The sequence below is a fragment of the Pedobacter sp. WC2423 genome, from assembly GCF_040822065.1.
Classification (GTDB): Bacteria; Bacteroidota; Bacteroidia; order Sphingobacteriales; family Sphingobacteriaceae; genus Pedobacter.
In genome coordinates this window covers 1,326,447-1,441,789 of the sequence record NZ_CP162005.1, presented here as the reverse complement: position 1 = coordinate 1,441,789, position 115,343 = coordinate 1,326,447, and the positions used below count along the sequence as shown (strand labels likewise).

The window sequence follows — 115,343 nt, the reverse complement described above, 5'->3', positions numbered from 1 at the left end:
TAATGGCTTTAGTGACTTCTCCATTCTCAAGGATAATCGAACCGAATGAACGGCTGCGGCCATCACGATCTTCTTTCACTACATAACCACGATTCTGGATGGTAGAAATAGTAGGTGCATAAGTAGATGGACGGCCAATGCCAAGCTCTTCCAGTTTTTTAACCAGGCTCGCCTCTGTATATCTTGCAGGCGGACGAGAGAAACGTTCGGTTGCATTCATTACATTCAGTGACAGCTCCTGACCTTTAGCTAAAGGAGGAAGGATATTTTCATTGTCGTTGTCTTCGGTGTCTTCATCATCACTTGATTCCAGGTAAACTTTCAGGAAACCATCAAATTTCATGACTTCACCTTCTGCGACCAGACTTTCACTGCGTGTGCTCACTGCAATCTGTGCAGTTGTCTTTTCAAACAACGCTTCGCTCATTTGAGAAGCAATCGCACGTTTCCAAATCAGCTCATACAGCCTTTGTTCAGAACTATCACCTGTTACGGTATGCTGATCAAAGTAAGTAGGGCGGATGGCCTCATGCGCTTCCTGAGCCCCTGCGGATTTAGTTTTATAAGTTCTCAGCTGATGATATTTCTGTCCATAGGCAGAATTGATCTCATTAGCTGCAGCTGTTAAAGCCGTTTCAGATAAGTTTACCGAATCCGTTCTCATGTAAGTGATCTTTCCACTTTCATATAAACGTTGCGCAACCTGCATGGTACGGGATACCGGGAAGCCCAGTTTCCTGGATGCTTCCTGTTGCAGCGTTGAGGTGGTAAAAGGTGCTGCAGGATTACGTTTAGCTGGTTTAGTTTCCAGGCTGCTGATTTTAAAACCGGCATTAACACAGTCGCGCACAAATTTCTCTGCTTCTGCTTCCTGTTCAAATCGCTGAGGTAATTCTGCTTTCACAAATTCCCTTGCTTTTCCTGTGCTGAACCGCGCTGTAATTTTGTAGGCAGCAGCTGCATTAAACTTATTTACTTCACGTTCTCTGTCTACAATAAGACGTACCGCTACTGATTGTACACGACCAGCCGATAAAGAAGGTTTCACTTTTTTCCATAGTACCGGAGAAAGTTCAAAACCTACCAGGCGGTCTAACACGCGTCTTGCTTGTTGTGCATTAACCAGGTTATAATCAATTGTTCTTGGAGATTCAATCGCTTTTAAAATTGCAGGCTTGGTGATTTCGTGGAAAACAATACGTTTAGTCTTGTTTTCTTTCAATCCCAGCGTCTCAAACAGGTGCCAGGAAATTGCTTCCCCTTCGCGGTCCTCATCGGATGCGAGCCATACCATCTCGGCTTCTTTTGCTAATTTCTTAAGTTCAGCTACCACTTGCTTTTTATCGGCGGGTACTTCATAAGTCTGGGCGAAATTATTATTCGTATCTATTCCCATATCTCCTTTAATTAAATCGCGGATGTGTCCGTAGCTCGATTTAACAATGAAATCTTTACCCAAATACCCTTCTATTGTTTTCGCTTTTGCAGGTGATTCAACTATTAATAAATTTTTGGCCATCTAGAAGGTTTTTCTGCAAATAAAACTATAAATAAGCCTAAAATCAAAATTCTATTAAGAATAAATCTCAAAAAGTATGAATTGGACGTTGAAATTATTACTCATTTCTTAAATCTGAGGCCTTAATTTGTGCGTATAATGAATAGCAATCGATTAAGTTTACCTTCCTATTATATACGTGTAAATAATTTGTGCATATATTCGTTGTAACATAAAATTTAAAACTATGAACACCCTACTTATTTTATTCAGTTTGTTATTTACCCCGCCGCAAAGCATTTATGATTTTACCATGAAAACAATTGATGGTAAAGAGATTAAGCTTTCAAAATTTAAGGGTAAGAAAATTCTTATTGTAAATACAGCTTCAAAATGCGGCTATACGCCACAGTACGAAGACCTGGAGAAATTACATCAGAAGTATGGTAAAGATGTTGTGCTGATTGGTTTCCCGGCGGGTAATTTCGGCGGACAGGAATTGGCTACCAATACAGAGATACAAGATTTCTGTAAAAAGAATTTTGGCGTTACTTTTTTATTAAGTGAAAAAGTAAGCGTGAAGGGAAATGACATTAATCCGATTTTCAAATATCTGACTTCTGCCAGTAATGCTGATTTTACCGGAGATATCAACTGGAATTTCGAAAAATTCCTGATCAATGAAAAAGGACAGCTCGTTCACCGTTTCCGTTCTAAGGTTACACCAATGAGTCCTGAACTGACCAAGAACTTGTAACAATTGCTATACAAAGCCTTTAAGAGGCATTAAAGCACGAATCAGAGAAATCCCTTAACAAGGATTTCTCTTTTTTTTAACCTGGAAACTGAGGGATTGATTTATATTTGCAACTCAGTTTCAACTATGCGGAATTCAACAAAGCTCAGCACACTCATTTTTCTTCTTGGTTCTTTCTTATCAGGTGCTTGCAGCAGCACTTACCAGGTTGTTAAATCAAATCGCTCGGAATATAAAATTACACAACATGTACCAGCCGATAGCTCAATTATCCGGACTTATCAGCCTTATAAACTGAAACTCGATTCACAAATGAATGAGGTTTTGGGTTATTCCGAGAAAGAGATTACTAAAAAACTGGTAAATGGGGAATCTTGTTTAGGGAATTTCTTAGCTGATGCATCTTTATTTGAAGCGCGTAAAACCATTCCGCAAATAGATTTTTCCATGCCTTGCGGAAATGGAGGATTGCGTAACGATTTACCTTCAGGAGCGATCACCTTGTCTAATATTTTTCAGCTGATGCCATTTGAAAATGAATTGATTGTCTTTGAGCTGAAAGGTTCAGCTGTTCAGACTTTACTGGATTATATCGCACGCACCGGCGGACAACCTGTTGCTGGTTTAACAATGAAAATTAAAGCAAATAAGGCCGTTGACGTGCTGATTGGCGGTCAACCTTTTGATCCTTCAAAAAATTACAGCGTATTGACTTCTGATTATATAGCAGGTGGTGCTGATGGCATCAGCAGCTTCAAAAATCCACTTTCCAGCAAAGTACTGCGGCTTAAGATCCGCGATGCGTTAATTCAGTATGTTAAGGAGACTAAAAATAAAGGAGTAAAGATCAGTTCAAAATTAGATGGGAGGATGACAAATGATTAACCGTAGAAAATTTATAAAAACTGGTGGTATTGCGGCAGCTGCAACCGCGCTGAGCATACATTCTTTAGATGCGCTGGCAAATGGAGAACTCAGGCAGCTGACTATTTTACACACAAACGATGTGCATAGCCAGATCGAGCCTTTTGCTATGGATGGCGGCCAGAACCAGGGTTTAGGTGGCGTAGCGAGAAGATCAGCTTTGATTAAAAAGATAAGAGCAGAACAGCAGCATGTGCTTTTACTCGATGCAGGTGATATTTTCCAGGGTACTCCTTACTTTAATTTATATGGCGGAGAACTTGAAATTAAACTCATGAGTGAGATGGGGTATGATGCTGCAACGATGGGGAATCATGACTTTGACAATGGGGTAGAAGGTTTCTATAAGCAACTGCCTCATGCTAATTTTCCGATCCTGGTGAGTAACTATGACTTTTCTGATACGATTATGCACAAATCTACCCAGCCTTTTAAGATTTTTAATAAAGGTGGTTTGAAGATTGGTGTTTTTGGAATTGGTATTGAATTGAAAGGGTTGGTAGGAGCGAAGAACTATGGGAATACAATTTATCAGGATCCCGTTTTAAAAGCTAACGAAACTGCTTCACTGCTTAAAAACGACCATAAATGTGATTTAATTATTTGTCTGTCTCACCTGGGTTATAAATATCCGGAAAAGAAAGTATCAGATCAGACTTTAGCGGAGAATAATGATCATATTGATTTAATCATCGGAGGACATACACATACCTTTATGGATAAACCTCAGGATGTGAAGAACAGAGCCGGAAAGATTACAACGATCAATCAGGTTGGTTTTGCGGGGATAAACTTAGGACGTATTGATTATTATTTTGAAGCATACAGAGGGAAGAAATTATTAACTTCTTCTCCCTATATGATTTCAGATCAGCTGGATAGCTAAATCAGTCAGACAAGGAAACCGCCTCCTAAAAGGTCGTTTCCTTCATAGAAAACAGCAGATTGTCCAGGCGCAATTGCAGATACATTGTGATCAAATACCACACGCATTCTGTCTTTTTCCTGAACGATTGTACTTAACATACCTGCATCTTTATAACGTATTTTGGTAATCACATTATCCATTGGCTCATAAATATTGTCATATTTAATCAGGTTAATGTTACGTACCATAGCTTCACTTCTTTCTAATTCTTCGGCTCTGCCCAGCATAACCGTATTACTTTCCGGAAGAATTTGCGTCACAAACATAGGCTCACCAAAAGCAATGCCCAGTCCTTTACGCTGTCCGATGGTATAGAAAGGATATCCTTTATGCTGTCCAACGATCATTCCATCACTGGTAATGAAATTTCCACCTGCAACACGGTCTTCCAGATCTTCTACTTTATGTTTCAAGAACGAACGGTAATCATTTTCAGGTACGAAACAGATTTCATAACTCTCACTCTTTTTTGCCAGTTCTTCCTGTCCCATATCCAGTGCCATTTGTCTGATGTCAGCTTTGGCAAAAGAGCCTAAAGGAAATTGTGTACGCGCCAGGTTTTCCTGCGAAACGCCCCACAAAACATAAGACTGATCTTTATTTTCGTCCAGTCCTTTGGAAATTACATGTCTGCCGTTTTCATGTTGTCTGACGTTAGCATAATGACCGGTTGCTATAAATTCACAGTCCAGTTTATTGGCACGTTTCAACAATGCTTCCCATTTGATATGGGTATTACATAACACGCACGGATTTGGTGTGCGGCCTGCAAGATATTCGTCAACAAAATTATCAATCACATAGTCACCAAATTCTTCTCTGATGTCTAATATATAATGTGGAAAGCCATAATTTACGGCTAAGGTACGGGCATCATTGATACTGTCCAGACTACAGCAACCGGTTTCTTTACTACTGCTTCCGGATGTTGCATAGTCCCAGGTCTTCATCGTTAAACCAATAACTTCATACCCTTGTTCGTGTAACATTACTGCTGCTACTGAACTATCTACACCGCCACTCATGGCTACCAGAATTCTACCCCTTTTACTCATTGTATTTTAATATGAGACAAAAATAACGGATTTTAGTTAAAGATTCATTTTTTAAGGAGTCAGATCCTTGTAAAAAGGTAAATGAAAAGTATGATTAAACGTTATAGCATATATGATACAGCGTTTTACAATCTTATATGATATATTAGGCGTTTAATAAAAACCAAACCAAAACAGACTAATTGATGAAGAAATTTCTATTTTACAGTATTTTATTTATTCCCTTTGTCGGTAATGCGCAGCAAGATCTGGCTAAATATGTGAAGCCAATTATAGGAACGCAGAAAATGGGGCATACTTATCCAGGGGCAGTAGTGCCATTCGGTGCGGTTCAGTTAAGTCCGGAAACAGATACTTTATCGTATGAACTGAACGGAAAATATAATGGTGATGTATATAAATATTGTGCAGGTTATCGTTATGAGGATAAAACAATCGTTGGATTTAGTCATACGCATTTCAGCGGATCTGGTCATTCGGATCTTGGAGATTTCCTGATTATGCCTACACAAGGCAAATTGCAGTTAAATCCAGGTGTGGCTTCTGATCCCAAAGGTGGCTTCCGTTCTGCTTTTTCACATCAGAATGAAGTTGCAGAAGCAGGATATTATAAAGTTAAATTAGACGATGACAACATTCTTGCAGAACTAACGGCTACAAAAAGAGCAGGTATGCATCAGTATACTTTCCCTAAATCTGATCAGTCGCATATTATCCTGGATCTGATGGCTGGTATTTATAACTATGATGATAAAAATGTCTGGACTTATGTACGTGTGGTCAATGATTCTTTAGTAACCGGTTATCGTCAGACTAATGGCTGGGCAAGAACAAGAACAGTTTATTTTGCGATGTCATTCTCTAAACCATTTGTGAAATATGGACAGAAAAATTATGATCGCAAGCAGGCATACAAAGGATTCTGGGGTAAGTTTGACCAGACAAAAAACTTCCCTGAAATTGCTGGTAAACAGATAAGGATGTATTTTGACTTTAAAACTGAGGAGCAGGAAAAAGTGAAAATCAAGTTTGCAATTTCGCCGGTAAGCCAGGAAAATGCTTTAGAAAATATGCGTGCTGAAATACCAGGATGGAATTTTGAGCAGGTTAAAAAACAGGCGAAAGCGGAATGGAATAAAGAATTGAATAAGATTACTGTCAATACATCAGAAGATGATAAAGTGAACTTTTATACTGCGATGTATCATGCTTTTATCAATCCAACAGTTTATACAGATGTAAATGGTCAGTATAAAGGATTGGATCAGGGGATTCATGAAGCGAAAGGTTTTACGAATTATACCACTTTTTCATTATGGGATACTTACAGAGCTTTACACCCATTTTTTAACCTGATTCAGCCCTCGCGTAACAATGATATGGTGAAGTCTATGATGGCGCATTATGATCAGAATTCATTGAAGATGTTGCCGGTCTGGTCACATTATGCAAATGACAACTGGTGTATGAGCGGGTATCACAGCGTTTCTGTAGTTACTGACGCGATTATCAAGGGTGTCTATAATGGTGATCCTGAAGCAGCGCTTGCCGCTTGTATCGTAACTTCTAACCGCAGAGATTATGAAGGAATAGGGGATTATATTGATAAAGGATTTATTCCTGCTGAGAAAAGTGGTGTTTCCATTTCCAATACATTGGAATATGCTTATGATGATTGGTGTATTGCCCAGCTGGCTAAAAAATTGAATAAACAGGATATTTACCAGGAATACATGAAACGTTCCGGAAACTGGGAGAATAATTTTGATTCTTCAACTGGATTTATGCGTGCTAAAATGGCTGATGGTACTTTCCAGAAGAAATTTGATGTGATGAGTACACATGGTCAGGGTTTTATTGAGGGTAATTCATGGAACTATAGTTTCTTTGTTCCGCAGAATCCGAAATTACTGATGGAGCGTATGGGAGGGAAGCAGAAGTTTGCAAACAGGCTGGATACATTGTTTACCATGCATTTGCCTGATGAATTTTTTGCCGATACGGAGGATATTACAAGAGAGGGAATTGTTGGAGGTTATGTACATGGTAATGAGCCGGCACATCACGTAGCTTATTTATATAACTGGACAGATCAGCCCTGGAAAACTCAATCCAGGATAAGAATGATCCTGAAAATGCAATATAAAAATGCACCTGATGGTTTAGGCGGAAATGATGATTGCGGACAGATGAGTGCCTGGTATATGTTCTCTTCACTAGGTTTCTATCCTGTAGCCCCTGGTTCTGATGAATATTCTCTAGGCAGCCCAGCTGTGAAATCTGCGGTATTGAAACTGGAGAATGGAAAAACGTTTACTGTGGATGCGATTAATCAAAGTGATAAAAATGTATATGTACAAAAGGTCTTATTAAATGGTAAGGCGATTACTACACATACGATTAAGCATTCTGATATTACTAATGGAGGAAAATTGACATTTTATATGACCAGTAAACCTGCAAAATAGGGTTTATGCTATAATTAAACAGGGTAGGGGGTAATATTATCCTTGCCCTGTTTTGGTTTAAAGCGGATATGTTAAATTAATTCTATTGAAAAACAGCTTGTTGACTAATTGAAGGCATTTTATTTTCAGAAGGATTTGCATATTAATATTAAATTTCTACCTTTGCAGTCCTTCAAAAAAGGAATTGATTCCGTAGCTCAGCTGGTAGAGCATTACACTTTTAATGTAGTGGTCCTGGGTTCGAATCCCAGCGGGATCACAGAGAATAGTATCAAAAGTAAATAAAAACCTGCAAATCAAACGATTGCAGGTTTTTTTTGTTTAGGGGATATATCAAAATAAGCATTAAATCGGATCAAGTCATAAACTTGTGGATCAGGGATTAAATTTCAAGTTTTGGGTTTGATATTTTCTTAGTTCAAAGCAGATGGTTATGATTCTTTAATGAGCTAATTACTTCCTGATTTTATAGTTCAATTTATCGTTATTAAACGCCCTGATTACTTTGATAAGAGATCGGCCAACGCTTCAGTGGATTCTTAGGGGGAGGAAAGATTCTGATTTTTCCAGGCTGGCTACTTTTACAAAAGTTCTCTGATGCCTTTTTCGGTTTCCATGATTCTTTCATTATGCCCAGTACAGAACTTTTGAAACAACCTGTACTCCAAACTGCTGCTTTAAAAATGAAATCGCCCAGGATTCCCTTTGAAAATTTACCTGTTAAATTTCCCATAATAAATAAATGCCTTTCCACCAATGTAAGCTATTCGCGTTAAAGATTATCCTGATGCGTAAAAAATGTCCGTAATTGTCCGCAACTGTCTGCAATTGTCTGCAGTTGTCCATGGGTTAGTCAAAGGGGAGATTATAATTTCATTAATCTTCAACTAGTTATGGTTTGGTTGTGCCTGAGTGGTGGTCGGGGTGATACCAGGTTGTAAACGGGCTGTAAGCATGTCGAGTCCATGTTGTTTCAACTAGTTGTTTTGACTTGGACTTGCCATGGACTCAACTTGCTCTTACCTTGGTCTTACCCTAACGAGTACTCGACCAGTACTCAGGCAGTACCCGGCCGATATAGATTTATTATTTAGCTATTTTGATTTATTTATTAACAGCCCGGCCTTGTTTCCCCTGAGTCATTCCAATGCAAATTGAAAGCTTTCACAGAAACTTCCAGAGGCATAAGAGCATCCGTGATATCAAAAACTTTCTGTTTAGCGTGTCAAAATTTATGCTTAAAAAGAGCCTGCTCCACAAGTTTATGAATTGATCCTTAGATTCTGCATATTATTTATAGATAATTACAGGCTGTAAATTTAAAATAGCCAATTTGTTTATTAGATCAAAGACGAATTGAATATAAGTAAGTTATGCCATTACAGTTCTTCATATTCTAATGGCCACTACAAAAAATTACGTTATATTTATCGAGTACCACATCTTAACATAGTGAAAAGCTGGAAGTGCCTCAATACCGTTTAAGTTAAGTGCCTGTTTTATTCAACTAATTTGGATTAAAAATTAACACAACAATTCAAATTCAAGAATTAAAAATGATTTAGAAACCTGAATGGGAAAATGAAAGCCCATTTAGGCCACTAAGGAGAGTGATGCGTTTGCCTGCATGCTATTTCAGTTCTCATCTTCAGAAAATTTACATATTAAACAGAGCTCAGAAGTTATAAACTAAAAATGAACAGCCAAATTATGGATAAAAATACTTCAAATGAGAGTTATATAAATTTATTTCATCTGTTTAATTCAATTTACCCTGTAAGTGAGGAGTTAATGAATTCATTTATTATGAATTGTGAGGTGAAAAATTTTAAAAAGAAAACAAAGCTCTTAAAACCAGGAAATCGTAGTAGCTCTATTTATTTTATTGTAAAAGGATCAGCAAGAGTTTATTATATAAATAAAGAAGAAGAGAAATAACATCCTGGCTCTTGCTTGAAAATGAGCTCTTAATTTCAGTGTATAGCTTTTTCACAGGTAAACCGAGTTTTGAATATTTAGAAACTTTGGAAGATTGTATCCTCATCGAATTATTGAGAGAAAAAGTTGACAAGTTATATGAAGAGTTTTTAGAATTCAATTTTATTGGTCGTAAACTTACTGAGCATTATTATATTCAAAATGAAATACAGACTAATAACCTACGTACACTGAGCGCTAAAGAGAATTATAAACAGTTAGTAACAAATCACCCTGAATTGATTAAGAGGATATCATTAGGATATATCTCTTCTTATCTGGGTATTTCACAAGAAACATTGAGTCGTATTAGAAAACAAAAATAATTTTTTGATAAATGTCAAAATTATAATTGGAGTAATAGATTAGGTTTGTCATTGGAAGTCAAAACCTTATTTATGAAAAAGAAATATTATTTATTGTTATTCTATTTGTTAATATTTTTTAGCTTAAGCTCTTGCAAGAAAGATCAAGAACACACGACAACAATCTTATCCGAAAAGGAATCAACTGTAACGGTAGAAGAGGCACGTTCTTGGATAGCCGAGAATAAGCCAGCCTTGAATCTGGAAAATAATTGGGATTATGCCAAGCAGGTAATCTCTGAAAAGAATAATGAGGTACTCAAGGTAAAATTCCGTGATTTACTGGATAATCGTACCTGGATTCTGACCGATATATTATTTCAAAAAGACCAGAAAGGAAAGATAGATGCCTCTGTGTACAAAGTCTTTGTAGATACTATTTATTTTAGTAAAAAAAAGAGGCGAATAAACCTTTGGCGGAAAAAAGAGATTATATTAATAACAATGATTTCACGGGGAAAGTTGTGGTCTATAGCCTTGGCTCAAAGAGTACAATTAAAGGAAGAAAGTTCGAAAATGGAATTGTAACTAAGGAACTGATTCCTATGGAAACACACAACTCGAGTGGAAGATTATCGAGTGCCCCACCAACCGCGCCATGTGATGAATGCGGCCCTGATGATACTGGAGGACCGGGTATTCCTTTAAGAGAAGTAAACATTACAACTGAGCGTAAAGAGCAACCTTATGTATTTCCACCAGCGGATCGAACTAATCCAATAATAGTCGGACCTAATTTCCCTGTTGGTAATCCAAATAGTGGAGGCGGAGGTAGTGGCGGTGGTGGAACAAGTAGTCCAAGCCAGATGTCTAATAGCGACTTAGCAACGGCAGTACCTGTTAATGATGGAAAACCTAAGATTAAAGATATCAAAAAATATACAGGTTGCTTTAATGACGGAAAAGAAGCAAAAAATTATACCATGACTATCTATGCTAATCAGCCAGTTCCTGGAACAACTGACTGGTATAAAATAGTTAAACCGGGAGTCTCTACAAATTCATATGGGGTACCAACAGGAATAATTTTCACAAGACCTGACGGGGTTTTTTTTGATGTGGGACACACATTTGTGACCTTTGAAAAGAACAATACTGATGGAACAAATGTGAGACAGACGTTAGGATTCTATCCTTCTAGCAATCCAATTTCGTCTAAAGGTGCAATGGAGGATAATGGTGGACATGACGCTGATGTGAGTTTTACCATTAATGTAACCAAAGAACAGTTTCAGGCAGGACTAAAAAAAGTAGAAAGTGATTTTGCTACTAAAGATTATGTTCTAACAAATGCTCTTTCAAATGAATACAATTGTACTGATGCTGCAATAAGTTGGATGAATGCAGCAGGAGCAAAATTTGAAGATTCAACTTCAGGATTATTCAAAAATACTCCCGCAAATTTTGGTAGAGCATTAAAGAATAAAATAGGAGTTAATCTGTATCCTGGTAAAGGTATATTTGGAAAAGGACCTTGTGATTAATTAAATTAGATATGAAAAATATAAAAATTAGAATTCTTTTAATATTAATGCTATTATTAAGCCTATTTTCGGGCATTTCAATCAATGGGAACTGGGGTTTTGTATACCAATTTGAGTTTATAGATTTTCTACAGCTTAATGAAATACGATTCAGAGACATGTTGTTTTGGATAATTGTTATCATATCACACGTTGGAATTGCTATCCTTCCTTTTTTCGTGGAAAAGAAGTACTTTAAAAAAATGCTTTTCTATTTTCCTTTGATTTATTTATTAGGCTATTTATTTTTACGCCCTGAATTTTTAATTCTTTTAATTCCATTTATAATTCTTTGGGTTGTCACTATAACAAGTGCTAAAAAATCAGTAATAATATCGACTAACTAGTTCAGACATGCGGAGTTGGGAGGTTTTTAGATGTGAGCTACTCTAAATAAGGAAGGAAGTTTAAATTGCTGTAAGGACATGAAAGTTTATTTTACTTTTTAGATTATAGCAATTTGTATTAAAAAAGGTGCTTTATTCGGGAGTCGAATTTCATAACCACTGTAAAATATTGCTAAACGCTGGTTTTACAGTAAGTGTAAATCCCAGCGGGATCACAGAGAATAGTATCCACCAAAAACAAAACCCTTGCAATCATTTGATTTGCAAGGGTTTTGGTGGATATCTCAAAATAAGCGATTGAGTGGCTGTTGCACAACTAAATATTACAACAAAATATTGTTTATATATATATGATTATCAGTATGTTGACTTGTGAAAGGTAAAAAGATATATCAAGGCCAGCGCCTCATCATTGGATATTATGGTGGGGAAATCCTATCGGATGCCGAGGCATTCAGTGCAGAACTCAAACTAGAATTTTCATTTTGAGTCAAGCCGAGCCAACCCAGATCAGTTTAATCTCAACGGTAAAGTTATCATTTACTCGGTTGGCGGCCCCTTTCAACTTGACCACCTAAAAAAATCTGAGCTCCTTTAAAATAGACTACAATTATTAGTATCTTTAATCTATTGGTGAACATCTTGTCTACCGATTTACAAATACTCAAAATACAAATGAGCGATAAATCTAAAAAAAATAATTTAAACTTATCAGAAACCAGCCTAACGCCTGAACCACAGGAAACTGTCGAAAGTATTTTACCAGAAGTGGAAAATGAAAACAGTGACGAAAATTTCGGAAAGATATTACCTCCGGTACTCAGAGCTAGTGGTCGTAAAGGAGGTTAATTTACTATTCTGACAAATTTGCACCAATAAGAAGCTGAAGTACGGGGGTGAGCTGTAAATGAAACATCCGATTGCTGTTTATAAGAATGTGGATTTTAGCTTTTAGCTAAAGTTTACAAATCTAGCTTTTGCCTATTTGCGTCCAAATACTCTGGTCAAGATCATCAATAGACTGTTCCTTTAATACCCTTTCGGGATAAAAAATGGGCTCCTCACTTCAAAAGACGGTCATTATTCGGATTGAATTTAACTGTCAACGAACAGTAAATCTCTCTTGCCTCAACAACCTGCCCGCAATACAAGAACACATGGCGAAACTCCAGAGCAATACTCCATTCACTATCTTTATCACATTCACGAAGAGAAGGCATCAATAAAGCCAGCTGATTTAATAACCGCATAGGCATCTTCAACTTTAATTTCCTGCTTTTGTTTAATTTTAAATTTACGAATTAACCATCCATGGATATTCTCCTGCTATGCTAGAAACACTAATACTAATATGGATATGAAGCACATGACACCAAAAAAGCCAAAAATAAACCAATTCATATAGGGAAGGATCTGAATCATAGTTTTGTATGGATTAATTGTATCGAGGTTTTGTGACCTCGCCAAGAAAATCTTTCTATCCAAAATGTATGATGCCAGGAAAGTAGCCATAAAATAACCGCTGATCATCATAATCGGAACCTGAATTTTAAATAAGGTAAAAGCATCATTGTAGAAAAATATACTACTACATGATAGTATAAGTATACACAGCCCTATTCCTGATATAGTTAATTTGGTCTTTTTCATATCTTAACATTTATTAATTTTTGGTAACTTCTACCAAATAAACCCTCGTGCGCCACCTGAATTTGATAGCTGCAACTTACTCTCAGATTCAAAATAATCTAGTAACTTTCTAAAATCCCCCATTATCAAATTCACCCTCAAAATCCTCAAATCAGTTTTAAAAAAGGCTTATGATTCAACAAACCAAATTACATACATTATCATTATTGAGAAAATAAAAATCAGAATAGTGGCCACCCTTATAATATTCTTTTGTTGGTCAATTAAAAATTTAACAGGCTGTCGGTTGAGATTATCAGTATTATAAAGTTGGTGGAAACTAATCACTCTTGTAGTAAGATACGGCATTGCCCGGTTAAAAAACCAAATTATAATCGAAATCTGAATTGAACAATAAACTCTGAACAAAATACTTGTTCCCCATGAGGAAAGCAACGTAATGTTCAAAAACCATGTATGGATGATCAGTCCACACCCCAGTAGAAATAAATAGATACAGATCAGCGCAATTCTCACTCGCTTATCATTCAGCTGTCGTGAATATTTATAAAGCATCATATAGTTGATTAAAATGAAGAATGCGCCAAAAATATATTCCATATTATATTTTCTTAAATGTAAAGTAATGCATCTAATTTAAATTAATTTATAAAAGGCAAGCTTTAAATAACGGAGTCTTGAATCTCTACCTGGTACAACCAATAATTTACTAACTGTTTAATTTCGGTATAATTGCCATATTTAAAATGAATCTGCCCTGCAGCGGTATGCAAAGTGAGGTGCCCAACATCCACTCCTTTGTGCCAGGGGTATTGAAAAGTAGTAATTGCCTGAATCTTATTTGGTGTTACAATTTCATCCGAAATATCCCAAATTCCGCTGATTTTGATGATGAAATCCTGACTTACTGAAATCCGGTGCCAGCGGTAGCTGATATAAATCATTAGCACACCTATAACGAAGTACGCGATTGCGATACCAATAAAAGGTTTCACCTCTGGGATATTAAAAGCCAGGAGCAAAAAGATTGAAACGGGTAAAATCAGTTTGAAGAAAATTGGCAGGTTTAAAAAACGCCAGTCTGGAACAAAGGTTTTTCCCTTTATAGGTGCCTTACCCAATATCATTTTTAATAATTCATCCCGTTCACCAGCATTACACCCCGGAATTTCTAAAGTGTTTCCCTGCATTTCATGTCCTTTTTTACTTTGACCAAAATGAGCCTGCCTTAAACTCATATTCAGCATGTTCATCTTTTTCTGGAAGTAATTCTGACTATATTTTGTAATCTGGACTTTATTAGGGCTAATCAGGGTGTTTTTCTTGGCAATCAACCCTGAAGAGAGCACAAGTGTATTCTTATGCGCGCTAATTTCGAGCTCGAAATACTTATAGAAGGTTCTGACCAGGTTAATAATCAACAATACAATTAAAAGGCATGCAATTAAGATAAAAGCCGTAACAATGGTTAACATGCCTGTTACCGTACTCTGAATTTCATGTTTATCAATTTTAAAAGTATCAAGAAGTTGCCTGCCCTCATAAATAACGGTATAAAAAAAAGCGGCAAGTAAAGTTAAACTTTGTCCATAATTAGAGGTTAATCCAACTTTAAACAAGGTCCATTCGCTTATTCTTAAAAATGGTACTTCTTCTGCCTTGTTATTTTCGCTTTCAATTTCCGATCCGGCTTTAGTTGCAGTTCTGTTATTTAATAAATGTTCTTTAAGGTTATAAGCAGAAGTTTCGTCAATGGCTTTAATGCTTACTTCTTCACCATGAGCACCAGCAGTATCGATTTTTAACCCATAAACGCCAATAATTTTCTGCAGAATATTCTGGTTAATGTTAACCTGCTGTATTTTATCGAGTTGAATAATTACCTGATCACGATTGAAGATCCCCTTATTCACTACAAACTCCTGCTTTTCTTTATCTAAAAAGAATGTGAATTTTAAATACCATAAATAAGCGAATATAAAACTGAATATGATTATTGCAGAAATACCTGATATCAGATAGGTAAAAGAAGTGCCCGACATCTTTACAAAAGCAATAATGAATAAGAAAAAACTCGCCTTGCCAATCATCAGCATAGTATGAGCGCCCATTATAATGATACCAAAGGCCGATTCACGCTGCGGTTTGCTGAAATCGTTATTCATCAGGATTCATTTCAGTTGTTGGATTTTCAGGCAGGTCTAGTTTTTTCAATAACAGATCTCTAATGCGCTTCGCCTCGTCAATTGGAATGCCCGAAATATGGATATGCCCTGTTTGGCCACCTGCGGTAAACAGTTGTAGTGATCCCAATTTGTATATTCTGGAAAAAAGACCTTCATTTAATTCAATATGCTGAATCCTGTTTAAAGGAATAATAGTTGTCGATTCGGCGATAATCCCACTTTTATAGATGACGTCATGCGTGCGGATAGCATATCCCCGTTTCTTAAAGCTAATGCGAAAGACTAGAAAGAAGCTGGCTAACAAAGCTAAATACACTGGAATCATCCATTTTGCATTTGGTCTGATTTCATCAAAGAATAGAAGAATTCCAATAGTTATTCCAAGCAGGCCAAAAAAGATCAACAGATTAATACAAATGATTTTCCAATAATCTGGATGTGATCGGCTTAACTGAACATCTTCGTGTTTTGGAAGAGAATCGAGATCAATAACTTCATTGGTGAAAGAGGTCTCTGTGGCCATAGCTAAAGGTATAAAAAATATAATCGTTTAAAAACCGTAACTCAAATGAACATGAATCATCCTTGAATTTTCGCGGTATGTGTCATCTTCTATAAAACTCCCTGTAACGATATGGCTAATCGACTGGCGGTTATTGAATAAATCAGAAACAATCGCAGATGCAGTGATCCTTTTACCTGAAAACTGTCGTTTCAACTCTACATCTATACCTTTATTTTGGTTCATGTTGCCTTGTGGGGTTATTTGAGGCCCGGTGAGTTCCCCATGTGCTAAAAAGATAAATTTGTCAGGAAGATTTATGTTGCCTTCCAGGTGTATACGGTAATTCCAAAAACCATTCAGATTGCTTGTATATAAATCCGTTCCGTCGAATTTGTTATAACTCAGATCAAAAGTAGTGGTGAAGTTCACAGCCTTTTTGATATTAAACCTATAAATCAGGTCGGTTCCGAATGCGCGATCAGTTGCAATATTTTGCGGTGTGGTCAATGTGTAACCGCCGTGCTGATTTACAGTCAGCATTTGAATACTGTTACTGGTATGTGTATAATAAAGCGACAGGTTTAAGAAATTATTACTCTGCGTGAAAAGCTTACTGTAATTGAATTCAATATTTTGTGTATAAGCAGGGGAGAGATTTATATTCCCTGACTGCCAGCTTATGGGGCTGGTTATATTGATATAGGGCAAAAGCTGTAAAAATGAAGGCTTGCTGATACGCGATGCATAACTCAACCCAATGCTCTGGTTTTCTGCCAAATCCCTCGAAAGATAAAGGCTGGGAAAAAGATTGAGGAACGATTTGTTAAACGTTATGTTTTGCAAGAGTGAATGCCCGTTTAAACTAGCCAGCTCAGAACGCAAACCAATTTTATAATTCAGGCCCAGGATACTGTCGGCATACGTAATATAAAGCGCCTGAACGTTTTCCAGGTATTTAAACCTGCTCGACAAGGATTGGCTATAAGTATAAGCGTTGGCTGCCTTATTGAATAATAAAGTGCTGACATCATTTTTATTAGTTGTTATAAAACCTTTGTAACCGGTTTCCACTTTGCCCTTTTTTCCGACCCTGCCTGTGTAATCCGTTTGGATTATCCAGGATTGCACACTGGATGTCCCTTGATTTTGCTGTGGCTGGTTAGCTATAAACAGTTGCGGATTATTAAGTTCCATCGTACTGTTTACCTCATTAACATTGTGAATAACATCCGCAGTGAGTACATTGGATGATTTTGCAAAATGATGCGTATAGTTTAAATCAGTATTGTAAGCCATGTTGCTGCTTTTCGTTTGATTCTTACCCATCCCGACAAGGCTTAAAATGCTGACATTGGCACCACTGTCAAGATAAACATCTGTACTATTATCAGTTAACCTTTTTGCAAAGCCCTGCGTAAGGGTAATGCCCGATCTTTCGTTTATAAAATAGTCTATACCAAAACGGCTGTCGATATCTTTATTTCTGGTATTAACGTTGCTGAGCTGGCTCACATAAGTTGCGCTATCGCGCTGCGAAAAATGTTGTGCATTTGTTTGGGTGCCTTTAGCCTGCTTATTATGATAATTGATATTACCGAAAAAATTCAGCTTTTTAGTGCGGTAGTTCAAGTCGGTGCCGACATGATTATCCGGGTATGAGCCCATATCTATGTTTATCAGGCCGTTGAATCCCTGTGCCTTGTCTTTTTTTAAAACGATATTCAGGATGCCGCCTTGTCCTTCCGCATCGTATTTGGCAGAAGGATTGGTCATGACCTCTATCTTATCAATGGCAGTAGCAGAGATCATTTGCAGTGCAGTGCTGATATCCGAATAAGGCGATGGCTTCCCGTCGATCAAAACCTGCGGAGATTTTCCACGCAGGGTTACATTCCCATCCTTATCAATGTCTACCATTGGAATTTGCGCCATTACATCACTTGCACTCCCGCTGGCTACACCGCCAAGCGCGTTCGGATAAAAAACCTTTTTATCATTTTCTACAGTCATGAAATTTCTTCGCGCAGTTACAACAACCTCTTTGAGCGCTTCGGATGATGGCGGCAGCTGTAAAATGCCAAGCATTAAGTTAGTTCCTTTTGATAATGCAATATTCCTGGATAACGAATTGTACCCAAAAAAAGAAAGGTTAAAAATATAATTGCCCGGCGGTAATTCTTTAACAGCAAACATTCCGCTAGCATCGGCTGTCGCTGTCAATTTTGTGGAATCACTGAGGTTGATGAGCTGAATGACTGCACCGGGCATAGGTTGCTTTTTTTCGTCAATCACGGTTCCGCTTACCGTGCTTTCATTTTGAGCGTAAGCATGAGCGCCGAGCAACAGGCCTATAAATACAATCAGGTACTTTTTCATAGCGATAGTTTTCACAAATATTCACCGCAAATAAAGTCTGCGGCAATGAAGCTGCTATGAAATGGAAATTAATTTTTTTTAATATCCAGCGGGATCACAGAAATGCGGAGTTTTTCTCATTTAGCGGTAAAATAGTTATAGGACTAGGTCAAAACTAAACACTGACAATTTCTTGAAATAAAACTATAACGGAATAACAACTGATGTATAAAGACTACAAACTTTCCAGCCCAAAGATTGATATAGCAATTTTCCTTGTTCTGTTGCAACCAAAAAATTTTTGTAAACATTTTTTGATATTGCAATTCGTTCAAGCTCCTTTATCAAAAAAGTAGCAAGACCGTTTCGCTTATGATTTTCTTCTGTTGATATCCTATCATAAACTGCTAAATCATCTAGAATAACAATACGACCTGCGGAAGCTAACTCCCCGTTTTTAGTCATAATTTTAACAAGTGTTGTTGAATTATAATTGTCAAATTCTATTTCATAGCCATCGGGTAGATTAACCTGTATATTCATAGGAGAAACACAAGACATCAGGTATCCCTGTGGTTGAATTACCCATTTTCCAGATATTTTATTTTTAAGCTCTTCAGGAGAAGCACAAACTTTTAGGAAAACCCAAGTTTCGTTAATAGTTTGTGAAAGTTGGATAAAATCATCATTAAGTTCAGCAAATACATAACGAGCTTTTTGTTTCTGATAACCAACATCAACCTTATAACCAGATTTAAAATTAGTCGGTAATGGCAATTCTCTTGATAATGCCCAAGCAGTAAGCCACTTTTTTATAATATTTGGAGAAACATTATTTTCCATTGAATTGACCTTTATTTGCAATTTATAAAGATTGCAATTTACATGAGCACTACCACTTTCAACTACGTTTTTTTGCACGATTGATCTTGAAAAGCTTGTCCTTATAAGCCTGCTTAAGAACAACTTTTACTCCCAAAAATAACTATTTCGCATATGAAACCTGGCAATCCGGTGTCTTAAAATATTATTTACCCTTAACCAGATCATTATAAATCGCAATACGGTGTGTACGCAGTTTATAAGGTATCTTCTCCTTGCTGTTGCTCATCTGGAAACCAATAGCGTGAGATTCTTTGACCGGCATATGGCAGTCGATACAGTTCTTTGCCAGCATAGCTTTGTTATTATCTTTCAATGTTTCATGTTTCACATCCTGATGACAGCTAATGCATTTAGCGGAATAAACCACCAGGTCAGGTTTCTTATTTTCATGTACATCGTGGCACGTAATACATTCTGCCTTACCAATTTTATAACATGCACTAGCTTCAAGCAGCGGCTTTTGTTTACCATGTACATCCGGATCTTCTCCTCTATAAGCACTATATTCGGGTAGTGTTTTTAACGTATCTCCAGGTTTAAAACTAAACGTAGAACTCACGGTTTTGATACCAGTTCCTGAATGGCATACTCCGCACACATCTATTCTTCGTAATAAAGCCAGTTTTTTATAACTCACCATATAATTAGCCTTTTTCACCGTAGGGTTTTCCTGATGGAAGGTTACATGCTGAGCCGCCGGGCCATGACAGCGTTCGCAATCTATACCAGCAATAACAGAGTTTTTAACGTATTCTTCTGTTATCGAAAAATTAGGGCCCTGTATTAGCTTTTTGTCTGCGAAGGAACTATGGCATTCTAAACAACGCGAGATGATTGGCCTGCCAAAATAAATCTGGTTGTCAGGGAACCCCGGGCTGTTTACCCACTGATGATCTTTGGTCAGATAGTTTAACGGCATTTGCATCAGTTGTTTACCATACCAGTATGCGAAAGTATATGCACTATTTCCTGCACCAAAAACCATGTCAGTATGCTCAGTTTTTCTATCAATCCCATTGATCACTGCAGACTGATACAGGCCATCAGCACGGTTTTTGACCTGAACTTTAGTCTGTTCATTAAAAACAAATTCTCCGTCAGGTATGTGTAAGCTGTCGGCAGAGTTATCTTTAGTTAACATCTTTGAAGCATTAAAATGGGAATTGTGGAATGCAGACGCTGTAAGGTCTTTATGACAGCTTACACAAGCAGAACTCCCTGCGTAGGCGGGCCCTCTGCTGTCGTTACTTTTACTTTTTACCTGTGTACATTGTACAACCACGGACACAAAAATTGCTAGAATACAAAAAATCAGGAAGAGGCGTCTCCGGGCCATATATAAGCTTTGGTTAGAATATCAGAATTGTTAACTAAAATATAAATAATTTCACTACAACTGCCAAAAAAACGTAAAAGAGCTACATTATCATTACAATTGCGTTTTTGCGCTGAAATATATACCAACTATACTACCTTTGATCAATTATGAAAAAACTACTGCTAGCTCTATTAATTGTTTCAATTGCCACAATTAGCAAGGGAAGCAAAAAAGATCCACAAGAAACTTTAGGTAAATATGCTGTCAGCGCTAATTCTGTTGTTGCTGATACTTCAAAAAATGGGCCTCAAATCCCTGTAATTGCAATTCTGGCCATACCAGAAAATTTAACTAATGTTTCGCGTTATCAGCAGCTGCGTGCTTCTGGTGTAACTATGAGTTACTATCATTTTTCAAGTGCAGATGCTATGCAGGCGGCATTGGATGTGGGACAGCAAGTCGGGCTTAAGTTATTTGTTTCCTGTCCTGAGATAATCAGTGATCCTGAAAAGACTGTAAGGCGCTTTATGAATCATCCGGCGCTTGCTGGTTATTTTTTGTCAGATGAACCATCACGCAAGGATTTTCTTCAAGTGGGGAAACTGGTGAAAAGGATAAGAGCGATTGATAATAAACATATATGTTATGTTAATCTTTTTCCAAATTATCAGGTCGAAAAATATCTGGGTGCGAGCACCTATAATGAGTATTTGGATAGTTTTATAAAAGAAGTACCTACGCAGATCATATCTTTTGATCATTACCCAATTACCGGAAGTACCAGGCAATCAGTAAGGCCATCGTTTTATCAGAATTTAGAAACGATTGCTAAAGCAAGCCAAAGATCAGGCAGACCGTTCTGGGCTTTTGCGCTTTCTGTCGGTCAGCCACCTTATCCGGTACCAACATTGGGTGCATTGAAGTTACAGGTATACAGTAACCTGGCCTATGGAGCCCAGGGTATTCAGTATTTTACTTACTGGACACCATCAACCCCACAGTTTCGTACAGCTGCAATTGGTACCGATGGAAGGCAAACCGAAGTGTATCAGAGTTTACAACAATTAAATAAAGAAATTAAAGGTTTATCTGGTGTGTTTTTAGGCGCTAAGGTAGTTTCAGTAAACCATACTGGTGATGTGGCCCCAAGGGGTACACGCCGGTTAATTAAACTTCCTAAACCAATCGCATTACTTAAAACTGATGGATTGGGAGCAGTTGTTTCAGTGATGAAAAACAAAGCAAAATCATATCTGGTTATTGTTAATCACGATTTTACCACACCGATGACCGTATCTATAAAGTGTAAACCAGGCGTAAGCAGAGTTCAAAAAGATGGATCTTCAGTGAGACAAAATTCAAATATTAATAAAGTGATGGTTGACCCTGGTGATGTAGCTATTTACAGCTGGCCTTATTCGATGAACTAAACAGGTCTATACAATTTATTTATAGCGGACCTGCATTTTGTTCTGTTTCATCAATAACATGTTCTAAATCGAGGATACTTATCAGGGTATGTTTATCATAGGCCATTACATCGAATACTTTAGAATATCCGGTGTCTAACCAGCGCTTATAAATAAGATTGCCGTTCATGTACAAATACAATTCGTTATGATCTATCTTTTTAAAAATGGCCATAGTATTAAATAGCTGTTATAGATTAATACTCGTGGAGACAGTTAAAACAGTGATGGACTTTCTTGACATGGAACGGATAAACGAAAAAAGCTATAGATACCAGCATCGTCAAAATACCAAATCGTCTTTTAGTAGCCTGAACATAGCCAACATTCCGGGATCCGCATTTGGGGCAAATGTATTCTCCTTTTTCTTCTTCAGATGTTTCTAAAACAGGGATTGTTTCTCCTAATATACTTCTGGCTAAATCAACATCTCTTTCAAAAAGATGAAGTTTAACACCGCCCAGAGCCTGTGTATATAAAGGATTCATAATAATTGTATTTTCATCGGATAAAAAACACTGAATGTCTGCATCCATTAATCTTGATTTTACAATATTTGCTTCTATAGGATTATAAAATGTTTCAAATATGACTATTTTATCCATTCGATCAATTTAGTTCAATAAATTGAGTTTTAATATTTATTTAGTATAAAATGTTATTTTAGTCTGAATTTTTCCGGTTAACTTATGTTTATGAAAATGAAACTTCTGATTTTACTGTTTTTTTTAATGGGTGCTGTGATTGCGAATGCACAGACCTATACCATTTCAAAAAAAGCAGATATTTTTGGAGATACTATTGAAACGTATACAGATCAGAATGGAAAGAAATTAGCTACAGTTACTCATTCTACTGATTTTTTCGGAAATAAGATTAAAAGTATGACTGGCCCCAATGGGGAGAAATTACAATCCATAAAAACATCAACGGATATCTTTGGAGACAAAACTGTGGCTATTTATGACGAGAAAGGAATGTCAAAAGCTACTGTAAAAACAACAACTGATATTTTTGGTAATCAAACCAGCCGTATGACTGGTGCTGATGGTCAGGTCATAAGCTCGGTTAAAAAATCAACTGACATTTTTGGCCAGGAGACTACTGAAGTTAATGACGGAAACGGACGGCCAAAAATGGCTATCAAAACTTCTACAGATATTTTCGGGGATGAAACACAGCATATTACCGGAGCTGATCGGGAAAAAATTGGTTCCGTTAAAAAGTCAACCGACATCTTTGGAAATAAGACGATCTCAATTTATGATGGAAGCGGTCGCAGAGCTGCAACTATAAAGACATCTACTGATATCTTTGGCGATGAAACGAAAGAGGTGACTGGTTCTAACGGGGAGCGCATAGGTTCTATCAAGAAATCCAAAGATGTTCTTGGCAATGAAAAGATAACAATCCGTAACAGTAACGGACAAAAAACTGCCATTATAAAAACTTCAGCTGATATTTTTGGAAACGAGAAGAAGATCATTACTGATCAGAATGGAAAGCAGTTATTATCCATCAAAAAAGTTAATGACATTTTTGGGAATACCACTACCTCGGTTAATAATGGGGAAGATCCTGAGTCACTAAGGCTATTCATGAAATTATTGCTGGAATCAGAGGATTATTAATCATTAATTAATGACAACAAAAATATTGATTATACCAGGGCTTGGCGGTTCTGGAGAAAACCATTGGCAAAGTTTCTGGGCAAAAAACCTGGATAACGTAACCCGGCTTGAACAGGAAAATTGGGATAAGCCAGAACTTGAAAAATGGTTAGCACAATTAAATACAACCATTTTAAAGCTGAACAGTCCTGTTATTTTAGTTGCGCATAGCCTTGCCGTCTCTTTGGTAGCACATTGGGCAGGTAAATATACCAACGCTTCTGTAAAAGGGGCTCTGCTTGTAGCTCCTGCAGATGTTGATTCTCCCGCACATACACCCGATTCTATCAGAAGTTTTTCTCCAATACCAATCACAAAATTACCCTTTCCTTCCATCGTTGTCACAAGTGAAGACGATCCTTATGTTGATTTGCAAAGAGCCGGCTATTTTGCAGCACAATGGGGTAGTGAATTCATTAATATCGGTTTTCATGGCCATATCAATTCAGATGCTGATCTCGGATTATGGGAAGAAGGACAATTGATCTTAAAGAGGTTATTGTAAGGGAAACAAATGCGCACAAAGCTATTAAGTATGAAATCAGGCTGGTTTTACGGATAGATGGTTCCATTGATACAGAATTGTTCAAGATATATTTCTGGTCGGAGTTGAGAGGGGGTTGAAAGGGCCAGGGGCCCTTTCAACCCCCTCTCAACTCCGACCAGAAACCGACTGTCCTATACTGGAATTAGTTTACAGTAAAAAGTAAATTACTGACTGTTGTTTACACAATTCACACAGAAATATTTGCAGGCTAAATGCGTTTCCTCCTGATAAAATTCAAATAAATAGTCATCATTATTGCCAGCGTAAAACTAACACCGGTTATGATATCAATAAATAGAGAAGAGATATCCTGTCCGGAAATCTTGTCAGCATAGTATTTAATAAAGGAACCCGGGAGATTAACTTCACCCAATTTTTCTTTAATCTGCCATTGCCAGTCTGTAATCGGACAATACCCTAAGCCGTACCAGATACCCAGGATTAACCAGCAGCCTAAAGTCAGCGCTACTACAATGAGATGCAGCTTTCTTGTAGACGGCCATATCCATCCTGATAAATTAAAGCCGATAATAACCAAATGAAGCAAGGTGAAGAACCAGTCGAGCAGTAGATAATTCATCCTGTTAAAAAATGTGGATCATATCTTTTTCAAGGCAGACGCTATTCTCAATCTCTGCATACTGCCCGTAATTTGGAATGAGCTGATAACCAGAATGATCATTGCCATCTTTTTCTGCCAGATATTCATCAAGAAGCTTGATAAGCTTAATAAAGTCCGGGTTTTCTGAGTCTGTTCTTAATATTTGAATCATTTTATGTACTATTTAATAGCGAACAAGGCTGTTTGGCTACTTGTAAAGATATAAAAAACCGATAGTATCGCTATAAATCAACCTGTTCGGGAACGTTTTTATAGCGTTGTATTCCTTATGCCTGGCATTCAATTATAATTTTGGAAGCGTATTGGATAGAAAATTAAGCGGGATAGTGCTGAGCTTGAAAAAGGAAGAGTGAAAAATTAGCGCTGTTTTTTAATTATCTTTGTTCTTTGAAATATTCAATTCAACATGCAGGCAGCTATAGAAACCCTTGGAGATTATTACCACAGAACAAATCAGGCTATTCCTTCTGATTTATTAAACCCTAAAGGTAATTTGAGTCATTTTAACGTCCAGCCCAGATCCTACTGCAATAAAGTGACTCCCTACAACAGGAGGGATCACTATAAAATGTGTCTGACCATTGGAGCAGGCAGACTTCACTTTGCAGATCAGGTGATTGAAGTCAGTGAGCCTGCACTTGTTTTTTCAAATCCTTCTGTACCTTATTCCTGGGAATCTACCACAGAGATCCAGGAAGGCTATTTGTGCTTGTTCAATGACTCTTTTATCTCGGCCGAACTGAAGAAAGGACTAGAGCTGACCTGTCCGCTGTTTAACCCGGTACTGGAGCCCGTTTTTTTTCTCAATCAGGAACAAACAGATTTAGTTAGCGGGTATTTCAGGCAAATGATAGCAGAATTGAAAAGTGATTATGAGTATAAATTTGAGGTGATCAGAAGTTTACTTAAACTCATCATACATCAGGGGATAAAGATACAATCTGCTGATAGTTTAATTGCGCATAAAGATGTTTCTGACCGGATAACGCCGATGTTCATCGAATTACTGGAACGCCAGTTTCCAGTAGATTCACCAGAAAACCCACTCAAAATCAAAAGTGCCTCTGAGTTTGCCAGCCAGCTGAATATCCATGTGAATCATTTAAATTATGTGATTAAATCGCATACTGGCAAAACCACTACGCAAATGATCAGTAACAGGATTGTGGATGAAGCGAAAACCCTGCTGAAAAATACAGACTGGGATGTTGCTGAAATTGGGTATTGTCTTGGATTTGATTATCCTGCGCACTTCAATAATTATTTCAAAAAACATACAGGAGTTACTCCATCTGTCTTTAAATATAATTTATAGCTATTCTTTGATTTATATAATCATTTCTTTGTTTTTTGCAGCTTGATTTAAGCCCGGGTTTACACAGATTAACAATTGAAAAAGCCCCGTTTTGAAGTCTCCCTGGTTTGTCTAACTGGTAGGGGACTCCATTACGAGGCTTTTTCTGTTCTAACATGAGATGAGAACGTTGATTAGCTGAGATGTTAACCTTAATTCAAAAGTATAAAGATAGAAACTGATATGATGCAGATAAAACACCCTTTATCCTGCGTAGAAATACGCAATTAATGAATGAGCACTTATGAAACCTGCTGAATGCATTGCAAAAAGGGTTTTCAATTTACAGCACTAATTTTTCTCCAGCAGGAAACGCCATACTACAGCACTCAGTATACTCCCTAAAACAGGTGCAGCAATAAATAACCAAACCTGGCTGATTGCGCGGCCACCCACTAACAATGCAGGGCCAATACTTCTTGCAGGGTTGACAGATACACCTGTTACTTTAATACCAACAATATGAATCAATACCAAACTTAAGCCAATGGCCAAACCAGCAAAACCACCGTTGATGTTTTTTGTAGAAGTTGATCCGAAAATTACCATCAGGAAGATAAAGGTAAACACGGTTTCAGCTACAAAGCCAGCAACCAGGTTATAACCAGCAGGGGAGCCTGCCTCGTAACCATTTTGGCCTAAACCGCCATCAGCAAGAGAATAACCATCCCTGCCAGATGCAATAAGATATAAGATTCCTGCACCTGCAATCGCTCCCAGTACCTGTGCAATGATATAGATAATTGCCTCGCTTGATTTCATACGTCCCACGACCACCATACCAATAGAAATTGCCGGGTTAATATGGCAACCTGAAATATGGCCAATTGCATAAGCCATAGCGACTACAGATAATCCAAAAGCGAAGGATATGCCGAGCAAACCGACTCCGCTGGTACCGTCTGCGCCAGCAATTACAGCACTGCCGCAGCCCATCAGCACTAAGACCAGTGTACCGAAAAATTCGGCTGAAAATTTTGAAAAAGTAGTTGTTTCCATGAGAGATTGATTAAGTTAAATATGTATAAAAACTTATATAATATTAATCATATTTTCTCAGAAATGTACCATTAAATGACAATTAATTGTATCAAATAACAACCTTGTTATTCCTTGGTTATGAAGTGGTTACGGGTCTGATCATATCTATATGGACGATGTCATCTTCCAGATATTCTTCTCCGTAAATTACAAAGCCAAATGACTCATAAAATGATTTCAGGTAAAGCTGTGCACCAATTTTTATTGGCTTATTCCCATATAAGCGCTGGCAGTTGGCAATAGCCAGTGAAACAAGCTGCCTGCCGAATCCTTTTCCTCTTGCCGCATGGCTGCTTACTATCCTTCCTATAGAGGGCTCGGTAAATGATAATCCAGCGGGAACTATTCTTGCATAAGCCATCAGCTGTTTATTTTGATAAAGCATCAGATGCTGACAGGATAAATCTTTACCATCTGTATCCAGGAAAACACAATTTTGTTCTACTACGAATATTTCGCTTCTCAGTTTTAATATCGCGTAAAGCTCCTTCACAGTCAGGGAGTCAAAAGGTTTACATATCTCGGTATATTCCATTCTAATTTGTTGAAAAATAAAGGTAAAAAAATCTGTTAAACAACTCGTGAATATTGAAAAACCGTTTTATACATTAGCTGTTTTATTTCTGTTTGTTTACTGATTTAAACATACTATTTTTGATTCTTCACCTTAACTAATGAATAGTTAAGGCAGTTTAAATAAACAAAATATTGAAATACAGTTTATTAGTAATCCCTGTTCAAAATCCTATCTGCCGCAAAACATCCAATCTTATCCAGCAAATCGTTTTACTAATTTTAGCAGTCTTTACCTTCATCCCTGCCTTTGGTCAGCCCGTCAGAGTCGCGGTTGCGGCAAATGCACAGACTGTGGTCAGGAAAATTGCGGCTGATTTTAAAAATAAGACGGGTATAAATGTAGAAATCATTAGTGGTTCGTCTGGTAAACTGGCTGCTCAAATAAAAAATGGGGCACCATATGATCTGTTTTTATCTGCGGATATGGATTTTGCGCAGCAAGTATATACCGAGGGTTTTGCCTTAACGAAACCGCGGGTCTATGCACTGGGCAGTCTGATTGTTTGTTCTGCTACCGGGGCATCTCTTGAAAACTGGAAAGCTTTAATCAGCGATCAGCAAACAGGGAAAATAGCCATTGCAAATCCAGCACTGGCCCCTTATGGAAAAGCAGCAGAACAAGCTTTGAAACATTATCATTTATATGCTGCGCTGGTTCCCCGCCTGGTTTTTGGCGAGAGCATTAGCCAGGTGAATACTTATGTGCTTAAAAAGGTAGTGAACATTGGGTTTACTACAGAATCACTGGTCTATGAACTTAAGCCTGCAGATCATTTGAAGTGGCAAAGAATAGACCCCGCTACCTATACCCCAATTCAGCAGGGAGCGCTATTGCTGCATTACGCAAAGCGTAAGAATTATACGGAAAATAAAAGATTTTATGATTATCTTTTCTCTGCTGACGCGAAAGCTGTTTTTAGTCAGTATGGCTACAGAAATTATAAATCCAACTAAAGATTAATGGAATGGACCCCGATATGGCTGAGCCTGAAACTCGCTGCGATTACGACTTTTATACTGTTGTTTATAGGTATTCCACTTGCTTACTGGCTTTCCAGGCGCAGTTCGCTAGGTAAGGTTGTCATTGAAGCCGTGCTGACGATGCCATTAGTTTTACCACCATCTGTGCTGGGTTTTTATTTACTGCTCACCTTCAGCCCGAATAGTGTGCTGGGAAGCTGGTTGTTAAAATATTTAAACCTGAGCCTGGTTTTCTCTTTTGAAGGCTTAGTGGTCGCCTCGGTGATTTACAGCCTGCCTTTTATGGTCAGCCCGGTAAAATCTGCACTCGCACACTTACCAAAATCGCTTGCAGAAGCTTCTTATACGATGGGTAAATCCAAACTGGAAACCTTTTACAGGGTATTGTTACCTAATATCAAAGCATCACTTTATACTGCAATTGTACTGACTTTTGCCCATACACTAGGGGAGTTTGGTGTGGTATTGATGATCGGAGGGAAACTTGATGGGATTACTAAAGTTGCTTCCATTGCAATTTATGATGCTGTTGATAACAATCAATATCAACAAGCTAATCAATATTCGCTGGTTTTATTCGCAATCACTTTCATGCTGGTGATCCTGGTTTTCATTTTTAACAGAAATTCAATACGGGGGCCATTAGAATGATCACAGCAAAAGTTTATAAAAAGATAAAGACCTATAAAGGAAATACTGAGCTTCTGGTCGATGCACAGTTTCCTGCACAATCGGTTACCAGGGTTTATGGTTCTTCGGGTTCAGGAAAGACCACGTTTTTAAAGATCCTGGCTGGACTTATTACTCCCGATAGGGGCACAATACAGGTTAAAGATACTTATTGGCTGGACATCGGCAAAAAGATCAACTGGAAGCCACAGCAACGCCGGGCAGGGTTTGTATTTCAGGATTATGCCTTGTTTCCAAATATGACCGTACAGGAACATCTTCAATATGCTACAGCAGATCAGCAGCTGATTACAAGGCTCTTGAAAATCGGGAAAATGGAATCCTTTGGCCTGCACAAGCCGCAGCAGCTTTCAGGAGGTCAGCAGCAAAGACTCGCTATACTGCGTGCGCTGGCCCTGAAGCCTGCACTGCTTTTATTGGATGAAGCTTTTTCTGCGCTTGATGATGACCTGCGCGAAAGCTTAATTACTGAACTGAAAATTATATTAAAAGAATTTGGCACCACTACCATTATCGTCAGTCATCACTTGCAGGAAACAGCAGGTTTTGCTGACCGGAGCTTAAAAATTGAACAGGAAAAATAACCCGCAATCTCATGATTATACTTAAAACAGAAGAAGAAGTAGAATTGATCCGGATCAGTGCTACCTTAATTAGCTCCGCGCTCACCGAAGTCGCCAAGGTTTTAAAGCCGGGGATTACCACCATGGCTCTGGATAAACTTGTAGCTGAATATATTGCGGATCATGATGCTATTCCATCATTTCTTAACTACGAAGGTTATCCCCATCATATTTGTACCTCATTAAACGATGTGGTGGTACATGGCATGCCGGATGACAAGCCGCTGCGAGATGGTGATATTGTTTCGGTAGATGTAGGCGTTATCAAAAATGAATTTCATGGAGATCATGCCTATACTTTCATTATAGGAGAGGCAGAGCAGGAAGTTATAGATTTGGTTAGGATAACTAAAGAATGTCTTTATGAAGGGATTGAACATGCTGTGGCAGACAGTTATTTAACTAATATTTCAAGTGCTATCCAGCGCCATGCAGAAGGTAATGGTTATGGGGTGGTCAGAGAATTTGTGGGCCATGGTCTTGGCCGTTCCATGCACGAACACCCGCAGGTACCCAATTACGGAAGAAGAAACGAGGGGATTATCATGAAAGAGAACCTTGTGCTGGCTATTGAACCTATGGTGAATCTGGGTACTAAAGATATCAAGGTATCAAAAGATGGCTGGACAGTGAGAACAGCAGATGGTAAACCATCTGTTCACTTTGAACATGATGTTTGTATCAAACCCGGGCATGCGATGATCTTATCAAACTATACTTTAATAGAAATTGCAGAGAAAGCAAACAGAAACCTGAATTCTTCCTATTATTAGTTATTTTTGCGGCCGGATGAATCGTGAAAATAAGAACCTGCACCAGGAAGGTGACCAGTTAAAATCAGGTACAATTTTATTAATGGCTGTTGCTGCGGGTATTACCGTTGCCAATATTTATTATAATCAGCCAATTTTGAAGGAAATGGCAATTTCTCTGAACGCTACTGATGCAGAAATCGGGAGAGTATCCATGTTTGCACAGCTGGGCTATGGTCTGGGCATGTTTTTCCTGATCCCCCTGGGAGATAAAGTAGACCGGAAAAAGCTGATTCTTATTTTGATGCTGAGCCTGGCTGTCATGCTGATCCTGATGGTACTTGCCAAAGGTGTTGTTTTCGTCTGGATGCTGAGTCTGCTTATTGGGGTATGCTCAGCGCCCGCACAAATTATCCTGCCTATGGCTGCCAGCCTGGACAAGGTAAACCGGGGTAAAACCGTGGGGATTGTTTTTAGCGGAATTCTGGTTGGTATATTAGGTTCAAGGGTCATTAGCGGATTCATTACAGACTGGCTTGGCTGGCGTTACGTTTACGCGATTTCGGCCATCATGGTATTGACCATTACTGTGCTCTTAAAACTTTATCTGCCAAACGTAAAACATAAATTTACAGGTACTTATATCGAACTACTTAAATCAACACTCGCTTTGGTCAAGGAACATGAGCTCTTGCGCAGGTCGGCGATTCTGGGGGCATTTACATTTGGTGTTTTCTGTTCTTTCTGGACAACCGTAACCTTTTACCTGAGCGGTCCGGCCTTTGCTTTTCATGCAGATACCATCGGGCTTTTTGGTATTGTAGCAATTGGCGGCGCATTAGTGGCTCCATATTTCGGGAAATTAGCAGACAAAGGCAATACGAAGAAATCGTTAATCATCAGTGTAGCTATGATTATATTCAGCCTGATACTGCTTAAACTTTTTCCGGTTTCAGTGATCGTGATGATTATCTCCATATTTATACTTGATATTGGTGTACAGGCTACACAGATTACCAATTTCACCAGGATTTATTCCTTAGATGAAAACTCTCATAGCCGTTTAAATACGATTTATATGACTACCTATTTTATAGGGGGTGGAATAGGAACTTTTTTTGGCCTGTTATGCTGGAAACACGGAGGATGGACACTTTCTACCTGGCAAATGCTGCTCTGGTCTTTCATTGCCATGTGTATCGTTGTCTTTTCAAAATCAAGGATAAAGAAAAACCAAACCCTGACAGAAAACGGTTTAAAGAATTAGTTTAGACTAATTAGGCATATTAGATTCTTTAATCAGCAGAAATGTCATACTTTTGCTATCCTGATTACTATTTGAAAAGCGTTACTTATACATGAAATTATCTGCACAATATAACCCGGTCCCTTTTATAAAGGATAATTATAAAATCATTGCGAGTTATATTTTCACGCTGTTTTTTATTGGTTTGGGCATCTGGTTTATTCAGCACGAAAAAGCCGAACTCCAACAAGTAAAACACCTTGTTCTCACCTCCAGATGGGATTGGATCACCCTGGGAATCGTACTCAGTGTCGTTTACCTTTTTGTACATGGTTTAATGTATAAATATGCTTTTAAAGCAGTAGGGAGTGAAGTTAATTTGCTTGATTCCACGATGTTGTATTTGAAAAGGAACTTTGTCAGTGTATTTCTGCCAGCAGGAGGAGTTTCCTCTCTTGCCTTTTTTAGTGGAGATATCGAGAAAAAAGGAGTGACTAAATCCCAGATTAATTTTGCTTCATCCATTTATGGTTTTGTAGGTATACTTTCAGTAGTCGTTATTGCGGTCCCGGTATTTATTTATGCGATCTTTAAAGGGAGTATAGGTGCAGGGGAATGGATCGGATTGATTTCCGTTTTTGTTTTAATAGGCGGTATCTATTTGATTTACAGATCTATTGCCAATAGTGGTAAAGTTTATCAGCTACTGGTTAAATATATTCCTTCCGTAGAGGTTTTTCTTGCAGAATTCAAAAGCAATAAAATTGAGCGTAACGGATTCATCCGGACTTTCATTTGCAGCATGGTGATCGAAATCATCGGTGTAGTGCATATTTATATTGCTATGGTGGCACTGAATATTGAGCCTTCTATCATTATCGCGACGATCAGTTATGTAGTTGGTGTGGTATTCCTGATTATTTCTCCATTTTTAAGAGGTTTAGGTGCAGTAGAAGCTTCGATGACCTTTATGCTGATCCGTTTAGGTTATTCAGAAGCAGCGGCTGTATCGGTTACTTTCCTGTACCGTTTCATGGAATTCTGGATTCCAATGGTGCTGGGCGCTTTAAGCTTCCTGGTTAAAATCAATAAACTGCTGATGCGTATTGTACCGGCCCTGATGATTCTTGCTTTGGGAATTGTAAATATAGTTTCTGTACTCACACCGGCAATTCACGAAAGACTGGTGTTCTTAAAGAATTTTCTGCCTATTTCAGCTATTGCAGCATCAAATTACTTTGTACTCGTAGTCGGCTTATTTTTACTCGTTACAGCTGCATTCATGCTCAGAGGGCTAAAAATGGCCTGGTATTTCGCCCTGAGTTTATGCATATTCTCTCTGTTTGGAAATCTGACCAAGGCTTTTGATTATGAAGAAGCGTTGTATTCAGTTATCGTTATTATTGGCCTGATTGCTTCCAGAAAAGAATATTATGTGAAACATAATTCCAGACTCCGCTTTATAGGGATTCAAACGACCTTGCTCAGTGTTGTTGCGGTAGTTTTATATGGCACTATTGGTTTTTATTTCCTGGATGCCAAACACTTTAATGTTAATTTTAGTATTCTTCAATCTATAAAATATACGCTGGAGAATTTTGTACTGATTGACAGCAGCGATCTTGTTCCGCAGGATTCTTTCGCAAGAGGGTTTTTGTATTCTATCAATATCAGCGGGTTCCTGTCTGTGGCCTTCCTGGTTTATACTTTGATCCGCCCATATATTATTAAAGATACGACTGATGCAGAAGAGTTTGACTGGGCAAGAACTCAATTAGATCAATACGGAAATTCGGCGATGGATTATTTCAAGATCTATCCTGATAAACTGATTTACCGTTCACCTGATCTGGAAGGCTTTATTTCTTACCGGATCGCCGGAAACTTTGCTGTTGTGCTGGAATCACCGGTAACAGCCCCTGAAAACTTAAAAGCGTTTATCAAATCATTTGATAAGTACTGCTTTGAAAGCGGAATGAAAAGCTTTTACTATCGCGTAGCTGAAGAAAACCTGGAAGCCTTTACCCAAAGTGGTAAAAAGCGTTTATTCTTAGGACAGGAAGGGGTGGTTGACCTGACTACTTTTACACTGGATGGAGGAAGCAGAAAATCGATCCGTAACGCTCTTAAAAAGGTGGGGGAAAAAGGATACCATAGCAAGATTTATGAAGCACCGGTTAAAGATGGGCTGTTACAAAAAATAAAATCTGTTTCTGATGAATGGCTGGCAGAAACAGAACGTGAAGAGATTGTTTTCTCCCAGGGGATGTTTGACTGGGAAGAACTGAAAAATCAAACGATCATCACTGTAGAGAATTCGGAAGAAAAGATTGTTGCCTTTTTAAATATTATTCCTGATTATGCTAAAGGTGAGGGGACTTATGATCTGATCAGAAAAACAGCAGATGCACCAAATGGTGTAATTGACTTTATTCTGGTGGAGTTATTTAAGCATCTGAAAGAAAAAGGGCATACTTCTGTTAATATTGGTTTTGCACCTTTATCAGGTCTGAATGATCCAAAGAACCTTCCTGAACGCTCGTTGAAATTTGCTTATGAGAAGATCAAATCTTTCTCTCATTACAAAGGACTCAGGGATGCGAAGGATAAATTTTCACCAGTATGGCATAATAAATACCTGGTTTATGCGCAGGATTATGACCTTATCCAAATTCCGGCTGTATTATCCAAAGTGATTAAACCTTAAATGAGCTTATGAAAAGATTGATTCTCGTCATCGCAATGTTATTTTGTTTCGGCAAACCATCGTTTGCGATCAAAGGAGAAGAAGCTCTTCGGTACGGGGCTTTTGGTAAAATCATGATTTATCATCCTGTTCAAAAGCCAACCTCAGTTGTGCTATTTGTTTCTGGTGACGGGGGATGGAAAGATGGTGTAATTGATATGGCCCGGGATCTTACCGCGCAAGGTGCACTGGTGCTGGGTATCGATGCCCGGAATTATCAGAAAGCCTTATCCAAACGTAAAACTGACTGTTATTATCCGGCTGCCGATTTCGAACAGCTGAGTTTAATGATTCAGAAAAAATACAAATTCAGTAATTACAGCAAACCTGTTCTGGTTGGCTATTCTTATGGAGCAACCCTGATTTACGGGATTTTGGCACAAGCACCTGCCAATACATTTAAAGGTGCTATTGCCCTGGGTTTTTGCCCGGATATTGTAGCAAAAAAACCTTTTTGTAAAGGAAGCGGATTAACACAGCACGTACTTAAACCTGGCGTTTCTTTCTGGCTGGAAAGGACTGAAAAGCTGACTGCTCCTTTTATTGTGCTCAATGGGTTTAAAGATGAGGCCTGTCCTTTTGCAGCCACTGCCTCTTTTTTGAAAGATATGCCTATGGCAGAATTGATTGATTTGCCAAAAGTAGGACATGGTTTTGCGGTGACGGGTGAATGGGAGCCGCAATTCAAAGCTGCTTTTCAAAAAATAATAAACGCACCGTCCTTCGCTGAGCGCAAACAAGGAGAAAATAAAGAATTAAAAACACAAGCGATCAAGCTCTACGGAGAAGATCTGCCTTTAACTATTATTCCTGCCGCTAAAAAGGGTAAGCTTCCTTTGGTACTGATGATTTCAGGAGATGGCGGATGGACAAGTTTTGATCAGTCGCTTGCAGAAGCTCTCGCAGAAAGAGGACTTTCTGTAGTTGGTCTGGATGCACAAAAATATTTCTGGGATGCCCGCACACCTGAAAAGACTACTTCAGACCTGAGCAAAGCCATCCTGCATTATACTGCCCAGTTTAACAAAGATAAATTTGTATTAGCGGGTTATTCTTTTGGGGCATCTGTTGTTCCTTTTGTTGCTGAGCGGTTAACACCTGCTTTGAAATCACGCCTTTCGGCTGTACTTTCTTTATCTCCGGATGTGACTGCTGATTTTGAAATTCATGTGCTGGATATGCTAAGTTTTGGCAGTACGACAGAAACTTACAATGTGCAGGCCGAGATGAAAAAGATCAAAAATATACCTGTAGTCAGTTTCTTTGGAACAGAAGAAGGCGGTGGTATTGCCTCAAAATTTATCAAAGCAGGTTTGAAAACAGAAATGGTTCCGGGTGATCATCATTTTGGTGATAATTTCCAGGGACTATCGCTTGATCTTTTAAAAAGTATCCCTCAATAAGAAATATGAATGTTCACCTCTCTGATTTAGCCAGAATAGCCGCAGCCCCTTCCAGGATAATTGCCGGATTAATGTCCGGAACCTCTTTGGATGGTTTAGACATTGCCTTATGTGAATTCACCGGATCTGGATCAGAGACTAAAGTCAAGGTATTACATTTCATTACGATGCCTTACAGCCAGCAGTTCAAAGAAGAATTGAAGGCAATCTCCTTTAAAACACAGGTGGAACTGCAAAAAGTTACTTTGTTGAATGCGGTTATCGGAAGTTATTCTGCCAAACTGATTCTGGAAGCTTTAAAAATATGGGGATACCAGGCAGCTGCTGTTGATTTAGTAGCCAGTCATGGACAGACCATCTTTCATGCACCTATTTCCCTGCATCAGCTGGAACCTTATCCAAATGCCACGTTGCAAATAGGTGATGGTGATCATATTGCGGTACAGACCGGGATAATTACCCTGAGTGACTTTAGACAGAAACATATTGCTGCCGGCGGAGAAGGTGCGCCGCTGGCTGTGTATGGAGATTACCTGCTACTTTCCAGCACGGATGAAAACCGGATTTTATTAAATATTGGCGGTATATCGAATTTCACTTATCTGCCCGGGGGAAAAAATCCTGATCTCGTATTTTCTACAGATATTGGCCCCGGCAATACTTTAATGGATCAATTTGTTCAACTCAATTATCCAGGTAAATATTACGATCAGGATGCAGCCATTGCCAAATCCGGAACTCCAAGTCCTGCGCTTGTTAAAGCACTGTTAGCTCACCCATTCTTTGAGCAGTCTTTTCCACGCACTACAGGGCCGGAATTATTCAATTTGTCTTACCTGCAAAATGCAAAAGAAGTAAGCGGACAGCTTGCGCTTTCCAAAGAAGACACTTTAGCTTCCCTTTGTGAATTTACGGCGATCAGTATCGTTACAGCTATCAAAAAAGCTATTGGTGATCAGCCCTTTAAAGTATATTTAAGCGGAGGCGGCATGCATAATCCGCTTTTGGTACAGAAAATCGGCGAAGGACTGGGATTTTCATTGAACAATACTGCTGATCTGGGGATAGATCCGGATGCTAAGGAAGCGGTGCTTTTCGCCCTGCTTGCGAATGAGTGTGTAGCAGGCGGACAAACTGACTTTGGTCACCGCCGCGGAATACCAGGCGTGACTATGGGTAAAATCAGCCTGCCAGCTTAACCCTAATAATTTTTACATTCAGGTTTCAAAACATTATTTACTTTTAACTGTCATTAGTCAGAGACTATCATCAGGTGCTCCCGGCGCTGATAGTTAAAATATAAATTATGCAGAAACGAATAGTTATCATAGGCGGAGGGTTTGCAGGTATTAACTTAGCATTGGAACTCGGAAAAAAGAAACACTATCAAGTTACATTGGTGGATAAAAACAATTATAACTTTTTTCCACCACTGATTTACCAGGTGGCTACAGCATTTCTGGAACCATCCAGTATCAGTTACCCGATCCGTAAACTATTCAGAAATAAAAGCAACTTACATTTCAGATTAGGCGAGTTACTTCAGGTGATTCCGGAATCCCGCCAGCTCGTATTAAGTAACGGTACTATTGAATATGATGAACTCGTATTTGCCACTGGTGCAGAGACGAACTATTTTGGAATGGAGAATGTAAAGAAAAATGCCATTCCAATGAAAACGCTGAGTGATGCGATACAAATGCGTAATAAATTACTTACACATTTTGAAGAAGCGACCATCACTAAAGACAGAGCGGAGATTGCAAAAAGCCTGACAATTGTCATTGCAGGAGGCGGGCCGACAGGAGTGGAGATCTCAGGAATGTTTGCAGAGATGCGCCATAATATCATGCATAAAGATTATCCTGAATTGAAGAATACAGGAGGTCAGATCTACCTGGTTGATGGTGGCGCGGCTTTGTTGAAGCCTATGAGTACCAAATCCCAGGTGAACACTTATGAATCTCTGACTAAATTAGGGGTAAAGATCTTGCTGAACAGTCATGTTAATGATTTTGTGAATGATAAAGTGATCCTTTCTGACGGAACAGAAATTGCCACCAAAAACCTGATCTGGGCAGCAGGTGTGAGTGCAATGCGCTTTGAAGGAATTCCTGCAAGCAGTTACGGACGAGGAAAAAGAATGACTGTTGACGGCTTCCATAAAGTGCAGGGACTGGAAAATATCTATGCCATTGGTGATACTTCGATGCAATCTGGTGACCCTGGTTATCCGGAAGGTCATCCGCAAGTTGCCCAGGTCGCTATTCAGCAAGGTAAAAACCTGGCTGCTAATTTTATCCGTATTGCTGAACAGAAAGTACCCCGTAGTTTCATTTATAAAGACAGGGGCAGCATGGCGATTATCGGAAGCAATAAAGCTGTAGTAGATTTACCTAAGCCACGGATTCACCTGAACGGATTTATTGCCTGGCTGGCCTGGCTATTTATTCACCTGATGTCATTGATCTCTTACCGCAACAGGTTCAGGACTTTCTATAACTGGACAGTCGCTTACTTTTCTAAGGATCAGTCTTTAAGGATGATTATCAGACCCGTTGATACTCATGAGGAGCCTAAGACGTGATTTTTACATGGAAAAGATCTTTTTTTGCTTAGAGCCTGTTTAAATTATAAGTAGTTTTACGGCAAAATTCAAAAAATCCAATGATCAGTCATAAAGAGCTTTTTTTACGTAATAACGCACAAACATCTACCAGTCCGAATATGCTTGAAGTTGATCATGCAGAAGGAATGTATTTGTATGATCTGAACGGAAAAAGTTATATGGACCTGGTTTCTGGATTTGCAGTCAGCAATATCGGACACAGAAATCCAAAAGTACTGGACGCGATCAGAGCACAATTAGATAAATATCTTCACCTCACTGTTTATGGTGAATTTGTGCAATCTCCAATGGTCAGGTTTGCAGAAAAACTGATCAGTGTGCTGCCTTCAAAACTGAATAATGTATATTTTGTCAATTCAGGAACTGAGGCCACAGAAGGAGCTTTAAAATTAGCGAAACGCTATACCGGAAGATCAGAAATTATTTCCTGTCACCATGCCTACCACGGCAGTACACATGGCGCATTAAGCGTAATGGGCAATGAACATTTTAAACAAAAGTATCGCCCTTTGCTGCCGGATGTTCATTTTATAACCTACGGTAAAGAAGAAGACCTGGAGCTGATCACTAAAAATACGGCCTGTGTGATTATGGAGACCGTACAGGGAGAAGCGGGAATCCGGGTAGCTTCCAGAACTTATATGCAAAAACTAAGGAATAGATGTACTGCAACTGGTACTTTACTTATTCTGGATGAAATACAAGCCGCATTTGGCCGTACAGGCAAGCTCTTTGCTTTTGAACATTATGATATTGTGCCTGACATCCTGTTGCTGGCCAAAGCACTGGGTGGCGGAATGCCAATTGGTGCATTTATCGCTAACAGGGAAGTGATGGGAGTGCTCAAAGAAAATCCTATCCTTGGCCATATTACTACTTTCGGCGGGCACCCGGTATCGAGTGTAGCCGGCCTGGCAAGTCTGGAAGTTATCCTGGAGGAAAACCTGGTAGCCGGAGTGGCTGCAAAAGGAGAATTATTCAAAACATTACTCGTTCATCCACTCATCCGTGAGGTGAGGGGGAAAGGATTAATGATGAGTATTCAACTGGACAGTTTTGAGCAGGTAGAAAAAGTAAGTCAGCTTTGTGCTGCTGATGGGATCATTATAGATTGGTTTTTACATTGTGAAACAGCTTTAAGGGTTGCTCCTCCATTAATTATCTCTGAAGAAGAAATCAGGAAAGCCTGCTCCACAATTTTAAAAGCGCTGGACACCTTATAAGTTAAGAGGCCAGCTGAAAATATACTTTATCAATCAAATCACCAATATTGAATGGTTTTGGTAAAAAATCGTCCGGGCCAAACTCCGTGTCTATGATCATTTCGGGACGGAGTTGCCCTGAAATAAGAATAATAGGAATATGTTGCAGTGCTGAGTTTTCTTTAATTGACCTGCAAATTTCCCGGCCATCAAATCCATCTAATTCGACATCCATCAGAATTAAATCAGGGCTTTCCTTTTCAATTTTCTTCAGAGCGTCCTGACCAGTTGAAAAGGTAAATAAATCCCAGTCTACAAAATCAAGCAATGACTCTATTGCGGTAAGCACCTCCTGATCGTCATCAAATATTAAAATTTTCTTATTCATTAGTTATGGGTTTCGTTAATTGAAAATTATACCACCAATTTTATGCCAAGGTTTGCTTTTTTCTGATGAAATAGTCAAATAGTCAATCTGTTGATACTGAACGACTACTATTTATTTTTGGCTGTTTTAAAAATATAAATCTTTGGACAGCAGAATTAAATCTTTGGTTACATTTGGGGAATATGCTTTACAATATCTTTTTACAATAATATGCAAGAAATCAGCTGGATACTTTTACTGGAAATTGTTTATACACTGCTTGTTATAGCGACTTGCCTGCGCATTATTTACGATACCAATTCAACCAGTAAGACGCTGGCTTACCTGATGTTAACTGTTTTCTTTCCTATACTGGGAATTGTCATCTATTTCTGTGTGGGAACCAATTACCGCAAGCGGAAATTATACAGTAAAAAGATCGTTAAAAATGAATTGATGCAACGCCACATTGAAAAGCGGATTTTAAAAGAATCTGAGAAAACATGGAGCAGTGTACCCGATGAACTCCTGAAATATCAGAAACTCGTGAAGCTCTTGTTGAATGATGGTTTAAGTAATCTGACCGGGAATAACAGGGTTGACATCTTAAAAAATGGGGAAGAGAAATTTCCGGCGGTGCTGGAAGCTTTAAAACAGGCAAAACATCACATCCATATTGAATATTATATCTATGAAGATGATGAAATAGGCAATGCGATCAAAGAGATTTTAATGCAGAAGTCCAGGGCAGGGGTGCAGGTACGTTTAATCTATGATGATTTTGGCAGCAGCAGCATCCGTAAAAAGGTGGTTCCCGAATTAATTGATGCAGGCGTACAAGCTTATCCATTTTATAAGATTCTGTTTATTGCACTGGCCAACCGGATCAATTACAGAAATCACCGCAAGATTATTGTTATTGATGGTCATATTGCATTTACCGGCGGAATTAATGTAAGTGACCGTTATATCAATAGCCCAAAACGTCCTGATCAGCTTTATTGGCGGGATACCCATTTAAAAATAACGGGCCCCGGAATCTACTATCTGCAATATCTGTTTATCTGTGACTGGAATTTCTGTGCAGATGAAGAACTTGTTCCTCAACGGGATTTCTTCTCAGCTTCTCAGGAAAATGGCGAAAATGCCGTGATGCAGATTGCCGCAAGCGGACCTGACTCAGATAATCCTACCATCCTGTTTTCATTGATCCAGGCGATAGGGATGGCGGAAAAGGAAATTTTGATTACTACGCCGTATTTTATTCCAGGGGAAAGTTTGCTGGATGCACTTGTTGTAGCTGCATTAAGTGGTGTAAAAGTAGTCTTACTGGTACCTGGTGTATCTGATTCAAGAATGGTTTCTGCGGCAGGAAAGTCTTATTATGGTGATTTAATGAGCGCAGGAGTAGAGGTCTATGAATATCAGAAAGGTTTTATTCATGCGAAAACGATGGTTTCGGATCAGCAGTTGTCTGTGATTGGAACGGCCAATATGGACAATAGGAGTTTCGAACTGAACTTTGAGGTGAACAGTGTGATTTATGATAGTCATACCGCTCAGGAAATGACAAAAATATTCTATCAGGATCTGGAAGATGCCATACAGATTAATCCTGAAGAGTGGGAAAAAAGACCTTTATACAAACAGTTTCCTGAAAAGTTAAGTCGTCTGTTTTCTCCTTTAATGTAATTGAGCGCCTTATATAATAGCTAACCTTTTTATTAAGCGTATTTAGTTCTGATATATTTTTCTACTTCGTCAGCAACAGCACTGTCTGATTCTTTTACTGCGCGTTTTAATAATTCTGGTGTTACACCAAATCTTTTAGACCAATATTCAATTTCGTAATATTCTTGTAAGTCAATCAATTTGTTTTCCGGCATATTCGTTTCGTTCGGATCGTAATAGGTGTGTCTTAGCATATAATGGATGTTAAATAGTTTTAGTATAGAATGTATATCAATACCTATGCCTAAATTTAAATCTTTTATTTCTTATTTTGTACGATTAATGTTATCATGTTATTAAACAAAACCTAACATTTTAGTATTCATTACCATTGGCTTAACATTGAATTCATATTAGAAGGCTTTCTTTGCAAGGGCCGGATCTCCAATCAAGCGGCTGTTTAATTGTTCTCCAATGATAGCTGTCAACTGCAAATTATATCTTAAAACCTCAATTTTACTGCTTTTCTGTTTATTCCAACTGGGCAAAGCTGAGGCAGGATCAGTACCTGAACAGGAACTTAAACGCACTTTAGCACTCAGTAACCGTTTCCCGGATTCTGCATTTATCCAGCTGAAGAAGCTTTATCACCAGGCATTGGCAGACAATAACAAAAAGATTATTGGAATGTGCCTGCAGCAGATGGGGAAAATATGTTACGCCCAGGGGCATTATGCGCAATCTTTGGAATACCATCAGCAAGCAGATAAGCTATTTAAACAACTTAATGAACAAGGCTTACTAGCTGACAATCTGAATGATATGGGGGTAGTTTATGAGCAGAATTTCAATAAAAAGTCTTCCAGAAAGCAGTATGATCAGGCACTGAAGCTTTATAAAATGACTCATAATCATATAGGATTAGGAGAGACATACGGGCACATTGGTCATTTATATGAAAAGGAACAGCGTTATGACAGCGCCTTTTATTATCAACGTCATGCTTTAAAAGAGTATCAGCTGGCGGAATATAAACAGGGAGAGGGTAAAATCTATGAAAACCTGGGGAGTATCCATGAAGATCTGGTTCGTTATGATTCCGCGAAATATTACTTCGATGAATCTTTAAAATTATACAAGGCCGTAAATAATGAAGTATCCAGTATTGAAGTTATCAATAATCTGGGTGATGTTTTTCGTAAAACGGGTGATTATAAGCAGGCATTAAAGTATACGCGAACCGCTTTAAGTTTGTCCATTGCCACTAAAAATGAATATCAACAGGCTTCTGCCTACCGGGATATAGCTAAATCCTATAACCTGACCGGACAAAATGATAGTGCTTATTATTATATGGAGCTGAGCCGTAAGCATGTACTTCATTTGTATTCTGATGAGAGTAATAAGCAGATGTCCTTTTTACAGATCATTTATAATATAGATAAGAAAAACGATGAGATTGCCGCTTTGGAAAACAGCAAAAAGGTAAACCTGATTAGCAGTGTAGCGGTAGTTGTGGTCATCTTACTGCTGATCATTATGGGGGCACTGACTATTTCGCGCCAGCGGCTGAAGCTGAGGGAAAACATAGCTATCGCAGAAAAGAATGAACAGCTCAACCAGGCACAGCAGGAGCAACTGGAGCTTAAAAGCAGGGAGCTGACCACACATACTTTACAAGTGATCCAGCATAATAATTTTCTGGATAGTCTGCGTACCAAGCTTGATGAGATGATCAAAGAAGATAAACGGGATCAGAAAAAACAATTGCAGCAATTGGTCCGGCAGTTAAATCAGAATATCAACCATGACCAGCAGTGGAAAGATTTCACCCAGATATTTGAACAATTGCACCAGTCGTTTTTTGATAACCTTAAAGCGCATTGTGAAGAACTGACTGTAAATGATATCCGGTTAATCGCGCTGTTAAAAATGAATATGAGCTCAAAGGATATGGCCGTAATTTTTGGGATTTCTCAGGATAGTCTCCGGGTGGCCAGGTACAGGCTGCGTAAAAAACTGAATATCGGTCAGGGAGATAACTTAAGTACCTTCATTCAGACGATCTGATTAGCTGGCTGACGGTCTGATCTGATCCGGAAAGCTCCTCATTTCTGCTATTAACAATTCCTTAATGTTACGCTAACCGAATGATAACGGTGAATTTGTTCTTTTTAAGTCAATGAATATCAACAGGTTAATTCGTGATTGTATACGCTGTATGCGCTTTGTATACAGTCAGGTTCACGGTGTTTACATTTTGTACACGGTGGTTTCTGGTCTGCTTAAAAAGGATAACACATTTTTGTCACAGCGAAAAAAACAACACGCTCACAAACAAACAATTTGAACAATGAAATTAATTTTACAAACGATTCTTTGCTTATTCTTAAGCATAGCGGTGGCAAAAGCCGGTAACATTAAAGGACATGTGTACGACCATCGAACTGGAGAGGCCCTGATTGGTGCTTCGGTTAAACTGGAAAACACAGCACAAACAACCCTGACAGGTTTGGACGGTTCTTTCGAGTTCAAACATGTGAAGGCAGGAACTTTTACCATTAAGGTTTCTTATATCAGCTATCAAACCTTTACCAAACAGATTGAAGTAGAAAAGGAACATAATCCTTCACTTAATGTGTATCTGAGTGAAGACCATAGCAATGACCTGAGCGAAATTGTAATTGCAGCTAAACAGGAAGGCTCTGCAGAGCGTACAGCCAGAAAGATAGAGCAGAAATCTATGCAGGTAATGAATGTGGTTTCTGGCAGGGCAATGGAAATTTCCCCGGATTTAACAGTAGCCAATGCCATACAAAGAGTGTCGGGTGTAACCATTGAAAGAAGTAATAACGGGGACGGGCAATATGCTATTCTGCGTGGAATGGATAAAAGATATAATTATACTTTGGTAAATGGTATCAAAATACCAAGTCCTGATAACAAATTCAGATATGTACCGCTGGATATTTTTCCTTCAGAATTACTGGAACGTTTGGAAGTCTATAAATCCTTGACGCCAAATATGGAGGGTGATGCTGTTGGTGGTGTTGTGAATATGGTAATGAAAGATGCACCTTCTAAATTGCAGGTGAATGCAAATCTGGCAACAGGATACAGTCAGATGCTTTTTGACCGCAAATTCCTTGCTTTTGATGCAGGTGCAATCAATTCCAAATCTCCTTATGAAAACAACGGCAGAGCTTATGAGGCTAAAGCTGCTGATTTTTCTAAAGGAACAGTGGATTATAAAGCAAAACAGGCGGATCCTAATCTGGTAGGTGGTATTTCTATTGGACAGCGCTTTTTAAACAATAAACTAGGAGTATTAATTGCGGGAAGTTATCAGAATACTTACCGTGGTACAAACAGTACTTTTTTTAACTCCACTGTTGCGGAAACAGATAAGTTTTCAAGAATTACTTCTATGGCCGAAAGACAGTTCAGCGAACAGCAGAAGCGTTACGGATTACACGGGAAAATAGATTATAATTTTAACGACAACAATAAACTCTCGCTGGTTAACTCTTATGTTAACCTGACCAGCATACAGACACGTGACCAGATCACCACAAATTTCTCCACTTCAGAATACAATGCGGCAACAGGAAGCGCGGAAATCTCTTATGCTACGCGTTCAAGGTATACAGAACAGCAAATTTATAACAGCACTTTGCATGGTGAACATACGCTGATTCCAAAGAAATTAAAAGTACAATGGTCAGCAGTTTATTCTACGGCTAAAAATGATATTCCGGATGAAACAACGATATCGCTAAACGGAACGCGCAGGAATTTCCTGGATAACCGCACTACAGCAAAAGAAGTTGACCATAGATGGTCGAGAAATACGGATGAAGACAAAGCGGGTTACCTGGACATCACTTATACGGCAGATATTGCAGGTACAAAAGTGGACTTTACAGGTGGTGGGCTTTACAGAGATAAACAAAGAAGCAGTTTCTATAATAACTATGTTCTTTATCCTTTAAACAGAGCCGGTTTATACGGAACTGATTTCATGAACTATCCGGATATTAACTGGGAGGTTCAGAATCCAAAAGGAGCAGTAGCCAATCCATTAACTTATGATGCTTCTGAAAAAACTACAGCCGGATACGGAATGTTCAATTTTAAAATCGCGAAACTGGAAGTGATTGGTGGAGCAAGAGTAGAGCATACCAATCAAGGGTATAACCTGTTATTTCCTGCAGGAGAGTCAAATCCAGCCGGTAGCCAGGTGTATACAGACCTGCTTCCGAGTCTGAACCTGAAATATGGCCTGAGTAAAAATGAAAACTTAAGAGCAACTTATTTCCGCTCTCTGAACCGTCCTGGGTTTTATGAGATTGTACCTTCAAAAACGGTGAATGAAGAATATCAGGAACGTGGTAATCCGGATTTGAAACGTGCTATTGCGGATAACTTTGATTTACGTTATGAGTTGTTCCCGAATAGTACTGATCAGTTATTGGCAGGTGCTTTTTACAAGAACATCAAAGACCCGATTGAATATACGATACAGGCTGATGCGACCAGAGGACAGGATCAGTATTATACGCCTGGTAATTTTGGAACAGCTAAAAATTACGGTTTAGAAGTGGATTATATCAAATTCTTCCATAAAATAGGAATTAAAGCGAATTACACCTATACGCATTCACGGATCACGACCGATAAAAGCAGCAGGATCAGAACTGAAAGTGGTGATCTTAAATTAATTAATGTGGAGCAAAGCAGACCTTTATTTGGCCAGTCGGCACATACTGGAAATCTATCGTTGATTTATAAAGACAGCAAACATGGATGGGATGCGCAACTGGCAGGATCTTATACGGGTGAAAGAATCAATACGATCTCTCAGTTTGTGGACAACGATTTATGGCAAAAAGGGTTCATCCAGATGGATGCTTCTGTAGAGAAGAAATTTAAAAATAACATCAGTGTTTTTGTTAAAGCTGGAAACCTGCTGAATACTCCTAATGAGTTATTTATCAAAGGCAAAAACAGTTTGAATGCAGACTTGCCAAAACAAAAAGAGGGTGGGAATGAAACCCTGATCCGCAAAGATTTTTACGAACAAACTTACCTGGTAGGTTTACGCTATAAGTTATAAACGAATTATATAAAGCAAGATGAACATCAAAAGATTATGCTTAGTAGCAGCCTTAATGGTTGCACTATTTACCAGCTGTAAAAAAGCGAATATAGCTGTAGACACTTCACCAATTGCACAAAATGGAAGTGGTATTTCGGGAGAAGTGTTTGGAATCTGGACCAAAGGAAGTGTAGTCCGGGTAACTGGTGACATTATTGTTCCTGTATCCAAAACCTTAATTATTGAAGAAGGGGTAACGGTGATCATGGATACAATCGCTAAACCAGAATTTATTGTTCTGGGGAATTTATATTCCATGGGTAGTGCTGCAAACCCAGTTAAAATCACAGTAGAAGAGAATTACAGAACTGCTGCGAATAAATATGGTAAACTTTGGGGTGGTATTCTTGCTGCACCAAGCTGTACAGAATTATTGCTTGACAACACCACTCTTGAATATGGTGGCGGTGCAACCACAGAAGCTTCAACTTCTGTGAAAATGGGTTTATATAAAGCTAAAAGTGGTGAAAATACACCGGCATTATGGTTTTCAAATGTAAAAGGTAAACTGGTCGTGACCAATAGTACTTTCAGGTATTTCAGGGATGACTGTACCTATATAGAAGGTGGAAAGATTATCTTTTCCAATAACAGGTTCTACAGTACTGGTTTAGTAGGTGGCGAAGGAATTAATATCAAATCAGGATGTTTGGCTGATATCAGTTATAACCTGTTTTACGCAACTAATACCAATGCACTTAAGCTTTCCAATGTAGGTGACCGTACCCCGCAGGCACATGTAGTAGCTTATAACAATACAATGTTGAACACAGGCTGGAGAAGACCAACTGCAAAAGGCGGGTCGATATGGTTAGAAGCTACAGTATATGCAGAACTTTACAATAACTTATTTGCCAATACACGTTTCGGAATTAAAAGAGATCTGAAACTTCCGGAAGATAAACGTTCAATTTTCAAAAATTCTTTATATTACGGATACAGCCAGGCTACGGTTAATCAGTTTCAGCCAAAGACGGATATTATTGGTGGAACAAATGATGTGATCAGTAAATTAGCAGGGGATAACGATCCGAAATTTGCAAACTATCCACTCGTTACTGCTACAGATAATCCAACCTTAAATGAAAGCTGGGACTTCCATTTATTACCGGGTTCGGCGGCATTGAATAAAGGTACAACAGCTTTTGTCCGTAATTTCCCGGATGGATTGACCGTTAATGGGATCCTTTATTCTTCACCAGCACCATCTGTCAATATCGGGGCATTTGGATTAAAATAATCGGCCTTAAGCGAATCAATTTATGTTAAGATATCCTATAAAATTTCTTTTGCTCGCCTTGCCGGTTTTAGCTGCAGGCTGCAATCAGAAAATCACCAGTACCACGGCGGTTGCCGCAGACACTGCAATAGTTCAGCCTGTAATTATCTCAGAGAAAGTACAATTCGATTCTGATGATCCTGCAATCTGGGTGAATCCTCAGGATGCTTCAAAAAGCCTGGTTATCGGGACAGATAAGGCAACAGAAGGCGGATTATATGTTTTTGACTTACAAGGTAAGATCCAGCATAACCTGGTCGTAAAAGGTCTTAAGCGTCCGAATAATGTAGATATTGCTTATGGTTTGATGCTCAATGGTAAAGCAACTGATATTGCCATTACTACAGAGCGTTTTACGCATAAACTCCGGATATTTTCTTTGCCTGATTTAAAACCGGTCGATCATGGAGGCCTTCCGGTATTTGAAGGAGAAACAGCTCCCGAATTCAGAGATCTGATGGGGATTTCTATTTATACCAGCAAAGCAGGAAAGATGTATGCTATCGTTGGCCGTAAAACAGGGCCTAAAGATGGTTCTTATCTGTGGCAGTACCTGTTAACTGATGATGGAACAGGTCATGTTACAGCAAAGCTGGTCAGGAAGTTTGGTCAGTACAGCGGTAAAAAAGAAATAGAAGCTATTGCAGTAGATAACGAACTGGGCTATATTTACTACTCGGATGAACAGTTCGGTGTACGTCAATATTATGCCGATCCTGAAAAAGGAAATGAAGAGCTGGCTTTATTTGCAACAACAGGTTTTAAGGAAGATCATGAAGGTATTTCTATTTATAAAACCTCAGCTACCGAAGGTTATATTCTAGTCTCGGATCAGGGAGCAAATCAATTTCATATCTTTAACAGAGCAGGTACAGCGAAAAATCCCTATGCACATGAACTTTTGAAAATAGTAAAGGTTCTTGCCAACCATAGTGATGGGTCAGATGTCGTTAATGTGCCACTGAATGAGACTTTTAAATATGGCTTATTTGTGGTCATGAGTGATGACCGGACTTTTCATTATTACCGGTGGGAAGATATAGCAGGTAAAAAACTTAAAATTAACCGATAAAATGCTTAAGAAATCAGTATTGTTATTTTTCTCCTGTGTGCTGAGTGTAATGCTCTTTGCACAGGTAAAACAGAAAGGTGCGGCAACCGAACCTGTCAGACTAATCCGCGGCCCTTATTTACAGGTGGCCAGCAGTACGGGCATACTCATCCGCTGGAGAACTGATGTATCTGCCAGAAGTAAAGTGCGGTATGGAACAAGCTTATCCAAACTTGATCAGGCTGCTGAAGATCTTACCCTATTAACTGAGCATCGTATACAGTTGAAAGGATTGAAGCCGGCTACCCGTTATTATTATTCAGTTGGTGGCCTTAAGGATACTTTACAAGGCAATCAGGATAACTACTTTACTACCTTGCCTGAACCGGGTAAAGTTGGGCATTACCGGATTGCTGCTTTAGGGGATTGCGGGGATAATTCTATTAATCAGCGCAGGGTAAAAGAACAAGTGCTTAAGTATGTAGGTGCTCAGGATTTGACTGCCTGGATTTTATTAGGTGATAATGCTTATTCTGACGGAACGGATTCAGAATTTCAGAGTAAGTTTTTCAATATTTACAAAGATGATTTGCTGAAAAAGTATCCTTTGTTCCCAACGCCCGGAAATCATGATTACCATGATACTGATCTTACGGAAAAACATGCACAGGAAACTCATGAGACTGCTTATTATCAGAATTTCTCTATGCCTGTTAATGGTGAATCGGGTGGTACACCTTCACATACACAGGCATTTTACTCTTTTGATATTGGAAATATACATTTCCTTTCTCTGGATTCGTATGGAAAAGAAGACCGTACCTATCGTTTGTACGACACTTTAGGCCCGCAGGTACAATGGATTAAAAAGGATCTGGCGGCGAATAAAAACAAAGGCTGGATTATTGCTTTCTGGCATCATCCACCTTATACTATGGGCTCGCATAATTCTGATCAGGAAGATGAGCTGGTTAAAATCAGAGCAAACTTTATCCGTATTATGGAACGCGAGGGGGTAGATCTTGTGCTGAACGGACATAGTCATGATTATGAACGCAGCAGAATGATGAAAGGGCATTACGGGCTGTCTGCTACCTTTGATGCTAAAAAGCATAACCTGAGCACTTCTTCCGGAAGGAATGATGGGAGTCCGGATTCTGCACCTTATCAGAAAGATCCTGCGCATAAACAGGGCACTGTTTACGTAGTGAGTGGTTCTGCTGGTAAACTTGGGGGGAAACAAGCTACTTATCCGCATAATGCGATGTATTTCTCTGATGCAGAACATGGTGGCGCAAGTGTTTTAGAGGTAGAAGGTAACCGTTTAGAGCTGAAATGGGTTTGTGCAGATGGAGAAATCCGGGATCAGTTCACTATCGTTAAAAAAGCTGCTGGAGCCCATGTACCGAAATAAACTGAAGCTTATCATCCAGTTTTTATTATTAATTACCTGTCTGTCTGTTGTTTTAGGTTTGAAAAAATCAACAGACAGTACAGGGTTAAATCCTTTAGTAGCAGAGGTTAGAGTCAATTTCAGGCTGTTTGCGCAAAGTACAAACGATCTGCAAAAGGCAATTGCAGTGCTGAATGAAAATCCTGAAAGTATTATCCAGGCTAAAATAGCCTTAAAAAACAGTCGCCTGGCTTATAAAAGAGTTGCTTTTTTTCTGGATTATTTTTTCCGGAGCTCTTCACTGATTTACAACAAACCTGCAAAAGTAGAGGTAGAAGAACCTTATATGGAATACCAGGAGCCTGCTGGATTCCAGGTGATAGAAGCACTGTTATTCGAAACCCAGCCCTGGACGCATCAAAAAGAATTAGCTGCACAGGCAGAGCTGTTAACCAGCTCTGCTTCAGATTTACCAGCTTTATTGTATGGCTTTACTGCAACTGATGGGCAGATACTGGAAAGTTTACGTTTAGAGTTAATTAGGGTGATCACCTTAAGTATTACTGGATATGATGCGCCTGAATTGAAGAGTGGAATCATGGAGGCTGAACAGAGCATTCAGGTGGTTAGGAAAACACTGTTGCCTTTGTTGACGGGGACAGATCCCGTCACACATTCCCTGATGAGGGGTTTGGATAAAACGATGACTTATTTACAACAACATCCTGATTTTGACAGTTTTGACCGGATGGAGTTTTTAACTGTTTATGCATTGCCTTTACAAGAACAGTTATCTGATTTTATCAGGATTTCAAAAGCTGATCTGAATACCCAGAGTGCTTTGAATTATAATGCAAAGCATATTTTTAGCCGGGATGCTATCCCTCTGGATGTATTTCCGGAAGCAGTAAAAACCAATGCTAAAGTTGTTGCTTTGGGAAAAAAGCTCTTTCTTGAAAATGCACTGTCAGGAAATTTGAAAAGGAATTGTGCGAGCTGTCATCGTCCGGATCAGTATTTTAGTGAGCCTTTGCAGACCAGCCTGGCTTTTGATGAGAAGAGTAATGTTCCGCGTAATGCGCCAACCTTGTTATATGCTGGTTTCCAATACAGCCAGTTTTGGGATGGTCGTGTCAAAAGTCTGCAGGAACAGATCAAAGCGGTAATTGCTAATCCACAGGAGATGAATGGAGAACATCAGGTGATCGTGGAAAGAATCAGCAGGTCAGCGGTTTATCAACGTGATTTTAAAGATTCATTTCCATTGTTTAAAGGAAATGTAATTCCTATAGATGCAATTGCTACTGCACTGGCTGCCTATATACAAAGCCTTGCGCCCCGAAATTCAGCTTTTGACAGGTACCTGGGTGGCGATCACCGGGCTATGAATACCCGGCAATTGAAAGGCTTTAATCTGTTTATGGGGAAGGGGCAGTGTGGTAGCTGTCACTTCGCTCCACTTTTTAACGGGCTGATTCCTCCTGATTATAAACGCACTGAATATGAAATTCTGGGAACTCCGGAAAATGCTGACTTTAAACATCCTAAACAGGATCATGACCGGGGCAGGTATAATTTTTTTCCAATCAGTTATTATGAAGCTGCATTTAAAACACCTACCATCCGTAATATAGAAAAGACTGCTCCTTATATGCACAATGGCGTATTTCAGGATTTGTACCAGGTAGTGGATTTTTACAATAAAGGTGGCGGGGCAGGACTGGGAATAGATTTGCCAGGGCAAACGCTGTCTGCTAAACCTTTAAACCTTACGGAAACAGAAATGCAGGATATAGTGGCTTTTATGAAATCATTAACAGATAATCTATAATAGTATATAGTTTTAGAATTATTTTTTATAAATTGCTTTACATCTATTCAACTAAATCTATTTTATGAAAAACAAATTTCTGTTGTTCAGTACTGCCGTACTGTTCTGCCTGACCAGCTGTAAGAAAAATTCTCCGGATTCCGCAGGCGTAAACAATGATCAAAAAGTCCAGGAAACGGGACTACATCAGGATTTTACCTGCGAAATGAAGCTTCCTGCACCAGGTGGCCCGACAACCGAGGCTAATGGCCCGGCAAACAAATTATGGACTAATGGAAGTACCATTAAAGTGAAATTTATTGGTGGTTCAACAATTGTTCGTAACAAAGTTATACAATATGCTAAAAGCTGGGAAGCTTCTGCCAATGTTACTTTTTCATTTGTTGCAGACAATGCAGCAGCTGATATTAAAGTTGGATTTGCAAGCGGAGGTTCGTGGTCTTATATTGGTACGACTTCCAGACAGTACTCACCGTCAATGAATTATGGCTGGTTTACTGATGCAACCAGTGATACGGAATTCAGAAGAACAATTACACATGAATTTGGTCATGCTTTAGGGCTTAACCATGAGCAGTCTCACCCTGATGCTAATATTCCATGGAATAAGCAGGCGGTTTATGATTACTACATGGGGCCACCAAACAACTGGTCTAAAGCACAGATTGACTTTAATGTATTAAGTGTAGAATCAAGAACGGGATTAAATTATACTGCTTATGATCCGGCATCAATTATGCATTATGCGGTACAGGCTCGTTTCACTACTAACAATACAACGATTGCAGCGAATAATACAACAATTTCTGCAAAAGATGTTTTATACATGAAAACTTACTATCCGGGAAGAAGTTAATTAATAAATAACATCATTGTTTATGAGAGTGGCGCTTAATCAACTGAGCGCCACTTTTTTTTTCTAAATATTACAGAACGATTCAATTCTGAACAGAATATTGAGGGAAATTTCAAATATTGTTTTGTAATAAAAATAATATTCATAAATTGCTATTAACCTATACAACTAAACCTAATACCATGAAAAACAAATTTTTACTAATCAGTGCAGCTATGCTGTTCTGCCTGACCAGCTGTAAAAAAAATGCTGAGAATTCAGCGCCAGCTGAGAACGATCAAAAAGTTCAGGAAACCGGATTACATCAGGATTTTACCTGCGAAATGAAAGTGCCTGTACACACTGGCCCGCAAACTGATGCGAACGGCCCCGCAAACCAGCTTTGGACAAATGGAAGTACCATTAAAGTGAAATTTATTGGTGGATCGACTTATGTCCGCAGCAAAGTAAAGCAGTATGCGAAAACCTGGGAAACTTCTGCAAACATCACTTTTTCATTTGTTGCAGACAATGCAGCGGCTGATATTAAAATTGCTTTTGCTAATGACGGTTCGTGGTCATATGTAGGTAAGGAGTCTAAAAACTATTCACCTTCCATGAACTATGGCTGGTTTAATGACAGCACCAGCGATACAGAATTCAGAAGAACAGTTACGCATGAGTTTGGTCATGCTTTAGGACTTAACCATGAGCAGTCTCACCCTGATGCTAATATTCCCTGGAATACACAGGCGGTTTATGCTTACTATATGGGACCTCCTAATAACTGGTCTAAAGCAGATGTGGATTTTAACGTATTAGCTGTAGAATCAAGAACGGGCTTAAATTACACAGCTTATGATTCTTCATCGATTATGCATTACCCGGTTGAAGCTCGTTTTACGACTAACAACAGAACAATTGCAGCCAATAATACAACGATCTCTGCAAAAGATGTTTTATACATGAAAACTTACTATCCTTGGAAGAAGTTAATGGGCAGGAGTTAATCAATTCAGTGTTATTTTTAAAAAAGGGTGCTTATTCCATAAGCATCCTTTTTTATTTTGGTTCTCACCGTATATTAGCAGAGTTTTAGTGGAAACAATAAAATTTCCAGTTATTCAATTGCTATGTTAAAACGTGAAAAGTGCTCCAGAATAGCCTTTACCTTATTGACCGCCTCAATTTTAGGTGGTTGTTCAGCGACTAAAAATGTAATTCCTAAACAGCAGGCCATATCTTCGGTAAGCAGCCTGAAGTATATCAATACCTACGTTTTCCCACATAATCAGCAATTCAAAGGCACTACAGTTGGTGGTTTATCTGCTATAGATTTTGATCCGGTAAAACAGGTTTATTACCTGATTAGTGATGATCGGTCAGCGATCAATCCAGCCAGGTTTTATACAGCGAAAATATCTCTTTCTGCTGCTGGAATTAATAACGTAAGTGTGATCGCTGTGGATACCCTTTATCAAAAAGATGGTGCTGCGTATCCTAAACTCAGTAAGGGTGCTACGCGTACTGCAGATCCAGAAGCCATGCGTTACAACGGGATAATTAAGCAATTGTATTGGACAAGCGAGGGGGACCGGGTAATGAAAGAAGAGGATACGGTAATGATTGATCCAACGATCAATATCGTTTCGACAAATGGGAAATATGTGGATTCCATTCCTTTGCCCGATAATTTGAGAATGCAGCGTATAGAAAGCGGCCCCAGAAGAAATGGCGTTTTAGAAGGGCTTACTTTTGCGGATAATTTCCAGACTTTATATGTCAGTCTGGAAGAGCCTCTGTATCAGGATGGACCGCGCGCAGCAGTAGGGGGCAGAAATAATGCCTTTGTCAGGATTTACCAGTTTGATTTAAAAACTAAAAAGAATACCGGACAATATGCTTATGAGCTGGAACCAGTGGCTTTACCTCCATTAAAAGCGGATGGGGAGTATGTTAATGGTATTCCTGATATCCTTTGGCTGGATAATCACCGTATGCTGGTTACCGAACGGTCTTATGCTGAAGGGCAGGAAGGAACAACGATTAAAGTATTTATGGCAGATCTGGCCGGGGCAACAAATATTATCACTACAAAATCTCTGAAAGAAAATCCGGCAAGTCATCCCGTACAAAAGAAAATGCTTTTAAACATGGATGACCTGGGTATTTATATAGATAATATTGAAGGGGCGACCATAGGGCCTGTTTTACCAAATGGACATCAGACTTTAATCTTTGTAGCTGATAATAACTTCAATGATAAGGAGCAGAATCAGTTCATGTTGTTTGAAGTGATTCCCTGATGAATATATAAGCTGCGAAAGCTTAGAATAATTCCAGCTGATCCGGATCTGTAAACTTACCCAGGTTGACAGCCGTTCCGAAATTACTTAGCGTAATACCCAGCAAGCGGATTTTCCGGTCTTCAGTTTCTACTTTGAACAGCAGTTCTTTGGCTGAAGTAAGTATAGTCGCATAATCTGAAACCCCGGTTGTAAATGATGTGTTTCTGGTGAGCTGTTTAAAGTCGTCAAACTTGATTTTAAGTGTTAGTGTTTTTCCTTTTAATCTGCTTTTTTCCAACCGTTCTGCTACTTTTTCGGCAATCAGCTCCAGTTCAGTAACCAGCTCTTCTGTAGAAATCAGGTCTTTCCCAAAAGTGTCTTCTACGCTGAGTGACTTGGTTAAACGATGTGGTTGTACCGGGCGGTCATCAATCCCTCTGACTATCTTATAATAGAATTTACCTGTTTTACCAAATTTCCGGATCAGCTCCTGTTCAGATAGTTTTTTAAGATCAGCTCCAGTATACAGGCCCATCTTCTTCATTTTATCTGCTGTGACTTTGCCCACGCCAAAGAATTTTCCCACAGGCAGCTTTTCCATAAAAGCATTGATCTTGGAGGGGCCAATAAAAGTCAGCCCGTCTGGTTTATTCATATCTGAAGCGATCTTGGCTACAAATTTATTACTGGAAACTCCTGCTGAAGCAGAAAGGTTAAGTTCGTTTTTAATGGCATCTTTTATTTGTTTTGCAATTTCCAGTGCAGAGCCAATGTTTAATTTATCAATGGTAACATCCAGAAAAGCTTCATCCAGCGATAGTGGTTCAATCAGCTCTGTATAGCGGCTGAATATCTCCCTGATACTGACTGATACACTTTTGTAGGCATCAAACCTCGGGTAGACGAATATGGCATGGGGACAAAGCTGTATGGCTTTACGGGACGACATAGCCGAATGGATGCCAAATTCGCGGGCTTCATAACTCGCTGTCGCTACCACACCACGACCATCAGGAGAGCCGCCAACTACAATAGGTTTACCTCTGTATTCAGGGAAATCACGCTGTTCTACAGCCGCATAAAATGCGTCCATATCTATGTGAATTATTTTTCGCTGAAGTGTTTTTTCTGCTGGATCTGACATCGTTAATTCTGGTTCGGTAAATCTCCCGATTATCTCCGGTTTTTTTGTCAAATTCTCCTTATATTTGGCCAATATTAGGATTTTTTTAATTATAGCATACCCAATATTCCCCCTTACCTCAAACAGGGGGATGGCTGTAGTTTGATCTTGAATAATAATTATTTATTTCTCAAATGTCCGAAAAACAAATTTTTCAAACCACAAAGAAAAGCAGATGGATAACTTTTCAATGGGTAACCAGGATGCTCCTTATTGTGTTTATTATTGCATCAGCTTGTGTAGCTTATACACTGTTATCTAATCATTATCCCAATTTGCCCATTATCAATAGTACCGCTACTTTAAGCAAGAAACAGATTGAGCAGATCAAAAAATCACAAAGGTATTCAGATTTCAAAATTTCTAAAAAGAAGCTGTTACTTATACAAGAACATCAAAAGCTAAACAGGCTTAAGCATCCGAACAACAAAGCCAGGATCAATGCTGGTTTTTATGTGAACTGGGACCCTCAGTCACTGACAGATTTAAAAGACCATATCAAACAGCTGGATATGGTGTTAACAGAATCTTTCTTCATTAAAAACGGTGCAGATACCTTAATTGATCAGGTCAATGTAGAGGCCATGCAGGTCATCAACAAACATAAAAAGGTAGCCATTGCGATGGTTTCCAATTTTAACAAAGATCATTTTGATGGAAACGCAATCCACAAGTTGTTGAAAAATAAGCCTTTACAAAACAGGTTTATTGCTAATCTGATAAAATCTTTAAAGAAATATGGGTATCACGGTGTAAACATTGACTTTGAAGAAATCAAAGAAAAATCTGATATTCCGCTGGCCGCATTCCAAAAGAATTTATATACCCAGATGCATGCACAGAATATGATCGTTACGCAGGATATTGCTCCGGATAATGATGATTATAATCTGGATGTGTTAGCAGCATATAATGATTATATTTTTGTGATGGCTTATGATCAGCATAGCGAAAGCAGTAATGCTGGTGATGTTTCCCACCAACAGTGGGTAGAGGAAAGACTGGATAAAATATGCGAAAAGATATCTTCTGAAAAAATTATCCTTGCGCTTGCTTGTTATGGTTATGACTGGCCGGATCAGGATGTTGGAAAAAATGTAACTTATCAGCAGGCCATAGGCAATGCGAGCAGATATGGTGGTAAAATTAAATATAATCCAATTTCGGCAAATCTGAATTACAGTTATAAAGATGAATCTGGTTTACATCACCAGGTATATTTCACTGATGCTGCAACTAATTTTAACCTGATCAGAAAAGCAGATGACTGGGATGTTGCAGGTATAGCAATCTGGCGTATGGGTGCTGAAGATCCAAGGTTGTGGTCTTTCATTTCTAAAGATCTGAGTATTGATTCGGTAAGAAAGAGCGGAATAGATATCAAAAGATTAACCCACATTGGATTAAATGATAGAATCGATTATTCCGGGGAAGGTGAAGTGCTGGATTTAGTATCTGTTCCCAAACAGGGTAAGATTGATGTGAAACTGGATACCCAGAATTTTGTGATTGCAGATCAGGCTTATGTTGATCTGCCTACAAAATATACCATTCGCAGATATGGTCATGCAGAGAAGAAAATTGTATTGACTTTTGATGATGGGCCTGATCCGGTTTATACACCTCAGATTATTGATATCTTAGAAAAGGAAAAAGTACCAGGCAGTTTCTTTGTGGTAGGGATTATGGCGGAGCAGAATATGGATATTTTACTCAAAGAATTCAACCTGGGATATGAGATTGGTAACCATACTTTTTTCCATCCTGATATGTCAAAAGTAGGGCCGGAAAGGGTAAATTTTGAATTGAATGCCACAAGAAAACTGATTGAATCTGTAACAGGGCATAGTACAATTTTGTTCAGGCCTCCTTTTAATGCGGATGCAGAGCCTTCAACTTCGGCAGAAATTCTTCCGGTGGCACAGAGCAGAGAGCAGAACTATATCAATATTGGAGAGTCTATTGATCCCCAGGACTGGCGCCCGGGAATTACTGCGGATGAAATTTTTAATGCTGTTGTGAAATACCAGGATAACGGGAATATATTGCTGCTGCATGATGCTGGTGGTAACCGTGCGGCAACAGTAGCAGCTTTACCAAGAATTATCAAACATTTCAAAGATAAAGGTTATGAATTCGTAACGATCGGAAATCTGATTGGTAAGAAAAAAGATGAGCTGATGCCTCCGGTTGTTAATTCTGGTGGAATTGGCTTTGTTACTTCTGGAAATACACTGTTCCTGAATGTGTTCTCTTACGGGACACTGATCTTGAACTACGTGTTTATCATGGCGATTATCTTAGCCATGCTGAGAAGTATTTTTATTGCGATCCTGGCTGTTAAACAGAAAATAGCAAGTAAAAGGGACAGTTTACTTTTATTGAAAGATCCGGCGATGAAAGTAAGTATCATCATCCCTGCTTATAATGAGGAAGTGACTGTAGTACAAACTTTAAACAGTTTACTGAAAACGACTTATACCCATGCGGAGTTTATTTTTGTGGACGATGGTTCTTCTGACCGTACTGTAGAACTGGTTAAGGAACATTTCAGTCATCTGACCAATATCAAAATATACACCAAGCCAAATGGGGGTAAAGCATCTGCTTTGAACTTTGGTATTGCACTTGCTGAAGCTGATTTTGTAATTTGTATTGATGCAGATACACAACTGAAAACTGATGCCATCCATGAATTGATGCGTTATTTCTATGACGAAGAAATTGCTGCTGTAGCGGGTACGGTTAAGGTTGGTAACAAGATTAACCTGATTACAAACTGGCAGTCTATTGAGTACATTACTGCTCAGAATATGGACAGAAGGGCATTTGATATTTTAAATACCATTACTGTGGTACCGGGAGCAATTGGTGCTTTCAGAAAACAGGTGATCCTGGAAGTTGGTGGTTTTACAACCGATACACTTGCAGAAGATTGTGATTTAACGATGCGTATTTTAAGAGCTGGTTATACGGTCAGAAATTGTGATACAGCGATTGCTTATACAGAAGCTCCTGAAACAGTAGATATGCTATTGAAACAACGTCTGAGATGGAGTTTTGGGGTCATGCAGAGTTTCTGGAAAAATAGAAAAACTATCCTGAATAAGAAATATGGGTATTTTGGAATGGTGGGGATGCCGAATATCCTGATCTATCAAATTATACTTCCGCTGTTTTCTCCGCTGGCGGATTTCTTTATGGTGCTCTCTATTATCACAGGAATGTTTTCTTTATCTTCTGTAAATTCACTTACTTTAGAAGGAATGGGTAGCTTGTTAAGCCTTGATAATGGTTTTGGACAGGTGTTTTTCTTCTATTGTTTATTTATTCTGGTAGATTTGTTCTTTGCAGGAATTGCCTTCAGAATGGAAAAAGAGTCTTATAAGAAACTGATTTATATCATCCCGCAACGGTTTTACTGGAGACAGCTGATGTATCTGGTCTTATTCAGATCGTTACGTAAAGCGTTGAAAGGGGAGCTGGAAGGCTGGGGAGTTCTAAAGCGTACTGGTAATGTAAAAGAGCAGTCTTAGCGGCTTGTTTACCTTACTAATTAAATAATAATACATTAACATATACAACACGAAAGAATAATAATATGACTAACGATAACGCAAAACAAATATTTGCAGATTTTAATGAATTCTATGTAAAAGCTGTTGAACCTTTAAAAAAAGAGAATCCAATCTTTGTAAGGTTAGATGGTAAAACTAAAGGTGATACACGTGTGATTTTTGCCTACTTTATGTATCAGGACAGAAAATGGAAAGTGAATGCAGATACACATATTGACAGGCTTAAGATTGCTTTTGATCTTGGCGCTAAGGGAGATGATCCATTTGTAATCAAAATGCTGAGAGATAACAGAGGTGAATACCTGGCTATTAAAGGTCAGCCAGTTAGAAACAGTAAAATATACATCTACGCTGTTGAAGCTAAGTAAATAATAAAAAAAACCGCTTATTTTTCGGTAAGCGGTTTTTTTTATGTGCTGTTTAAACTGTTTTTCTGAGCTCGATCACTGTAATCTCCGGCCAGATACCAATCCTGCCTGAAAAACCAAGGAAACCAAAACCGCGGTTAATATTTAATATTCTGCCATTTTCTGATTTGATACCGGCCCAATGGGCATAGCGATATTTAACCGGGCTCCATTTAATACCGAATGCTTCTACGCCAAATTGCATCCCATGGGTATGACCAGCAAGTGTTAAATGTACTTTATTGCCAAATGTCTTAACTTGTTCTTCCCAGTGACTTGGATCGTGAGAGAGTAAGATTTTAAATTCATTGTTGTTTGTGCCAGCCAGTGCTTTGGGTAAATCACCTCTTTCACCAAAACCAAGTCCCCAGTTTTCTACACCGGCGAGTATAATATGCTGGTCTTCTTTTTTAATTTCCACATGAGTGTCCAGTAGTAATTTAAAGCCCAGATCCTGATGGTAAGCTTTTAATTGTTGTAAGTTTTTAGCTTTTTCAAGCTCATTTTCCCATTTGACATAATCGCCGTAATCATGATTTCCTAAAATCGAGAATTGGCCATAGGGAGTTTTAATCTGTGAAAAGTAGCTGATCCAGGGCTTGATTTCTTCTGCTTTATTGTTGACCAGATCTCCTGTGAAAACAAACATATCGGCTTTTTGTGCATTGATCAGTGTAATACCGCGCTGTACAGCAGCTGGATTATTGAAGCTGCCGGCATGGACATCAGAAATTTGTGCGAGTTTGAAACCGTCAAATTTATCCGGAAGGTCATCGAAATAAAGAACGTGATTGATGACTTTGTAATTGTATTTTCCAAAGATCATTCCGTAAATGAAGAGTACAATCGTCAGCAGGAACATGAGAAAGGATAGTTCTACCCAATACAGGTTTCTTCCTGTACCCATAAAAATCCGGGGTACATCACCGATGAACAGGAAAACTGATAACACGACTTCGGCAGCAAAAAGCGTAAGTAGCAAATGACTGGATATCTTGAAAAACAGATCCATGCCATGAGCACTCATTCTTCTGATTGCAAGAAACAGGGAGCCGATAGCGGCAATCATAAACAGGCAGAAGACTGGTGTAGTCAAGCCTGATGTGCTTATCATTAACAGACCCGAAAGTACATACCAATTTAACAAAAAGATAAAAATGGCAAAAAGTATAAAGGGGAGGAGACTGATTTTTCTTTTCATAATATGCGATAAATATAAATAAATTCCAGGTGTCATGTAGTGGATACTACTTTAACCCTACTTCAATGTATACCACAATCTAGCCACAACCCCTGCAAAACCCTGCCGGATTGTACAGCTATTTCAGGAATAAACAGCCAATTCTTAAAACTTAAATTGTTTGGTAAATTCTTCGGGTTGTATAATAATATAACGGACGAGCGGGAATTCCTTTTTGATACCAGCCTGGATGATATTAATAGCTTCATTGATTTGATGGGTATTCAAATCTTCTTTGAAAGTTGCGATCAGCATCAATAATACTTCATCTGGTGACTGATAAGTGGATACAACAGTCAGAACTTTGACGATTCCCGGAACTTTCTCTGTAATTTCCACAATTTTCTGTTTCGACATCGCAGAGATTCCTTCGCCCATTAATAAGCTCCGGCTTTCCCTGGCCAGGATTAAGGAAACTCCAACCAATAACAGCCCCACGAGTAAAGAGGCTACGCCATCCAGTTCCGGTAGATCAAGCCAATGGTTAAGTACCATACAGATCATGACCGTGATTAATCCCAAAACAGCAGCACCGTCTTCAAAAAGTACTAAGAAGCTGGAAGGATCTTTACTTTTTACAATTGCATTCCACCAGGTTTCCTGACCTCTCACTTTATTGAAAGCTTTAGCAGCAATGACTAAAGATGTACCTTCAAAAACTACACATAAAGCCAGTACTACATAATTCCAGGTTGGATCTCCAAGTGGTTCCGGATTTGAGATATGGATAATTCCCTGGTAAATAGAGATCCCTCCACCTAAACCGAAAATCAGGATAGAAACAATAAAGGAATAGAAATAGAGCTCTTTCCCGTAACCGAAAGGGCGCAGGGCATCTGCTGGCTTCTTACTTCTTTTTAATCCGAAAAGCAGTAAAAGCTGGTTAACAGTATCAACGAGGGAGTGAATTCCTTCTGAAATCATAGATGCACTATTGCTGAATGCGCCTGCTATAAACTTGGTAATGGCAATAAGCAGGTTCGCTGCCAGTGCGCTATAAATGGATGCTTTTTGATTAGACATAGGTGTAAAATACGCAAGAAAATAAGATGTTAAAAAGACTTTAACCTTTAGTGTACATCAATTAATGGTAAAATGTTTTAAAACTGTTTAGTGTATTTCTATTATTGATCCGCCTTTTTTATGCAGTGACAGGAATCAGCATCCTGGTTTTTTGCTGGAACCTGAAAAACAGCATTACAGAAGCGGTAAGCAGGCCAAAAGTCAGACCGTACCAGATTCCGTTTACACCCATTTTTAACGTGATACCTAAAAAGTAACCCAGCGGGATACCAATGATCCAGTAAGCAACAAAAGTGATCACAGTTGGGATATTTACATCGCCCAAACCTCGTAAAACTCCCAGTCCAACTACCTGTGTACCATCAAATAACTGGAAGAAACCAGCAATAATCAACAACTGGGCTGCGATCTGAATTACAGCGGTATCTTCTGTATAGATATAAGGTAAAATATGATTGGCGCAAACAAAAGCTATAGCGGTAATACTCATAAATACAGCAACTGTATGATAACTTGCTATAGCTGATCTTCTTAAATCAAAGAAGTTCTTTTTACCCAGGTTATTACCTGTTTTAATGGTCGCTGCTGATGCAATTCCACTGGCCAGCATATAAGTTACAGCAGCCAGGTTAATCGCTACCTGGTGAGCTGCTTGTTCTACAGCGCCAATGGTACCAATTAAAATAGCCGCACCACTGAATGCGCTGATCTCAAAAGAGTATTGCAGGGCAACCGGAGCACCGATTTTTAAGATTTTGATACTTCTGATCTGATCAATCAGCGTTAGTTTAAAGTTTTGCAGGTATATTTTGAAGTTCTTAGAGTTAAAGACATAAATGCACATTACAGTAGCCATTAAGATCCTGTCGACCAGGGTAGAGATCCCAACACCTTTAACGCCCATAGGGGCAATACCGAACATTCCTTTCACCAGGATTATTCCCAGGATCACATTGATGATATTTCCCCAGATAGAAATAAACATAGCCTGCTTAGTAAAACCCAATCCTTCGGCAAATTGCTTGAAAGTCTGAAATATCATTAGCGGAATGATGGAAAAACTCAGGTATCCAAGGTAAGGTTTTGCATAGGCAACAACTTCAGGAGATTGTCCGAGGTTATCAATCACCAACAGGGTTCCGAAGTGTACCAAAAGGTACAGGAAAATTCCTATCATGATATTAATCAATAAGCTGTTTGATAATAAACTTCCGCATTCTTTATAATTTTTACGTCCGTTTTCCTGTGCGATAAGTGGGGTTAATCCATAAGAAATACCCATTCCTACTACAAGGATCAGCATAAACAGACTATTCACCAGGGAAACTGCTGCCAATTGGATTGTTCCTGCAAAATGGCCTACGATCACACTATCAGCAAGGTGCACAAGGGTATGACCCAGCTGGGACACTACAATAGGCATTGCCAGTTTGAGGTTATCTGAATAATAAGGCTTGTATTTTGCGTAAAAGGAACTGAACATAACGATTGAATTGAACCCGCAAAGGTACGGCTATTTCGGCGTTGTCATGGTAAAATATTCTTCTTTTTCGGAAGAATGGGGCTGGATCAGGTCAGCAAGAATGAAACTGACCAGTATTCTCTGGGCTTTATGGTTAGGGATTTTAGTGAGTTTACTAAATTGTTTTAAGGTAATACGCCCTTCCTGATCAAGATACTTTAATAGTTTTTGTTCCTGTTCAGTATAGGTTATCAGCTGCCCGCTATGGGTGTTTTCTTTTTTCAGGACATCAACAATGATCTTGCTGGCCAGGATACTCTTATCATTAACCCGGAAATAAACCCACCATTTTTTGTTCTCGTCGAGCGCATAGTGTGGTTTGGTATCGCTTTGTGGAATTTTAGCAACCAGTACAAGTTTACTATCAATGTATATTTCTTCAAATTCCGGTTCAATTGCTGGCTTGCAGAACTGATGTGCGGATTTGGTAATCATGTATTTTTCTTCTTCTTCAGACTTAACGCCTTTGATCGTGCCGTCATCAGCCACACCTATTAAGAGTTGTCCGCCTTTATTATTTGCAAAGGCCACCAGGCTTTTTGCAATCTTTTCATAATTATTAATCGTCTTTTTAAAATCCAGTGTAGTTCCTTCTCCTTGCAAAATAAGTTTCCTGATATTCATTTTCAGAGGTTTTAACGGACATTCTATTTAATAAGCTACAGGGCCATTTTCACCGCTGTGCAGGTTTCTAACATATACCTCGTTCATCACTGTGGCGCAAACTTCGCCATCGCTGTTTTTAATTTCCATGGGATATGCTTTAACAAACTTTCCACGGGTATTTAACGCTTCAACGGCTTCGTTCAGCATCTCATCGGTAATAATTATAGTGAAAAACAGGGCTGATCTCCCTGGTTTCAAATATTGTATACTTGCGCTTTTGAGCCATACTCTCACTTTAAATCCTTCGCGCTGTAAAAGCTGATCGAATAATAACGCATAAAACGGGTCTGTAGCAGCATAAATAGTTCCGCCAAATATGGAACCGTTATAGTTTTTATTGAAAAGGCTTTTATAGATTTTAACATCAGCTCCCCTGAACCCTTTATGGAATTTCTTAACCCAAATACGCTGGAATAGCAGTGGGGGGTAAAAACACAATCCCCATTTAAGTGTTCTTTCTGATACTATCATGAGCTTTAAATATCAGAAAGATTATTGGCATCTTGTAGAAACTGTAAAGATTAATATAATAAATTTTACAGTTCTCAGAGAATAATCTGCTTTAAAAAAACCGGCTGGCTTTTGATCCCGTATATCCTGTTACAAAACGAATAAAACAAAATTAAACTTTATGAAAAAGCAAATTTTTACGGTTGCAATGGCTCTTGCATTTCTTTCTTTAGCTTCAGCTTGCAATTCATCAAAACCTAATGCTGCTACAGATACATCAACGTCTAAAATGGCGGATACCAGCAGTAAAATGTCAAGCATGGCTGATACTTCAAAAATGCACACTCAGGAAGGTGTTATGGTGGGTGGAGCCTTAATGGTACCAACAAAAAATATTGTAGAAAATGCTGTTGAATCTAAAGACCATACCACATTGGTTGCTGCTGTTAAAGCGGCTGGATTAGCAGAAACGTTAAGTGGAAAAGGTCCTTTTACTGTATTTGCACCTACCAATGAAGCTTTTGATAAATTACCAGCTGGTACAGTAGCGAAGTTGCTTAAACCAGAAATGAAAAAAGATCTGGCTGGTGTTTTAACTTATCACGTAGTTGCAGGAAATTATAAAGCTGCTGATTTAAAAGATGGTTTAGAACTGACTACTGTTCAGGGACAAAAAATTAAGTTTAGTAAAAAAGATGGTCAGTGGTATGTGAATGATGCAAAAATCACTATTACAGACGCAGTTTCAAGTAATGGAGTGACGCATGTTATTGATGCGGTATTAATGCCGAAAAAATAGTTTAATAAAATAGGTAGTTAATTTTTTTAGAGGCTTTGCTGTTTGATCGGCAAAGCCTTTTTTGCGTAATACAATTGTATTATATAGTACGTTTGTACTAATGTATATTAAAATCTAACTTTGGCCTCATATATTCACGGAACTATGTTAAAAGATAAAGTTGTAGAAGCATACCAGAAGATCCAGGATGAGATTTGCCAGGCTTTGGCTTCAGCCGATGGCGCAGGGCAGTTCGAAGAAGAAATCTGGACCAGAGAGGGCGGGGGCGGTGGCCGCACGCGTATTTTTCAGAATGGAAATGTAATTGAAAAAGGGGGAGTTAATTTTTCTGCTGTATATGGTAAATTACCAGAAGCGGTCAAAAAAGCTTTCAAGGTAGAAAATGATGAGTTCTTCGCTACCGGAGTTTCTATTGTTATTCATCCTTCGAATCCATTTGTACCTATTATACATATGAATATCCGTTATTTCGAAATGGATGAACAAACAAGGTGGTTTGGTGGCGGTATTGATTTAACACCACATTATGTAATTGATGAGGATGTACGCTTTTTTCATCAGCTGCTGAAACAAACCTGTGATGAATTTGATGCTTCGTTTTATCCTAAATTCAAAAAACAAGCAGATGATTATTTTTTCATTAAACACCGCAATGAAATGCGTGGTGTAGGCGGAATATTCTACGACAGGCTGAAACCCGAAAATACCGGGCTGGATTGGGATCAACTGTTTAATTTCTCCCTGGGTGTCGGCAATTCATTCATTCCGGCTTATACTGAACTGATTGAACGGAACAGAAATACTGAATTTACAGCAGCACAGCAGGAATGGCAGTATGTAAGAAGAAGCCGTTATGCAGAATTTAATTTAGTTTATGATTCGGGTACAAAGTTCGGTTTGGAGACAAACGGAAGGATAGAATCTATCTTAATGAGCTTACCACCAATGGCAAAGTGGATATATAATCACCAGACTACAGAAAACAGCCCAGAGGCTGCAACTCTGACCAAGTTAATAAAAGGTATAGACTGGACGTAATTTTTTTCCATAATGCGCTTAAACAGCAATATTTTCTTAAATTCGCAAGGTTATAACATTACCTTATTTAAATCGTTTTTAACGAACATCAATATTTTATGGCAGAAGATTTAGAAAATCAGGAAAACGACAAAATAATAAAAATTGATATTGACGAGCAGATGAAGTCTGCCTACATCGATTATTCGATGTCTGTTATTGTATCAAGGGCGTTACCTGATGTACGCGATGGGTTAAAACCTGTACACCGTCGTGTACTTTACGGGATGCTTGATCTTGGTTTGGCGAATAACAGGCCTTACAAGAAATCAGCCCGTATTGTAGGAGAAGTACTGGGTAAGTATCACCCGCATGGTGATTCATCAGTATATATGACTATGGTTCGTATGGCACAGCCCTGGAGCTTACGTTATTTACTGGTAGAAGGTCAGGGTAACTATGGTTCGATTGATGGTGACTCTCCGGCAGCAATGCGTTATACGGAAGCGAGATTCCAGAAAATCGCTGAAGATATGCTTGCGGATATCAATAAAGATACTGTAGATTTTCAGTTGAACTTTGATGACTCTTTAAAAGAGCCAACAGTGCTTCCGGCAAAAGTTCCGAACCTTTTAATTAATGGTTCTTCGGGTATTGCAGTAGGTATGGCAACAAATATGCCTCCTCACAATATTACGGAAGTCATCAACGCGACTATTGCTTACATTGAAAATACAGAAATTACTGTTCCTGAGTTAATGAAATTCGTAAAAGGCCCGGATTTTCCTACCGGAGCAATAATTTACGGATATAATGGCGTTTCAGACGCTTTTGAAACTGGTAGAGGACGTATTGTAATGCGCGCCAAAGCTGAGATCGAAATGGTTAAAGACCGCGAAACGATTATCGTTACTGAAATTCCTTACCAGGTTAACAAAGCGATGATGATTGAGCGTACTGCTGAATTAGTCGGAGAGAAAAAACTGGAAGGTATTTCTAATATTAAGGATGAATCAAACAAGGATGGTATCCGTATCGTTTATGAAATTAAACGTGATGCGAATGCTTCGATTGTATTGAATAATCTTTTCAAACAAACTGCATTACAAACTTCATTCAGTGTAAATAACATCGCTTTAGTGAATGGCAGACCTCAGATGTTAAATCTGAAAGATCTGATCAGACACTTTGTGGATCACAGACATGATGTAATTGTACGCCGTACTAAGTTTGAACTGGATGAAGCGCAGAAACGTGCACACATTCTTGAAGGTTTATTAATTGCTTTGGATCACCTGGATGAAGTAATTAAGTTAATCAGAGCGTCAAATACTCCTGAAGAAGCAAGAACAGGCTTAATGGAGCAGTTTGGCTTAAGTGATATCCAGGCGAGAGCTATTCTGGATATGACTTTACGTCGTTTAACAGGACTGGAAAGAGATAAGATCAAAGAAGAGTTTAATGAGTTGATGAAAACGATTGAATACTTGCAATCTATCTTAGCTGATGAAAGTCTTAGAATGCAGATTATCAAGGATGAGTTAGCTGAAATGATGGAGAAATACGGCGATGAGCGTAGAACTACTATCGTTCACTCTGCTGAAGATATGAGCATGGAAGACTTTATCGAAGATGAAGAAGTAGTGATCACAATCTCTCATGAAGGTTATATTAAACGTACGCCTGCAACGGAATACCGCACACAGGCAAGAGGAGGGAAAGGTTCTAAAGGAAGTGATTCAAGAAATGAAGATTTCATTGAGCATTTACTGATTGCTTCTAACCACAACTATATGTTATTCTTTACCGAGACGGGACGTTGTTTCTGGTTAAGGGTATATGAAATTCCTGAAGGTTCAAGACTAAGTAAAGGAAGAGCAATCCAGAACATTATCAATATTCCTAAGGAAGAGAAAATCAAGGCCTATATTAAGGTTAAGAATTTGAAAGATCAGGAATATCTGGAGAACAATTATATTATCATGTGTACCAAAAAGGGAACGATTAAGAAAACTTCTCTGGAAGCTTATTCAAGACCGAGGGTAAATGGTATTAATGCAATTAATATCAATGAAGGTGATCAGTTACTGGAAGCTAGTTTAACGAGCGGATCAAGCGAAATCATCATGGCATTGCGTTCCGGACGTGCAATCAGGTTCAATGAAGCGACCGTAAGACCTATGGGCAGAACAGCTACCGGAGTAAGAGGTGTTACTTTAGGTCATGCTGCTGATGAAGTTGTTGGCATGATTGCTGTAGATGATCCATCAGCAACGGTAATGGTAGTTTCTGAAAAAGGTTACGGTAAACGTACTAATGTAGAGGATTACCGCGTTACTAATCGTGGTGGTAAAGGTGTAAAAACAATTACTATTACGGAGAAAACAGGTGATTTGATCGCTATTAAAGCGGTTACTGATGCTGATGATTTAATGATTATCAATAAATCGGGTATCGTTATCAGAATTGTATTAAGTCAGCTCAGAGTTATCGGAAGAGCAACACAAGGTGTTCGTCTGATCAACTTAAAAGGAAATGACTCTATTGCATCTGTTGCGAAAATCGAACATGAGGATGATCCTGAAGAAGAAGTTAACGGAGAGCTGTTGTTAGTAGATCCTGCTGATGTATTGCCTGAAGAGGGGGGTACTGAGGAAGCTGAAACTGAAGAAGAGGAAGAAGAGTCTGATGAAGAAGGTGAAGCAGATGATACTGATGAAACAGAAGAAAACTAAGTATAAATTAAATTAAAAACAGACCCAATAAACCCTGTAGTAGTAACGGATATTTTTATCCTTTTAAGCTCCAGGGTTTATGTTCATTAAAACCAATTTACAATATGAAAAAAGTAGTTTTAAGTATACTTTTAATAGGTGCTGCCACCTATGCAAATGCTCAGAAGAGTGAAGTTTCCAAAGCTAAAAATGCCTGGGGATTAGCGAGTTTACCTGGTGCTAAGACTTTAGATGAGACCTTGAAATCTCTTGAAGATGGATTAAAGACTACTGACAATGCTATTGCAAACGAAAAGTCTAAAGTTATGCCTGAGGCATGGTCTTACAGAGCATTATTTGCTTCAAGAATTTCATTTGTAGATTCTTTAAATATTGCAAATGCAATTGCTAAGGATAAAATTGCTGAAGAGGCCATCGCAAAAGCTAAAGAGTTAGATACAAAAGGTGGTGAGAAAGAAAATATTAAAGAAGCTGAACAAACTTTGTCTAATGCTTTAAGAAACAGAGCTATTTTTGCCTACAATAAAAAAGATTTCAAATCGGCACTTCAGTTTTTCAATGAATTAACGGTTAAAAATCCTCAGGATACCTCAACATTTGTAAATGCAGGTGTGACTGCTAAACAAATTAATGATTATCCTGAAATGGTTAAAAATTTCAAAAAAGCAATTGATTTAGGATCTAAAGATTCAGAATCTTTGTACAGTGAAATCATTTCTACTGAATTTAGTCAGGTAAAGGATACAGTTGCTGGTACTGCTTTATTAGAAGCTGCTTTAGCTAAATATCCTGAGAACCCTTATTTCTCTGGTATGCAGACTGACCTTTATATCAAACAGGGTAATGTTGCAAAAGCTCAGGAATCATTGGCTAAGTTAATTGCTAAAGATGGTAAAAACGCTTCATACCAGTATGCTATGGGCGATACTTACTACAAACAAGCTTTAGATTTACAAGGAAAAAGAAACAAAATCGATCCTAAAAAGAAAAAGGAATTTGATGAAGTAACTGTTAAGATGAAAGGTTTCATCGATCAGGCATTACCTTACTACAAAAAAGCTTATGAATTAGATCCTAAGATGGTTTCTGCTTTAGAAAACTTAAAAGTTATTTATGCTTTTAAAGATGACAAAGTAAACTATGAGGCTACTAAAAAATTATTAGATGCGCAAAATGGTACGCCAGCTGCTGCACCAAAAAAATAATTATTGATCATAAATGTGATATTAAAAGAGGGATAAATTTTATCCCTCTTTTTTTTTGTATAAATTTGTAGCTAAGCCTAATGAAGCATATGATGAAGAAACGATATTTATTTGCAGTTACTATTTTAATGGTGAGTTCCACTTCAGCGTTTTCCCAAAAGACCCAACTCTATATTGCCAGAAATAGTGTAGGAAAGCTCCAGGCGGCGATTGCAAACAAACAGGATCAAAAAACACAGTTGGCTATATTAGGAGAGGGGATCAAAGCAGCAGAAGCTGCTGAGAAGGATAGGGAAACAAAGAAATGGCCTGAAACCTGGGCACTAAAATCTTACCTGAGTTCTTATATCGCCATTACTGATCCAAGTCAGGATAATTCCGATAAATATTTTGATCTGGCTATCAATGCAATTGATTCTGCTAATAGGTTTGATAAGTTTGAGGATAACTCTGGTTTGATCAAAGCATCAAGTTATAATGTAAATATCAAGAAACAGCAAAAAGGAAAGTCTGCTTATCAGGCGAAGGATTTTAGTGCTGCCTATAAATATTTGAAAGAGGTAAGTGATTTCTTCCCTAAGGATACAATTTTGGCTGTAAATGCTGCTTTAAGTGCAGAAGGCGTTAAAAATGAGGATGAAGCTTTGGCTTATTACAAACGCGCTAAAGATAATGGAATTATGAATGCGGTAGTATTTCAGCGTATGGCCGATATTTATAAACGTAAGCTGGATAATGACCTTGCTTTAAAAACACTGCAGGAGGGACTGATCTACAATCCTTATAATGATTTATTAAACAATGATTATATCAACTTATTGCTGGATACTGAAAAGTATACTGAAGCTAGACAGGTGATTGAAAATACTTTAAAGGTAGATACCAGAAGTAAGTTATTGTATTATTTATATGGTTATCTGCATCAGAAAAATACAAATATGGGGACTGCCGAATTAGCTTACAATAAAGCTTTGGAAATAGACCGCAATTATTTTGATGCGTTATATCAGTTAGGTTTGGTTTATCTTAACCTGAGCAATGATGCATTAGCTGCTCCTAAAAAAGATATTCTTGCATTTACTTCTAATCTTAACCGTGCTGAGATCATTTTATCACAGGCGCATCAAGTGAATAAAAAGGATAAACCGACTATTAATTTATTAATTGATATTTATACGCGTAAAAACAGATTTGACAGGGCCCAGGAATTGAAGGCTCAGTTGGAAGAGTTTTAGCAGGATAGATTTAAAAATATAAAAAGCATCAGAAGAGGATTCGCAAGGATTTCATTTTCTGATGCTTTTTGCGTTTGCAGTTATTCCAGAATCAGGAATTATTTTTCATACGCGGGACGTCTAATAAAAAACGTACTTAACATAATGTTAATTATGTAACAATAATATAAAAAGGAATAATATACGCATTTACTAAAATCTGATCAATATCAGCCTCGTCAAGGTCTTTAAGGATTTTTTCTAAAGATGTAATAAATAAATTCTGCAGATTCTGGATAACTAAGTTCATAGGTATTATAATATTATATCGCCTAAAATATTAATTTCTGGCGATATAATGAGTTCTTGTTAAGGATTAAATGCATAAGCTACGTAATAAATTGCGCCAACTGCCGGATTCCCGTAAGAAGTGAAATTGTATTTATTCAGCACATTAGACCCGCCAATTTTAATCATGGAATTCACTGACGGGATTTTCAAATTAACCTGCGCGTCAAGCGAAGCAAATGCAGGCACATTGCCGGAAGCAAAAGAAGAATTCCAGTAAAACTTGCCCTGCCAGCGGTAATTTACATTAAAACCGACATTTTTAATCAGTTCTTTTTTAGCTATCCCCAGGTTATAACGGATTTTTGGCGTATTAAAATCATTGATGTAATTAGCTGGAATATCTCTAATGTTATTATACGATATATTACCGCTCAGGTTATAATTAGCTAGTAAATAGTCAATTCCCAGTGCCGCGCCATAAGAAGTTACTTTGCCTGTGGCATTTACCGGAACACCGAACTTTGTAAAGCCAGATCCATCCGTATTTCTCTGATAAACATCGACCGCAGTAATAAAATTCTTATAAATATTGTAATAAGCATAAGCATCGATCAGGAATTTAGGCCCTAATAAGCCTTTATAACCTACTTCAAAAGCCTGAACACTTTCTGGCCTCACCCCTTTCGCATTAAAACTGTACCCTTTTAATAAAGTCGGATCTGGTTTTCCAGCAGCAGCAGCGGCCAGAAAAGCTCTATAACTAACATCTGTGAATGCCTGATTTGTAAATAAGCTGTATTTATTCAGAATTTCAGGGATTCCACCAATCAGCCTTTGTGAGCCACCACCTACCGATAAATCAATATACTGGTTCTGCGTAGTCGGATTTCGGTATCCGGTCTGGTAGGAAACCCGGATATTGTTGTTTTTTGCTACGGTATATACGCCCGTTACTCTTGGCGTAAAGCGACCATCAAAGTTGCTGCTTTTATCATAACGGCCGGAAACTGTCAATTTAAGTTTATCCTCAAAAAACTTCTTGCCTAATTGAGCAAAACTGCCGTATTCTTTGATATTAATCTCATCAGTCAAATCATTAAAAATCGTTCCGTTAGATCTTAACTGATACAACCGGTAAGATGCACCTAGTTGAAATTCAACAACGTTATTGAACAGATTGCTGAAATTATACATTCCTTCGTAATGATATAAATTAGTTTGATCATTAAACTTCGCTCCGTAAATTCCTTTTTTAAAATCAGTACCTGCAATCGTTGTATTCAGGATTTGTTCTTTAGCCATTCCAAATTCTCTGGAACCCGGAACAAACCTGCCCTGATCGGCTGCTGCTCTTGCTGCCGCATAAGCTGCTGCATCTGTAGCTCCCTGAGACTTCGCACCAATATAATTTCCTACATACTGTGGAAACCAGTCTGTCGATTTTTTAGAAGTTTCATTGATATAACTTCCCAGAATTGAAGCGATATAAGAATCACCGGAGCGTTCTTGTGTGGTATAACCCCTGACAAAAAAATCTTGTCCTTTTAATTCCAGTTTATACTGCCCGATACTAAAATTCCGCAAAGAATAACGATCCGACCCTGTGTAAACAGAGGTACCGCTACCCCAGTAAACCTGTGCAATAGCTTCTACAGTCTTACTGAAACGGTAATTCGCCGAACCAGAAATTTTAATTGATTGTGTCTTATAATCTACCAGTGAACTCTCCTCATAACCCGTTCTGGATACATTTTGATCAGGTAATAAACCCGGTGTATTTAAGCCTGCGTAAAATGGTCTCATGGTCGCATTCGTTCTTAAAAAGCCATTTAATGCATTTAATCCTGCAGGATTTGATTTGAACGCATCAATTTGTGCGGCAGTTGGCGGAGCTGGCAAACCAAGCGCACCCTGAACAAAACCAGAAGTCCCGGCATTCAGTACAGACTGTGCTACATTACGCATGTTCTGACTTACCTCGTCACCATATACATTGATCCCGTCATAATTAGGATCTGAGCTTCTGTTACCATCTTTTCCGGTCCTGGAGGCGCGGTCGAAGTTGGAGAAATTATCTGCCTGCCAGTCTTGTGCCTGCAGAAAAGAGAAAGTTCCTTTAACAGCAAATTTATTATTCCAGGCTTTCGCAAGGCGGACGTCCAGCTGATTGTAGGGTTGTACATCAGTATTGTTATCGTTGACATGATTAATCCCTGTCTTAAATTGAAAACTTGGCCCCTGATAATCAAACGGGCTTTTGGAAGTCATCAGCATTGTACCATTAATTCCACCCGCACCATAAAGCGCTGATGATGCACCAGGCAACAATTCTACATTGTCGACATCCAGATCATTAATCCCAACGATATTACCTACTGCAAAATTAAGCCCTGGAGCCTGGTTATCCATCCCGTCGACAAATTGGTTGAACCGGGTATTTCCATTTGAATTAAAGCCTCTGGTGTTGATCGATTTGAAAGTTAAACTCTGTGTACTCACTTCAACTCCCTTCATATTATTCAGCGCATCGTAAAAAGATGGAGCGGCTTGTTCTTTGATTGTACTACTTCCCATCCTTTCTATAGACACTGGAGATTCTAATATTCTTTCAGGAGTTCTGGAGGCTGAAATAACGACCTCTTGTCCAAGAATACCTTCTTGTTCCAATTCTATATTCAGATCAGCTGTATTTCCGGTAATCAATTTTTCAACGGAGGTATAACCAAGAAAAGAAATGACCAGAATAAAAGGTGCTTTTTGTGTGGTAGTGAATGCATATTTCCCGCTCTGATTTGTAGTCGTACCAACTGTTTTTCCTTTAACGGTAATGCCTGCACCAGGGACAGGTTCTTTGCTGAGCTTATCAGTTACTGATCCGCTGATTATAATGCTTTGTGCCTGAACACAGATTACTGTGATACAGAGCATTAAAAGCAAGAATACTGGTTTTGTAAATCTTCTCATCATACGTTAATTTATTATTTGGTTTACACTTACTTAAATTTAATGTAATTAAATGAAAATTTACAACGTTTAAGTCGCAATTATTCGGGTGGGTAAAACCATTAATTTTTGCAGTAGACGTTAATTTCAGAACCAAAATAAGGGCTGTAGCTCTCCCCTTTCCTATTGAGGATGAATTCATAGAGGTTGTCGTTTAAAGCCCTTAAAAGATGTGTATGGTTTATTTTAGTAGTTGATTTACAGTGTGTTGTGTGAGTTGTTTTAAATCATTTTTTTAATCTGAGAAGCTAATAATGTCGTTCCGAATCCAAGTATGGCAATCAATAAGAATGACCAGCGAAGGTTCGTTGCCTGTGCAATAAACCCTATCATTGGCGGGCCGATTAAAAAGCCTAAAAATCCAACTGTAGAGACTGCTGCGATTGCCATTCCGGGTGCCATAGTCTTAGACTTTCCGGCTAGTGCTAATACCAGGGGTACTACAGAGGATACACCAATTCCTACCATTAAAAAACCTAGAGTAGCGGTGTAGATATTTGGAAACATCACTGCCAGTAATAGCCCCGTTGTGCTGATGATTCCGCTGCATTGTAAGATTTTACTGATTCCAAACCGGGTTACAAATTTATCTGCTGCAAAACGGCCACCTGCCATTGTTGCCATAAATGCGATAGATCCCATGGTGGTTAAGGCTTCGGGAACTGTAACAACTGTTTTGAAATATACACCGCTCCAATCGAACATAGTACCTTCAGTAATCAGACTGGCAAAAGCAATAAGGCCCAGCTTCAAAATGTTACTGTCAGGCTTCGCAAATAAGGGTTGTGATTCTGAAGCCCCGTCTTCTGGTAATAAATAACGCCAGGAATAAAAGACCAGGATCCAGCAAAGTGCGCCAACCAATACAAAATGCATCCAGAAAGGCCATTTCATAGCAATAGCCAAGGTACCGATAGCGACACCAGTAAAGCCTGCCAAACTCCATAATCCATGGAAAGAAGCCATAATTGACCTTTTATACAACTCTTCTATTCCCACAGCTTGTGTGTTCATAGCGATTTCAAACACGTTATTTAAAAATCCAAAGAAAAACAGCACTATAACCAATTGCCAGATATGGGAAGTCAATCCGATGACACATAACACGAAAGGAAACAGCAAACCTGCGGCAATCAATACTTTCCGGCTTGTGAATTTGGTGACCATCCATCCGGATATCGGTAAGCTGATCATCAAACCTACTGGTAATGCGAATAACACGCTTCCCAGCTCTCCATCACTCAAAGTATAGAAAGATTTAATATCATGAATGCGGCATGCCCAGCTGGAATAAGTAAGTCCGGCTATAAAAAAGAAGATACTGGTTGCAATACGATGAGAACGTTTTTTATCAATAGATAAGGGCATAGATCATTTATGTTTAAAGACAGGGCATTGGATTAAAATCCAATGCCCTGTCCTGATGTTAAGTTTTATTTTTTATACCAGGTGCAGTTGTAATTCGTCGTAATCTGCAATCTTTACAATATCAGCAAGATCTTCTAACTTTTTGTTATCGATTCCTATAAATTGTATACCTAATTGTTGTGTCGCCTGGTAATCCCATTTGCCATCACCTACATAGATGATTTCTGACAATGGCATATCTATCCGGTGTAAGTTGTTCATTTGCAAAATGGTATTACCTATAATGTCACGTCTCGCTCTTGCGTCTTGTGCAAATGAGGCAGCAGCACAACCAGCTGTGGTAATCCCTGCACAGCTCAATTTAAATAAAGCAGACTCTCTCCAGCCACCAGTAGCCAGACCAACACTAATGCCTTCCTGAGCGCATAAGGCCTGAAGTATTCTACCTGCTTTAGGTATTTCTTTCATACATTCATTACGTTCTGTATGTGCATCTTTCAATAAAACTAAGAAATTCTGAATAAAAAGATCTCTTTCTGCTTCTGTATAGGTACGCTGATCGCGTTCCATAAACAGCTGATGGATAATACCAGAATCTGTTGTGTTCTCATAATGCCCGTAATCTGTTTCAAAGCCACGGAAACCAAAAGTTTCTTCTAAGGCTTGTGTAAAACAATGATCATCTACCTGAGTAGTGTCTGTCAATGTTCCGTCTATATCAAATATGATGTATCTCATGGTTAGTTTTTAATGTTGTTAAATTCTGATTACAGATTTAAGACTGGAAATATGATTACTTCTTACTTTGGTATCCATGTCACAACCTAAATCTTTGATCGCCGATGTGAAGTCATCTAAACCATATTCGTTGGTAATGATTTTTTCCAAACCTAAACTACCTTTATTGATCAGGTCTACGGCATGTCTGAAAGTATCCATGGAATCGATAGAACCTATAATTGAGATACTGCGGTCGGCGATTTCTCTTGCATTAATAGTCTGCTGGTTATTGCGTAAGCCCATCATACAGATTTTACCCCCGTCTGCTATGGATTGCATTGATTTTTCCAGTAATGAACCTGTGGTGTCAATAATCAGATCATATTGATTCTTTTGCGGGATAAACGAAGGCTCTATCTTCCAGTTTTTAGACAGCACGTTATTCTCTTCGATGAGTTTAATCCGGTCACGTGAAGCTTCGTAAACTACACCTTCTTGTATACCATGCTGGGTTAATGCCATGTAAAACAGCAAACCAATTGGCCCGCCACCCAAAATTGCTGTACGCATATAAGGGGTTACTGCCAGTTTTTTTACGGCGGTAAGTACGCAGCTGAGAGGTTCGGACATTGCGCCCTGCTCAAAAGGAATGTTATCGTTTAGTGGATAAATAAACTGTTTGGTAGTTTTAAAATATTTGGTAAAAGTACCATCGATAGAAACACCTGCCTCTGTACTTGACTTCAACAGACAGTGATTGCGAAGGCCTTTACGGCAGTTCTCGCAGTAACCGCAATAAAAGGTTGGATCAATGATAACGCGCTGTCCTACGCTGCAGGTTTCGACACCGCTACCTTTGGCTACAATAATCCCTGCGGATTCATGACCGATAATTACCCGCGGACTTGCATTGTATTCACCAGAAATAATACTCAGGTCTGTTCCGCAAATACCAGTCGCTTTGATTTCGACGATAACTTCATCAGCTGCTGTGATTACTGGTTCTTCTCTTTCTTTGAGCTGGATATCCCAGGCTCCGTTATATACGATTGCTTTCATTTTATAATTGACTGAATATTTTGTTTAAGCGGAAGTAAATTTCTTCGATATCATCTTGTGTCGCGGTTAATGCAGGGCGCACTTTAACCACATTTCCAAATCCGTAACGTGATCCTCTGAGAATCATTTTATGGTCTGTAAGGGCTACGTCAACGATTTTATTCGCAAGATCAACGTCTGGTGCACCGTCTTTATCTATGATTTCCAGTCCCCACATATAGCCGATACCGCGCACATCACCTATAACCGGGTAATTTTCTTTTAATTTATATAAGAAATCACCTAATATTTTTCCTGATACCTGTACATTTTCCAGAAAACCTGGTCTGGAAACTACTTCCATTGTTTTCTGTGAAGCGGTTAAAGAGAGTAAGTTCCCTCCTGAAGTATAGGAATGTTCAAATTTTTCAAGTACTGCATATTCTTTTTTATAAAGAATAGCTGCCGCCGGGATACCGATACCGCCTAAACCTTTAGCAAGGGTGATAATGTCCGGTTTAATATCATAATGTTCGCTGGCAAACATATGGCCTGTTCTTCCTATCCCTGTTTGTACTTCATCGGCAATAAGGGAGATATCCAGTTCATCGCATATTTCTCTGACTTTTTTGAAGTAGCCATCTGGTGGGATGATATTTCCGCCATTTCCCAGAATCGGCTCTATAATCATGCAGGATACACCTCCTGAACTTCCATATTGCGCATAATCATGAATTGCTTCTGCGCAAAGGTATCCGCAATCCGGCCCTTTTGCCGAAAAAGGACAACGGTAACAATATGGAGCTGGAATGACAGCATTATTGGTTGTTATCGTATTGGCGAAGGATTTTCTCCTGAAAGCATTTCCGGAGATATTAGTTGTGAAAAGTGTTTGCCCATGGTGTGATAGCGATACGCTCAATACCTCACTCTTACCATTGAATTTATTCGCAATTTTTACTGCCCCTTCATTTGCTGTAGAACCGATAATGTCACGCATCCAGCCATCAGTGATGTGTTCCGGAGCTTCATCAAGAATGTTGTCCAGTACTTCTTGCGCCAGTTCACCAGTAAAAGATGATGATACGTGGATCAGGTCTTCTACTTGTTTTTTTAAGGCATCTACTAATTCCGGATGACTATATCCCAGTGAGAGATTAAAAGTCCCGGAAACAGCGTCAATGTACTCTTCGTTTTCTGGGGTGTAAAGGCGAATACCTTCACCCTTAATGAATTTAATGTTGTCTGCCATCGTTTGATTTTATTTGGTTTTTTTTATTTGCTATTAAGGTATTTATGAAATTATTAATTTAACATTGGGATAACTTTAGTCATTAAAAGAAAATAAAACCGATTGCTGATTCTGATGTGGAAAAGAATATGATATAACTGCATTCAGGTTTTATATTTGTTCAATTGCTTTAAATAATTAGTGTATAAACTTTCGTAATTATAATTTAAGATCATAATTTATTTGACGAAACATATCTATTCACGTGGTGAATGAAATATTGCTAATACGATAAAACAAGGCTTTAAACTTATTTAATATGCGTCTGTTGATAATGAAAGCAGTTTTTTGATAGCTATTGTTGTGTATTTTTAACACTTTATAATTTTAAAATATCCTGAACGGGAAAATTCTGTAATCTTCCTCTTGTGAAATAAAAAAACAGTAATTTATTTAATCAGATTTTGGCTACGCAAGAGTCTTATAACCGGGATTTTACAGTATGTTTTATTATTTATTTTTCTTTTAAAGAAAATTAGCTGAATTTTCTCAGGCAGATATATTTTTAAATAAATATCCTATATTTAGTAACGGCGTAATTGAGGCATAAATGACAGAAAATAAGGGCTTAAGAAAAATGTTAACTCCATTTATGCTTTGGGGACTTGGTGTTGGTTATGTAATTTCAGGTATGTATTTTGGCTGGAATTTAGGTCTTGAAAAAGGCGGTACTGGCGGAATGGCCATTGCGACTGTTGGAGTGGCTATCATGTATGTCACTTTTACATTCAGTTATACCGAACTGGCTTGTGCAATACCTAAGGCTGGCGGCGTATTTGATTACGCTAACAGAGCAATGGGCAAAAATATCGGGTTCATTGCCGGGATTGCACAGATTGTTGAGTTTATACTCGCCCCTCCTGCAATTGCTTTCGCTATTGGTGCCTATTTTAACGCTTTCTTTCCACAGGTTCCTATTTTAACCAGTGCGATTGTGATCTACTTTATATTTACTGGTTTAAATATATATGGAATTAAAGCTGCTGCTTCGTTTGAAGTCATTGTGACCGTGTTAGCTGTTGGCGAATTGTTGCTGTTTTCGGGTTTGGCTCTGCCAAAGTTACAGGTGGTGAATCTGACACATAATTCTTTCCCTAATGGTTGGAGCGGCGTTTTTGCAGCCATCCCTTTTGCAATCTGGTTCTTTTTAGGGATTGAAGGGCTTGCGAATGTAGCTGAAGAAACCAAAAATCCCCAAAGGGATATTAGTAAAGGCTTTGGATGGGCAATATTTACATTGGTTATATTATGTGTACTGGTATTTATTGCAGCTACAGGTATTGCCGGATGGGAAGCAATAGTTTATAAAAACGGGATAAACGGTGAAACTTCAGATTCCCCTCTTCCACTGGCGCTGGCCAAAATAACAGGAAGCAATCACCTGATGTACCACTTGTTAATTACAGTAGGGTTATTTGGCCTGGTTGCTTCTTTTCATGGGTTGATCCTTGCTGCCGGACGTTCTACTTATGAAATGGGACGTGTACATAACATTCCTTCTTTTTTAGGTAAGATCTCTCCGCGTTTTCAGACACCTGCAAATGCCTTGTTTGGGAATATGGTGATCGGAATTTTCGCATTGCTGTCGGGTAAAACCTCAGAGATTATCGTGATTTCTGTTTTCGGTGCTTTGACTTTATATAGTATATCCATGGTTTCAATTCTGCTTTTAAGGAAGAACGAGCTTGGACTGTATCGTCCTTTTCGTGTACCTTTTTATCCTTTGTTTCCAATAGTTTCGCTGATTATAGCGCTGGTTTCCATCATAGCCATGCTGATCTTTAGTTTTAATTTAGGGCTGATTTACTTTTCCATATTGGCCATCGCATTTTTGTTATACCGAACGTTTAAATCCTCTGCTCCATGACAGTCCAAGAAATATTAGCGTATGTAAAACAACATCCTTCGGGAAAAGTAAAAGTAGCTGTTGCCGATATAGACGGTGTTTTAAGGGGTAAGTATATTGCTGCCGAAAAATTTGCCACTATTGTTGAAGGCCGGATTGGATTCTGTGACGTCACCTTTGGCTGGGATATGGGCGATGTAGCTTATGATCATGTAAAGTTTACGGGCTGGCATACGGGTTATCCGGATGCACTGGTCAAACTCGATTTAAGTACGTTCCGTAAAATTCCATGGGAAAATGAGGTGCCGTTCTTTCTGGGAGACTTTGTAAATGAGAGTGAAGTGCCTGCTTATACCTGTCCTCGGCAACTCTTGCGTAAAGTGATTGCTGAAACTGAACAACAGGGCTTTCTTCCTTATTTCTCACAAGAATTTGAATGGTTCAATTTTGCAGAAACGCCTGAAAGTGCGGCTCAGAAAGATTTCCAGCGGCTTACACCTTTAACTCCTGGTATGTTCGGGTATTCTATTTTACGGAGTTCTCTGAAAAATGATTACATGAGCGATTTGTTTGACTTGCTTTGCAGGTTTGGAATTCCTATTGAAGGTTTACATACGGAGACCGGGCCTGGGGTATATGAGGCAGCAATAAAATATGCACCAGTTTTGCAGGCGGCAGATCAGGCTGTTCTGTTTAAAACAGCAGTGAAAGAGATTGCTTACCGGCATGGGATTATGGCCACTTTTATGGCGAAGTTCAGTGAAGACCTGCCCGGGTGCAGTGGTCATGTGCATCAAAGTTTATGGGACAAGGAATCGAAGACAAATCTGTTTTATGAGGAAACAGATCCGGATAAAATGAGTGAGCTGATGAAGAGTTATATCGCCGGACAGTTGCATTGTCTGCCGCATATTTTACCACTGATTGCCCCTACAGTAAATAGCTATAAAAGGCTTGTAGAGGGCGCATGGGCACCGACAACTTTAACCTGGGGAATTGACAACAGAACGGTTGCTTTAAGGGCTTTACCGGGAAGTAAAAATGCCACAAGATTAGAAACAAGGGTTGTTGGGTCAGATACCAATCCTTATCTGGCTTTATCTGCTTGCCTGGCTGCCGGATTATATGGAATTAAGCGTCAGCTCAAATTAACACAGCCAGCTACGCAGGGCAACGGCTATCAGGAAATTGCTTATGGGGTTTTACCACGAAATCTTCATGAAGCCACGCAGTTAATGAAACATTCGGAAGTTGCGAAGGAACTGTTCGGGGCTGATTTTGTGGAGCATTTTACTTTAACAAGAGAATGGGAATGGAAACAATATGCAAAAGTAGTGACCGATTGGGAGCTCAAAAGATACTTTGAAATTATTTAAACGATTATAGCTATGACATTTGATAAAGTTTATCAATATAACTTTCCTACGATCATTCGCTTTGGTGCAGGTGCGATTCAAGAATTGCCTGCCTATTTACAGCAGAACGGGTTAAAACGACCGATGATTGTGACTGATCCGACTATTGCCGGTTTACCCTTTTTTAAGGCCATTGTGAATGATTTACAGGCCAATCATGTGTCTGTTGAGGTTTTCAGTGAAATTCATAAAAATCCGGTAAAGAGTGATGTTTATAAAGGAACTGAGGTGTGGGATAATACCTCAAGGGACAGTATTATAGGGATTGGCGGAGGTGCAGCTTTAGACGTAGCCCGTTCTGTTGTTTTAAGGGTAAATCACCGGGAAGATTTGTTTAAATATGATGATTTGATTGGTGGTGATATTTATGTAACGAATGATGTACCTCATTTTATTGCTGTCCCAACTACTGCGGGGACAGGAAGTGAAGTGGGCCGGAGTGCAATTATTGCGGATGACCTGACCCATCAGAAAAAGATTCTGTTTTCTCCGAAGCTGATGGCAAAAATCGTGTTTGCTGATCCGGTATTGACGATGGACTTACCACCTTTTATAACTGCGGCAACGGGCATGGATGCGCTGACACATAATCTGGAGGCATTTTTAGCAAAGAATCCACATCCTTTATGTGATGGGATTGCGCTGGAAGGTATTTATCTGATCAAAGATTCGATTGAAAGAGCGACCAATCATCCGGATTTAGAAAGCAGAAGTAAAATGCTGATGGCTTCTATGATGGGTGCTATTGCTTTTCAAAAAGGTTTAGGTGTGGTACATTCTCTGGCACATCCGCTTTCTTCTCTGCTTGATACACATCATGGGTTAGCCAATGCGGTTAATCTGCCTTATGGAATGGAGTTTAATATTGCTGGTTTCGAGGATCGTTTCAGACGTATTGCAAGGACTTTGGAATTGAAAGAGGAAACTGGTGCAGCGGTCGCGAACTATTTAGCTGAGCTGAACTCCAAAGTTCACATTCCTCAGCGGTTAAGTGAAATTGGTGTGAAAGCTGAACATATTGAAACACTGGCAGATCTGGCGTTAGCTGATTTTGCGCATCCTAATAACCCAAAGCCAGTTAGCCGGGAGGATTTTAAGCAGTTGTATTTAAAAGCACTTTAATGAAAAAAAAGATTGGAATCAGTTATACGGAGACTAATTTTCAAAATTACTGGAATTGGTTTACGGCAGCTGATCTGGGCGATGATTTAGAACTGATTGAATTATCCTTCGAAAAAAACAATGTAAAGGATATTCAATTGTGTGCTGGTTTCCTGTTAACCGGTGGCATTGACGTTACCCCCTCTTTTTATGGGGGTGCTTTAGATTATCCTGGTCAACCTGATTTTTTCCTGCCAGAAAGAGATGAATTTGAAAAGCTTATTTACGAATATTCACAGGCTTTGAAAATACCTGTTTTGGGAATTTGCAGAGGGATGCAATACATCAATATTCTGGAAGGTGGAAAAGTTCTGGAAGACATTGGCCCGGCAAATTTAATCCATAAAAAAGGGGCCGAAGATAAGGTGCATCAAGTCAATATAGGTCATAACTCTATGTTATACGCTATAATTGGGCTTAAAAATGGAATTGTTAACAGTGCACATCATCAAGGAGTTACTGAATTTAGCTTAAGTGACAATTTAATGGCAAATTCTTATGCTGACAGTACGGATCAATTGATTGAGGGACTGGAATTTAAAGACAAGACACATAAATCTTTTATGCTTGCGGTGCAATGGCATCCGGAAAGAATGAAGGAAAAGGAAATAAATCCACTTTCTCAAAAACTCAAAGAGCGGTTTTTGGAGGAGGTAAAAAAAATGGAAAAATGAATGTAATCAATCCCGCTACAGAAGAAGTAATTGCAACGCTTCAGGAAGATAATGAATCTTCATTGCATGCAAAACTGGAAATATTGGTAAAAGCACAAAAGGAATGGGCTAAAAAGGGCTTGTCTGAACGGATCAGGGTGATTCAGCAATTTGATGATTTACTGGAGGCGGAGAAAGAAAGGCTTGCTGGCGTGCTGAGCTCGGAAGTTGGAAAGCCTTTACAGCAATCCCGTAATGAGATTAATGGTGCGAGGTCAAGAATTCAATGGATGTGTGGAAATTCTGTTAAATATCTTTCTGATGAAGAGGTTATTAATACAATTGATCTAAAGGAAGTGATCTCTTATGATCCGTTGGGTGTAATCTGTAATATCTCTGCCTGGAACTACCCCTATCTGGTTGGTGTGAATGTTTTTATACCTGCATTGCTGGCTGGAAATGCTGTGCTGTATAAACCTTCTGAATATGCTTCTCTAACTGGGCTGGAGATTGAAAAACTGCTGAAGCTGGCTGGGGTACCTGACGGGGTTTTTCAAGTCGCTTTGGGTGGCAGAGAAACTGGCGAACTTTTGCTGGATATGGATTTTGCCGGGTATTATTTTACAGGTTCTTACCGCACCGGTCAGCATATTTATCAGCGGGTAGCGGCAAAGATGGTTCCTTGCCAGCTTGAACTGGGTGGTAAAGATCCGCTGTATGTGGCTGATGATGTGAAAGATATTAAGGCTATAGCTGCGGGAACTGCGGATGGCGCATTTTATAATAATGGACAGAGTTGTTGTGCGGTTGAACGAATATATGTTCATGAAAAGGTGTATGATAGTTATGTTTCTTCTTTTGTTAATGAGGTCAAATCATGGAAGATAGGTCTTCCAACTGAAGAAGGTGTTTATATTGCTGCATTAACGCGTAAGGAACAGCTTGAGGTATTGGATGGGCAGGTTCAGGATGCGCTGGCTAAAGGTGCGGTCTTGTTAAGTGGTGGAAAAAGAGCTGTTGGCAAAGGTTATAATTTTGAGCCCACTGTTCTGACTGGCGTGTCTAATGAGATGAAAGTTATGCAGGAAGAGAGTTTTGGACCGATTATAGGCATTATGAAGGTAAAGGATGATGCTGAGGCGCTAAGGCTGATGAAAGACTCTGTGTATGGTTTAACGGCATCCGTTTATACGGATAGTGTGGATCGCGCAAAGGAAATCCTTTCTCAGATTGATTCCGGAACTGGTTATTGGAATTGTTGTGACCGGGTAAGTGCAGGTCTTCCCTGGAGCGGAAGAAAACATTCTGGAATTGGGGCAACTTTATCTCATCAGGGACTCAGGGCATTTACTAAAACCAAATCGTGGCATCTTCGTAAAGGTTAATGAATACTTTATATTTTTATTACTATAATCAGTAATACAGTTATTTATGATATTTATATCCTGATTAGGAAAAAACATTTCTTGAGTTATTATGATTTATAAGTATATTTCAATTATGAAAAAACTAACCTTATTATTCAGCTTTATTTTATTGCCATTTTTGATCGCAACCGCTTATGGGCAGTCAGCTAAACCGCGTATTCTCGTGTTTTCTAAAACAGCCGGGTTCAGACATAGTGTTATTGCTATTGGAAAAACAGCAATTATTAAATTAGGCAAGGAAAATGGTTTTGCTGTTGATACTACTGAAAATGCGGGTTATTTCAATGCAGATTCATTAAAAAAATATGCTGCTGTAGTTTTCTTTCAAACTACGGGTGACGTGTTGAATGACGATCAGCAGGCAAGTTTTGAGAAATATATACAAGGCGGCGGGGGATTTGCAGGAGTACATGCCGCTACAGATACAGAATACGGATGGTCATGGTATGGTAAATTGGTTGGTGCTTATTTTGTGAGTCATCCCGCGCAGCAGCAAGCGGTATTGCAGGTGACTGACAGATCACATAGCTCAACGAAACATCTGCCGGCAGTCTGGACCAGAAAAGATGAATGGTACAATTTCAAAGAGGTGAGTAAAGATATTAAGGTCTTAATTACAATAGATGAAAAGTCTTATACAGGCGGTATTAACGGTGAGGTGCATCCAATGGCCTGGTATCATCAATATGATGGTGGAAGATCCTGGTATACGGAATTAGGTCATACAGAGGAGTCTTATACTGACCAGAACTATCTTAAACATTTGTTAGGCGGTATTCAATATGCAATTGGCAGCAATTAAAGAAATTAATCTAAATTTACGGTTTAATTTATCATATGGCCTCTCCAAAGAAATCTGCAATTGGATTTATTTTTATCACTTTACTGATTGACTTTACGGGATTTGGAATTATCATCCCCGTTTTACCAAAATTAATTGAAGAACTTACTGGCGGAGGATTAAGTGTTGCTGCGCTTTATGGTGGTTATCTGACTATGTCATACTCTGTTATGCAGTTTATCAGTGCTCCTGTTTTAGGTGGGTTGAGCGATAAATTTGGCCGCAGGCCGATACTTTTAGCTTCTTTATTTGGTTTAGGTATTGATTATATTTTCCTGGCTTTTGCACCAACTATAGGCTGGTTATTTGTAGGGAGAGCATTGGCAGGAGTTACCGGGGCAAGTTTTACTACGGCCATGGCCTACATTGCTGATGTAAGTACACCGGAAAAAAGGGCACAGAATTTCGGAATGATTGGAGCTGCATTTGGTATAGGTTTTATTGTGGGACCTGTGATTGGTGGTGTATTCAGTCAGTTCGGGCTTAGGATCCCTTTTATTATTTCAGCTGTGCTGGCCCTGGTCAACTGGCTTTATGGTTATTTCATCTTACCAGAATCGTTAGCTAAAGAAAACAGAAGAAGTTTTGACTGGAAAAGAGCAAATCCTGTCGGGTCTTTATTGCGGGTGGTAAAGTATCCTAAATTGATAGGTCTTCTGGCTGCGTTATTTCTTTTATACCTGGCAGCACATGCTGTTCAGTCTACCTGGACTTATTATACCATGGAAAAGTTTCATTGGAATGAAGCCTGGGTAGGATATTCTCTGGGTTTTGTCGGAATTGTAGTTGGTGTAGTACAGGGCGGATTGATCCGGATAATTATTCCTAAGATCGGACAGGAAAAGGCTGTTTTTTATGGTCTTGTTTTATACATGGTAGGATTTGTTTTGTTTGCATTCGCGACACAGGGCTGGATGATGTTCGCTTTTATGCTTCCTTATGGACTGGCGGGTATTTATGGACCGGCAATGCAGGGGATTATTTCCAATAATGTTGAAGCCAATGCACAAGGTGAGATACAGGGGTTTACGGCGAGTTTGATGAGTGTTGCGGCAATCTTCGGCCCGTTAATGATGAACAATCTTTTTGCTTATTTCACCAATCCAAAACATGCAATTTATTTTCCGGGTGCACCATTTTTAATGGCTGCTTTTTTAACACTTATCGGCCTGTTTATTTGTTCTGCTGCACTTAAAAAGCACCATTCTTGATTTACACGGATTAAATTAAGTTGTTTCGGTCAGATTATTGCTCAATTCAAATATTAACCTCCAGAAATGTTTAACCGTCCCATCAGAAGTATACATGATTTTTTACTGAGTACCTATTTTGCAGATGGGCTGCGAATCACTTTCGGGGTGCTTCTGCCCTCTTTAATCCTGGCTCAGTTTGGTCTGCTTAAGTATGGAATAACTTTATCACTGGGTGCACTGTGTGTAAGCGTAGTTGACACTCCGGGCCCTATTGTTCACCGCAGAAATGCAATGCTGGTGACTACGGTATTAATCACAGTGTTGTCAGTGATTGTAGGTTTAACGAATAAGAACCAGTATTTTATTGCAGTGCTGCTGGTGGCTTGCAGTTTCCTGTTCTCCATGTTTTTTCTTTACGGCACAAGAGCGGCTTTGGTAGGTACGGCGTCTTTGCTGATCATGGTATTGAGTATTGATGATGTGAGGCCATGGAAAGATGTGCTGATCTATTCTGCACTTGTCTTTTCGGGTAGTTTGTGGTATACAGTTCTAAGTTATTTCTTTTACAGGCTCAGGCCCTATCGCCTGGTGCAGCAAACGCTGAGCGACTCTATCCACGAGGTCAGTGAATTTCTGAGAGCGAAGGCGAAGTTTTACCATGAAAATACGAATTATGATGACAATTATGCAGAGCTGATCCAGCTTCAGGTGGCTGTTCATGAAAAGCAGGATGCGGTAAGAGAAGTATTATTTAAGACGCGTGAAATTGTCAGGGAGTCAACACCGGAAGGCCGTTTCTTATTATTGGTTTTTGTAGATATGGTGGATCTGTATGAGCAGGTGATGTCTACTTATTATAACTATAAGCAACTTCATGATCAATTTGACAAGGCTGGAATACTTTCCCGCTATGAGCGGATTATCAACAGGATTGCCTGGGAGCTGGATGAAATTGCATTTGCGCTTAAAACTGGTGGTACTCCCCGTCCGCCTGCGGTATTGACTGAAGATGTGAAGCGGCTGAAGGATGAGATCAATGTACTTGAAAAAGATAATACAGACGGCAAGTATAATACGCTGGGCCTGATTGCATTGAAAAATATAGAAGTAAATATTGAAAATATAGCTGCAAGGGTTAAAACGATCAATGGATATTTCAATAAGAAAGAGAAAAAGAATTTAAAAAATAGCAATGCAGTAGATACAGAGCGTTTTATTACGCGGCAGAAATTTGATGCCAAGCTGTTTTTTGATAACCTTACCTTTAGTTCTTCTACTTTCAGACATGCAATGCGCGTAGCAATTGCGATGCTGATTGGGTATCTGGTTGCCAAAATGCTGGATTCTTCTCATAGTTACTGGATATTGCTGACGGTACTGGTTATTTCAAAACCAGCTTTTAGTTTGACCAAGCAGCGCAATTACGAACGTTTAATCGGGACTGTTGTCGGTGCGCTGGTTGGGATGGGAATCCTGATTTATATCCATGATAAGCATACGCTGTTTTTTATCCTGTTATTTTGTATGATCGGGACTTACAGTTTTCAAAGGAAGAATTATATTGTGAGTGTGTTATTTATGACACCTTATATCCTGGTTTTATTCGATTTTTTAGGAATGGGTAGCTTGTCTGTAGCCAGGGAAAGGATTTTCGATACTTTAATTGGTTCTGCAATAGCTTTATTAGGAAGTTATACTTTGTTCCCTAACTGGGAGAATAAGAATTTAAAAGAAGCCATGCTCAGTACTTTAAGAGCGAATATGGCCTATTTTGATCAGGTTACGCTTTTATATACGGAGACAGAACACAATCTGACCAATTACAGGTTAGCACGCAAAGAGGTTTATGTAACGTCTGCGAATTTATCTTCTATTTTCCAAAAGATGTTTTCTGAGCCTAAGAGTAAACAGCGTTTAATGCCCGAAATGCATCAGTTTACTGCGCTTAATCATTTGCTGTCTTCTTATACAGCGACACTTTCGCTTTATTTTAAAGAGCATGCTTTTACATTAACTCATCCTGAGGAACTCAAGCCAACCGTAAATAATACGCTTTATCTGCTGAACCTTTCTGCAGAATACCTGATTAAAAATGATGGAGAGCCTAATAATGTGCCTTTAATTAAAAGCATAAGGGATGATAATAAAGTGATTGATCCCAATGAAATGATGGTCATTGAACAGTATGAGATGATCCAGAAAGTGGCCTATGATATATTTAAGTTAACTGAAAGGATTAAAATATAAAACTTAAGGCATAGATTTTTGTTGTAGTATCATAAACAAGAAAACATGGAAAAGTTATATACAGCCGCAGTACTGGCTAAAGGAGGTCGTGATGGCCATATAAAATCAAGTGACGGAACAATAGAATTTGAAGTCAGAACACCTAAAGAAATGGGTGGTCAGGGAGGAGCTACTAATCCTGAACAATTATTCGCTGCGGCATGGGGTCCTTGTTATCTGGGTGCATTACATGCGGTGGCAAAAAACGAAGGTGTAGAAGTAACTGATGCTACTGTAAATGTACAGGTTTCGTTCAATCAGGATGGTAATGCTTATGTATTGTCGGCAGAGCTGGATGTACATATTCCGGGACTCAGTCATGAGGAAACTCAGAAACTGGCTGACAAAGCGCATAAGGCATGTCCTTATTCAAAAGCTACAAGAGGTAACATTGAAACAAGAGTTACTGCTATATAGCGCTTAAATAAATATAAAGCCGCTGCTTTATTAAAGGCAGCGGCTTTTTTATGAGATAAATTATATTATAAAATGAAGAGATATTTAATTCTGATTGCGCTTCCATTTTTATTATTGAGCACATGTAGTGTGGCACAAACATTTCAACACGATAGCTTATTCTCGTTTTGGAAAGACGCTGCTGTTACACATCCGCAGATTTTGAAGAAAAATGGCTTTAAAAAGGTATATGGTGGCCCGAAAAAGGCAGGTGGCTTTTTATACTTGTATCATAATAAAACTGCACAGGAGTACTTATTTATTCATTATACTCAGGAAATGGCCACAAAGACTATTAGTTATCTGGTTCCGGCGAAGGCAGCGTATCAAAAGCTGACTGGTGTTGATCAAAAGACTTTTTTAAAAGGAGAAAAGATAATTTCCAGTGGAACTACCCGTTATGAGGACGGTAAAAAATATTACCAGGTTACTTATCTTTGTGAGTCCTGCATCTAAACTAATATAAACAAAATGGCGAAAACCTACTGGATTAACGAAGCTGATACCCTAACGATTTACCCGGCGAGAATGGCACGCAGAATCAGTATAATTTATCTGATCGCATTTACAACGCTGAATGTTACTTTATTCCTGACCGATACCTTAACCAATGTTTCAACGTTGCTTATATTTGAAGGGCTGATTTTATTGCTTGCTCTTTTTTTATATGGATCAGGAGAGCGTAAAGCTGTTTTTGATGGAAATAGCAGGGAACTTTATACGAAATTTTTTGGGTTTACGACTCACACTATTCCTTTCGATCAGATTGCGACGATCACTCCTTATGATACGATGGGTGCTATAAGTTATAAGGTGTTCTCCAAAGAGAACAGACATGGAAAAGGAATCCTTATTTCTTGTGGATATTCTAAATTAACGAATAAAAATCTGGTTGCTTACGAAGAGGAAGTTTTACCAAGAATCAATGAGCTTGTATTTTCTAATCGTCCGCTGCATGTTAAATCCCCTGTTTTTGACTTCCAGTTTTTTAAGGAAGAAAATGGTATTTATAAAATACTTTTCAATAAAACAGGTGGCCTGATTGTAGGGATTTTATTGATTGCATTAACTTTCTTTATTCTGGCTCATCCGGATTTTATGAATGACAGGGAAAATTATAAAAGATTAATGGTTACTTATCTTCCTCTGGTATTAGGCGGGATCTTTGTAAACGCATTTTTTACTTCTGTAAGTTTGGATAAGAATAACCGTGAGATCATCTATTCGATGCTGGGTGGTGCTATTCGCAAGCGCTATTCATTTGATGATTTTATCCAGTTTTTAATTGTTCGCAAGTCTACGAACTTTATCTATACCGGAACAGAAGTAAAGGCTGTTCTTGATCTTCCTGGTCAGGGAAAGACGAGACAATTAATTTTGATTAATTTCAGGGATACCAAAAAGATCGAACGCTTTATAGATGAGGCGAATACTATTTTGGGTCTTTTTGAATATTCTCCTTCACAAATTAATATGGACGATGAGTAAGCTGCTTTATTATTTTGATTTAAAGTAATAATTTACTGGCCATTCCAAGTAAAAGTAAAAATCCAAATACGTCGGTAAAAGTAGTAATGATAATGGATGAAGCAATTGCAGGGTCTATACCTACTCTTTTAAGTATCAGGGGTATCCCTGCTCCTGTTACGCCCGCAATAACCAGGTTACCGGTCATCGCCAGAAAAATAACAAGTCCGAGTAGTGGGTTTGCATCAAATACAAGAGCAAAGATGAAAACGATCAGGCCTGTTACGGCACCATTGATCAGACCAACAGTAAATTCTTTTAAGACGGTACGGTAGGCTTGGTTGTCGGTCAGATCGTAGAGGGAAATCCTTCTGACGGTTACAGCGAGTGCCTGAGTGGCTGCGTTACCTCCCATTCCGGCAATAATAGTCATGTAAGCAGAAAGTACTGCAATTTTAGCAATGGTTGGTTCGAAATGCCTTACTACTGCTGAGGCCAGGAAAGCGGTCCCTAAATTGATAATTAACCAGGGTAATCTTGATTTTACGGCTTCTACCCAGTTACCGCTTAATTCTTCATCTTCTGATACACCGGATATTTTCAGAATGTCTTCTGTGTTCTCATCTTCTAAAACGTCAATCACGTCATCAAAAGTTACTCTTCCCAATAGTTTCATCTGATTGTCCAGAACAGGAATACTGGTAATATTATATTGAGAAATCAGTCTTGCTACTTCTTCCTGATCGGTATCAGGACTTACCCAGGCTACATCAGACTTAACCAACGAAGTGATTTCTACATTTCCTTTAGCTTTGATAATGTCTTTTAAGGAGACAATTCCCTGAAATACGTTGTTTTCATCTACAACAAAAATGGTATAGAATTCTTCAATCTCCTCGCTTTGTCTAATGATCTCGTCGATAGCATCCTTTTTCTTCAAATGAAGCTGGATCCGGATAAACTCGGTATTCATCAGCCCTCCTGCTGTATCTTCATCGTAACTCAGCAGGTTTCTGATATGAGAGGCATCGTCTTCGCTCAGGTCTTCGAGGATCTCTTTTTGTTCGTGTTCCTCGAGTTGCGAGATAATATCCGTTGCATCATCGTAATCGAGTTCTTCTACAATCTCTGTACGCTTATCTGGATGAAGCTGGAAAAGTAATTCTTCAGGGTGCGCTTCCTCATGCATCTCTGCAAAAATCTCTGATGCAGTTTCAACGGGAAGAAGGTTGATAATACGTTGTCTGTCCTCTTGTGTCAGGCTTTCAAATAAGATGGCAATTTCGGACGCATGATACTCATCCAGAATTACAGCTAATTGATTATCGCTGCCATTAAGGGCGGATTTTATTTTGGTAACATCAGATTTGTCTAGTTCATAGGATTGCATGCCCGGCTAAGGTAATTATATTTTCTCTTTTATAACCGCCGACATTTATTTAAACCATCCTTTTCGCCAAAAATAGATGACCTGAAGCACCGCGATCACGACCATAATCAGCATCGTATACAAATATCCGTGTGAAGCGTACAGCTCCGGCATATTGTAAGGCATAAATTTATGGGTTACGGGATCTTCTTTGGCGAAATTCATTCCGTAAACTCCGGCGATAAAAGTAAGTGGGATAAATATGGAAGAAATGATAGTAAGTACCTTCATGATTTCATTCATCCGGTTACTGATAATTGACAGATGCATATCAATATTACTGGCCGAAATCTCTTTCAGTGACTCCACTATATCAATAATTTGTATACAATGATCATAAGCGTCACGAATATAGGGTTTGGTTTGCTCAGTGATAAGATGACTATCACTGCGAAGCATATCATTTAGTTTGTCTCTTTCTGGCCATGCAACCCTGCGTATATTAATTAAGTTTCTTTTGATCAGCTGCACGTCGAACATAAAACTCTTATCCGGTTTATCAAACAGGCGATCTTCTATCTGATCAAGCTCTTCACTCCAGAAACTAAGGATTTCGAAATATTTATCTACAACAATATCCATGAGTGCATACATAATGTAGCTGCTTCCTGAAATCCTGATGTTTCCTTTCCCTGCTTTTAACCTTTGGATAACCGGATTAAAACAGTCGGCATAGTTTTCTTGTAGGGTAATCAAGGCATTATCTGTCAGGATAAATGATAATTGCTCATTTTCGAGATTCTTTTCTTCATCGAGCAAAAGCATTCTGCTGACCGCGAAAACATAATCATCGTATTCTTCTAGTTTTGGTCTTTGATAAGATCTGGTAATATCTTCAAGGATTAACCGGTTAACATGAAGTTCACTGTTTAAGGTTTCAAACAATTCAGGAGATCCGAATCCCTTTATTTCAATCCAGAAAGTAAAGTTCTTATCTGCAAGCAACTGAGCAATCTGATTGATATTAGGAAGTTCTTTCTTCTCATAAGTTGCTGCACTAATTTTATGAAGTGTAATTACTGGTTTTAGTGAATTTTCATCAATATAAACTACTCCCGGACTGGTGCCCGCCAGCGGTATTTTTAAACGCTTTTTCTTTTTACGTGATTTGCCTTTTTTATCAATGCCCATACTTTAAAGATAGTTTTTGGTCTGAGGACCTTGATTGAATAACAAATCAACAATACTCATGTTTGGCATAAATCCCATTCTATCTTCAAATACCTGAAAATAAGGTTTTGCAGGAGTAATCAATTCAGGTTCTTTGAAATGCAGTTTCAGTCTGTAATCATTTTCAGGGGCTATTTCTTTAACATATGCTGTAGTAAAATTAAAGTCTGCTGGTTTTTTTAGTTGTTTGAAGATCCACTGTAATATTTCCAGGTTATAGTCAAAAAGAAACTCGAATTTCTTATGGTAGAAAACAGCGAGTTCATCTTCATAGTATTCAAAATAGGCAGAATTACGGTAACAGCTTTCTAAACTTAACCAGTGCAGGCGCTGCCATTTAAAATCATAACTTATTTTTACATCTTTGACCTTCGTGTGGTATTTTGAACCTTTGATTACTGGCAGAAATAGATCTAAAGCCCCGTTTGGTGAATAAATCCTCGTTCTGTTGCGGTAAGTTTGTTTTGGAAAATGTTCTTCCTTTTCCAAAATGAATTCGTAATTATGAGCGTTTAAAGCAGAGAAATAACTTACAGGAGGAAGATAAAAAAGAGGAAATATAGCTGGATTGTGCATTGGTTAATTTATGTTTGCATTTTCAATCAGGCAAAATAATGATAAAAAAGGCTTTTTTCCTATTTGATCTCCATTTTTTTATGAACGTAAACGAGAAATTAAGCTAATGTCAGAGCCGAGTGTAGCTGTTGTGATCCTCAATTGGAATGGAAAACAACTATTGTCTGATTTTTTACCAGGAGTAGTTAAAACCAGGTATACGAATCTTCAGTTAGTTGTAGGTGACAATGCATCCACAGATGGATCCGTTGATTATGTAAGAACCAGTTTTCCTGATATACAGGTTATTGTGAATGATCATAATTATGGATTTGCAGAGGGTTATAACCGGATTCTTAAACAGGTAAAGGCTGATTATTACGTTTTATTGAATTCTGATGTAGAGGTTCCTGAGAACTGGATTGAACCTGTAATCAAAGCGATGGAAGCAGATTCCCATATTGCGGCTGCTCAGCCTAAAATTAAATGGCAGAAGAATAAAACTCAATTTGAATATGCTGGTGCTGCGGGTGGTTTTCTGGATATCAATGCCTTCCCTTTTTGCAGAGGAAGGATTTTTGATCAGGTGGAGGATGATTCAGGGCAATACAATGATGCTAAAGAAATCTTCTGGGCAAGCGGTGCAGCTTTTTTTATCAAGCGCGCCCGATGGGAAGAAACAGGAGGTTTAGATCCTGACCTTTTTGCGCACATGGAAGAAATCGATCTTTGCTGGCGTTTAAAAAATCTTGGATATCATATTGTCTATTGTCCTGATGCGGAGGTTTACCATGTTGGTGGCGGTACTTTAGCGACCAATAGTCCATATAAAGTGTTCTTGAACTTTAGAAATAACCTGATGATTATGCAGAAAAACCTGCCGGCTCTGGAAGCGGTATGGAGTATAACACTCAGGATGACTATTGATTTTGTAGCCTGGATACAGTTTCTGATTAAAGGAGAGACCAAATTTGCATGGGCTGTGAATAAAGCACATTTTCAGTTTTTAGCCAATCTCAGAAAGACAGGTGCTAAAAGAGCCAGAAAGCAATTAGCCTACTCCAAACACACCGGGGTTTACCATTCCAGTGTAGTCTGGAGTTATTTTATCAAAGGAATCAGGAAATTTAGCCAGCTAAAAGACTTTCGATAGCCAGACGATAGCCGTCTAATCCGAAACCAGTTAATACGCCCTTGCAGTTTTTTCCGGTTAGTGAAACGTGGCGGAATTCTTCTCTGGCATAAATATTAGAGACATGTACTTCTACAACGGGTGTATTGATGCCTGAAATTGCATCCGCAATGGCTACTGAGGTATGTGTATATCCCCCGCCATTTAAAATAATGCCATCGAATGAAAAGCCAACTTCATGCAGTTTGTTGATTAGCTCCCCTTCTACATTACTTTGGAAATATTCAAGTTCTATGTTTTTGTATTTATCCTTTAATTCTGTAAAGTATCCTTCGAAACTTTTGTTTCCGTACACTCCTGGCTCACGTATGCCCAGCAGATTTAAGTTAGGTCCGTTAATAATCTGTATCTTCATCCATTCAAACTTAGACTTAAAAACTAATAAATAAAAATTCATTGATTAATTATCCTTACCATAATTCATTCAAGGCTTACCTGAAGCTGGAACGCGGACTTTCCGAAAATTCTGTCGATGCTTACCTGAATGATGTTGCAAAGCTGTTTCAGTATTATGAAGTTATTGGTAAGGATTTTTCTGTTAAAAGTATTTCTGATAGTGTATTACATGATTTTGTTAAATGGTTAAGTGAGTTAGGTATGCTGGCCAATACACAAGCAAGGGTAATCTCCGGATTGAAGTCTTTCTTTAATTATCTGATGCTGGAAGAATTAATTGATATTGATCCTTCGCAGCAACTGGACTCTCCTAAATTAAGCAGAAAGCTTCCTGATATACTGAATGTGATAGAAATTAATGCTTTGGTTGAGGCTATAGATGCTTCTAAACCGGAAGGAATGAGAAACAAAGCAATTTTGGAAGTCTTGTATGGTTGTGGATTAAGGGTGACTGAACTGATTACTCTCCGTATCTCAGACCTGAATCCCACTCAGGAATATATTAAAGTAACTGGTAAAGGAAATAAGGAAAGGATTGTCCCTATTGGAGCAGTTGCATTGAAGTATATCGATATTTATCTAAGCCAGGTCAGAGTTCATTTAGCTATTAAAAAAGGAAATGAAGACTATATTTTCCTCAATAGAATGGGTTCAAGGTTGTCCAGAATTTCTGTATTTACTATGATTAAAGCGTTGGCAGTTGCAATAGGTTTACAAAAGACGATCAGTCCGCACACATTCAGACATTCTTTTGCGACTCATCTGATTGAAGGTGGTGCAGATTTACGGGCTGTACAAGAAATGTTAGGCCATTCAAGTATTACTACCACAGAGGTTTATACGCATCTGGACAAGGATTATTTAAGAGGTATAATCACACAGTTTCACCCCAGAACGTAATTTATAAATTGCAGGAAATCATACGATCTTTACCTTGCATATCTTTTTTTAAGATGATGTCAGTAAACCCTTTAGCAGAAAGCATCTCTACTGTTTCCTTACTTAAATACTCGTTAATCTCAAAAAACAATTTTCCTTTTGGATGCAGATTAATCAGCGCAAAGTCTGCGATGCCCTTATAGAATAATAAAGGATTTTCATTGCTTACAAATAAAGCCAGATGTGGTTCATAAGCCAGGACATTCTGATGCATTTCTTCCTTTTCGTTTTCAGTGATATAAGGAGGGTTACTTACAATCAGGTCGTATTTGGATGGGCTGCTATAGGTCAGGATGTCTGAGTGTATGAAATTAATAGCAGCAGTGTTAGTTATTGCATTTTCCCTGGCCACAATTAATGCATCTGCAGAAACATCCAGTGCACTCACTTCTGCCTGTTCAAGGTTCTTTTTCAAAGTAATTGCAATACATCCGCTTCCAGTACCAATGTCCAATATGCTGGAAACGGGCTGTGTTTTTACCGTATCCAAAATCCATTCTATTAGTTCTTCTGTTTCTGGTCTGGGAATCAGGACAGCTTCAGTGACTTTAAATTTGTGTCCGTAAAACCATGCTTCTGCAAAAATATGCTGCATTGGCCTCCCCTTTTTCAGTTCCAGCAATATGTAGTTATAAGCTAAAGATTGCTCAGTGCTTAATTGTGTTGTTGCATTGATTAGTAATTGACCCCGGTTCCATGCAGAGACTTGTCCGGCTGCCAGGCAAAACAATTGCTTTGCTTCTTCCCCATCATATAATGCGGATAGTTCCTTAATAAAGTATTGTTCTAATTGCTTAACATTCATTAAATGCAAAAGTATTAATAAATGTTGCATCTCTGTGGTCGAAATATTTCAATAGCTCATAAATTGAAGCTATTTTTGTCCATATGAGCGATGAATTGTACATGAAACGCTGTCTGGAGTTAGCAGAAATGGGTAACGGTCAGGTAAGCCCAAATCCGTTAGTTGGCTGCGTAATTGTCAGCGGAGGAAAGATTATAGGAGAAGGTTATCACCAGAAATATGGTCAGGCTCATGCTGAAGTTAATGCTATCCGTTCTGTAACAGACCGATATGGTGAACAAGCTGTAGAATTATTAAAAAATGCAGTCGCTTATGTAAGTCTTGAACCCTGTGCCCATTTTGGGAAAACGCCTCCGTGTGCTGATTTATTGATTCGCCATCAACTGAAAAAAGTAGTGATTGGTAATCGTGATCCTTTTCCTGATGTAGATGGTAAAGGAATTGAAAAATTAAAAAATGCAGGTATTGAAGTGGTTTCCGGGGTGCTGGAAGATGAGTGTTTTGAAGTGAATCGTCGTTTTTTCACAAGAATTGCTCAGCAACGCCCTTATATTATCTTGAAATGGGCCAGAACAGCAAATGGATATTTTGCGCCTAAGAATTCTGTACAGCAGTGGATCAGTGGTCCGCTTTCTAAAAAACTGGTTCATAAATGGAGAACAGAAGAAGATGCTATTTTAGTTGGTAAACAAACTGCAATTGCTGATAACCCTGCTCTTAGTGCGAGGGAATGGCCGGGGAAAAACCCAATCAGGATCGCCATTGATCGTAAACTTGAAATACCAGCGGACAGTCAATTATATAATGCGGATGCTAAAACCATTATATTCAACGAACAGAAAACGAGTGTAGAAGGAAATATCCATTTTATTGAAATGGAAGACATGCAATATTATCTTCCCCAGAAGATCGCTTATCAATTGTATTTGATGGATATACAATCTATTATCGTTGAAGGTGGGGCAAATATGCTGAACCAGTTTATCTCTGCTGGATTATGGGATGAGGCCAGAGTTTTTAATTCAGCTTCAAGCTGGGATACCGGAATACACTCTCCTGTGATCAATGGAAACATTAGGTCAGTTATACAAGTAGATAAAGATCAGCTAACTATATATAAAAATTATAATAATAAATGATATACATATTACTTAGTATCAGCTGCAGCGTAACGGTAGCAGTCTTGCTAAAACTGGCAAAACGTTACAATATTCATGTGCTGCAAGCGGTAATGTGGAACTACCTGGCGGCCATAATTCTTAGCTATATTTTCTTCAGGCCAGAGCTGGCCCGGCTTGTAACAGTGCCGACTAAACTTGCTATTGCAATTGGTGTATTATTACCTGTCTTATTTCTTATTCTGGGTGCATCTGTCAGAAACATAGGAATTGTAAAATCAGATATTGCACAGCGCTTGTCTTTATTTATCCCTATTCTGGCTTCGTTATATCTTTTCGGAGAAAACTTTGGAGGATTAAAGGTAGCGGGACTTTTAGTTGGTTTTGTAGCTATTGTATTCACCCTTTCCCGTAAATCTACTGTTAAGGCAGAAACAAGTTCTTATGTTTACCCTGTTCTTGTCTTTATAGGATTTGGACTGATTGATGTCATGTTTAAAAAACTGGCACTGGATAAGTCTATTCCCTATACCAGTACACTAATGGTTGTTTTTTGTATTTCTTTTATAATCGCAGCAGTGATTTTGGGATACGTTGTCATCGTCAGAAAGAAAAAAGTTGAACTGATCAATTTCTTTTGTGGTATCGTATTAGGATGCTTCAATTTTGGAAATATCCTGTTTTATATGAAAGCACACCGGGCAATGGCTGCTAATCCTTCTACAGTATTTGCTGCAATGAATATGGGCGTAATCATTTTAGGGAGTATAATTGGTATAGTCTTGTTTAAAGAGAAAGTAAGTAAGTTGAATTATATGGGTATAGCTATGGCTCTTGTTGCCATTTTACTGATTACATTATCGCAAAAATATGCTGTTTGATGATACTTATAAGACGATAGATCATCCCGCAGAAGGAACCTTTAAAGATAAAGGAAGTAAATTTATCGCTTTTGCCTATCCGCTGCTTTCAGAAAATGATGTTAAAGCACATTTGATTAAATTAAGAGCTGAACATACCAAGGCCAATCATTTCTGTTACGCTTACCGCCTTACGCCTGATAAAAGTATTTACCGTGTAAATGATGATGGTGAACCTTCTGGTACTGCTGGCAGACCTATTTTAAATGCCTTGTTATCAGCAGGCCTGACCAATATACTAATCGTCGTAGTCCGTTATTTTGGGGGTACGCTATTGGGAGTCCCCGGTTTAATTAACGCTTATAAATCAGCTGCTGCAGAAGCAGTTAACGTAGCCTTGATTGTTGATAAGACAGTTAACGATATTTATGAAATTAAGTTTGATTACCTGGTGATGAACGATGTCATGCGTATGGTAAAGGAAGAACAGCTGACTGTGCTTGATCAACAGTTTGATAATGAATGTACAATCAGATTTGAAGTTAGAAAATCTCAATTGAATAAAGTTTTACAAAGAGTCGAAAAACAGTCAGGTGTTGAAATAAAATACCTTGGCACTGTTTAAAACCTTAATTTAGAATATCATTAACCCAATTACCATGCAAAAATTATCAGAAGCAGACTTAGTCATCAATCCCGATGGAAGCATTTACCATTTAAATATACTCCCTGAAGATGTTGCGGATACAGTGATTACTGTAGGCGACCCTGACAGGATTTCAGAAATAACTAAACACTTTGACCGGATTGAGCTTAAAAAAGGAAAAAGAGAATTTTTAACGCACACAGGTTATATTGGTACGAAACGAATCACTGTAATTTCTACAGGAATTGGTACTGACAACATAGATATCGTTTTCAATGAGCTGGATGCATTGGTAAATGTAGATTTCAAAACTCGTGAGGTTAAAGAAAAGTTAACTTCATTAGCTATTATCAGAGTAGGAACTTCGGGCGCTGTACAGCCTGACCTGCCTATGGGAACTATCCTTGCTTCTACTTTCGGACTTGGCCTGGATGCTTTAATGCATTATTATGTTCATGGAGTACCGGAGGAAGAAAAAGGACTGTTTGAACAGGTAAAAACACATTTCCAGGATTTGCATGCTGTAAATCCTTATCTTACTTCAGCAGATCCCGTATTATTGAATACTATAGGAAAAGGAATGGAGCAAGGAATTACGGTAACAGCACCTGGTTTTTATGCTCCTCAGGGACGTCAGGTAAGAGCTCAGAATGCAGTGCCTGATTTCATTCAGAAACTGAATACCTTCAGCTATGAAAACTATAGAATTACGAATCTTGAAATGGAGACTGCGGGTATTTATGCATTGGCGAAAGTTCTGGGACATCAAGCACTTTCGGTGAATGCTATTTTAGCGAGCAGAGTAAATTATCAGTTTAGTAAAGATCCTAATTCGGTTGTAGATAAGGCAATTAAGCTTGTCTTAGAAAGAATTACAGCTTCTAATTAATTTAAAATTCAGCACCTTTTCAATCAGATGGGTGCTGAATCATATCAATCGCGAAATTTTCTTCGCAATAATCTTCGATGACAAAAAAAAAGCATTTCTTCCTTATTCTCTTATTGGGTTCACTTACTGCATTGGGCCCATTTTCAATTGATATGTATTTGCCGGGTTTTCCCGCAATTGCTAAAGATTTAAATACATCAATTGCACGTGTTTCTTTATCATTATCTGGATTTTTCATAGGGATTTCCCTTGGGCAGTTACTCTATGGACCATTGTTAGATCGTTTTGGCAGAAAGAAACCGCTATTTATCGGATTAGTTATTTATATCCTCGCTTCTTTGGGTTGTGCTTATACTCAAAGTATTGATGCATTAATCGTACTCCGGTGTATACAAGCTCTTGGGAGCTGTGCTGCGGCAGTAGCTTCAATTGCTATGGTCAGAGACTTGTTTCCCGTTCATGAGAATGCTAAAGTGTTTGCCTTATTATGGTTGGTTGTAGGAGTTTCTCCAATGATTGCACCAACTGTTGGTGGGTACATAACTTCTACGTATGGCTGGCATGCTGTATTTTTAGTGTTAATGTTATTAGGGCTGCTAAACCTTATCGCAAGTGTTTTTGGACTTCCTGGTACTTATAAACCTGATACCACCATATCTTTAAAGCCAAAACCTATTATAATGGGTTTTATCACTGTTTTAAAAGAACCACAGTTTTATACTTATGCCTTTACCGGGGCAGTAGCATTTGGAGGGCTCTTTGCTTATATATCAGGCTCTCCCCTGTTATTTATGAAGATTTTTGCTGTAAGTGAGAAAACTTATGGTTGGATATTCGCCTTCTTATCGATTGGTTTAATTGGTGCCAGCCAGGTCAATACGCTGATGCTTAGAAAATACAGCAGTGAACAGTTGATATTCGGTGCATTAACCTGTCAGGCAATTACTGGTGTGGTATTCCTTATTGGTAGTGTCAATGGGTGGTTTGGTTTGACAGAAACAATTATTTTATTGTTTATATTCTTAAGTTGTCTTGGTTTTGCCAGCCCTAATGCTTCTGCCCTTACTTTAGCACCTTTTACTAAAAATGCAGGCAGTGCATCGGCTTTAATGGGAGCAATTCAAATGGGGCTGGGTACATTGGCTTCAGTTGCTGTAAGTTTGTTTGATGCACATTCGTCAGTACCTATGGTGTCAATTATGGCGTCAACCTCGATACTGGCTTTAGCAATTCTCTATTTTGGAAGAAAGAATATCAAACATAAAGTAGAACTGGACAAAGACAGTACGGTGATATCTTTGCATTAGTATTACTATTTACTTGGGGGTGGTGCCCGGAAGCGGAATACCCCCTTTTTTGAATGCCTCCATTAACTTTTCCTGAAAGAGAAGTTTAGCGTCATTGAACCCATGTGATTTTAACCAGACACTAATCATTACTTTATATCCTGTTTCTTCCAGTAATGAAATCCCTATCCGATGGGCAGGATCTTTTAGCAGGTCTGATGAATTATTAATGGTTTGTGTAATTAGCTTCAGCAGCTGATCATAATCTATACCATAACTAAACTTAACTTCAATATCCAGCCTCCGGCTTCCTTTGGTGCTGATATTGATAATCACTTCGTTTGATAATTTTCCATTGGGTATAACTACTGCCCTGTTGTCAAAAGTAGTAACCGTTGTGTAAAAGATCTCAATATCAGTTACAGTTCCTTCCTGACCTTGTGCAATAATATTATCTCCTACTCTAAATGGCTTAAGCATCAGAATAAGTACTCCACTTGCGAAGTTCTGTAATGTCCCTGATAAAGCAAGACCTGCTGCAACTCCCAATGCACCAATTAATGCTGCAAATACAGTCATTTGTATGCCGATAAATTGCATCACTGTAAATACAAGCAAAACGCGGAGTGCTGTGACGGAAAGGCTGATGAAAAAGGGTTTTAAAGAAGGATCGACATCCTTATTATAGAATCTTTTTTTGATCCATCGGGAGAAAATTTTAATAAGCCATAATCCAACCGATAAGGCTGCTATTCCTATAAGAATGTTAGGTCCTTTTTCTACAAGCCAGGTAATTGCTCTATCATAAAGTAAGTCACTATTGTTCTGATCAGCTAATTTCATAATTGAATCTTTAAATCCTTATTTGATTAAATAATAACGTAATCTCCATCGAAAGGTTTAAGAATATCCAGGATTACAAAACAAAAAGATGGCACGGATGTTGAATTCATATAGAAATAATAGAGAACACATGTTAAACAAAATCACTCATAACTTAACCATTTTAGCCGCTAAGAAGATTTTGACTACCAATAATGCAGAAAATCTGGGTACGGCTAAACGGCTGGTATCAATTATAGCCGGCGCTTATATTTTTCAAAGAGGTATCAGATGTTTTTATAAGCATCCGATAATAGGTTTACAAGAAACCTTTCTGGGAGGCTTCCTGATGTATGAAGCTGTAAAGGGCATTAAAGATACTTATCCTGCAAGACCAACTGACCCTTCGCAAGTGCGAAGAAATCAAATTCAGGGAAATGACCCAAGCTCACCGGTCCCGGCATTCGTTTAATTGATATGACGGAGCAAGTACAATATATACAGGTGACTCAATCAGTTAGTTCACTATTAACTGATCAGGTTACCTGTTTTCAGTTCTAACTATCATTTTACCAAGCTTCTCATAAAAAACCGCAAGATTGCCTAGTTCAAGGTGAAAGATTTTGCAATGTTTATAAGCATAAATATCCCGTTCACACAAATACATTTTATCATCCAGATATTTTAGCATATCTATAATCCGGATATGCAGTCCGTAGACCTGGCAAAGGTGAAAGTTCAGGTATTTGTCTGCATGACTTCCAAAAATAAGAACATCCCGCGAAGCTGAAAATCTGATCCGCTTTAATTCGGATGAAAGATAATTGGCTTCATTCAATTCTTTTAATGGCCTTTCGATATTTTCTATTTTATAAACTAACCTGGTCAGCAAATCAAGTTCATTATAGCTTTCTGCTAAGTATAAGTATGGCATAAGTTTTATCTTTTGATTTATAAATTTCTATCTCTGTTTTCATCTGTTCTGGCAGCTTTTTCTTTGCGGAGTTTTAACCTCAGCTTTTTTATTCCGCCGTCTTTTAACTGCCTGATACGTTCTCTGCTCAATTTAAAAATCAATGCGATATCATCAAGCGATAAGGGTTGCATTCCTTTTAAGCCAAAGAACAAGCTCAATACTTTTTCTTCTCTTTTAGTTAAGATTTTTAAAAGCTGGGTTGCTTCTATTCTATCGGAGTCAATAATAAGCAAATGATCAGGATATGGCTGATATGCTGGCGTTACTTCTAGCAATGTATTGCTAAAATCAGGTTTCAGTGTTTCATCCAAAGACATACATCTGCGTACCTTATTTAAATAGCCTGCTACCTGCTGAGTTTCAATATCCATTTCTCCCGCAATTTCGTCTGTGGTCGGCAGCCTTTCCAGTCGCTGTTCCAGGGAAGATATTGTGCCATTTATTTTAGTAATAGAATTGATCATATTCAGAGGTAAACGAATAATACGCGTTTGCTGTGAAATGGCCAGCATAATGGCTTGTCTGATCCACCATACAGCAAAGGAAATAAATCTGAATCCTTTTGTATCGTCAAAACGTGAGGCTGCTTTAATCAAGCCCAGATTGCCTTCATTAATTAAATCGCCCAGGCTTAACCCGCGATGCTGATATTTTTTGGCCACTGAAATTACAAATCTCAGGTTAGTTTTCACTAAACGATCCAGTGCAACCTGATCCCCTTGTCTGATTTTTATAGTAAGCTGGATTTCTTCTTCAATCGTTAACAATGCTATTCTACCCACTTCCAGAAGATATCTGTTAAGTGATTCCATGTCTCTGCCTGTAATCGTGCAGCTGATCTTTAATTCTCTCATACATTTAGGTTATTGAGTAAAGTTGTATATAAGAATCGAATAAAGAAAGTTGATGGTATTAATCCGATAAATTAACGATTATAAGAGCCTAAACCGAGAATAATTCATTTCAAATCAATTTTATGGCTAATAAACCGTAGAATAAAAAGTTTATCTAAGATTAAAATATTTAATCTAATAAACATTAATGTCCTATATTCACGAGTTACAAAAACAATAATTATGGAGAAGATGCTTGATAGAATAGATATTTCTATTCTTAAACTTTTACAGGAGGATAATTCACGTCCGCACAAACAGATTGCTGGAATTATAAATATATCAACTACTACTATTTGTGATCGTATAAAGAGGTTAAAGGCAAGAGGTTATATTGTAACCTCAGTTGCAGTACTGAATCGTAGAAAACTAAATCAGGAGGTTCTGGCTTTTATTCATCTCAAACTGAGTCATTGTTCTGATGAGATCATTAACACATTCAAAGAAGAGGTTTTACTGATCAAAGAAGTTTGTGAGTGCTGTACAATTACTGGTGAGTATAATATCAGGCTGAAGATTGTGACTACTGATAATACTTCTTTTTCGGGCATACAAAGAAACATAGCCAATATCAAAAATGTGCAGGCGCTTGAAAGTTATTTAGTACTTGATAATATCATTACTGACACCGGATTTCATTTTTAAGTGAATAAACCGGCTCTGGAGAATAAAATCGGGAGCTGGTTTAGAAATCTGCCCATCTAAACTTAGTTTAAACAGGTAAATTACTGAATTTCTGAAAAATTGTAACCTAACAAGGAGGAAAAAAAATTAAGTTTGTACCTTAATCCATATTAATGTTAAAAAAGGCCGCTTCTTACCTAGCTATATTTTTTATTTATCTGCTTTCTTTATTGCCGTTACCAGTACTATATGTAATTTCAGATCTTGTATATTTACTGATTTACTATGTATTGGGATACCGCAGAGCTGTGGTCAGATTAAATCTTAAAAATACCTTTCCTGAAAAAGATGAGAAAGAACTTCTTGTGATAGAAAAGGAATTCTACAAATATCTTTCAGGTCTTATTTTTGAAATTATTAAAATGGCAACTATTTCCAGCGGTCAGTTACGAAGACGTTTTAAATTCAAGAATATTGAACTCATTAATTCATATTTTGAACGTGGCGAAAGTGTTCTGGCCTGTTCTGGTCATTATGGTAATTGGGAATGGGGAGCTTTATCTATCGGACTTGTTTTGAAATGTGATACTTACGCCATTTATAAACCACTATCCAATAAAGTTTTTGATGATTTTTTTAAGAGAATGAGAACAAGGTTTGGAAATAAAGTAGTACCCATGCGTCAAACCTTAAGAGTATTGACAGAGACTAAAGGAAAGCCGACTATGTTTTTATTTGGTAATGACCAGGCCCCGCCAAAAAGTGAATCTCATTACTGGACTTCTTTTCTGAATCAGCAGACTTCTGTTCAACAAGGAATGGAGAAAATTGCTGTAAAAACCAATAGACCTGTGTTTTATATTCAGCTTACAAAAGTGAAAAGAGGATATTATGAGGTAGAGTGTATACCTATATGTACTAACCCCGCTGAAACTCCTGTTAATGAAATAACCCAGAAGCATACCCGCCTGTTAGAAAAACTAATTGAAGACGAGCCTGCTTACTGGTTGTGGAGTCATAAACGCTGGAAACATCAGCCTACTCAGTAATCTGAAGATTAAGTGCATGTGTTGTCTGTGCACGAATGTTTTTACAAAGTTGTGAATCATCGCTTAAAGTCCTGCCATAAGAAGGAATCATTTGTTTTAGCTTAGTCTTCCATTCTTCGCTTTCCATTTCTTCTTTAAAACAACGTTTCATTAAGCTGATCATAATGGACACTGCTGTTGAGGCACCTGGTGACGCACCTAATAAAGCGGCTATAGAGCCATCTCTGGCAGCAACCACTTCAGTACCAAATTCAAGTATACCACCGTGTTTTTCATCTTTTTTGATAACCTGTACACGCTGACCTGCAGTTTCTAACTCCCAGTCTTTCATTTCAGCTGCTGGAAGGTATTCTCTCAATGCCTCCATACGATCTTCAGGTGATTGTCTGACCTGATCTATCAGGTATTTTGTCAATGGCAGATTATCAAGACCTGCTGCGATCATTGGACGGATATTATTTGCTTTGATAGATAGCGGAAGATCCAGTAAGGATCCGTTTTTTAGGAAGCGTGTGGAGAATCCTGCATAAGGGCCAAAAAGTAAAGCCTTTTTACCATCAATCATCCTGGTGTCCAGGTGAGGAACAGACATTGGTGGGGCACCTACTGATGCTTTACCATATACCTTAGCATGGTGATGTTCAATTACAGCTGGATTCACACATTTTAACCATTGCCCGCTAACCGGGAAACCGCCGAAACCTTTTCCTTCGGGAATATCAGATTTCTCTAATAAAGGAAGAGAACCACCACCAGCACCAATAAAAACAAATTTAGCTTTTACTGTTTTTCTTTTACCAGTTTCTTCATCCTTTACTTTAACTTCCCATAAACCATCTTTTTGTTTTAGTTTACGTACTTCCTGGTTAAAGTCCATTGCCACATCAGGCTTGCTTTGCAAAGTCGTCAGCATCATTCTGGTTAAAGCGCCAAAATTTACATCTGTACCCAGCATCATTCTTGTTGCAGCTACTTTTTCCTCAGGATTTCTTCCTTCCATTACCAAAGGCATCCACTGCGCCAGTTGTTCCGGATTTTCGGAATAAGTCATCTCTTTAAATAATTCACATTCTTGTAAATTGTTAAAACGTTTATTCAAAAAGGCAACATTATCCGCTCCCCATACAAAACTCATGTGCGGAATACTTTTAATAAAAGTTTCAGGAGAATCAACTAGTTTATTCTGTACCAGAAATGACCAGAATTGTTTCGAGACTTCAAAGGATTCAGCAATAGCTACAGCTTTATCAGTTTCTACTGTACCATCTGCTAGTTGGGGGGTGTAATTTAATTCACAAAAGGCCGAATGCCCTGTTCCTGCGTTATTCCAGGCATCAGAACTTTCTGCTGCCGCGACATCAAGCCGTTCAAAAATCTGTATAGTTAAATCCGGTGAGAGTTCTTTGAGTAGTACACCAAGTGTTGCGCTCATAATACCGGCGCCAATTAACACGACATCAACTGCTTTATCTGAATTAGTACTTTTACTGGTCATGAAAGGATAGATAATTTATTCTCTTTATATCGGCCACAAAATTAATATAATGACCGGTAAAAGAGTCCTAAATTTCAATTTAATAAGTAATATTTTTACCAGTATCTGATAAAACGTAAAATTGATCCTGATTCTGTTCTGATTTTGACTTAGAATTGTCAGAATCAGGTCTTTTTAATAAAATATGTATTTAAATTAACGAATTTGCCCGTTACCTTTAATTACCCATTTATAACTTGTTAGTTCTTTAAGTCCCATTGGTCCTCTTGCATGAAGTTTTTGAGTACTGATCCCAATCTCAGCACCAAGGCCAAACTGTCCGCCGTCGGTAAATGCGGTCGACGCATTCGCATAAACAGCAGCAGCGTCTACAACATTTAAAAATGTAAGTAATTGATTTTCATCCTCTGCAATTATCGCTTCGCTATGTTTGGAGCTATAAAGAGCAATGTGCGATAAAGCATCTTCCAGACTTTTTACTGTTTTAATAGCCATTTTATAATCCAGAAATTCCGTTCCAAAATCTTCAGGATTAGAGTGATGCAATAAATTCTCAGGATACAGACTTTCCAAGGCTTCGAAGGCTTCAGGATCTGCATAAATATGAACAGATTTTGCCGCTAGTGGTGCAATTAGCATATACAGATCATCTAAACGTCCGGTATGAATCAACAAACAGTCCAGCGCATTACAAACACTTACTCTTCTGGTTTTAGCATTGAAAATAATTGCCTTCCCTTTTTCTTGATCACCTGATAAATCAAAATAGGTATGGACTATCCCTGCCCCTGTCTCAATTACCGGTACATTGCTATGTTCGCGTACATAATTGATTAATGCCTGGCTGCCCCTTGGGATTAAAACATCTACAAAACCTGTTGCATTTAACAATGCCGCAGTTGCCTCTCTTTCTGAAGGTAATAATACTGCGACATGAATATCCACACCATGCTTAAGCAGAACCTGATGAATGATTTTAATCAGCGCCTGATTAGAAAATTCAGCATCACTACCTCCTTTTAATACGGCTGCGTTTCCTGTTTTGAAGCAGAGGGAAAAAACATCTAAAGTCACATTAGGCCTGGCTTCATAAATAACCCCTATCACTCCCAGCGGGACTCTGATCTTAGACAAATGTAAACCGTTTGGAAGTGTATTCGCCTCTATGACTTCTGCAAGCGGGCTTTCCAGCTGAGCCACATTTAATATTTCCTGAGCGATATCATTGAGCCGCTCTCTGGTTAGTTTTAACCGGTCATATTTAGGGTCTTCAGCAGACATTTTCTTTAAATCCAGATCATTCGCAAATAATATATCTTCTGCAAACAGTTTCACCTGATTTGCGAGATCTTTCAGAATTTCATTAACTGCCAGCTGATCTAAACGGCATAAGGTACGGCTCGCTTTTAAGGCGTTTTCAAAATATAACTGATATTCCATTTTCTTTTCATTTAGAGCCAATATGTTGTCATATCGGAATGCTGTATTAGCTTACAGCATAAAAATAATTATAATGAACTAAAGATTTATGTCCCTTCTGTCCTATTCTTTCTTTCGCTTTATCTGAACCGTAATCTGCTATCCCCAAGCCTATCAGTTTCCCGTCTTCATCCAGCAGGCGGATAATATCTCCTTTTTGAAAGGGTGAGAGTATTTCCGTTATACCAACTGGTAATAAGCTGCGGGCCTGACCTGAAATCAGCGCTTCTTCAGCACCTTTATTCAGTTGAACACTTCCAGTGGCAGAATGTTCAGAATGTGCAATCCACTTTTTCTTCCCTGAAGTATTCTTTTCCGGTACAAAATAGGTATGATCTGCTTTTTGGGCTATTAAATCAGTTAGAATATTATTCTGGGTGCCATTGGCGATATAAACAGGTATACCTAGTTTTGCAACTTTTTGTGCCATTCCTAATTTAGTCACCATCCCACCTCTTCCTAAGCCAGACTTCGAGGTATTAATAAAAGAACCAATATGATCATCTTTCCTGATTTCTCTGATCACACTGGAATCGGGCGATTTCGGATCCCCATTGTAAATACCATTTACATTAGAAAGGATAATCAAAGCATCTGCTTCCAGCATAGATGCCACCAGTCCTGCTAATTCATCGTTATCCGTAAACATCAGCTCTGTAACAGACACCACATCATTTTCATTGATCACAGGAATAACCTGATGCTTCAATAAAATAGACAAGCAGTTTTTAATATTTAAGTAATGCTTGCGATCACGAAAATCCTCTTTGGTGACCAATACCTGAGAACAAAGCATCTGTTGTTTCTCAAACAGGGATAAATAAGTATTAATCAGTTTAATTTGTCCGATGGAAGCTAAAAGCTGCCTTGCTGCAACAGCATCTTGTTTTTCAGATATGCTGATCATACTTCTGCCAGCGGCAACGGCACCAGAAGAAACTACAACTACTGCAATACCGGCTTTTTTTAGGTCAGCAATTTGACCAACAAGGTGTTCAATCCGGGCATGATCAGGCAATCCATCAGGTTGAGTGAGGACATTTGAACCGATTTTAACAACGATTCTTTTATAGGCAACAGCCATAATTTATGGAGCGTAAAGGTTAAAAATAAAGAACTAAAGCATTGCAATCAAGCCTGTCCAGCCAGTCTGATGACTGGCGCCAAGCCCTTTGCCATTATCGCCATTGAAATATTCATGGAATAATATATAATCTTTAAAATAAGGGTCATGGTTAAATTTAGGGTTCCCACCCGATACGGGTCGTTCACCGGCATCATTTTTCAGGAAAATGCACTTTAACCTTTTACTTAATAAAGCCGCAATTTCTTTAAGGCTTAAAAACTGACCTGAGCCAGTTGGACATTCTACTTTAAAATCATCAGTGTAATACTCCTGGAAATTTTTAAGGGACTCGATAATCAGGTAATTAACCGGCATCCACATCGGGCCGCGCCAATTACTGTTCCCGCCAAACATTCCAGAATCACTTTCAGCGGGAATATATTTTACAGTATAGTCCATACCATCCAATTGATAGTTAAAAGGATATTCGCAGTAAGCTTTAGAAACAGAGCGGATGCCAAAATCCGAAAGAAACTCATTTGGGTCCAGCATACGCTTGAGTAATAATTTCATCCGGTGACCTCTTAACAAAGAAAGTAAATGCTGGTCACTCCCTTTAGTGTCTGTCCAATGACTTACCAGTTGAACCAGATCAGGCCTTTGGAGCATAAACCACTCCAGCCGCTCCTTTAATTTTGGCAGCTTACCCCATTTACTCTCATCAAATACAATCTGGGCAAACATAGGGATCAGCCCAACCAGACTTCTCAGGCGTAACCTGTCGGCAGATCCGTCTGGTTTTCTTAGCATATCATAATAAAAACCATCCTCCTCATCCCATAAACCTATCGCATCCTCTCCCATATTAGAAATTGAACCCGCGATATATAAAAAGTGTTCAGAAAATTTGATAGCCATACTTTCAAATACATCAAAATGAAGCGAAAGCTCCATACTGATCTGCAGCATATTTAATGCATACATGGCCATCCAGCTAGTGCCGTCAGCCTGTTCCAGAAAACCGCCACCAGGTACTGGCTGACTCCGGTTAAACACCCCGATATTATCGAGGCCAAGAAAACCACCCTCAAAAATATTATTTCCTTCACTATCTTTCTGATTTACCCACCAGGTAAAATTGAGCAGCAGTTTATTGAAAACCTCTATCAGGAAGTTAATATCTCCTTTACCCTTAACTGCTTTATCTGCAAGATATACATGCCATGTTGCCATCGCATGAACCGGAGGATTTACATCGCCAAAATCCCATTCATAAGCAGGTAATTGACCGCTTGGGTGCATATAATTGGCGCTAACCATTAATCTTAACTGTTCTTTTGCAAAATCAGGATCTAAAGGCGCAAAGCTGATACAATGAAAAGCAAGATCCCATGCCGCAAACCATGGATATTCCCATTTATCTGGCATAGAAAGAATATCATTAGCGACAAAATGTTTCCAGTGTGAGTTTCTGCCAGTTCTTCTTTGTTTTGGTGGAGCTGGTTGTCCTGTGTCGCCATTCAGCCATCTATTTACATCAAAACTGTAAAACTGCTTGTTCCAGAACATTCCGGCCCAGGCCTGACGCTGCATAGATTTTTCATCTTCATTAGTGGTGTCAGCTTGCTTAACTGCATAAAAAGTGTCAGTCTCTTGCAAACGAAGGGAAAATATTTCTTCAAAATCATTAAAGGGCTGCGTTATTTTATTCTTGCTAAGCCTGATTCTGATTGTACTGCTTTCACCGGCAGAAATAGTTAAATGATGCCAGATACCTGCTTTTGTCCCTAAATTATCGGGATTAACTGCATTTTGATTTCCATTAACTATGTACTCATTAATTCCGTCTTTCACATAACGGCTCACATTATCAGATTGATATAGACGCTGATTGTTGGTTTCATTATCAGTAAACAGAAATTTCGGATTACCATCTGTATAACAATGGTAATCTCCAATATTATCAGACCTTAAAAGTAGCGTGTGATTACCCT

The 115,343-nt window shown here is 38.6% G+C and carries 101 protein-coding genes and 1 tRNA gene (2 of these 102 cut by a window edge); 62 read left to right on the top strand and 40 right to left on the bottom strand.

Annotation, left to right across the window (positions count from 1 at the left end; all coding sequences use genetic code 11):
• Positions 1–1,519, bottom strand: the 5' portion of a protein-coding gene (gene topA, locus AB3G38_RS05555) for a type I DNA topoisomerase (RefSeq protein WP_367867505.1). It extends 1,079 nt beyond the left edge of the window; only the first 1,519 of its 2,598 coding nucleotides appear in the window; the start codon lies at positions 1,517–1,519; its stop codon lies off the left edge, out of view.
• 226 nt (positions 1,520–1,745) lie between these two features.
• Between topA and AB3G38_RS05550 the strand changes: the two genes are divergently transcribed.
• The 3 genes from AB3G38_RS05550 (at position 1,746) to AB3G38_RS05540 (ending at position 4,065) form a co-directional block, all read left to right on the top strand.
• Positions 1,746–2,255, top strand: a complete 510-nt coding sequence (locus AB3G38_RS05550) for a glutathione peroxidase (protein ID WP_367867504.1) — start codon at positions 1,746–1,748, stop codon at positions 2,253–2,255.
• Between the two features lie 126 nt (positions 2,256–2,381).
• A complete protein-coding gene (locus AB3G38_RS05545; RefSeq protein ID WP_367867503.1) occupies positions 2,382–3,140 on the top strand; it encodes a 5'-nucleotidase C-terminal domain-containing protein in 759 nt (252 codons plus the stop codon).
• Positions 3,133–4,065: a bifunctional UDP-sugar hydrolase/5'-nucleotidase gene (locus AB3G38_RS05540; RefSeq protein ID WP_367867502.1), complete on the top strand. Its 933-nt coding sequence runs from the start codon at positions 3,133–3,135 to the stop codon at positions 4,063–4,065. Before AB3G38_RS05545 ends, AB3G38_RS05540 begins: the two co-directional genes overlap by 8 nt.
• A gap of 5 nt (positions 4,066–4,070) precedes the next feature.
• Here AB3G38_RS05540 and mnmA read toward each other — a convergent pair whose 3' ends face one another.
• Complete coding sequence (gene mnmA, locus AB3G38_RS05535; RefSeq protein ID WP_111635673.1) at positions 4,071–5,162, bottom strand: tRNA 2-thiouridine(34) synthase MnmA; 1,092 nt, start codon at positions 5,160–5,162, stop codon at positions 4,071–4,073.
• Between the two features lie 185 nt (positions 5,163–5,347).
• Between mnmA and AB3G38_RS05530 the strand changes: the two genes are divergently transcribed.
• Positions 5,348–7,630, top strand: a complete 2,283-nt coding sequence (locus AB3G38_RS05530) for a GH92 family glycosyl hydrolase (RefSeq protein WP_367867501.1) — start codon at positions 5,348–5,350, stop codon at positions 7,628–7,630.
• 186 nt (positions 7,631–7,816) lie between these two features.
• Positions 7,817–7,889, top strand: a tRNA-Lys gene (locus AB3G38_RS05525).
• 228 nt (positions 7,890–8,117) lie between these two features.
• Here AB3G38_RS05525 and AB3G38_RS05520 read toward each other — a convergent pair.
• On the bottom strand, positions 8,118–8,363 hold the full coding sequence (locus AB3G38_RS05520) for a hypothetical protein (RefSeq protein WP_367867500.1): 246 nt from the start codon (positions 8,361–8,363) through the stop codon (positions 8,118–8,120).
• A 977-nt stretch (positions 8,364–9,340) separates the two neighbouring features.
• On the opposite strand from AB3G38_RS05520, the gene AB3G38_RS05515 reads away from it, so the two are divergent.
• From AB3G38_RS05515 to AB3G38_RS05495, 5 genes are all read left to right on the top strand, one after another.
• Entirely contained in the window at positions 9,341–9,568 is a 228-nt protein-coding gene (locus AB3G38_RS05515) for a hypothetical protein (RefSeq protein WP_367867499.1), read from the top strand.
• An 11-nt stretch (positions 9,569–9,579) separates the two neighbouring features.
• Complete coding sequence (locus AB3G38_RS05510; RefSeq protein WP_367867498.1) at positions 9,580–9,933, top strand: Crp/Fnr family transcriptional regulator; 354 nt, start codon at positions 9,580–9,582, stop codon at positions 9,931–9,933.
• Between the two features lie 72 nt (positions 9,934–10,005).
• Positions 10,006–10,500: a hypothetical protein gene (locus AB3G38_RS05505; protein WP_367867497.1), complete on the top strand. Its 495-nt coding sequence runs from the start codon at positions 10,006–10,008 to the stop codon at positions 10,498–10,500.
• Positions 10,386–11,456: a hypothetical protein gene (locus AB3G38_RS05500; RefSeq protein ID WP_367867496.1), complete on the top strand. Its 1,071-nt coding sequence runs from the start codon at positions 10,386–10,388 to the stop codon at positions 11,454–11,456. The genes AB3G38_RS05505 and AB3G38_RS05500 overlap by 115 nt, the downstream gene beginning before the upstream one ends.
• 1,061 nt (positions 11,457–12,517) lie before the next feature.
• Complete coding sequence (locus AB3G38_RS05495; protein WP_367867495.1) at positions 12,518–12,691, top strand: hypothetical protein; 174 nt, start codon at positions 12,518–12,520, stop codon at positions 12,689–12,691.
• Positions 12,692–12,903: 212 nt separating this feature from the next.
• Here the strand turns inward: AB3G38_RS05495 and AB3G38_RS05490 are convergent, their stop codons facing one another.
• From AB3G38_RS05490 to AB3G38_RS05465, 6 genes are all read right to left on the bottom strand, one after another.
• Positions 12,904–13,092 carry a hypothetical protein gene (locus tag AB3G38_RS05490; RefSeq protein ID WP_367867494.1) on the bottom strand — a complete coding sequence of 63 codons (189 nt, stop codon included), beginning with the start codon at positions 13,090–13,092 and terminating at the stop codon, positions 12,904–12,906.
• A gap of 1,062 nt (positions 13,093–14,154) precedes the next feature.
• Positions 14,155–15,657 carry a PH domain-containing protein gene (locus tag AB3G38_RS05485; RefSeq protein WP_367867493.1) on the bottom strand — a complete coding sequence of 501 codons (1,503 nt, stop codon included), beginning with the start codon at positions 15,655–15,657 and terminating at the stop codon, positions 14,155–14,157.
• Positions 15,650–16,201 carry a PH domain-containing protein gene (locus tag AB3G38_RS05480; protein ID WP_367867492.1) on the bottom strand — a complete coding sequence of 184 codons (552 nt, stop codon included), beginning with the start codon at positions 16,199–16,201 and terminating at the stop codon, positions 15,650–15,652. The genes AB3G38_RS05485 and AB3G38_RS05480 overlap by 8 nt, the downstream gene beginning before the upstream one ends.
• Before the next feature lie 27 nt (positions 16,202–16,228).
• Entirely contained in the window at positions 16,229–18,559 is a 2,331-nt protein-coding gene (locus AB3G38_RS05475; RefSeq protein ID WP_367867491.1) for an outer membrane beta-barrel protein, read from the bottom strand.
• A 183-nt stretch (positions 18,560–18,742) separates the two neighbouring features.
• A complete protein-coding gene (locus AB3G38_RS05470; RefSeq protein ID WP_367867490.1) occupies positions 18,743–19,381 on the bottom strand; it encodes a GNAT family N-acetyltransferase in 639 nt (212 codons plus the stop codon).
• Positions 19,382–19,565: 184 nt separating this feature from the next.
• Positions 19,566–20,564: a hypothetical protein gene (locus tag AB3G38_RS05465; RefSeq protein WP_367867489.1), complete on the bottom strand. Its 999-nt coding sequence runs from the start codon at positions 20,562–20,564 to the stop codon at positions 19,566–19,568.
• 344 nt (positions 20,565–20,908) lie between these two features.
• Between AB3G38_RS05465 and AB3G38_RS05460 the strand changes: the two genes are divergently transcribed.
• Positions 20,909–22,171, top strand: a complete 1,263-nt coding sequence (locus tag AB3G38_RS05460; protein ID WP_367867488.1) for a beta-galactosidase — start codon at positions 20,909–20,911, stop codon at positions 22,169–22,171.
• Positions 22,172–22,190: 19 nt separating this feature from the next.
• Here AB3G38_RS05460 and AB3G38_RS05455 read toward each other — a convergent pair whose 3' ends face one another.
• Together AB3G38_RS05455 and AB3G38_RS05450 are read right to left on the bottom strand one after the other, a co-directional pair.
• Positions 22,191–22,385, bottom strand: coding sequence for a hypothetical protein (locus tag AB3G38_RS05455; RefSeq protein ID WP_367867487.1), 195 nt, complete (start codon positions 22,383–22,385; stop codon positions 22,191–22,193).
• Positions 22,386–22,407: 22 nt separating this feature from the next.
• Positions 22,408–22,815: a DUF2007 domain-containing protein gene (locus tag AB3G38_RS05450; RefSeq protein ID WP_367867486.1), complete on the bottom strand. Its 408-nt coding sequence runs from the start codon at positions 22,813–22,815 to the stop codon at positions 22,408–22,410.
• 90 nt (positions 22,816–22,905) lie between these two features.
• Between AB3G38_RS05450 and AB3G38_RS05445 the strand changes: the two genes are divergently transcribed.
• Together AB3G38_RS05445 and AB3G38_RS05440 are read left to right on the top strand one after the other, a co-directional pair.
• Positions 22,906–23,841 (top strand): hypothetical protein, encoded by a 936-nt coding sequence (locus AB3G38_RS05445; protein WP_367867485.1) that lies wholly within the window; start codon positions 22,906–22,908, stop codon positions 23,839–23,841.
• Between the two features lie 10 nt (positions 23,842–23,851).
• Positions 23,852–24,385 carry an RBBP9/YdeN family alpha/beta hydrolase gene (locus AB3G38_RS05440; protein ID WP_367867484.1) on the top strand — a complete coding sequence of 178 codons (534 nt, stop codon included), beginning with the start codon at positions 23,852–23,854 and terminating at the stop codon, positions 24,383–24,385.
• Positions 24,386–24,635: 250 nt separating this feature from the next.
• Here the strand turns inward: AB3G38_RS05440 and AB3G38_RS05435 are convergent, their stop codons facing one another.
• Both AB3G38_RS05435 and AB3G38_RS05430 read right to left on the bottom strand, forming a co-directional pair.
• Entirely contained in the window at positions 24,636–25,007 is a 372-nt protein-coding gene (locus tag AB3G38_RS05435; protein ID WP_367867483.1) for a DUF2784 domain-containing protein, read from the bottom strand.
• Between the two features lie 4 nt (positions 25,008–25,011).
• Positions 25,012–25,200: a hypothetical protein gene (locus tag AB3G38_RS05430; protein ID WP_367867482.1), complete on the bottom strand. Its 189-nt coding sequence runs from the start codon at positions 25,198–25,200 to the stop codon at positions 25,012–25,014.
• A 255-nt stretch (positions 25,201–25,455) separates the two neighbouring features.
• Here AB3G38_RS05430 and AB3G38_RS05425 point away from each other — a divergent pair, with 255 nt between their 5' ends.
• Positions 25,456–26,364: a helix-turn-helix domain-containing protein gene (locus AB3G38_RS05425; RefSeq protein ID WP_367867481.1), complete on the top strand. Its 909-nt coding sequence runs from the start codon at positions 25,456–25,458 to the stop codon at positions 26,362–26,364.
• Positions 26,365–26,694: 330 nt separating this feature from the next.
• Here the strand turns inward: AB3G38_RS05425 and aqpZ are convergent, their stop codons facing one another.
• A complete protein-coding gene (aqpZ, locus tag AB3G38_RS05420; protein WP_367867480.1) occupies positions 26,695–27,402 on the bottom strand; it encodes an aquaporin Z in 708 nt (235 codons plus the stop codon).
• Between the two features lie 118 nt (positions 27,403–27,520).
• Positions 27,521–27,979 carry a GNAT family N-acetyltransferase gene (locus AB3G38_RS05415; RefSeq protein ID WP_367867479.1) on the bottom strand — a complete coding sequence of 153 codons (459 nt, stop codon included), beginning with the start codon at positions 27,977–27,979 and terminating at the stop codon, positions 27,521–27,523.
• Between the two features lie 173 nt (positions 27,980–28,152).
• Between AB3G38_RS05415 and modA the strand changes: the two genes are divergently transcribed.
• The 10 genes from modA to AB3G38_RS05365 all read left to right on the top strand — a co-directional run bounded on the left by modA (position 28,153) and on the right by AB3G38_RS05365 (position 40,313).
• Positions 28,153–28,974, top strand: a complete 822-nt coding sequence (modA, locus tag AB3G38_RS05410; RefSeq protein ID WP_367867478.1) for a molybdate ABC transporter substrate-binding protein — start codon at positions 28,153–28,155, stop codon at positions 28,972–28,974.
• A 6-nt stretch (positions 28,975–28,980) separates the two neighbouring features.
• On the top strand, positions 28,981–29,652 hold the full coding sequence (gene modB / locus AB3G38_RS05405; RefSeq protein ID WP_367867477.1) for a molybdate ABC transporter permease subunit: 672 nt from the start codon (positions 28,981–28,983) through the stop codon (positions 29,650–29,652).
• Positions 29,649–30,275, top strand: a complete 627-nt coding sequence (locus tag AB3G38_RS05400) for an ATP-binding cassette domain-containing protein (RefSeq protein ID WP_367867476.1) — start codon at positions 29,649–29,651, stop codon at positions 30,273–30,275. Before modB ends, AB3G38_RS05400 begins: the two co-directional genes overlap by 4 nt.
• Before the next feature lie 11 nt (positions 30,276–30,286).
• Complete coding sequence (gene map / locus AB3G38_RS05395) at positions 30,287–31,087, top strand: type I methionyl aminopeptidase (RefSeq protein WP_367867475.1); 801 nt, start codon at positions 30,287–30,289, stop codon at positions 31,085–31,087.
• Positions 31,088–31,103: 16 nt separating this feature from the next.
• Positions 31,104–32,333 carry an MFS transporter gene (locus AB3G38_RS05390; RefSeq protein WP_367867474.1) on the top strand — a complete coding sequence of 410 codons (1,230 nt, stop codon included), beginning with the start codon at positions 31,104–31,106 and terminating at the stop codon, positions 32,331–32,333.
• Positions 32,334–32,424: 91 nt separating this feature from the next.
• The gene (locus tag AB3G38_RS05385; protein WP_367867473.1) at positions 32,425–35,019 is read left to right on the top strand and encodes a phosphatidylglycerol lysyltransferase domain-containing protein; all 2,595 of its coding nucleotides are present in this window, start codon (positions 32,425–32,427) and stop codon (positions 35,017–35,019) included.
• A gap of 8 nt (positions 35,020–35,027) precedes the next feature.
• The gene (locus tag AB3G38_RS05380) at positions 35,028–36,461 is read left to right on the top strand and encodes an AcvB/VirJ family lysyl-phosphatidylglycerol hydrolase (protein ID WP_367867472.1); all 1,434 of its coding nucleotides are present in this window, start codon (positions 35,028–35,030) and stop codon (positions 36,459–36,461) included.
• A gap of 5 nt (positions 36,462–36,466) precedes the next feature.
• Positions 36,467–37,660, top strand: a complete 1,194-nt coding sequence (locus AB3G38_RS05375) for an anhydro-N-acetylmuramic acid kinase (RefSeq protein ID WP_367867471.1) — start codon at positions 36,467–36,469, stop codon at positions 37,658–37,660.
• A gap of 107 nt (positions 37,661–37,767) precedes the next feature.
• The gene (locus AB3G38_RS05370; RefSeq protein WP_367867470.1) at positions 37,768–39,048 is read left to right on the top strand and encodes an NAD(P)/FAD-dependent oxidoreductase; all 1,281 of its coding nucleotides are present in this window, start codon (positions 37,768–37,770) and stop codon (positions 39,046–39,048) included.
• Between the two features lie 80 nt (positions 39,049–39,128).
• Entirely contained in the window at positions 39,129–40,313 is a 1,185-nt protein-coding gene (locus tag AB3G38_RS05365; protein ID WP_367867469.1) for an aspartate aminotransferase family protein, read from the top strand.
• 1 nt (position 40,314) lies between these two features.
• On the opposite strand, the gene AB3G38_RS05360 is transcribed toward AB3G38_RS05365, so the two are convergent.
• Positions 40,315–40,680: a PleD family two-component system response regulator gene (locus tag AB3G38_RS05360; protein ID WP_367867468.1), complete on the bottom strand. Its 366-nt coding sequence runs from the start codon at positions 40,678–40,680 to the stop codon at positions 40,315–40,317.
• 210 nt (positions 40,681–40,890) lie between these two features.
• On the opposite strand from AB3G38_RS05360, the gene cls reads away from it, so the two are divergent.
• Positions 40,891–42,351, top strand: coding sequence for a cardiolipin synthase (cls, locus tag AB3G38_RS05355; RefSeq protein WP_367867467.1), 1,461 nt, complete (start codon positions 40,891–40,893; stop codon positions 42,349–42,351).
• Positions 42,352–42,383: 32 nt separating this feature from the next.
• Here cls and AB3G38_RS05350 read toward each other — a convergent pair whose 3' ends face one another.
• Entirely contained in the window at positions 42,384–42,584 is a 201-nt protein-coding gene (locus tag AB3G38_RS05350; protein ID WP_367867466.1) for a DUF3606 domain-containing protein, read from the bottom strand.
• 220 nt (positions 42,585–42,804) lie between these two features.
• On the opposite strand from AB3G38_RS05350, the gene AB3G38_RS05345 reads away from it, so the two are divergent.
• From AB3G38_RS05345 to AB3G38_RS05305, 9 genes are all read left to right on the top strand, one after another.
• The gene (locus AB3G38_RS05345) at positions 42,805–44,400 is read left to right on the top strand and encodes a tetratricopeptide repeat protein (RefSeq protein WP_367867465.1); all 1,596 of its coding nucleotides are present in this window, start codon (positions 42,805–42,807) and stop codon (positions 44,398–44,400) included.
• A gap of 283 nt (positions 44,401–44,683) precedes the next feature.
• A complete protein-coding gene (locus tag AB3G38_RS05340) occupies positions 44,684–47,446 on the top strand; it encodes a TonB-dependent receptor (RefSeq protein WP_367867464.1) in 2,763 nt (920 codons plus the stop codon).
• A gap of 19 nt (positions 47,447–47,465) precedes the next feature.
• Positions 47,466–48,728, top strand: a complete 1,263-nt coding sequence (locus AB3G38_RS05335; protein WP_367867463.1) for a right-handed parallel beta-helix repeat-containing protein — start codon at positions 47,466–47,468, stop codon at positions 48,726–48,728.
• Between the two features lie 22 nt (positions 48,729–48,750).
• The gene (locus AB3G38_RS05330) at positions 48,751–49,839 is read left to right on the top strand and encodes a phytase (RefSeq protein WP_367867462.1); all 1,089 of its coding nucleotides are present in this window, start codon (positions 48,751–48,753) and stop codon (positions 49,837–49,839) included.
• Between the two features lies 1 nt (position 49,840).
• A complete protein-coding gene (locus AB3G38_RS05325) occupies positions 49,841–51,232 on the top strand; it encodes a purple acid phosphatase family protein (RefSeq protein WP_367867461.1) in 1,392 nt (463 codons plus the stop codon).
• On the top strand, positions 51,219–53,042 hold the full coding sequence (locus AB3G38_RS05320; protein WP_367867460.1) for a cytochrome c peroxidase: 1,824 nt from the start codon (positions 51,219–51,221) through the stop codon (positions 53,040–53,042). The genes AB3G38_RS05325 and AB3G38_RS05320 overlap by 14 nt, the downstream gene beginning before the upstream one ends.
• Positions 53,043–53,106: 64 nt before the next feature.
• Positions 53,107–53,898, top strand: coding sequence for a M12 family metallopeptidase (locus AB3G38_RS05315; protein ID WP_367867459.1), 792 nt, complete (start codon positions 53,107–53,109; stop codon positions 53,896–53,898).
• 182 nt (positions 53,899–54,080) lie between these two features.
• Positions 54,081–54,887, top strand: a complete 807-nt coding sequence (locus AB3G38_RS05310; RefSeq protein WP_367867458.1) for a M12 family metallopeptidase — start codon at positions 54,081–54,083, stop codon at positions 54,885–54,887.
• Positions 54,888–55,010: 123 nt separating this feature from the next.
• The gene (locus AB3G38_RS05305) at positions 55,011–56,183 is read left to right on the top strand and encodes an esterase-like activity of phytase family protein (RefSeq protein WP_367867457.1); all 1,173 of its coding nucleotides are present in this window, start codon (positions 55,011–55,013) and stop codon (positions 56,181–56,183) included.
• A gap of 22 nt (positions 56,184–56,205) precedes the next feature.
• On the opposite strand, the gene dinB is transcribed toward AB3G38_RS05305, so the two are convergent.
• On the bottom strand, positions 56,206–57,309 hold the full coding sequence (dinB, locus tag AB3G38_RS05300; RefSeq protein ID WP_367867456.1) for a DNA polymerase IV: 1,104 nt from the start codon (positions 57,307–57,309) through the stop codon (positions 56,206–56,208).
• 173 nt (positions 57,310–57,482) lie between these two features.
• Between dinB and AB3G38_RS05295 the strand changes: the two genes are divergently transcribed.
• Entirely contained in the window at positions 57,483–60,884 is a 3,402-nt protein-coding gene (locus AB3G38_RS05295; protein ID WP_367867455.1) for a glycosyltransferase, read from the top strand.
• Between the two features lie 65 nt (positions 60,885–60,949).
• A complete protein-coding gene (locus AB3G38_RS05290; protein WP_367867454.1) occupies positions 60,950–61,294 on the top strand; it encodes a hypothetical protein in 345 nt (114 codons plus the stop codon).
• Positions 61,295–61,346: 52 nt separating this feature from the next.
• Here the strand turns inward: AB3G38_RS05290 and AB3G38_RS05285 are convergent, their stop codons facing one another.
• The 5 genes from AB3G38_RS05285 to AB3G38_RS05265 form a co-directional block, all read right to left on the bottom strand.
• Positions 61,347–62,534 (bottom strand): metallophosphoesterase, encoded by a 1,188-nt coding sequence (locus AB3G38_RS05285; RefSeq protein ID WP_367867453.1) that lies wholly within the window; start codon positions 62,532–62,534, stop codon positions 61,347–61,349.
• 144 nt (positions 62,535–62,678) lie between these two features.
• Positions 62,679–63,596, bottom strand: coding sequence for a cation diffusion facilitator family transporter (locus tag AB3G38_RS05280; RefSeq protein WP_367867452.1), 918 nt, complete (start codon positions 63,594–63,596; stop codon positions 62,679–62,681).
• Between the two features lie 118 nt (positions 63,597–63,714).
• Positions 63,715–65,079 carry an MATE family efflux transporter gene (locus AB3G38_RS05275; protein WP_367867451.1) on the bottom strand — a complete coding sequence of 455 codons (1,365 nt, stop codon included), beginning with the start codon at positions 65,077–65,079 and terminating at the stop codon, positions 63,715–63,717.
• A 30-nt stretch (positions 65,080–65,109) separates the two neighbouring features.
• A complete protein-coding gene (locus AB3G38_RS05270; protein WP_367867450.1) occupies positions 65,110–65,742 on the bottom strand; it encodes a helix-turn-helix domain-containing protein in 633 nt (210 codons plus the stop codon).
• 27 nt (positions 65,743–65,769) lie between these two features.
• The gene (locus tag AB3G38_RS05265) at positions 65,770–66,255 is read right to left on the bottom strand and encodes a DUF4442 domain-containing protein (protein ID WP_367867449.1); all 486 of its coding nucleotides are present in this window, start codon (positions 66,253–66,255) and stop codon (positions 65,770–65,772) included.
• Between the two features lie 289 nt (positions 66,256–66,544).
• Here AB3G38_RS05265 and AB3G38_RS05260 point away from each other — a divergent pair, with 289 nt between their 5' ends.
• The 5 genes from AB3G38_RS05260 to AB3G38_RS05240 all read left to right on the top strand — a co-directional run bounded on the left by AB3G38_RS05260 (position 66,545) and on the right by AB3G38_RS05240 (position 73,225).
• Positions 66,545–67,033, top strand: a complete 489-nt coding sequence (locus tag AB3G38_RS05260) for a fasciclin domain-containing protein (RefSeq protein WP_367868748.1) — start codon at positions 66,545–66,547, stop codon at positions 67,031–67,033.
• A 144-nt stretch (positions 67,034–67,177) separates the two neighbouring features.
• Positions 67,178–68,071, top strand: a complete 894-nt coding sequence (gene hemF, locus AB3G38_RS05255) for an oxygen-dependent coproporphyrinogen oxidase (RefSeq protein WP_367867448.1) — start codon at positions 67,178–67,180, stop codon at positions 68,069–68,071.
• A 98-nt stretch (positions 68,072–68,169) separates the two neighbouring features.
• Positions 68,170–70,785, top strand: coding sequence for a DNA gyrase subunit A (gene gyrA, locus AB3G38_RS05250; protein ID WP_367867447.1), 2,616 nt, complete (start codon positions 68,170–68,172; stop codon positions 70,783–70,785).
• A gap of 104 nt (positions 70,786–70,889) precedes the next feature.
• Positions 70,890–71,990, top strand: a complete 1,101-nt coding sequence (locus AB3G38_RS05245; protein WP_367867446.1) for a tetratricopeptide repeat protein — start codon at positions 70,890–70,892, stop codon at positions 71,988–71,990.
• An 89-nt stretch (positions 71,991–72,079) separates the two neighbouring features.
• Positions 72,080–73,225, top strand: a complete 1,146-nt coding sequence (locus AB3G38_RS05240; protein WP_367867445.1) for a tetratricopeptide repeat protein — start codon at positions 72,080–72,082, stop codon at positions 73,223–73,225.
• A 348-nt stretch (positions 73,226–73,573) separates the two neighbouring features.
• On the opposite strand, the gene AB3G38_RS05235 is transcribed toward AB3G38_RS05240, so the two are convergent.
• From AB3G38_RS05235 to AB3G38_RS05215, 5 genes are all read right to left on the bottom strand, one after another.
• The gene (locus tag AB3G38_RS05235; protein WP_367867444.1) at positions 73,574–76,462 is read right to left on the bottom strand and encodes a TonB-dependent receptor; all 2,889 of its coding nucleotides are present in this window, start codon (positions 76,460–76,462) and stop codon (positions 73,574–73,576) included.
• 258 nt (positions 76,463–76,720) lie between these two features.
• A complete protein-coding gene (locus AB3G38_RS05230) occupies positions 76,721–77,866 on the bottom strand; it encodes an MFS transporter (protein ID WP_367867443.1) in 1,146 nt (381 codons plus the stop codon).
• 72 nt (positions 77,867–77,938) lie between these two features.
• Complete coding sequence (locus tag AB3G38_RS05225) at positions 77,939–78,604, bottom strand: HAD family hydrolase (protein WP_367867442.1); 666 nt, start codon at positions 78,602–78,604, stop codon at positions 77,939–77,941.
• 18 nt (positions 78,605–78,622) lie between these two features.
• The gene (locus AB3G38_RS05220; RefSeq protein ID WP_367867441.1) at positions 78,623–79,645 is read right to left on the bottom strand and encodes a zinc-binding dehydrogenase; all 1,023 of its coding nucleotides are present in this window, start codon (positions 79,643–79,645) and stop codon (positions 78,623–78,625) included.
• Between the two features lies 1 nt (position 79,646).
• On the bottom strand, positions 79,647–80,876 hold the full coding sequence (locus tag AB3G38_RS05215) for an aspartate aminotransferase family protein (protein WP_367867440.1): 1,230 nt from the start codon (positions 80,874–80,876) through the stop codon (positions 79,647–79,649).
• Positions 80,877–81,465: 589 nt separating this feature from the next.
• Here AB3G38_RS05215 and eat point away from each other — a divergent pair.
• The 11 genes from eat (at position 81,466) to AB3G38_RS05160 (ending at position 93,681) form a co-directional block, all read left to right on the top strand.
• Positions 81,466–82,782: an ethanolamine permease gene (eat, locus tag AB3G38_RS05210; RefSeq protein WP_367867439.1), complete on the top strand. Its 1,317-nt coding sequence runs from the start codon at positions 81,466–81,468 to the stop codon at positions 82,780–82,782.
• Positions 82,779–84,137 carry a glutamine synthetase family protein gene (locus tag AB3G38_RS05205; RefSeq protein WP_367867438.1) on the top strand — a complete coding sequence of 453 codons (1,359 nt, stop codon included), beginning with the start codon at positions 82,779–82,781 and terminating at the stop codon, positions 84,135–84,137. Before eat ends, AB3G38_RS05205 begins: the two co-directional genes overlap by 4 nt.
• Before the next feature lie 12 nt (positions 84,138–84,149).
• Complete coding sequence (locus AB3G38_RS05200) at positions 84,150–85,298, top strand: iron-containing alcohol dehydrogenase (RefSeq protein ID WP_367867437.1); 1,149 nt, start codon at positions 84,150–84,152, stop codon at positions 85,296–85,298.
• Positions 85,298–86,011: a gamma-glutamyl-gamma-aminobutyrate hydrolase family protein gene (locus AB3G38_RS05195; protein WP_367867436.1), complete on the top strand. Its 714-nt coding sequence runs from the start codon at positions 85,298–85,300 to the stop codon at positions 86,009–86,011. Before AB3G38_RS05200 ends, AB3G38_RS05195 begins: the two co-directional genes overlap by 1 nt.
• Positions 86,008–87,375, top strand: a complete 1,368-nt coding sequence (locus tag AB3G38_RS05190; protein ID WP_367867435.1) for an aldehyde dehydrogenase family protein — start codon at positions 86,008–86,010, stop codon at positions 87,373–87,375. Before AB3G38_RS05195 ends, AB3G38_RS05190 begins: the two co-directional genes overlap by 4 nt.
• 115 nt (positions 87,376–87,490) lie before the next feature.
• On the top strand, positions 87,491–88,219 hold the full coding sequence (locus tag AB3G38_RS05185) for a ThuA domain-containing protein (protein ID WP_367867434.1): 729 nt from the start codon (positions 87,491–87,493) through the stop codon (positions 88,217–88,219).
• 35 nt (positions 88,220–88,254) lie between these two features.
• A complete protein-coding gene (locus AB3G38_RS05180) occupies positions 88,255–89,469 on the top strand; it encodes a TCR/Tet family MFS transporter (RefSeq protein ID WP_367867433.1) in 1,215 nt (404 codons plus the stop codon).
• Between the two features lie 66 nt (positions 89,470–89,535).
• Complete coding sequence (locus AB3G38_RS05175; RefSeq protein ID WP_367867432.1) at positions 89,536–91,698, top strand: FUSC family membrane protein; 2,163 nt, start codon at positions 89,536–89,538, stop codon at positions 91,696–91,698.
• A 45-nt stretch (positions 91,699–91,743) separates the two neighbouring features.
• Positions 91,744–92,154, top strand: a complete 411-nt coding sequence (locus AB3G38_RS05170) for an organic hydroperoxide resistance protein (RefSeq protein WP_367867431.1) — start codon at positions 91,744–91,746, stop codon at positions 92,152–92,154.
• A gap of 72 nt (positions 92,155–92,226) precedes the next feature.
• A complete protein-coding gene (locus AB3G38_RS05165) occupies positions 92,227–92,649 on the top strand; it encodes a hypothetical protein (RefSeq protein WP_367867430.1) in 423 nt (140 codons plus the stop codon).
• 15 nt (positions 92,650–92,664) lie between these two features.
• Entirely contained in the window at positions 92,665–93,681 is a 1,017-nt protein-coding gene (locus AB3G38_RS05160) for a hypothetical protein (RefSeq protein ID WP_367867429.1), read from the top strand.
• A 19-nt stretch (positions 93,682–93,700) separates the two neighbouring features.
• Here the strand turns inward: AB3G38_RS05160 and mgtE are convergent, their stop codons facing one another.
• The 3 genes from mgtE to AB3G38_RS05145 are packed head-to-tail and all read right to left on the bottom strand — an operon-like array spanning position 93,701 to position 96,835.
• Positions 93,701–95,050, bottom strand: a complete 1,350-nt coding sequence (gene mgtE, locus AB3G38_RS05155; RefSeq protein ID WP_367867428.1) for a magnesium transporter — start codon at positions 95,048–95,050, stop codon at positions 93,701–93,703.
• A 45-nt stretch (positions 95,051–95,095) separates the two neighbouring features.
• Positions 95,096–96,220 (bottom strand): magnesium/cobalt transporter CorA, encoded by a 1,125-nt coding sequence (corA, locus tag AB3G38_RS05150; protein WP_367867427.1) that lies wholly within the window; start codon positions 96,218–96,220, stop codon positions 95,096–95,098.
• Between the two features lie 3 nt (positions 96,221–96,223).
• On the bottom strand, positions 96,224–96,835 hold the full coding sequence (locus AB3G38_RS05145) for a WbqC family protein (protein ID WP_367867426.1): 612 nt from the start codon (positions 96,833–96,835) through the stop codon (positions 96,224–96,226).
• A gap of 106 nt (positions 96,836–96,941) precedes the next feature.
• Here AB3G38_RS05145 and AB3G38_RS05140 point away from each other — a divergent pair, with 106 nt between their 5' ends.
• A complete protein-coding gene (locus AB3G38_RS05140; protein WP_367867425.1) occupies positions 96,942–97,967 on the top strand; it encodes a glycosyltransferase family 2 protein in 1,026 nt (341 codons plus the stop codon).
• Here the strand turns inward: AB3G38_RS05140 and aroQ are convergent.
• Entirely contained in the window at positions 97,942–98,361 is a 420-nt protein-coding gene (aroQ, locus tag AB3G38_RS05135) for a type II 3-dehydroquinate dehydratase (RefSeq protein WP_367868747.1), read from the bottom strand. The genes AB3G38_RS05140 and aroQ overlap by 26 nt on opposite strands.
• Positions 98,362–98,402: 41 nt before the next feature.
• Here aroQ and xerD point away from each other — a divergent pair, with 41 nt between their 5' ends.
• Entirely contained in the window at positions 98,403–99,302 is a 900-nt protein-coding gene (gene xerD, locus AB3G38_RS05130; RefSeq protein WP_367867424.1) for a site-specific tyrosine recombinase XerD, read from the top strand.
• Between the two features lies 1 nt (position 99,303).
• Here xerD and prmC read toward each other — a convergent pair whose 3' ends face one another.
• Positions 99,304–100,146, bottom strand: coding sequence for a peptide chain release factor N(5)-glutamine methyltransferase (gene prmC, locus AB3G38_RS05125; RefSeq protein ID WP_367867423.1), 843 nt, complete (start codon positions 100,144–100,146; stop codon positions 99,304–99,306).
• 83 nt (positions 100,147–100,229) lie between these two features.
• Between prmC and ribD the strand changes: the two genes are divergently transcribed.
• The 5 genes from ribD to AB3G38_RS05100 all read left to right on the top strand — a co-directional run bounded on the left by ribD (position 100,230) and on the right by AB3G38_RS05100 (position 104,966).
• Positions 100,230–101,285: a bifunctional diaminohydroxyphosphoribosylaminopyrimidine deaminase/5-amino-6-(5-phosphoribosylamino)uracil reductase RibD gene (gene ribD / locus AB3G38_RS05120; RefSeq protein WP_367867422.1), complete on the top strand. Its 1,056-nt coding sequence runs from the start codon at positions 100,230–100,232 to the stop codon at positions 101,283–101,285.
• Positions 101,282–102,145 carry an EamA/RhaT family transporter gene (locus tag AB3G38_RS05115; protein ID WP_367867421.1) on the top strand — a complete coding sequence of 288 codons (864 nt, stop codon included), beginning with the start codon at positions 101,282–101,284 and terminating at the stop codon, positions 102,143–102,145. Before ribD ends, AB3G38_RS05115 begins: the two co-directional genes overlap by 4 nt.
• Positions 102,135–102,749 (top strand): YigZ family protein, encoded by a 615-nt coding sequence (locus AB3G38_RS05110; protein WP_367867420.1) that lies wholly within the window; start codon positions 102,135–102,137, stop codon positions 102,747–102,749. Before AB3G38_RS05115 ends, AB3G38_RS05110 begins: the two co-directional genes overlap by 11 nt.
• A 34-nt stretch (positions 102,750–102,783) precedes the next feature.
• Positions 102,784–103,659, top strand: a complete 876-nt coding sequence (locus AB3G38_RS05105) for a nucleoside phosphorylase (protein ID WP_367867419.1) — start codon at positions 102,784–102,786, stop codon at positions 103,657–103,659.
• Positions 103,660–103,736: 77 nt separating this feature from the next.
• Complete coding sequence (locus AB3G38_RS05100) at positions 103,737–104,966, top strand: multidrug effflux MFS transporter (protein ID WP_367867418.1); 1,230 nt, start codon at positions 103,737–103,739, stop codon at positions 104,964–104,966.
• Positions 104,967–104,975: 9 nt separating this feature from the next.
• Here the strand turns inward: AB3G38_RS05100 and AB3G38_RS05095 are convergent, their stop codons facing one another.
• Positions 104,976–105,788, bottom strand: a complete 813-nt coding sequence (locus AB3G38_RS05095; RefSeq protein ID WP_367867417.1) for a mechanosensitive ion channel family protein — start codon at positions 105,786–105,788, stop codon at positions 104,976–104,978.
• Between the two features lie 130 nt (positions 105,789–105,918).
• Here AB3G38_RS05095 and AB3G38_RS05090 point away from each other — a divergent pair, with 130 nt between their 5' ends.
• On the top strand, positions 105,919–106,239 hold the full coding sequence (locus AB3G38_RS05090; RefSeq protein ID WP_367867416.1) for a hypothetical protein: 321 nt from the start codon (positions 105,919–105,921) through the stop codon (positions 106,237–106,239).
• A 69-nt stretch (positions 106,240–106,308) separates the two neighbouring features.
• Here the strand turns inward: AB3G38_RS05090 and AB3G38_RS05085 are convergent, their stop codons facing one another.
• Both AB3G38_RS05085 and AB3G38_RS05080 read right to left on the bottom strand, forming a co-directional pair.
• Positions 106,309–106,701, bottom strand: coding sequence for a hypothetical protein (locus AB3G38_RS05085; RefSeq protein ID WP_367867415.1), 393 nt, complete (start codon positions 106,699–106,701; stop codon positions 106,309–106,311).
• Between the two features lie 17 nt (positions 106,702–106,718).
• Positions 106,719–107,597, bottom strand: a complete 879-nt coding sequence (locus AB3G38_RS05080; RefSeq protein ID WP_367867414.1) for an RNA polymerase sigma factor RpoD/SigA — start codon at positions 107,595–107,597, stop codon at positions 106,719–106,721.
• Positions 107,598–107,819: 222 nt separating this feature from the next.
• Between AB3G38_RS05080 and AB3G38_RS05075 the strand changes: the two genes are divergently transcribed.
• Positions 107,820–108,281, top strand: a complete 462-nt coding sequence (locus tag AB3G38_RS05075; RefSeq protein WP_367867413.1) for an Lrp/AsnC family transcriptional regulator — start codon at positions 107,820–107,822, stop codon at positions 108,279–108,281.
• Positions 108,282–108,433: 152 nt separating this feature from the next.
• Positions 108,434–109,309 (top strand): lysophospholipid acyltransferase family protein, encoded by an 876-nt coding sequence (locus tag AB3G38_RS05070; RefSeq protein WP_367867412.1) that lies wholly within the window; start codon positions 108,434–108,436, stop codon positions 109,307–109,309.
• Here AB3G38_RS05070 and AB3G38_RS05065 read toward each other — a convergent pair.
• The 4 genes from AB3G38_RS05065 to AB3G38_RS05050 all read right to left on the bottom strand — a co-directional run.
• Positions 109,299–110,804 carry a malate:quinone oxidoreductase gene (locus AB3G38_RS05065; RefSeq protein ID WP_367867411.1) on the bottom strand — a complete coding sequence of 502 codons (1,506 nt, stop codon included), beginning with the start codon at positions 110,802–110,804 and terminating at the stop codon, positions 109,299–109,301. The two genes, AB3G38_RS05070 and AB3G38_RS05065, sit on opposite strands and share 11 nt — an antisense overlap.
• A 195-nt stretch (positions 110,805–110,999) precedes the next feature.
• Entirely contained in the window at positions 111,000–112,244 is a 1,245-nt protein-coding gene (locus tag AB3G38_RS05060) for a glutamate-5-semialdehyde dehydrogenase (RefSeq protein WP_367867410.1), read from the bottom strand.
• Between the two features lie 46 nt (positions 112,245–112,290).
• A complete protein-coding gene (gene proB / locus AB3G38_RS05055; RefSeq protein ID WP_367867409.1) occupies positions 112,291–113,367 on the bottom strand; it encodes a glutamate 5-kinase in 1,077 nt (358 codons plus the stop codon).
• A gap of 33 nt (positions 113,368–113,400) precedes the next feature.
• Positions 113,401–115,343, bottom strand: partial view of a glucosidase gene (locus AB3G38_RS05050; protein WP_367867408.1) — the 3' portion only. 682 nt of this gene lie beyond the right edge of the window; only the last 1,943 of its 2,625 coding nucleotides appear in the window; its start codon lies beyond the right edge, outside the window; it ends in the stop codon at positions 113,401–113,403.

Excerpts from the sequence above, each read along its gene's own strand:
- AB3G38_RS05165 (WP_367867430.1), top strand. The coding sequence starts at position 92,227 with ATGAAGAGATATTTAATTCTGATTGCGCTTCCATTTTTATTATTGAGC.
- dinB (WP_367867456.1), bottom strand. The coding sequence starts at position 57,309 with ATGTCAGATCCAGCAGAAAAAACACTTCAGCGAAAAATAATTCACATA.
- AB3G38_RS05530 (WP_367867501.1), top strand. The coding sequence starts at position 5,348 with ATGAAGAAATTTCTATTTTACAGTATTTTATTTATTCCCTTTGTCGGT.
- AB3G38_RS05285 (WP_367867453.1), bottom strand. The coding sequence starts at position 62,534 with ATGAAAAGAAAAATCAGTCTCCTCCCCTTTATACTTTTTGCCATTTTT.
- AB3G38_RS05375 (WP_367867471.1), top strand. The coding sequence starts at position 36,467 with ATGAATGTTCACCTCTCTGATTTAGCCAGAATAGCCGCAGCCCCTTCC.
- AB3G38_RS05465 (WP_367867489.1), bottom strand. The coding sequence starts at position 20,564 with ATGTTAACTAAAGATAACTCTGCCGACAGCTTACACATACCTGACGGA.
- AB3G38_RS05085 (WP_367867415.1), bottom strand. The coding sequence starts at position 106,701 with ATGCCATACTTATACTTAGCAGAAAGCTATAATGAACTTGATTTGCTG.
- AB3G38_RS05240 (WP_367867445.1), top strand. The coding sequence starts at position 72,080 with ATGATGAAGAAACGATATTTATTTGCAGTTACTATTTTAATGGTGAGT.
- hemF (WP_367867448.1), top strand. The coding sequence starts at position 67,178 with ATGTTAAAAGATAAAGTTGTAGAAGCATACCAGAAGATCCAGGATGAG.
- AB3G38_RS05110 (WP_367867420.1), top strand. The coding sequence starts at position 102,135 with ATGCTGTTTGATGATACTTATAAGACGATAGATCATCCCGCAGAAGGA.
- map (WP_367867475.1), top strand. The coding sequence starts at position 30,287 with ATGATTATACTTAAAACAGAAGAAGAAGTAGAATTGATCCGGATCAGT.
- aroQ (WP_367868747.1), bottom strand. The coding sequence starts at position 98,361 with ATGAAGATACAGATTATTAACGGACCTAACTTAAATCTGCTGGGCATA.
- AB3G38_RS05295 (WP_367867455.1), top strand. The coding sequence starts at position 57,483 with ATGTCCGAAAAACAAATTTTTCAAACCACAAAGAAAAGCAGATGGATA.
- AB3G38_RS05195 (WP_367867436.1), top strand. The coding sequence starts at position 85,298 with ATGAAAAAAAAGATTGGAATCAGTTATACGGAGACTAATTTTCAAAAT.
- proB (WP_367867409.1), bottom strand. The coding sequence starts at position 113,367 with ATGGCTGTTGCCTATAAAAGAATCGTTGTTAAAATCGGTTCAAATGTC.
- AB3G38_RS05235 (WP_367867444.1), bottom strand. The coding sequence starts at position 76,462 with ATGATGAGAAGATTTACAAAACCAGTATTCTTGCTTTTAATGCTCTGT.
- AB3G38_RS05265 (WP_367867449.1), bottom strand. The coding sequence starts at position 66,255 with ATGATAGTATCAGAAAGAACACTTAAATGGGGATTGTGTTTTTACCCC.
- AB3G38_RS05145 (WP_367867426.1), bottom strand. The coding sequence starts at position 96,835 with ATGCACAATCCAGCTATATTTCCTCTTTTTTATCTTCCTCCTGTAAGT.
- AB3G38_RS05090 (WP_367867416.1), top strand. The coding sequence starts at position 105,919 with ATGTTAAACAAAATCACTCATAACTTAACCATTTTAGCCGCTAAGAAG.
- AB3G38_RS05330 (WP_367867462.1), top strand. The coding sequence starts at position 48,751 with ATGTTAAGATATCCTATAAAATTTCTTTTGCTCGCCTTGCCGGTTTTA.
- AB3G38_RS05290 (WP_367867454.1), top strand. The coding sequence starts at position 60,950 with ATGACTAACGATAACGCAAAACAAATATTTGCAGATTTTAATGAATTC.
- AB3G38_RS05180 (WP_367867433.1), top strand. The coding sequence starts at position 88,255 with ATGGCCTCTCCAAAGAAATCTGCAATTGGATTTATTTTTATCACTTTA.
- gyrA (WP_367867447.1), top strand. The coding sequence starts at position 68,170 with ATGGCAGAAGATTTAGAAAATCAGGAAAACGACAAAATAATAAAAATT.
- AB3G38_RS05160 (WP_367867429.1), top strand. The coding sequence starts at position 92,665 with ATGGCGAAAACCTACTGGATTAACGAAGCTGATACCCTAACGATTTAC.
- AB3G38_RS05170 (WP_367867431.1), top strand. The coding sequence starts at position 91,744 with ATGGAAAAGTTATATACAGCCGCAGTACTGGCTAAAGGAGGTCGTGAT.
- AB3G38_RS05425 (WP_367867481.1), top strand. The coding sequence starts at position 25,456 with ATGCAGGCAGCTATAGAAACCCTTGGAGATTATTACCACAGAACAAAT.
- AB3G38_RS05350 (WP_367867466.1), bottom strand. The coding sequence starts at position 42,584 with ATGCTAAGACACACCTATTACGATCCGAACGAAACGAATATGCCGGAA.
- mgtE (WP_367867428.1), bottom strand. The coding sequence starts at position 95,050 with ATGCAATCCTATGAACTAGACAAATCTGATGTTACCAAAATAAAATCC.
- AB3G38_RS05140 (WP_367867425.1), top strand. The coding sequence starts at position 96,942 with ATGTCAGAGCCGAGTGTAGCTGTTGTGATCCTCAATTGGAATGGAAAA.
- AB3G38_RS05100 (WP_367867418.1), top strand. The coding sequence starts at position 103,737 with ATGACAAAAAAAAAGCATTTCTTCCTTATTCTCTTATTGGGTTCACTT.
- AB3G38_RS05440 (WP_367867484.1), top strand. The coding sequence starts at position 23,852 with ATGACAACAAAAATATTGATTATACCAGGGCTTGGCGGTTCTGGAGAA.
- AB3G38_RS05095 (WP_367867417.1), bottom strand. The coding sequence starts at position 105,788 with ATGAAATTAGCTGATCAGAACAATAGTGACTTACTTTATGATAGAGCA.
- modB (WP_367867477.1), top strand. The coding sequence starts at position 28,981 with ATGGAATGGACCCCGATATGGCTGAGCCTGAAACTCGCTGCGATTACG.
- AB3G38_RS05065 (WP_367867411.1), bottom strand. The coding sequence starts at position 110,804 with ATGACCAGTAAAAGTACTAATTCAGATAAAGCAGTTGATGTCGTGTTA.
- AB3G38_RS05380 (WP_367867472.1), top strand. The coding sequence starts at position 35,028 with ATGAAAAGATTGATTCTCGTCATCGCAATGTTATTTTGTTTCGGCAAA.
- AB3G38_RS05490 (WP_367867494.1), bottom strand. The coding sequence starts at position 13,092 with ATGCGGTTATTAAATCAGCTGGCTTTATTGATGCCTTCTCTTCGTGAA.
- AB3G38_RS05345 (WP_367867465.1), top strand. The coding sequence starts at position 42,805 with ATGATAGCTGTCAACTGCAAATTATATCTTAAAACCTCAATTTTACTG.
- AB3G38_RS05415 (WP_367867479.1), bottom strand. The coding sequence starts at position 27,979 with ATGGAATATACCGAGATATGTAAACCTTTTGACTCCCTGACTGTGAAG.
- AB3G38_RS05225 (WP_367867442.1), bottom strand. The coding sequence starts at position 78,604 with ATGAGATACATCATATTTGATATAGACGGAACATTGACAGACACTACT.
- AB3G38_RS05270 (WP_367867450.1), bottom strand. The coding sequence starts at position 65,742 with ATGAATATCAGGAAACTTATTTTGCAAGGAGAAGGAACTACACTGGAT.
- AB3G38_RS05470 (WP_367867490.1), bottom strand. The coding sequence starts at position 19,381 with ATGGAAAATAATGTTTCTCCAAATATTATAAAAAAGTGGCTTACTGCT.
- AB3G38_RS05320 (WP_367867460.1), top strand. The coding sequence starts at position 51,219 with ATGTACCGAAATAAACTGAAGCTTATCATCCAGTTTTTATTATTAATT.
- aqpZ (WP_367867480.1), bottom strand. The coding sequence starts at position 27,402 with ATGGAAACAACTACTTTTTCAAAATTTTCAGCCGAATTTTTCGGTACA.
- AB3G38_RS05260 (WP_367868748.1), top strand. The coding sequence starts at position 66,545 with ATGTCAAGCATGGCTGATACTTCAAAAATGCACACTCAGGAAGGTGTT.
- AB3G38_RS05475 (WP_367867491.1), bottom strand. The coding sequence starts at position 18,559 with ATGAAAAAGTACCTGATTGTATTTATAGGCCTGTTGCTCGGCGCTCAT.
- AB3G38_RS05305 (WP_367867457.1), top strand. The coding sequence starts at position 55,011 with ATGTTAAAACGTGAAAAGTGCTCCAGAATAGCCTTTACCTTATTGACC.
- AB3G38_RS05245 (WP_367867446.1), top strand. The coding sequence starts at position 70,890 with ATGAAAAAAGTAGTTTTAAGTATACTTTTAATAGGTGCTGCCACCTAT.
- AB3G38_RS05430 (WP_367867482.1), bottom strand. The coding sequence starts at position 25,200 with ATGATTCAAATATTAAGAACAGACTCAGAAAACCCGGACTTTATTAAG.
- AB3G38_RS05205 (WP_367867438.1), top strand. The coding sequence starts at position 82,779 with ATGACAGTCCAAGAAATATTAGCGTATGTAAAACAACATCCTTCGGGA.
- AB3G38_RS05360 (WP_367867468.1), bottom strand. The coding sequence starts at position 40,680 with ATGAATAAGAAAATTTTAATATTTGATGACGATCAGGAGGTGCTTACC.
- AB3G38_RS05080 (WP_367867414.1), bottom strand. The coding sequence starts at position 107,597 with ATGAGAGAATTAAAGATCAGCTGCACGATTACAGGCAGAGACATGGAA.
- prmC (WP_367867423.1), bottom strand. The coding sequence starts at position 100,146 with ATGAATGTTAAGCAATTAGAACAATACTTTATTAAGGAACTATCCGCA.
- AB3G38_RS05505 (WP_367867497.1), top strand. The coding sequence starts at position 10,006 with ATGAAAAAGAAATATTATTTATTGTTATTCTATTTGTTAATATTTTTT.
- AB3G38_RS05550 (WP_367867504.1), top strand. The coding sequence starts at position 1,746 with ATGAACACCCTACTTATTTTATTCAGTTTGTTATTTACCCCGCCGCAA.
- AB3G38_RS05325 (WP_367867461.1), top strand. The coding sequence starts at position 49,841 with ATGCTTAAGAAATCAGTATTGTTATTTTTCTCCTGTGTGCTGAGTGTA.
- AB3G38_RS05515 (WP_367867499.1), top strand. The coding sequence starts at position 9,341 with ATGGATAAAAATACTTCAAATGAGAGTTATATAAATTTATTTCATCTG.
- cls (WP_367867467.1), top strand. The coding sequence starts at position 40,891 with ATGCAAGAAATCAGCTGGATACTTTTACTGGAAATTGTTTATACACTG.
- AB3G38_RS05385 (WP_367867473.1), top strand. The coding sequence starts at position 32,425 with ATGAAATTATCTGCACAATATAACCCGGTCCCTTTTATAAAGGATAAT.
- AB3G38_RS05075 (WP_367867413.1), top strand. The coding sequence starts at position 107,820 with ATGGAGAAGATGCTTGATAGAATAGATATTTCTATTCTTAAACTTTTA.
- AB3G38_RS05310 (WP_367867458.1), top strand. The coding sequence starts at position 54,081 with ATGAAAAACAAATTTTTACTAATCAGTGCAGCTATGCTGTTCTGCCTG.
- AB3G38_RS05200 (WP_367867437.1), top strand. The coding sequence starts at position 84,150 with ATGACATTTGATAAAGTTTATCAATATAACTTTCCTACGATCATTCGC.
- AB3G38_RS05455 (WP_367867487.1), bottom strand. The coding sequence starts at position 22,385 with ATGGCCATTTTTAAAAAGATAGATCATAACGAATTGTATTTGTACATG.
- mnmA (WP_111635673.1), bottom strand. The coding sequence starts at position 5,162 with ATGAGTAAAAGGGGTAGAATTCTGGTAGCCATGAGTGGCGGTGTAGAT.
- eat (WP_367867439.1), top strand. The coding sequence starts at position 81,466 with ATGACAGAAAATAAGGGCTTAAGAAAAATGTTAACTCCATTTATGCTT.
- AB3G38_RS05220 (WP_367867441.1), bottom strand. The coding sequence starts at position 79,645 with ATGAAAGCAATCGTATATAACGGAGCCTGGGATATCCAGCTCAAAGAA.
- corA (WP_367867427.1), bottom strand. The coding sequence starts at position 96,220 with ATGGGCATTGATAAAAAAGGCAAATCACGTAAAAAGAAAAAGCGTTTA.
- AB3G38_RS05060 (WP_367867410.1), bottom strand. The coding sequence starts at position 112,244 with ATGGAATATCAGTTATATTTTGAAAACGCCTTAAAAGCGAGCCGTACC.
- AB3G38_RS05175 (WP_367867432.1), top strand. The coding sequence starts at position 89,536 with ATGTTTAACCGTCCCATCAGAAGTATACATGATTTTTTACTGAGTACC.
- AB3G38_RS05370 (WP_367867470.1), top strand. The coding sequence starts at position 37,768 with ATGCAGAAACGAATAGTTATCATAGGCGGAGGGTTTGCAGGTATTAAC.
- AB3G38_RS05190 (WP_367867435.1), top strand. The coding sequence starts at position 86,008 with ATGAATGTAATCAATCCCGCTACAGAAGAAGTAATTGCAACGCTTCAG.
- AB3G38_RS05280 (WP_367867452.1), bottom strand. The coding sequence starts at position 63,596 with ATGTCTAATCAAAAAGCATCCATTTATAGCGCACTGGCAGCGAACCTG.
- AB3G38_RS05275 (WP_367867451.1), bottom strand. The coding sequence starts at position 65,079 with ATGTTCAGTTCCTTTTACGCAAAATACAAGCCTTATTATTCAGATAAC.
- AB3G38_RS05480 (WP_367867492.1), bottom strand. The coding sequence starts at position 16,201 with ATGGCCACAGAGACCTCTTTCACCAATGAAGTTATTGATCTCGATTCT.
- AB3G38_RS05335 (WP_367867463.1), top strand. The coding sequence starts at position 47,466 with ATGAACATCAAAAGATTATGCTTAGTAGCAGCCTTAATGGTTGCACTA.
- AB3G38_RS05495 (WP_367867495.1), top strand. The coding sequence starts at position 12,518 with ATGAGCGATAAATCTAAAAAAAATAATTTAAACTTATCAGAAACCAGC.
- AB3G38_RS05485 (WP_367867493.1), bottom strand. The coding sequence starts at position 15,657 with ATGAATAACGATTTCAGCAAACCGCAGCGTGAATCGGCCTTTGGTATC.
- AB3G38_RS05215 (WP_367867440.1), bottom strand. The coding sequence starts at position 80,876 with ATGGCAGACAACATTAAATTCATTAAGGGTGAAGGTATTCGCCTTTAC.
- AB3G38_RS05545 (WP_367867503.1), top strand. The coding sequence starts at position 2,382 with ATGCGGAATTCAACAAAGCTCAGCACACTCATTTTTCTTCTTGGTTCT.
- AB3G38_RS05070 (WP_367867412.1), top strand. The coding sequence starts at position 108,434 with ATGTTAAAAAAGGCCGCTTCTTACCTAGCTATATTTTTTATTTATCTG.
- AB3G38_RS05540 (WP_367867502.1), top strand. The coding sequence starts at position 3,133 with ATGATTAACCGTAGAAAATTTATAAAAACTGGTGGTATTGCGGCAGCT.
- AB3G38_RS05230 (WP_367867443.1), bottom strand. The coding sequence starts at position 77,866 with ATGCCCTTATCTATTGATAAAAAACGTTCTCATCGTATTGCAACCAGT.
- AB3G38_RS05115 (WP_367867421.1), top strand. The coding sequence starts at position 101,282 with ATGATATACATATTACTTAGTATCAGCTGCAGCGTAACGGTAGCAGTC.
- AB3G38_RS05340 (WP_367867464.1), top strand. The coding sequence starts at position 44,684 with ATGAAATTAATTTTACAAACGATTCTTTGCTTATTCTTAAGCATAGCG.
- AB3G38_RS05520 (WP_367867500.1), bottom strand. The coding sequence starts at position 8,363 with ATGGGAAATTTAACAGGTAAATTTTCAAAGGGAATCCTGGGCGATTTC.
- ribD (WP_367867422.1), top strand. The coding sequence starts at position 100,230 with ATGAGCGATGAATTGTACATGAAACGCTGTCTGGAGTTAGCAGAAATG.
- AB3G38_RS05460 (WP_367867488.1), top strand. The coding sequence starts at position 20,909 with ATGAAAAAACTACTGCTAGCTCTATTAATTGTTTCAATTGCCACAATT.
- AB3G38_RS05450 (WP_367867486.1), bottom strand. The coding sequence starts at position 22,815 with ATGGATAAAATAGTCATATTTGAAACATTTTATAATCCTATAGAAGCA.
- AB3G38_RS05390 (WP_367867474.1), top strand. The coding sequence starts at position 31,104 with ATGAATCGTGAAAATAAGAACCTGCACCAGGAAGGTGACCAGTTAAAA.
- AB3G38_RS05445 (WP_367867485.1), top strand. The coding sequence starts at position 22,906 with ATGAAAATGAAACTTCTGATTTTACTGTTTTTTTTAATGGGTGCTGTG.
- AB3G38_RS05435 (WP_367867483.1), bottom strand. The coding sequence starts at position 25,007 with ATGAATTATCTACTGCTCGACTGGTTCTTCACCTTGCTTCATTTGGTT.
- AB3G38_RS05400 (WP_367867476.1), top strand. The coding sequence starts at position 29,649 with ATGATCACAGCAAAAGTTTATAAAAAGATAAAGACCTATAAAGGAAAT.
- AB3G38_RS05105 (WP_367867419.1), top strand. The coding sequence starts at position 102,784 with ATGCAAAAATTATCAGAAGCAGACTTAGTCATCAATCCCGATGGAAGC.
- AB3G38_RS05365 (WP_367867469.1), top strand. The coding sequence starts at position 39,129 with ATGATCAGTCATAAAGAGCTTTTTTTACGTAATAACGCACAAACATCT.
- AB3G38_RS05315 (WP_367867459.1), top strand. The coding sequence starts at position 53,107 with ATGAAAAACAAATTTCTGTTGTTCAGTACTGCCGTACTGTTCTGCCTG.
- AB3G38_RS05185 (WP_367867434.1), top strand. The coding sequence starts at position 87,491 with ATGAAAAAACTAACCTTATTATTCAGCTTTATTTTATTGCCATTTTTG.